Here is a 111,211-nt window from a genome sequence, read left to right as displayed (position 1 = left end):
CCAACCCGCGGGGAGTCCGGGGTCGTCGGGCAGCGCGTCGGTGGGGTCGCTCTCGAACCGGTTGTCCTCAGGGATCACGAGCGGTCATTCTTCCGTACGTCCCGCTCGAGCCCCCGGCGCGGTGCGTGACGCAGGCTCAGGCGCTCTTGTGGTTGCGGCGCGCGGCGGCGGCGCGGAGGGAGTCGAGCTCGGCGCGGAGCACGTCGAGCTCGGCCTCGAGCTCGGCGACGATCACGATCGCCTCGGCGGCCCGGCCCTCGGCGTCGTCACGACCGCGCTCGGCCTCGTCGCGACCGCGCTCGGCGGCGTCGGCGCGGCGGGCCTCCTGGCCGCGCTTGAGGGTCTGCTCGGCGGCGTTCTTCTGGGCGTTGGAGAGTGCGCGCTCGAGGACGTCGATGGCCTCCTCGCGCTCGTTGATCTTGCGCCGCATGTCGGCAGCGAAGGCAGCGGACTCGGCCGTACGACGCTCGGTGAGCGCGCGGTACTCCTGCGCCTGCACCGCCCGGTCGCGGGCGGCGTCGCGGCGGGCCTGCATGAGCTCGGAGTGGGTGATGCGGGTGGCAGCGGCACCGGCCAGCACGGCCACGACGGCAGCGACAGCGGTCAGTCCGGCCGACGAGGACGCCAGGGCGCCGATCACGAGCACCGCTCCGAGGGCGAGGAGTGCGACGGCCACGGCCAGGCGCGTGCTGCGCTGGCGGCGACGAGCAGGCGTGCGGGACACCTGTGACTGCTGTGACTGCTGGGAAGGCATGTCGCCCAGACTAGGGGCGCGGTCGTCCCCCGTCGGCGCGACACGCACGCTCCAGGGCCAGCGAGGCGAGGGTCACCCCGGCCGCCCCGACCGCCGCGACGAGCGCGCGGGCGATCCACCGGTCGGCGTACTGCGACTCGTCGCCCAGCCAGCTGACGGCGTAGCCGACGTAGCCGGCCGTCACCAGCGCGCCGGCGAGGGCGCACGCCCGGGCCAGGACGAGGCGGTTGACGGCCTGGTGCGGCTCGAGCCGCTGGCCCCGCACGTGCACCGTCTGCCACGTGTGCCAGGCGAGGAAGCCCATGATCGCGGCGACCAGGACGAGCACCAGTGCCTGCGCCCAGGACACCAGGGGCGGACGGCCGGCGACCGCGCTCATCACCGGGTGGAGCGCCCACCCGAGGGCCAGGCCGGCGACGATGCACGCCGTCAGGGCGCGTGCGGACGTCGGGCGGAGCGTGCCGCGTGGCTCCTCGGGGTCCGTGTCCGGCTCGGGCCCGGGATGGCTCACTCGACCTCGAGGGTGAGGTCCTCGCGCCTCTTCACGCCCGAGGAGTCGGAGGCGTCGAGCAGCTCGGCGATCGGGCCGCGGTCGGGGAACACCGCGTCGGGCTCGAGGTCGTACCAGGGCTGCAGGACGAAGGCGCGCTCGTGGGCGCGCGGGTGGGGCAGGCGGAGGAAGTCCTCGTTGGCGCGGCGGTCGCCGACGACGATGAGGTCGACGTCGAGGGTGCGCGGCGCGTTGCGGACGTCGCTGCGCTCGCGGTCGAAGGCGTCCTCGATCGCCAGCGCGCGCTCCATCAGCCGGTGGGCCGGGAGCGTGGTGTCGGCGAGCAGGACGGCGTTGAGGTAGGGGCGCGAGCCCTCGGGCGCGTCCACCGGCTCGGTCTCGTAGACGGGCGAGACGCCGGTCACGAAGAAGTCGGGGGTGTCCGCGAGGGCGTTGACCGCCCCCTGCAGGGAGGCCAGTCGCTCGCCGAGGTTGGAGCCGAGGCCGACCACCACCCGACGGATCGGGTGCATCTCGCCGGTGAGGGAGTCGGCGTCCACGATGTGGGGGTTGGGGGTCTCAGTCATGAGCGTTGCCTCGCGTTCTGGTGATCGTCAGCGCGACGTCCGAGTACGTCGCGTCGATGGGTGCATCAGGTTTGTGGAGCGTGACTCGCGCCCATTCAACACGAGTGTCCAACAGGCACACGTCCGTGATGCGTTGAGCGACGGTTTCTATCAGGTCGACGGGGTCGCGCTCGACGGCAGCCTTCACGTCCGCCACCAGAGTGCCGTAGTTCACGGTGTCCGTCAGGTCGTCCGAGGCGGCCGCGGGCCGGGTGTCGATGCCGAGCACGAGGTCGACGACGAAGACCTGCCCCTCCCGCCGCTCGAAGTCGAAGACGCCGTGGTGCGCGAAGCACTCGATGCCCGTCACGGCCAGCTCGTCGGTCATGCGGGGTCTCCTGCGCTCGGGTGCTGCATGGCGGCCACCACCGCGAGCGCGTCGCGCGTGGCTCGTACGTCGTGCACGCGCAGGTGGTCGACCCCGCGGACGGCCAGCAGCGTGACCAGGGCGACGTGGGCGTGCTCGCGCTCGTCCACCGGCCGCGGCGCGCCGTCGACGGCCAGCAGCGAGCCGAGGAACGACTTGCGGCTGGCCCCCACCAGCAGCGGGCAGCCCAGCTCGCGCAGGACGTCGATCGCGGTCAGCAGCTCCCAGTTGTGGCGCGGCTGCTTGGCGAAGCCCAGCCCGGGGTCGAGGACCACCCGCTCGCGCGGGACGCCGGCGGCGAGGACGGCGTCGAGCCGCTCGCCCAGCTCGCGGCGTACGGACGCCACGACACCGTCGGGCGAGTAGTCGGTGAAGTCGCGCATCCGGTCGGCGTGGGCGCGCCAGTGCATGGCGACGTAGGACGCGTCGCTGTCGGCGACGACGTCGAGGATCCGTGGGTCGGCGAGGCCGCCCGAGACGTCGTTGACGATCTGCGCACCCGCCGCGAGGGCTGCCGCGGCGACCTCGGCGCGCATCGTGTCGACCGACACCACGGCCCCGCCCGCGGAGAGCTCGCGGATCACCGGGACGACGCGGTCGAGCTCCTCGGCGACCACCGGACGGGTGGCTCCCGGCCGCGTCGACTCGCCGCCGATGTCGAGCACGTCGGCGCCCTGCGCCAGCAGCTCACGGCCGTGGGCGACCGCGGCCTCGGTGGTGTCCCAGCGGCCGCCGTCGGAGAAGGAGTCGGGGGTGACGTTGACGATCCCCATCACCCGGGTGTTCCGGACGACGGAGGGCGCGCCCTCGCTCACCTGGTGCCTGAGTGGATCAGCGCCATCGCCTCGGCGCGGGTGGCCTGGTGGGTGAGGAAGGCGCCGCGCACCGCCGAGGTGATCGTGCGGGCGCCGGCCTTCTTGACCCCGCGCATCGTCATGCAGAGGTGCTCGGCCTCGATCACCACGATGACGCCTCGAGCCTCGAGGATCTCCATGAGCGAGTCGGCCACCTGCGTGGTGAGCCGCTCCTGCACCTGCGGGCGCTTGGCGTAGACGTCGACGAGGCGGGCGAGCTTGGAGAGGCCGGTGATCTTGCCGGTCTCGGCCGGGATGTAGCCGACGTGCGCCACGCCGGTGAACGGCACGAGGTGGTGCTCGCACATCGACCACAGCTCGATGTCACGCACCAGCACCATCTCCTCGTGGCCGAGGTCGAAGGTCGTGGTGAGGACGTCGTCGGCGCTCTGCCGCAGGCCGTGGGTGAGCTCGGCGTAGGCCCGGGCGACCCGCGCCGGTGTCTCGAGCAGCCCCTCGCGGTCGGGGTCCTCCCCGATCGCGTACAGCAGCTCGCGCACGGCCGCCTCGGCCCGGGCGTGGTCGAAGGCGGGAACGTCCTCCGACGCGCGCTGCGGCACGGTGACGGGGTCGGTCACGGCGCGTCCGGGCTCGGCGGGGTCGGGGTGTCCGGGTGGACGTCCGGGCCGCCGTGCACGTCGCCGCCGGCACCGGGCGGCGTCAGGATGGCGCCGCCGGCCTCCGGCTCCTGCGTGGTCCCGTTGGCGTGCGCCCGGTCGCGGATCTCCTGCGGGATGTCGACCGGCGGGATCGTCGACGGCACCCGCATCGGCGACCCGGTCCAGGCCGGCCGAGCGGGATTCATCCTGAGCGCCTCGAAGATCGAGGCGATCTCCGCCTTGTCGAGCGTCTCCTTGTCGAGGAGCGCCAGCACGAGCGCGTCGAGGACGTCACGGTTGGTCTCGAGGATCTCGAAGGCCTCCTGGTGCGCCTGGCCGAGCAGCGCCTTGATCTCCTCGTCGACCGCCGCGGCCGTCTCCTCGGAGTAGTTGCGGGTGTGGCCCATGTCGCGGCCGAGGAACGGCTCGGAGTTGCTGTCGCCGAGCTTGACCGCACCGAGGCGCTCGGTCATGCCGTACTGGGTCACCATCGCGCGGGCCAGCCCGGTGGCCTTCTCGATGTCGTTGCCGGCACCGGAGGTCACGTCGTGGAAGATCAGCGCCTCGGCGGCCATGCCCCCGAGCATGTAGGCGAGGTTGTCGAGCATCTCGCTACGCGTCTGGGAGTACTTGTCGCGGTCGGGCAGCACCATCGTGTAGCCCAGCGCGCGACCGCGCGGCAGGATCGTCACCTTGTGCACCGGGTCAGTGCCGGGCAGGGCCGCTGCGACCAGGGCGTGGCCGCCCTCGTGGTAGGCGGTGATCAGCTTCTCGCGCTCGCTCATCAGGCGCGTACGACGCTGCGGACCGGCGATGACGCGGTCGATCGCCTCGTCGAGGGAGGCGTCGGTGATCAGCTTGGCGTTGCTGCGCGCGGTGAGCAGCGCGGCCTCGTTGAGCACGTTGGCCAGGTCGGCACCGGTGAAGCCGGGGGTGCGGCGAGCGATGCTCAGCAGGTCGATGTCCTGCGCGATCGGCTTGCCGCGCGAGTGGACCTTGAGGATCTGGTGGCGGCCGTTGAGGTCCGGGGCGTCGACCTGGATCTGGCGGTCGAAGCGTCCCGGGCGCAGCAGCGCCGGGTCGAGCACGTCGGGACGGTTGGTGGCCGCGATGAGGATGACCCCGCCGCGCACGTCGAAGCCGTCCATCTCGACGAGCAGCTGGTTGAGCGTCTGCTCGCGCTCGTCGTGGCCACCGCCCATGCCGGCGCCACGGTGGCGGCCGACGGCGTCGATCTCGTCGATGAAGACGATGGCGGGGGCGTTCTCCTTGGCCTGCTCGAACAGGTCACGCACACGCGAGGCGCCGACACCGACGAACATCTCGACGAAGTCCGAGCCGGAGATGGAGTAGAAGGGGGTGCCCGCCTCGCCGGCGACGGCGCGCGCGAGCAGGGTCTTGCCGGTGCCGGGCGGGCCGTAGAGCAGGACGCCCTTGGGGATCTTGGCGCCGACCGCCTGGAACTTGGCCGGGTCGGTGAGGAACTCCTTGATCTCGCCGAGCTCCTCGATCGCCTCCTCGCAGCCGGCGACGTCGCTGAACGTCGTCTTCGGCATGTCCTTGGTGATCAGCTTGGCCTTGGACTTGGCGAACTGCATGACGCCGCGGCCGCCACCGCCCTGGGCCTGGTTCATCAGGAAGATGAACAGCAGGATGATCAGCGCGAAGGGCAGCAGGGTCGCCAGCAGCGAGCCGAGGAAGCTGGGCTGCGGGACCGTCGAGTTGTAGGACTCGATGGTGCCCTCGGCCCGCTGCTCCTGGACCGCCGCGAGGAGCGCCTCCTGCTGGCCGTCGATGTACTGGGCGACGACCTTGTCACCGTCGTCGCGGGTGCCCTCGTCGAGTGTCGCCTGGATCTCGAAGTCGGCTCCGTTGAACTCGATCTCCTTGACCTTGCCGTCGTCGATGTAGGAGGCGAGGGTCGAGGTGTTGACCTCGTCGTAGCCGTCGCTGGGCGCGAGGAACTGGATCGCCAGCAGCACCGCGAAGGCGGACAGGACGATCCACAGCCAGGGACCCTTGAATATGCGCTTCACAGGCAACTTTCAGCGGTTCGGAGGTGAGGAGGCGACGCTACACGCCGCCCGGGCCCACATTGTTTCAGGCGGGGTGAAGCGGGGCGACCTCGATCAGGAGTAGACGTGTGGTGCGAGGGTGCCGATGTCGCGCAGGTTGCGGTAGCGCTCGCGGTAGTCGAGGCCGTAGCCGACGACGAACTCGTTGGGGATGTCCCAGCCGACGTACTTCGGCTCCACGGGCATCGAGAGGGCCTCGGGCTTGCGCAGCAGCGTGGCGATCTCGACGCTGGCGGGGCTGCGGCTGGAGAGGTTGTTGACCAGCCAGCTGAGGGTGAGCCCGGTGTCGATGATCTCGTCGACGATGAGCACGTCACGACCGCTGATGTCGGTGTCGAGGTCCTTGAGGATGCGGACGACGCCGCTGGACTTGGTGCCCGACCCGTAGGAGCTGACCGCCATCCAGTCCATCTCGAGGTGTCGCGGCATCGACCGGGCGAGGTCGGCCATCACCATCACCGCGCCGCGCAGGACGCCGACCACGAGCAGGTCCCGTCCCTCGTAGTCCTCGGTGATCTGGAGGGCCATCTCGGCCAGCCGCTGCTGGATCTGCTCCTCGGTGAAGAGGATGTTGACCAGGTCGTGCTCCACGTGGGACGAGTCCATGGGCGTCAGCCTAGGGGCACGCAGACGATCTCCAGCACCCCGTCGCGCCGGAGGGCGCGGAGCGGCCCGGGCAGGTCGATCCACTTCTGGCCACGCCAGCCCACGATCAGCTCGTCGACGGCGAGGACGTGCTCGCGGGTCAGCTCCGACGGCGGCGCCCCGGCGTCGAGCGCGGCGCGCCGCAGGACGCGGTGGCGGATCGACGGCGGCTCGTCCCGCAGCGTCTCGAGGTGGAGGCCACCGTCGCGCCGTACGTGGGCGAGCGCCCGGTCGGTCAGCACGTCGAGCAGGGCCGTGTCGTCGCGCAGCTGGTCCGCCGTGCGGGCGAGCGCCTCGGCGATGCCGGGACCGAGCTCGTCCTCGAGCACCGGCAGCACCCGCTCGCGCACGCGGACCCGGGTGTAGCCGGGGTCAGAGTTGTGCGGGTCGTCCCACGCCTCGAGGCCCTCGACCAGGCAGGCGGTGACGGTGTCGGCACGACGTACGCCGAGCAGCGGGCGCGCGAACACCCCGAAGGCCGGGCGCATCCCCTGCAGCGACCGGCCGCCCGAGCCGCGGGTGAGGCCGAGCAGCACGGTCTCGGCCTGGTCGTCGAGGGTGTGGCCGAGCAGCACGTGGCGCGCCCCGAGGTGTTCGGCGACCTGCTCGAGGACGGCGTACCGCGCCTCCCGGGCGGCGGCCTCGGGGCCGAGCCCCGACGCGGCGTCGACCTCGACGCGGGCGGTGAGCGTCTCGTCGACGCCCATCGCCGCGAGCTGCGCGACGACGCGGTCGGCCTGGTCCGCCGAGCCGGGCTGCAGGCCGTGGTCGACGGTCACCCCGACGACGCGCAGGCCGAGCTTGTGCCCCTCGAACACGGTCGCCGAGGCGAGCGCCAGGGAGTCGGCGCCCCCGCTGCACGCCACCGCGACGCTGTCCCGGTCACCGCCGCTCGCCTCGGGCCGGACCAGCGTCCTGCGGACGGGCAACCGGACCGCCGCAACCGACGGGTGGAGCGTCACAGCACTCGGGCGACCCAGGCGTCGGGGTCGGCGATCTCGGCCTTCGACGGCAGCGTCTCGGGGCCGGTCCACACGGTGTTGAACTCCTCCATGCCGACCTTGTCGACGACGTGGCGCACGAACACCGCCCCGTCGCGGTACTGCGCCATCTTGGCGTCGAGGCCGAGCAGGCGGCGCAGCAGCTTGTCGAGGGAGCCCGAGCCCTTGCGGCGCTGGTTGAACTTGCGGCGGATCTCGGCCACCGACGGGATGACGGTGGGGCCGACGCCGTCCATGACCACGTCGGCGTGACCCTCGAGCAGCGACATCACGCCCGTGACGCGGTCGAGGATCTCCTTCTGCTCGGGCGAGGAGACGAGGTCGATGATGCTGCCGTCGCCGCCGCGGAGTGCGTCGGCGCCGCGACGGAGCCCGTCGAGCAGCGCGCTCGGCTCGAGGGTGTCGGCGACGGCGTGCATCTCGGTCATCAAGTGCTGGCCGAGCCACGGGTTGGCGGTGAACTGCACCCGGTGGGTCTCCTCGTGCAGACACACCCACAGCCGGAAGTCGGTGGGGTCGGCGCCGATCTCGCGCTCGACGTGCACGATGTTGGGCGCGACCAGGAGCAGCCGGCCGTGCGGGTCGTGGAACGGGTCGAACTGCCCCAGCACCTTGCTGCTGAGGAAGCCGAGCATCAGCCCGACCTCGGCGCCGGTGACCCGGGTGCCGACGGCCTCGGCGAATGCCGACGGCGGGCCCTTCTTCTCGATGAGCTTGTCCACGACGGGGCTGAGCAGCTTGGAGAAGCTGTCGGCGTTGGCGCGCAGCCACCCCGTGCGGTCCACCACCAGCACGGGCGCGGTGCCGTCCGCGGCGTGCAGGCCGGTGAACTCGCGGACCAGCGGGGTCGAGCGGTCCGCTCCCTCGCGGAGCTCGACGACGGCGGCCGTGGCCTCCTCGGGCGACACGTCCGGCCCCGGCCCGGCGATCCGGGATCCCACGGTGACGGCGAAGTCCCAGTCGACGAGATTCATGACTCGACCCTAGCCGGGGGTGGTGCAGCGGCAGGCCGCGAGCGAGGCGGCGGCGCGGTCGAGGGCCTCCTGCGCGTCGTAGCGCTCCTCCGGCGGCGACCGGTCCGCCCCGAAGACGAAGGCGAGCGGCTCTCCGTCGCGGTCGACGGCGATGCCGGCGAGGGCGTGGACCCCCGTGAGCGTCCCGGTCTTGGCGCGGACGAGCCCCCGCGCGACGGCCGGCCCCTCGGCGAAGCGGTAGGTGAGCGACCCGGTGAACCCGGCGACCGGCATCCCGGTGACCAGGCTGCGCATCGCCTCGCCGTCCGGGCCGGCCGCGTGCTGGATCAGGTCGATGAGCGTGGCGGTCGAGACCCGGTTGCGGCGCGACAGCCCGGAGCCGTCGTACACCTCGGCGCCGGTGACGTCGATCCCGAGCCCCCCGAGGGTGGCGAGCACCCCGGCCGCACCCGCCTCGAACGACCCGGTGCCGGAGGTGGCGAGCCCGACGTGGTGGGCGACCACCTCCGAGCCCTCGTTGTCGCTGACGTCGAGGATCCGCTCGGCGACCTGCGACAGCGGTGCGCTCTCGACGGCGGCGAGCTCCTCGGCGCCGGCTGGTACGACGACCCGCTTCGGCTGGCCGGTCACCCGCAGCCCCGCGGCCCGGAGGCCGTCGGCGAAGACCCGGGCGGCCGCCAGCGACGGCTCGTCGGACTTGAGGTCGCTGTCCGGCTCGTCGCCCCCGTCGACCATGAGCGCGGTGATCGGGCTGACGATGTCGTCGGGGACGTAGTCACGACGCCAGGCCGGGTTGTCGGTCGGACCGGTGAAGAGGCTGTCGTCGAAGCGGACCCGGACGCGCCCCTGGCCGCCCAGCGCCTCGGCGACCTCCAGGGCGAGCGTGGTCACGTCGGCGCGGGCGGGGTACGTCGACTCGGCCTCGGCGAGCGTGAGGGACCTGCTGGCCAGCAGCGGATCTCCCCCGCCGACCAGGACGACGTCGCGCGGGCCAGAGCCGCGCACCACCCGCGTGGTGAAGGTGTGGTCGGGCCCGAGCGCCTCGAGGGCGGCACCGAGGGTGAGCAGCTTGGTCGTCGAGGCCGGGAGGTAGCGCCCGTCCCCGGTCGTCCACTCGGGCGAGCCCGGCGCGAGGGCGGCGACCGCCCCGACGACGTGGCGGCCCAGGTCGGGGTCGGCGAGGTCGGCGGTGACGGCCGCGGCGACCCGCTCCGTCGCCAGCCCGGACGCGGTGTCGAGGGCGACGGCGTCGTCGCCCGGGGGCGTCCAGTCGGGCAGGTCGAGCCCGGCGGGCGCGAGGACCTGCTCGGGCTCGGTCACCGGGTCGGCGGCCAGCCCGGGCAGGTAGCGCTGGCCCCACTCGAAGCGGTAGGCACCCAGGCCTGCCGCGAGGAGCGCGAGGACCAGGACCGTCGGCAGCCAGTGACGGGCCGACCACCGGCGTGACGACCGCTCGGCGTGACCGGCGGAGTGGCGTAGGTCACGTCCCACCCTTTTCGACCCTCTCGCTTCGCGCATCGGGCCCATTGTGCGCGACACTGCCCCCAGACCAACGCGTCGGGCTCGCGGCCGGACGCAGCTGAGCGGCCCGAAGGCGTGCCGGAGATGTGGAGGAAGACGTGCTGACGTTCGACGTGCTGGTGGAGATCCCCAAGGGTGAGCGCAACAAGTACGAGGTCGACCACGAGACCGGGCGCATCCGCCTGGACCGCATGCTCTTCACCTCGACGGCCTACCCGGCCGACTACGGCTTCATCGAGGACACCCTCGGCCAGGACGGCGACCCGCTGGACGCGCTGGTGATCCTGCAGTCGCCCACGTTCCCCGGCTGCCTCATCGAGTGCCGCGCCATCGGGATGTTCCGGATGACCGACGAGGCCGGCGGCGACGACAAGGTCCTCTGCGTCCCGGCGCACGACCCGCGCCTGGAGCACCTGCGCGACATCAACCACGTCTCGAAGTACGACCGCCTCGAGATCCAGCACTTCTTCGAGGTCTACAAGGACCTCGAGCCCGGCAAGTCCGTCGAGGGGGCCGACTGGGTCGGCCGCACCGAGGCCGAGGCCGAGGTCCGGGCGTCGTTCGAGCGCTTCAAGACCGAGGGCCACGGCAACGACCTCGACAACATCGCCGACGACAGCCTCGGCGAGGACGCCTGAGGCTGCCGCCAGCCACGGCTGGGGTCAGGCAGCGGCCGCCCCGGTGACCGCTCCGGCGGGCTCGAGGGCCTCGGCCAGGATCTCGGTCACCCGCCCGACCGGCCGCACGTCGAGCTCGGCGAGCAGCTCGGCCGGTACGTCGTCGAGGTCGGCGCGGTTGCGCTCCGGGACGTAGACCGTCGCCAACCCGGCGCGCTGGGCCGCGAGCAGCTTCTGCTTCACCCCACCGATCGGCAGGACGCGTCCCGACAGCGTGACCTCCCCGGTCATGCCCACGTCGGAGCGCACCGGCCGGCCGGTGAGCAGCGAGACCAGCGCGGTCACCATCGTCACGCCTGCCGACGGGCCGTCCTTCGGGATCGCGCCCGCCGGGAAGTGCACGTGGATGGACCGATCGAGCACGGCCCGGTCGATGCCGAGCTCGTCGGCGTGCGCCCGCACCCACGACAGCGCGATCGACGCCGACTCCTTCATGACGTCGCCGAGCTGGCCGGTGACGGTGAGGCCGGGCTCGCCCTCGGCCACGGACGTCTCGACGTAGAGCACGTCCCCGCCGAGCCCCGTGACGGCCAGACCCGTGGCGACGCCCGGTACGTCGGTCCGCTCGTGGCTGTCGGGCGTGAAGCGCGGCCGGCCGACGAGGTCGGTCAGGACGTCGGTGTCGATGTCGAGGCGGTCGACCTCGCCGGTCGCGAGCCGGGTGGCCGCCTTGCGGAACGCCTTGGCCAGCAGCCGCTCGAGCTGGCGTACGCCGGCCTCGCGGGTGTGGTTGGCCGCGAGCTCGCCGAGCGCGTCATCGGAGACGGTGACCTCGTCAGGGGTCAGCGCGGCCCGCTCCAGCTGGCGGGGGACGAGGAAGTCGCGCGCGATGGCGACCTTGTCGTCCTCGGTGTAGCCGTCGATGGTGACCAGCTCCATGCGGTCCAGCAGGGCCGACGGGATCTGCTCGACCACGTTGGCGGTGGCGATGAAGAGGACGTCGGACAGGTCGAGGTCGAGCTCGAGGTAGTGGTCGCGGAACGTGTGGTTCTGCGCCGGGTCGAGCACCTCGAGCAGCGCCGCGGCCGGGTCGCCGCGGTAGTCGGCCCCCACCTTGTCGACCTCGTCGAGCAGGACGACCGGGTTCATCGAGCCGGCCTCCTTGATCGCCCGCACGATGCGACCGGGGAGCGCACCGACGTACGTGCGCCGGTGACCGCGGATCTCGGCCTCGTCGCGCACGCCGCCGAGGGCGACGCGCACGAAGCTGCGGCCCAGGGACCGGGCGACGGACTCGCCGAGCGAGGTCTTGCCGACCCCGGGAGGACCGGCCAGCAGGACGACCGCGCCGGAGCCACGACCGCCGATGACCTCCAGGCCGCGCTCGGCCCGGCGGGCGCGGACGGCGAGGTGCTCGGTGATGCGGTCCTTGACCTCGTCGAGGCCGTGGTGGTCGGCGTCGAGGACCGCGCGGGCGGCGGCGACGTCGTGGGAGTCCTCGGTGCGGTGGTTCCAGGGCAGCTCGAGGACGGTGTCGAGCCACGTACGGATGTACCCGGCGTCGGGGGCCTGCTCGCTGGAGCGCTCGAGCTTGTCGACCTCGCGCAGCGCTGCCTCGCGGACCGCGTCGGGCAGGTCGGCCGCCTCGACGCGCGCGCGGTAGTCGTCGGAGCCGTCGGGCTCGCCCTCGCCGAGCTCCTTGCGGATGGCGGCGAGCTGCTGGCGCAGGAGGAACTCGCGCTGGTTCTTCTCCAGGCTCTCGCGGACGTCGGTGCTGATCTTGTCGTTGACCTCGTCCTCGGCGTCGTAGGCGCGGGTCCACTCCACGAGCAGCCGGAGCCGGTCGTCGACGTCGGCGGTCTCGAGCACCTGGCGCTTCTGCTCGTTGTCGAGGTAGGGCGCGTAGCCGGACATGTCGGCGAGGGTGCCGGGGTCGGTGATCGTGCGGACGGTCTCGATGACCTGCCATGCCTCGCGGCGCTCCAGGACCGAGACGACGAGGGCGCGGTACTCCTCGGCGAGCTCGCGGGTGGTCTCGGTCGGCGCGACGTCGGAGACGTCCTCGGCCTCCACCCAGAGGGCGGCGCCGGGACCGGTGACCCCGGCACCGATGGCAGCGCGGCGCTCGGCGCGCAGCACTGCGGCGGGCCGGCCGCCGGCGAACCGGCCGACCTTGTCGACGACCGCGACGACGCCGTGGGTGGCGTAGCGGTCCTCGAGGCGGGGCGCGACCAGCACGCGCGCGGGCTGGTCGTCGGAGCTGGCGTCAGGCTTGGAGTCTGTGGCCAGCCGCGCGGCGTCGATGGCCGCGCGCGAGGAGTCGTCGAGCTCGATCGGGACGACCATGCCCGGCAGCACGACGACGTCGTGGAGGAACACCACCGGCAACGCGGTGGGGAGGGACTGGTTCTGGGTCATGACACGCCCAACCTCCGGCACCGCGGTGGTCATACCGGATCGGGTTTCGCCCACCGCGAACGCCGCCTCAGCGCTCCAGCGGCACCTCGTCGACGACCCGGTCGAGCTTGTCGGGGTTGCGCACCAGGAACAGCCGCGTCACGACGCCGTCCTCGACGAGCATCGTCCCGACGCCGTCGCGGTGACCGGCGACGACGAACTGGATCGCCGGCGACCCGTTGAGCCAGACCGGCTCCAGCTCCAGCGCCTTCGGGGTGACGGCGGTCAGGAAGCGGAGGACCTTGTCGCGGCCGTAGATCGGGTTGAGTGCGGCCTGCACCTTCCCGCCCCCGTCGGTCATCAGCACCACGTCGGGGGCCAGCACGTCCATCAACGACTGCAGGTCACCCGTCTCGGTCGCCGCTCGGAACCGCTCGATCACGGCGTCGCGCTCGGCCGCGCTGACGGACGCGCGCGGACGGCGCTCGGCCACGTGGGACCGGGCGCGGCTGGCGATCTGCCGCACCGCCGGCTCGGACTTCTCGACCGCCTCGGCGATCTCGGCGTACGGCACGTCGAAGACCTCGCGCAGCACGAAGACTGCCCGCTCGGTGGGCGGCAGGGTCTCCAGCACGAGGAGCATCGCGGTCGAGACGCTGTCGGCGAGCTCCACGTCCTGCGCGACGTCCGGCGCGGTCAGCACCGGCTCGGGCAGCCACGTGCCGACGTAGTCCTCGCGGCGCCGGGCGAGGGTGCGCAGCCGGTTGAGCGAGAGCCGGGTGGTCATCCGCACCAGGTACGCCCGCGGGTCGCGCACGTCGTCGACCGGGACCTCCGCCCACCGCAGCCAGACCTCCTGCAGCACGTCCTCGGCGTCGGCGGCCGAGCCGAGCATCTCGTAGGCGACGGTGAAGAGCAGGTTGCGGTGGGCAGTGAAGTGATCGGTCGTGCTCACCTGCTGATCGTCCCAGCCTCCGCCAGCGGCAGCTCGCAGACGTCGCTGAAGCCCTGGGAGGCCAGGCCCATCGCGGAGTTGAAGCGCGAGCGCTCGTTCTCGACGGCGACCATCATGGTCAGCTCGACGAGGGCTGCGTGGCCGAGCCGGCGGTCGAGGTCGGCCACCATCTCGTCGGTGACCTGGGGCGGCGTGACGGTCATCGCCTCGGCGTACGCCATCACGTCACGCTCGAGGTCGGTGAAGACGTCGGACTCGCGCCACTGTGGCACCTCGCGCACCTTGGCCTCGTCGAGGCCCTTGGTGTGGGCGAGGAAGTAGCCGAAGTCCAGGCACCACGAGCAACCGATGACGCCGGCGCTGGCCATCTCGGCGTACGTCCTGAGGTGGGGGTCGAGCGCGGACCACCTGCCGACCTTCTGCTCGAAGCCGAAGACCGCCTTGAGGACCGGCTTGTTGTGCCAGAGGACGTAGGCGTTGTCGGGGACCTGGCCCCACATGCGCTTCGCGACGCGGGTCATGACGGCGCCGTAGGCACCGTCGATGCGAGCCTTCGGCAGTCTCATCTTCTGGGGCGGGAACTGGCTGGGCATGTCATCTCCTCGTTCGGGGTGGATGACATGGAGACACCGGCCGGGTCAGGGCTGTGACAACCACTCCTCGACGGCTCGCGCGACCTCGAGGTGGATCTCGGCGGTGCGGACCGCGTCGGGGGTGCCCATGGAGTGGTCGGCGTCGGGCACCTCGAGGACGTCGCAGCCGGCGTCGGCGAGCTCACGCGCCACGGCCGGGTCCCACAGCTCGTCGGCGAGGCCGCCGACGAGGAGCTGCCGGCCGGGGTTGGCGGCGATCCCCTCGGCGACGACCGGGTCGACGAGGAGCGGGGTGAACCAGATCGCGTCGAGCCCGCGCTCGGCGGCGTACGACGCTGCGCGGGTGCCGAGCGACTTGCCGACCACCAGCACGTGGTCTGCGTCCTCCCGGGCGTGCGCCGCGGCCACGTGGCGGCGTACCCACGCCTCCGCGTCCTCGTCGCCGCGGGTGGTCGAGTCCCACCAGAGCTGCTGGACCGTGAGGTCGTGCTGGAGCAGGGCCAGCCTCGCGAGCTCGAGCAGGGGCGCGGCCGGTGAGTAGGCGCGGCCGGGGGCGACGATGGCGAGGCCGCGGCTCGCGCCGGTCGGCTCGAAGCGGGTGGGCAGTCCTCCGAAGGTCATGACTCATCCTGGGTGGCGGCCTTGGTGGCGTGGAAGTAGCCGACCCCGCCGTGCAGCGTGAGGTCGACGTCGCGACAGCCGGACTCCCGCAGCCAGGTGACCGCCTCGGCCGTGCTGCACATCGGGCCGAGGATCCCGGCCCGGGTGCCGACCCACCGCAGCGGCTCGTAGCGCGGACCGGTGTCGGTGAACAGGGAGCTTCCGGTGAGCGCGGCGCCGGGGGCGAGCACCCGCACCATCTCGCCGATCGCCCGGCGCGGGTCAGGGAAGCAGTGCAGGCCGGTCAGCGAGACGACGAGGTCGAACGACGCGTCGCCGAACGGCAGCGCGCCGACGTCGGCGAGCGCGGTGGTGACCTGGTCGGCGACCCCGAGCCGGGTCGCGGCGGCGCGGGTCCGGGCGAGCATCGTCGCCGAGATGTCGGCGGCGACGTAGTCGATCCCCTGCCCGGGCCGCAGCCCGCGCAGGGCGACCCCCGACCCGGTCGGCACGTCCAGCACCCGGGCACCACGGGGCAGCGTGCCGATCTCGGCGGCCGCCTCCCGCATCAGCGACAGGTCGCTGCCGGTGCCGGCGCGCCAGGCCGGCCCGCCGATCCGTTCGTGCTCCACGAGCCAGGGGTAGACGTAGGACCACACCGGGTCCTCGTGCCAGCCGCCCAGGAGGTGCCTCTCACCTCTCGGCCGTCGCGAGCGGCGTCCGGGGTGTGCGATGGCAAGGCCGAGGAGGGAGACATGGCGGAGCCATGGCGACTGACGAGAACGAAGCCAGCGTGCACCCCGGGCGTCGCGCAGCAGGCCATGGAGGTGAGAGGCACCTCCTTGAGGCGCGCGGAGCCGCACGTCAGTCGTCCGAGCCGATGGGCCAGCCGAGCAGCTCGGGGCTGCGCAGCATCTCCTCCGGCACCCCGAAGGCGTCGACGAGGTCGACCGCGATCGGGCGGACCTTGCGGCACAGCGCGTTGATCTCGCGGCTGATGGCCTTGGACCGGGCACTGGAGAGGCGGCCGTGCTCCATGAACCACGCCCGGTCGGCCTCGATCGCGGACAGGGCGTGGAGGTCGCACAGCAGGTTGAGCGCGACCTTGAGGTCGCCGTCGGGGAGGCCGGCCGTCTTCTGCACGAACGCCTCCAGCACGAGCCGCTCGGTGTGCGCGCGGGCGGCGGCGATGACGTGGTCCTGCACCCGGGAGAAGACGGCGCCGGCGTTCATCCCCTGGTCGATGCCGCGCTTGAGGCGGCGCGCGACGCCGCCGATCATGTGCTCCTCGCGGAAGCGCAGCATGGCGAGCTGGTAGTTGGGGTCGAGCAGCCCGGCCTCCTGGTCCCAGGTGTCGCCGCCGGGCAGCAGGTCGCGCACCGACTGCACGAGCTTGTGCACCGCCGTGCGCTCGACGACGGTCTCGACCGCGAGGCCGGCGACGAAACGGGCCATGCCGAGCTGGTCCATGTCCTCGAACTCGCCGGCGTAGTCGGTGAGCAGGCCCTTGGCCACCAGCTGCAGGAGGACGTGGTTGTCGCCCTCGAAGGTGGTGAAGACGTCGGTGTCGGCCTTGAGCGCGGCGAACCGGTTCTCGCTGAGGTAGCCCGCACCGCCGCACGCCTCGCGGCACTCCTGGATGGTGCGGGTGGCGTGCCAGGTGCCGAGGGCCTTCGTGCCCGCGGCACGCGACTCCAGCATCCGCCGGGCGTGCTCGTCGCTGCCCTCCTCGATCGGCCCGGGGCCGGAGAAGACGTCGTGCAGCTGCCCGGCGACGACCTCCTGCGCGAAGTGGAGGGCGTACGTCCGCGCGATCAGCGGCAGCAGGCGGCGCTGGTGCATGCCATAGTCGAGGAGCACCTGCTCCTCGTCGGGCGACGTCGCCTCGAACTGGCGGCGGCGCACGGCGTAGCGGGTGGCGATGGTGAGCGCGACCTTCGAGGCGTTGATGCCGGCGCCACCGACGCAGACGCGACCCTGGACGAGGGTGCCGAGCATCGTGAAGAACCGCTTGTTGGGGTTGTCGATGGGCGAGAGGTAGCGCCCCTCGGGCGTCACCTCGGCGAACTGGTTGAGCAGCGCCGTGCGCGGCACCCGGACCCCGTCGAACCAGAGGCGACCGTTGTCCACGCCGTTGAGGCCCATCTTGGGGCCGCAGTCCTCGATGCGGACACCGTCGAGGACCCGACCGCCCTCGCGGACCGGGACGACGAAGGCGTGCACGCCGTGCCGCTCCCCGTCGACCTCGAGCTGGGCGAACACCACGGCGAGCTCCGCATGGGCCGCGGCGTTGCCGATGTAGTCCTTGCGGCTCGTGTCGTCGGGCGTGGTGATCACGAACTCCTGCGCCGCGGCGTCGTACGTCGCCACGGTCCCGAGCGCCTGCACGTTGGAGCCGTGCCCGCTCTCGGTCATCGCGAAGCACCCCATCGTGCGGCCGCTCACCAGGTCGGCGAGGTGGGCGTCGTGGTGGTGCTTCGTGCCGAGCTGCAGGATCGCGCCACCGAAGAGCCCGAACTGCACGCCCACCTTCACCAGCACCGACAGGTCGCCGTAGGCCAGGGTCTCGAAGGCCGCGACCGAGGCGCCGATGTCGCCGCCACCGCCGTACTCCTCCGGGAAGCCCATGCCGGTCTGGCCGGTCTCCGCCATCATCACCACGACGTCGCGGACGCGCTCGCGGAAGTCGGCGGTGCTCATCTGCTCCTCGTCGAGCAGGATCTGCGCGTGCTCGGCGAGGTTGTCGCGGACGAGGTCGCGGACCTCGCGGTAGCGGCCGTCGAGCAGGGTGCGCAGCGCGTCGACGTCGACCTCGGGCTGCCGGTAGCCCGAGTCGTCGGCATGGACCGCGTCGTCCTCGACGCGCGCCGGTGCGGTCTCCGGCAGAGGCGTCGGCAGCTCGTCGGCGATGGGCGGAACCTGGTCGGTGGCCATGTCGCCAAAGGTAGCCATCCCTGTAGGTTCACCGCGATGAACGTGTCGGAAGCCACCCCGTCGGGTGCCCAGGGCGAGCCGCTGGGGACGATGGCCTACAACTTCGCCGTCGTGGGCGTGCAGAAGGGCGGTACGTCGACGCTCGCGGTGACGCTCAACCAGCACCGCCTCGTGTGCCAGGCGCCCGACAAGGAGCGCCACTACTTCGACGACGAGGACGTCGACTGGTCGGCACCCGACTACGACCGCGACTACTCCGCGCCGCGCCGCGCCCGCGTGCACCGGCTGCTCGGCGACGCGTCGCCGACGTACCTCTACTGGCCGCACGCCCTGGAGCGGATGCGTGCCTACAAGCCGGACATGCCGCTCGTCGCGGTGTTCCGCGACCCGCTGGAGCGGCTCTTCTCCCACTGGGTGATGCTGCGCTCGCGCAACCTCGCCTGGCCCGACTGGCCGGACTTCCTGACCGAGTGGCCCCACACGTCGCTGCCCGACGAGGTGCCCGACGACGTACGCACGATGCGGTGGCGGCACATGACGGGCCTGGCGCGCGGGTTCTACGGCGAGCAGCTGCAGCGCGGCTTCGAGCTGTTCGACCGGCGTCAGTGGCTCCTCCTCGAGCTGCGCACAATGCTGGCGGACTTCCCCGCGACCGTCGACCGCACGACCGACTTCCTCGACCTGCCGCGCTTCGAGCACGTGCCGCCGCTGCAGAACTGGCACGCCGGTGCCGAGCAGGTGCCGGGCACCGCGCCCACCGCGGACGACCTCGCGCGCGTCGCGGAGGTCTACGCCAAGGACCTCGCGCTCTTCGAGGAGCTCTCCGACATCGACACCTCGGCCTGGCCCACCCGCCTCGTCCTCGACGGGCGGCTGGACCCCGGCGAGCTCGCGGCCCGGTTCGCGCGGAAGGTGCGCTGAGGGGTCAGGGACGGGCGAAGAAGTTCGGCGCCCGCCAGGAGTACATCGACTCCTGGCTGACCGGGCGGCCGGTGCGCGGGGCGTGGATGACCTGGCCGTCGCCGAGGTAGATCGCGACGTGGTAGATCGAGCTCGGGCTGCTCGAGGATCCCCAGAAGACGAGGTCGCCCGGCGCGAGCTGGCCGGCCGTGATCTTCGTGGACTGGGTGTACTGCGCGACCGAGTAGTGGGGCAGCGACTTCCCGCCCGCGGCCCAGGCGCCCGACGTGAGTCCCGAGCAGTCCCAGGCGTCCGGACCGGACGCGCCCCACTTGTAGGGGTCGCCGAGCTGTGCCGTGGCGAACGCGATCGCGGCCGCGGCACCCGTCGACGCCGGCGGCGCGGGAGGTACGGGCGGGGGCGGGGCGGGCGTCGGGGTCGGCACCTCGGTCGGGGCGGGGGTCTCGGTGGGTGTTGGGGCTTCGGTGGGGGTCGGGGCTTCGGTGGGCGTCGGGGTGGGCGTCGGGGCCTCGGTGGGCGTCGGAGCCTCGGTCGGCGTCGGGGTGGGGGTCGCGCTCGGCGTCGGGGTCGGCGTCGGCGTGGGGGTCGGCTGCTGCTCCTGCGCCTGGGCCTGCGCGTCCGCCTCGGCCTGCGCCTGAGCCACCGCTGCGGCCTGCGCCTCCGCCTCGGCCTGGGCTTCCGCCTCCGCCTCCGCCTGCGCCGCGGCAGCGGCGGCCTCGGCGGCGGCCCGCTCGAGCGCGGACTGGCGCTTCTCGGCCAGTCGCACGCTGATCCCCTCGAGCTCGGCGAGCTCGGCGAGGAGGTCGGACTTGATGGCGGACACTGACTGCGCCTCGGCGCCCGCGGCTGCCTCGGCGGCTGCCGCCGCGTCGCGGGCCTCCTCCGCCTCGGCCTCGGCCGTCGCTGCGCGCTCGGATGCCTGGGTGGCGGTCGACGCGGTGACGTCGGCGACGGCCGACGAGGCGAGGAACGCGTCGTACTGGTGGTCAAGGGCGTCCGAGGTGTTGCCCATGGTCACGGTGCGGTCGATGAGCGACTCGACGCCGTCGGCCTCGACGACCGCCGCGAGCCCCTGCACCTGGCTGCCGTCCTCGTAGGACTGCACCACCGTGGCGGCGTAGAGCTCGCGCTGCGTCGCGACGTCCTCCCGGGCAGCCTCCGCGGCCTCCTCCGCCTCGACGGCGTCGGCGCGGGCCTGCTCGGCGCGCCAACGCGCACCGTTCCACGCCTCGGCAGCCTGGGCCGCGCGGTCGCCGGCGGACTCGAGGGAGAGGTTCGCGCGGATGAGGTCGGCCTGCACGGCCGCGACGTCGCGCCCCTTCGCCTCGGCACGGCCCTGGGCGGCCGCGACGTCCGCCTCGCTCGGGACCGGGTCGCCGTCGGCGTACGCCGCGTGCCCACCGCCCAGCGCCAGGCCGGCGACGAGGACGACCGCGCTGGCCCAGCGCGACGTCGTACGACGCGGCGGCTCGTGGTCGTGCGGCGGTGCGACGGGCACGGGGGCTCCCAGAGGGTCTCGGGCCCGCGCGACTTCCCCTTCGCACGGGCAACTCGAGGCACGTTAGTGAACTTTCGTCACACTGGGAACACTTTCCCCAACTTTTTCACCACCGCCCGGCGTGTCGGCTTGCGAACTACATCCATGTAGTTCTCGGCTCGACCGATAACTGAGGACGCCGCGGACGGATCCGAGGCGCATCCACGACCGCCGTGTCCTCAGATATCGATGGAGGGGGCGGTCACTCGGCGTCGACGGGGACCTGGCTGGTCGTGGAGGTGGGGTGGCTCGACAACCCCCGTCTGTCGAACTTCTGCCCGCTGGCCAAACCGCCGAGCCAGAAGGCGAAGAGGGCGATGACGACGCCGGCGAGGTCGTCGGCGATGTAGTGCCAGCCGAAGTAGAGGGTCGCCACGACGGTGATGGCGAAGTTGGTCCAGAACACGATGTGCAGGATCCGGTTGCGCAGCGTGTACTGCACCATCAGCGCGACGAGCAGGGTGATCGCGACGTGGAGCGAGGCGAAGCCGGCCACGGACTGCACGGCTCCCTCCGCTCCGTCGCGGATGACCCCCTTGCGCCCGTAGAACAGCGACTCCATCAACGCGCTCGAGCCGGTGTCGGGAAGGTCGGCGTAGAGGTAGCTGTACTGGAAGCCGGGGCCGAGGGTGGGCAGCGCGTAGTAGGACGCGGTGCCGAGCGACCAGGCCAGGCACTGCGAGGTGGCGAACCAGTAGCCGAAGGTGATGTTGCGCGACCACACCAGCCAGGCGGCGAGTGCCAGCGGCACGAGCGGCAGGAACCACAGGTAGATCGTGGAGAGGATGTGGGCCGAGAAACCGGTGCCGAAGATCGTGTGCAGGATCGTCGCCGGCTCGTGGCCGAACATCAGGGCTCGGTCGACCAGGTGCAGCTCTCGGTCGTACTTGTCCTCGCCCATGATGAAGGGGAGGAACGACTTGAGGTTCCGGTAGGAGACGTAGGTGATGTAGAAGGCCACGAGCCCGAGCACCACGAGGGTGATGCGTTCGCGGTCCCAGTGGGTGCGGATGCGCTCGCGAACGATGTCGGGCATGAGGGCCGGCTTCATCCGCGAGTACCACAGCGCCCGCGGCAGCAGGTCGAGCAGGAAGGCGCCCAGGATCAGCAGGGGCAGGCGCAGCCAGGCCGGGCCGAGGAAGCCCTCGGGGTCCACCAGTCGCCGGTCGAGCACGAGCGCGGCCGTGACCGCCAGCGCACCCATGGTGGCGGCGACTCCCACGAGCAGGGCATAGGCCGGTCTGTACACGGACGTCAGTCTAGGGACGGGTCACGACCGGGCCGTGATCGGCGGCACAGCGAGCCGGGTCACGTCGACGCGCAGCGACACCTCGTCGCCGGGGGCGATCCGGCCACCGAGCGGTCCGACGGCGTCCACGGTGCCGACGCCCTCGACCCCGACGACGAGCCGCACGAGCTCGGGCGTCACGCGGGCGGACTCGACGACAGCGCGCAGGGGGCCGTCGTCGTCGACGACGAGGGCCGAGCGGCGGAGCGCGACGGCGTACGCCGGCGGGAGCCCGGCGGCGTCCAGCACCCGCCGCGCCGCCTGGTCGCGCAGCACGCGGGCGTAGCCGAGGAACAGGGCGGTCTCCTCGTCGACCGGCTCGCGCCACACCTCGTCGATCGCACCCTGCTGCACGACGTGGCCCGCGCGCATCACCGCGAGCCGGTCGGCGAGCGCGAAGGCCTCCTCGTGGTCGTGCGTGACCAACAGGGCCGTGGTGCCGGCGGCGTGGAGGATCTCGCGCAGGTCGCCGGCGAGCCGCTCGCGCAGGGACGCGTCGAGCGCCGACAGCGGCTCGTCGAGCAGGATCAACCGCGGCTCGACGGCCAGGGCGCGCGCGAGGGCGACCCGCTGCCGCTCGCCCCCGGAGAGCGTGCCGGGCAGCCGGTCGTCGTACCCGGCGAGGCCGACGAGCTCGAGCAGCTCGCGCACCCGCTCGGCGAGGCGGGCCGACGGCGTACGACGCAGGCGCAGGGCGTAGGCGACGTTGCGGGCGACGGTGAGGTGGGCGAAGAGCTGCCCGTCCTGGAACATCAGCGCGAAGCCGCGCTTGTGGGTGGGCACGCCGGCGAGGTCGTCGCCGGCCCACGAGATCGAGCCGGCGTCGAGCGGCTCGAGGCCGGCGACGGCGCGCAGCAGCGTGGACTTGCCGCAGCCCGACGGACCGAGCACGGCGAGCACCTGCCCTGGCGCGAGGTCGAGGGACACGTGGTCGACGGCCGCGGTGTCGCCGTAGCGCACGGTGACGTCGGTGAGCTGGAGCATGGCCCTAGAACGCTCCCACACCCGGCACGCGCAAGCGCTCGACGGCCAGCATCACCGCAGCGGTCGCGACCGCGAGGACGACCGAGGCGGCGAGCGCCATGCCGTAGTTCATCGCTCCGGGATGGCCGATCAGCCGGAAGATGACGACCGGAAGGGTCGGGTCGGTGTCGCGGGCGAGGAACGAGGTCGCCCCGAACTCCCCCAGCGACGCGGCGAACGCGAACCCGCTGGCGGCGAGCATCGGCTTCCACGCCACCGGCAGGTCGACGGTGAGCAGGGTCCGCCACGGCGAGGCGCCCAGGGAGGCGGCCGCCTGCCGCTGCTGGTCGTCGATGCCGCCGAGCACCGGCGTGAGGGTCCGCACGACGAGCGGCAGGGCGACGAGCGCCTGCGCCATCGGGACCAGCAGCGGGGAGTCGCGCAGGTCGAGCGGCGGCTCGTCGAGGGTGATGAGGAAGCCGAAGCCGAGGGTCACGGCGCTCACGCCCAGGGGCAGCATGAAGAGGCCGTCGAGGGTCGAGCGCAGCCGGCGCTCGGCGACGAAGTGCGAGCGCCGCGTGACGATCAGCGCCACGGATCCCCCCACCAGCAGCGCCATCCACGTCGCGTCGACTGCCGTGCGCAGGCTGGTCGCGAGCGCGGTGGTGACCGGCACGAGCAGCGCCTGGTTGTCGCCGGTCGTGGTGAGCGCGCGGTAGTTGTCCAGGCCCCAGCCGTCGCCGACGCTCAGCGAGCCGAGCACAAGGGTGAGGATGGGCAGCAGCATCGCGACCAGCACCAGCACGGTCGCGACGACGACCGGCGCGTCGGAGCGGCGTACGGCCCGCACGGGCGCCACGGCACGCAGGGTCGTCGGGTCGGGGGTCGCGCGCAGCCGTGCGGCGAGCGCGAGCAGGCCGACGACGGCCACGATCTGCAGCACCGACAGCGCGGCGGCTGCCTGCAGGTCGAAGACGGTGGTGGTGAGCAGGTAGATCTCGGTCTCGATCGTCGCGTGCCGGACGCCGCCGAGGGTGAGCACGATGCCGAAGGCGGTCGCGCAGAAGAGGAAGACGATGCTCGCGGCGCCGACGATCGCGGGCCGCAGCGCCGGCAGGGTGACGGTGCGCAGCACCTGCCACGGCGTGGCGCCGAGGGCGGCCGCGGCCTGCCCGGGGCGGGGGTCGAGCGACTCCCACGCGACGCCGACGGTGCGCACCACGACGGCGACGTTGAAGAAGACCAGGCCGAGCACGATGGCGACGGGCGTGCCGTCCAGGCCGAGGAAGCCGAGGGGGCCGCCCTCCCCCAGCAGCTGGCGGAACGCCACGCCGACCACGACCGTCGGCAGCACGAACGGCACCAGCAGCGCCGCGCGCACCGCCGCGCGTCCGGGCAGCGCGAGCCGGTGCAGGGCGTACGCCGCCGGGAGGCCGAGGACGACCGCCAGCACCGTCGCGAGGCCGGAGGTCCACACGGTGAACCAGGCGACCCGGTGCACCCGGGGACGTGCGAGGACGTCGACGACCGCCCCCGGCGCGAACTGGCCGTCGACCAGGAAGCCCTCGGCGATCATCCCGGCCACCGGCAGCACGAACAGCGCGCCGAGCACCAGGACGGGGCCCGCGGCGAGGAGGACGAGGGCCAGCAGGCGGCGGGCCTGGGGTGACGTCATCGCGAGATGACGTCGGTCCACTCGGTCAGCCACTGCTCGCGGTTGGCGTCGACGTCGGCGGGGTCGACCTCGTAGGGGTCGCTGGGCTGCGGGGCGAAGGCGGCCCAGTCCTCGGGGACCGTCGCGCCCGGCATGACCGGGAAGACGTACATCGACTCCGGCAGCGCGCTCTGCACCTCGTCGCTGAGCATCCAGTCGACCAGCGCCGCGGCGCCCTCGGGGTTGTCGGCGCCCGCCAGCACTCCGGCGTACTCCACCTGGCGGAAGCAGGTGTCGAGCAGGGCCGCCGTCGTGGACTCGCCGCCGTCGACGGTGAAGGCGGGCGAGGAGTCGTAGGACACGACGATCGGCCGGGTGCCGTTGTCCGACCCGGCGGTGAAGTCGCCGTAGTAGGCGTCCTCCCAGCCGTCGACGACCTTGGCCCCGTTGTCGAGCAGGTCGGTCCAGTAGTCCGGCCAGTCGTCGCCGAAGGCAGCGACGGTGGCCAGGAAGAACGCCATGCCGGGGCTGCTGGTCGAGGCCCCCGGGGTGACGAGGAGGTCGGCGTACTGCTCGTCGGCGAGGTCCTCGAGGGTGCGCGGCGGCTCGAGGCCCTCCTGCTCGAACCAGGTGGTGTCGACGTTGACGCACACGTTGGCCGAGTCGATCGGCACCAGCCGGTCGCCGCCCTCGGGCAGGGCGTACTCCTCGGGCGGGGTCGCCGTCGTCGTGACCTCGGCGAAGGCGCCCTCGCCGAGCGGGCGGGACGCGAAGGTGTTGTCGATGCCGAACGCCGCGTCGGCGATCGGGTTGTCGGCGGTGAGGCTGAGCTTGGTGGCCAGGGTGCCGGCGTCGCCCGCGGCGCGGACCTCGAGGTCGTAGCCGGTCTCCGCCTCGAAGGCCTTCACCAGCTTCTTCGGCAGGTGGAACGACTCGTGCGTGGCGAGGACGACGGGGCCCCCGGTCTCGGCACCCTCGCCGGTCCCGTCCGATGGGGCTGGCGACTCCGTGGCCCGAGGCTCGTCGCCGCTGCCCACGAGGCTGCAGCTGCTCAGCAGCAGGGCCGAGGCGAGGGCCGGGATCGATGCCGTGAGGGCAGCGCGGACGCGTACGTGCTTCATCTTGACTCCCTTGCGCCGGTGCTAACCGGATCAGGTTCGGAGGGTCTGCGGCTGGTCCGCACTCTCAGCACGCCTGCGCGTGCTCCCCTGTCTTCGTGGTCCCACCCTAGCCTCCCCCTACGCTGCCTCCATGCCGAGCCGTCGCCACGACCTCCTCGCCCGCCTCGTGCCCGTCCTGCGCCGCTCCCGTGAGCTCGACGACGAGCCGACCGAGCGGGCGCGCGTCGAGGCGTGGCACGCCACCCTCGACCAGGGACCCGACCGGGCCCTGCCGACCCGCGTGGTGCCGCGCTTCGCGCAGCGCTGGGACGCCACCGTCACCGACCTCGGCTTCCCCTGCCACGTCCTGACGCCGCGCGGCCGTCCGGTCGACCGGACGCTCTACTACGTCCACGGCGGTGGCTACATGGCGCCGATCGACCCCTTCCACGTCCGCTACGCCACCCGCCTGGCCGACGCGATCGGCGCGCGGGTCGTGATGCCGGACTACCCGCTCGCCCCCGAGCACACGTGGAAGGACTCCCACGACGCGCTGGTCGAGGACGCCGCGCGCTGGGCGGGCTCCGACGGCGGTGCGGTGCTGGCGGGCGACTCCGCCGGCGGCGGGCTGGCGCTCGCGATGGCGCTCTCGATGCGTGACCGCGGCCTGCCGCAGGCGTCGTCGTTGGTGCTGCATGCTCCCTGGGTCGACCTCACCACCTCGACGCCCGAGACCTTCGCCGCCGATGCGATCGACCCGTGGCTGTTCATCGGGAAGACCCAGGCGTACGCCGCGTGGTGGGCCGGGTCGGCCGACGACCTCGGCCGCCCGGAGGTGTCCCCGGCGCTCGGCGACCTCGCCGGGCTGCCGCGGGCGATCATGCTCTACGGCACCCGTGACCTGCTCGCCCCCGGCTGCCGCCTGCTGGCCCGCCGGGCCGCGGAGGCCGGGTGGGACCTCACCGCGATCGAGGAGCCCGACCTGATCCACGTCTACGGCCTGCTCCCCTTCGTGCCCGAGAGCGCGCGGGCCTTCCGCCAGGTCCGGGCGTTCCTGCGATGAGGGTGCTGGTGGCCCGCGTCGACGACCTGCCGGTGCGCACGGCGTACGACGTGTGGCGGCTGCGCCAGGACGTGTTCGTCGTCGAGCAGGACTGCCCCTACCCCGACCTCGACGGCCGCGACCTCGAGGAGTCCACCCGTCACGTCGTGCTGCTCGACGACGAGGACGGCCGGGACCGCGTCGTCGGCACCCTGCGCGTGCTCGACGACGGCGGGTGGGCCCGCATCGGTCGGGTCGTGGTCGCACCGACCGTGCGCGGGCGCGGCCTGGCCGCCGTGATGATGGACGAGGCGATGACCCTGTGCGGCGACCGCGAGGTGCGGCTCGACGCCCAGACCGGGCTGACGTCCTTCTACGAGGGTTACGGCTTTGCGGCGACGGGGCCGGAGTTCGACGAGGACGGGATCATGCACGTGCCGATGACCCGACGGGAGAGGACCGGCCAGTAGGCCTTGCGCCCGCTGCCGGGCGAGCGAGACTGGAAGGACACGGCTCGCCCAAGGAGATGATCGCCGTGATCACGCTCGCCCACGACCTCGACACGACCCACCACGACCTCCGGCACCGCCTCGCCCTGGCCAGCAGCGCGCGGGGCGACCGTCGCCACCCCCGCGACCACTACACCGCGATCGACACCTTCCTCGCCATGGCCAGCCGCCACAACGCGGCGATGGTCGACGCGATCGCGCCGCTCGTGCGCGACCTCCCCGGTGGCCACGACCTCGCCCACGACTACATCATCGCCAGCCGCACCTACGAGGAGGCCCTCGCCCAGGTGAAGGCCAGGCTCTACGGCTCCACCTACGCCCTGACCCGACCCTGGCCCGAGATCTGGGCCGAGGTGCACCGCGAGATGGACGCGGTGTTCGGCCTCGAACGCCGTCTCGCCGAGGCGCTGCTCGACGAGGACGACGGCACCGAGGACCTCGGCGCGCGTCTCCACCACGCCGAGCTCGCCTCGCCCACCCGCCCGCACCCGTGGATCCCGCACCAGGGAGTGGCGGGTCACCTCGCCCGGGCCGTGGCCCGGCGGGTCGACCGCTTCTGGGACGCCGCGGAGGGGCGCATGGTCCCGGAGCCGGTGCGCCACCACGACCGCACCCACCAGGGGAAGCTCACGCAGTACCTGCTGGCCGACCCGCACCTCGGGGAGGAGTGACTGAGCCGTCGGCCGCGACCATGAGCACCGGCCCGAGCACCTCCTCGCGCCATGATGGGGAGGTGCCCAACGTCGAGCTCGCGGAGATCCGGGACTTCCTCTCCGCCCACGCACCGTTCGACTCCCTCCCTGCTGCCGTCCTCGAGTCGATCCCGCCCCGACTGGGTGTGGGCCACCACCGCCGCGGCACCGTGGTGCTGGCCGAGGGCAGCACCCCGGTCGAGCTGCTGGTGGTGAGGTCGGGCGCCGTCGAGCTCCGCAACCGCGACGACGAGCTGGTCGAGCGGGGCGCGGCCGGGACCTGCATCGGCGGCGCCGCGCTGGCGACCGGAGCACCACAGCCGGTCACCGTCCGCGCAATCGAGGACACCCTGGTCCTGGCCTTCCCCGCCGACCTGTTCCACCAGCTCCGCGCGGGGCACGCCGACTTCGCGGCCTTCTTCGAGGATCGCGCCGGACGGCTGCGCGAGGCCGTCGCCCGACAACGGCGGGACGTGACCGGCGCGGAGCGGTCGGTGCTGTCCAGCACCGTGGGCGACCTCGTGGGCCGCGCACCCGTCAGCATCCGCGCCGACGGCTCCGTCCTGGAGGCTGCACGGTTGATGTCGGCGGAGCGGATCTCCTCGGTGCTGGTGACCGACGACCAGGGCCTCGTCGGCATCCTGACGGACCGCGACCTGCGCACCCGGGTGCTGGCCGCCGCCGTGGACCCGGCGAGCCCCGTGTCGGCGGTCATGACGCCGGACCCGGCGACCACCCGCCCCGACGCCCCGGCCCTGGAGGCCCTGCTCGAGATGGTGCGTCGCAACATCCACCACCTGCCCGTGGTCGAGGACGGTCGACCCGCCGGCATGGTCACGGCCACCGACCTGCTCCGGCTCCAGCAGGCCAACCCCGTGTTCCTCGTCGGCGACCTCACCAAGGCGCCGGACGTCGCCGCGGTCGCGGAGCTGGCGAACCGGCTGCCCTGGGTCGTCGTCGGGCTCGTCAGACAGGGCACGTCCGCCCACGACGCCGGCCGGGTCGTCACCGCCGTCGGGGACGCGATCGAGCAGCGACTCATCGCGCTCGCCGAGGCCGAGCTCGGCCCGCCACCGGTGCCGTACGCCTGGCTGACCCTGGGCTCGCGCGCGCGCTTCGAGCAGGCCCTCGCCCCCGACCAGGACCATGCGCTGCTGCTGCACGACGACTACCGCTCCGACCTGCACGCGCCGTGGTTCCGCGAGCTCGCCGAGCTGGTCGCGAGCGGGCTGGAGACCGTCGGCTACCGGCGGTGCCCGGGCGACAAGATGGCCACGAACCCCCGGTGGCGCCAGCCCCTCGACTCCTGGCGCGGCGACGTGGCGCGCTGGGTCGGCACGCCGAGCCCGAAGGCGATCCTGGAGGCCAGCGTGTTCTTCGACCTGCGGCACCAGTACGGCGACCCGAGCCTGACCGCCGAGCTGGTCGCCGTCCAGCGCCGGGCAGCACAGGGCGCGCCGATCTTCCTGGCCCACCTGGCCGCCGCCGCGGCGTCGCACCACACGCCGCTCGGGTTCTTCCGCGGCCTGGTCGTGGACCGGTCCGGCGAGCACCGCGACACGCTCGACGTGAAGCGGGGCGGGATCAACACCATCGTCGAGATCGGGCGGCTGCACGGGCTGGCGTGCGGGTCGGAGGCGACGTCGACCCTCGCCCGGCTCGAGGACGCCGTGGCCGCCGGTCGCCTCAGCCCCACACTGGGAGCCGACCTGCGCGACGCGTGGGAGCTCCTCGCGCACCTGCGGCTACGCCACCAGGTCGAGCAGGTCCGCGCGGGGAGACCGGCCGACAACTGGGTCGACCCGTCGGTGCTCAGCCACTTCGAGCAGCGGCACCTCAGGGACGCGTTCGGCGTGATCCGGTCCGCCCAGGGTGCCATCGCGCAGCGCTATCCCGTCCGCGAGCTGACATGACGCCCGGCCCGCTGACCCTGAGCGTCAGGACCTGGCTGCGCCGACGCCGCTGAACGACGTCGGCGCCGGGGTGGTGACCACCCCGGCACCGACGGTGCTGCCGCGCTCCGTCAGACCTTGCCCTGCGCGTGCTTGGCGACGAGCTCGGTCTTGCCGGGGAAGCGGATCTCCTCGACCAGCTCCTGCATGAGCGGGCTGGGCTTCGGGGTGAACTGCGAGACGATGATCGTCACCGCGAAGTTGATCAGCATCCCGATCGTGCCGAAGCCGGTCTCCAGGATCCCGAAGATGCCCTCGCCGTTGCCGTAGATGTCGATCGTCCACAGCATGTAGGCCATCGTCGTGAGGAGTCCGGCGAGCATGCCCGCCGTCGCTCCCATGGCCGTGCAGTTCTTCCAGAAGATCCCGAGCACCAGGATCGGGAAGAAGCTCGCTGCGGCCAGCCCGAAGGCCAGCGCCACGACCTGGGCCACGAATCCGGGCGGGTTGATGCCGAGGTATCCGGCGATCACGATCGCGCCGGCCATGGCGATGCGGCCGACCAGGAGCTGCCGGGCCTCGGTGGCCTGCGGGTTGATCTTCTTGTAGTAGACGTCGTTGGCGACCGAGCTGGAGATGACCAGCAGGAGGCCAGACGCCGTGGACAGCGCTGCCGCCAGCGCGCCGGCCGCGACGAGGCCGACGATCGGGGCGGGGAGGCCGCCGATCTCGGGTGAGGCGAGCACGATGATGTCGTTGTTGACGAAGACGTCGGAGTAGCTCAGCACGGTGTCACCGGGCAGCTCCGAGATCGGGGCACCGACCGCGCCCGGCGCCTCGGGCGCCTGGGTGATCAGGCCGACGTCCGCCCAGGTGTTGAACCAGCTGGGGACCTGCGAGAGCTGGGTGCCCTCGATGTCCTGGATGATCTGCAGCTTGCTGAAGGCCGCCACCGACGGGGCGGTCGTGTAGAGCAGGGCGATGAAGAACAGCGCCCACAGCGCCGAGTACCTCGCGGCGCGCACGCTCTTGGCGGTGTAGAAGCGGACGATCACGTGGGGCAGGCCCGCGGTGCCGAACATCAGCGCCGCGGTGATCAGCAGCATGTTGAGCATGTTGGTGCTGCCGAACGCGGCCGTGTACTCCGGGACGCCGAGGTCGGTCTGCAGCGCATCCAGCTCCGCGAGGATCGTGCCGAACCCGATCTGCGGGATCGGCACGTCGGTCACCTTGGCCGAGACGGCGACGGCGGGGATCAGGTAGGCGATGATCAGCACGGAGTACTGCGTCACCTGGGTCCAGGTGATGCCCTTCATGCCGCCGAGGACGGCGTAGAAGAACACGATGGCCATGCCGATGACGACGCCGGTGGTCGTGTCCACCTTGAGGAAGCGGGTGAAGACGAGACCGACGCCGGCCATCTGACCGGCGACGTAGACGAAGGAGACGACGATGGCCGCGACCACCGCCACCATCCGTGCGGTCTCGTTGTAGCGGTCACCGACGAAGTCCGGGATCGTGTACTTGCCGAACTTGCGCAGGTACGGCGCCAGCAGCAGCGCGAGGAGCACGTAGCCGCCCGTCCAGCCCATGAGGTAGACCGAGCCGCCGTAGCCGTTGCCGGCGAAGGCGATGATGCCGGCCATGGAGATGAAGGAGGCGGCGCTCATCCAGTCAGCCGCGATGGCCGCGCCGTTGGCGGGCGCCGGGATGCCGCCTCCGGCGACGTAGAAGCCGGACGTCGTGCTGACCCGGCTCCGGTAGGCGACGAAGATGTAGATGCTGAACGTGAGGACCACGAAGACGAGGGTCCAGGTCTGGATGTCGCTCACGAGTGGTGCACCTCCTCCTCGTACTCGTCGATCCCGAACTCGGCGTCGAGCTTGTCCATCCGGGTGACGTAGACCGCGATCAGGATCACGAACGTGATGATCGAGCCCTGCTGGGCGAACCAGAAGCCCAGCGGGAAGCCGGCGATCACGATCTCGTTGAGGGGCTCCACGAACAAGATGCCCGCACCGAACGACACGAGCGCCCAGATCGTGAGCAGCACGGCCATCAATCTCAGGTTTCGGCGCCAGTAGTCCCGGCGCTGGTGTTCATCCACGGTGTCCTCCACTGGCTGACGACTCGGAACTGGCTGCCCGGCAGCACAACAGCGGCTCGACACGCGGGTCAAGGCACTCATGTGACGGGGGTCACAGTTTTCGGCGAGCGGTCGGAAATGGTCGACCGGTGGCGCGACGGGGCCGCCTGGCACGGCCCAGTCGGGGCTTCGGTGCCGTTCGTCGCGCAGGACCGACCGTTCGTCGCGTCACGGACCACCGTTCGTCGCGTGTGACGGCACTCGATCGTCCGTCGGTGCCGCCCACTCGGCCACGCCGTTCCGTACAGTCCCCCCATGAGCGGTGCAACGGCGACGAGCGCGACCCGGGTGCGGCGCGGGCCCGACCCGGCCAAGCGTCGGCTGGCCGGCGCGGTCGCGATGGTCCTCCTCGGCTCCTTCCTCCCGTGGATCGACACTGCGGTCGGCTCGGTCTCAGGCGCCCGCGGCGCCGGACTGTGGACGTTCTACGCGGCGATGCTCGGGCTCGCGGGGGCGTTGATCCCCCTGCGACGGGTGGCGGCGGTGCAGGCGACGATCTTCGCCGTCGTGGCGGTGGTCCTCCCCGTCTGGCAGGTGGTGCACCTGCTCACGCTGGTCGGCATGAGCGGTTGGGTCCCCGGCCCCGGCCTGGTGCTGGTGCTCGGCGGGGGCGTGCTCGGCGCCACCGCGGCTGCTCAGCTGTTCCGCCCGTCGGAGACGACCACGAGCACCGGCCCGAGCACCTCCTCGCGCACCAGGCGGGACTGACGCGACAGCCCGCCGATCACGGTCGGGGCGAACCACCACCCGTCGCGGTCGAGCGACTGACCGCCGAGGGCGACGTCGCCGCGCTCGGAGCGAGCGAGGTCGACGTAGCGGCGCACCCGGTCGCGCGCGACCGCCGAGCGCAGCGGACCGCAGCGCGTGGCAGGGTCGGCCGGGTCGCCGACGACGACGTCCTGCATCGCCGCGACCGCGGTCTGCAGCGCCTCGGCGTGCCGGTGCACGGGTACGACGACGCTCGACGGCAGGCGGCAGCCCTGACCGGCGTTGGCCGCGACGGCACGGGCGGCCGCGGCGACGACGGCCCCGAGGTCCCCGTCGTCGCCCGCCCGGACCGGGCGCGGACCGCCGACGTCGAGGCGCACGCGCGTTCCCGCCCCCTCCCCCGCGACCCGGACGCGCTCGGCCACGACGGGTGACCCGGTGACGGAGACCTCGTCGACGCGCTCGTCGAGGGTGAGCGCGATGGCGACGTCGACGTCGCGGGTGGTCACGACGTTGAGCACCCCGCGCGGCAGCACGTCGAGGGCGATCCGGCCGAGCTCGATCGCGGCGGTCGCGGCCTCGGCAGCGGGCTTCAGCACGACCGTCCCACCGGCGCCGAGCACCCGGCCGACCTCCGCGAGCGCCACGGCCAGGGGCGAGGTGGCGGGCGTGACCACGGCGGTCACCCCGGCCGGCTCGCGCTGCTGGGCCACCGACCCCGTCAGCGCGGCGATCGCGTCGTCGAGGTGGGTGGACCGCAGGGCGACCGGCACGCCGGTCTCGGCCGCCATCAGGGCCACGAGCTCGTCGGCCCGGTCGGCGACGGCGGCGGCGAGGCGTCGTACGGTGTCGGCGCGCAGGTCGGCGTCGGTGCTCCACTGCGTCGCGTCGAGGGCGCGGCGGGCGGCCGTGACCGCGTCGCGCGCGTCGGCGACCCCGGCGTCCGGGACGTCCCACAGCGGCTCCGCGGTCGCCGGGTCGCGGACCGGGAACGTCCAGCCGTCGGCGGTGGGTCGCTCCACGCCGTCGACCGGCAGCCCCCGAGGGCGGGCGTGCTTGCTCATGAGGACAACCTCACCACGTCCACCGCGTGCACCTCGGCAGTGGCTAGCCTCGGGTCCATGCACGACGACCTCGGGGCCGACGTCCCCCTGTCCGGCCCGGCCCGTCGCGTCGTCTCGCTCGTGCCGTCGCTCACCGAGGCGATCGCAGCAAGCGCACCCGACCGGCTGGTCGGCGCGACCGACTGGTGCACCCACCCCGCCGACCTCGACGTCACGCGCGTGCGCGGCACCAAGAACCCCGACCTGGCGGCGGTCCGCGCCCTCTCCCCCGACCTCGTCGTGGCCAACATGGAGGAGAACCGCGAGCTCGACGTCCGCCGCCTGCGCGACGCCGGCGTCGCGGTGTGGGTCACCCGGATCGAGACCGTCGAGGAGGCGCTGGCCTCGATGTCGCGCCTCCTCCACGAGGCCCTCGGGCTCGACGACCCCGCCTGGCTGGTCGAGGCGCGTGCGCTGTGGTCGACGCCGGCGCCGCGGCGGCTCGCCGTCGCGGTCCCGATCTGGCGCGACCCGTGGATGGTCGTCGGGTCGTCGACCTACACCGACGACCTCCTCACCCGGGCCGGGCTGACCAACGTGCTGGCCCACGGTCCGGCCGGGCGCGACGGGCGCTACCCGACCGTCACCCCGGACGACATCGACGCCGCCGGCGCGGACGTCGTGCTGCTCCCGGACGAGCCCTACGTCTTCACCGCCGACGACGGCCCGGAGGCGTTGCGCACGCCGACGCGACTGGTGTCGGGCCGGCTGCTCACCTGGTACGGGCCCGCGATGGTCGAGGCGCACGCCGTGCTGACCGGCCTGCCTGAGTAGCCTCCCCTCCCATGACCCGCGACCCGATCAGCGAGGCCCACCGGCAGTGGGTGGCCCACGGCTGGGGCGACGCCGCCGACGGGATGGCGATGGTGACCTCGCTCGTGCGCGCGCAGCAGCTGCTGATGGAGCGCATCGACGGGGTGCTCCGCCCGCGCGGGCTGACGTTCGCCCGCTACGAGGTGCTGCGGCTGCTCTCCTTCAGCCGCGGCGCCGCGATGCCGATGTCGCGGCTCGGGTCGCTGCTGCAGGTGCACCCGACGAGCGTCACCAACGCCGTCGACCGGCTCGTGGCGCAGGGCTACGTGGAGCGGGTGCGCAGCGACGAGGACAAGCGCGTCGTACGCGCCGTGCTGACGGACGCCGGCCGCAAGGCGGTCGAGGAGGCGACGGACGCCCTCAACGGCCAGGTGTTCGAGGCGCCCGGGCTGCCTGGGGGCGAGGTGCGCGAGCTGACCGACCGGCTGACGACGCTGCGCACCGGGCTCGGCGACGGCTCCTGACCTTTCCAGGTGGACGTCCTTCGTGACTCGCGAGTAATTAGTTGGATGTCCTAGTATCTGTCCATGGCCGACCTGCACACGCCCACCCACCCGATCCGTCTCGTGACCGCGTCCGCACTGTTCGACGGGCACGACGCGTCGATCAACATCATGCGGCGGATCTTCATGAGCCAGGGCTGCGAGGTCATCCACCTCGGGCACAACCGCTCGGTGCAGGAGGTCGTCGACGCGGCGCTCGAGGAGGACGCGCAGGGCGTCGCGGTGTCGTCCTACCAGGGCGGTCACGTGGAGTACTTCGAGTATCTCGTCGAGTCGTTGCGCGCCGCGGGCGCCGGCCACGTGCGCGTCGTCGGCGGCGGTGGCGGCGTCATCGTGCCGAAGGAGATCCAGCGGCTCCGCGACTCGGGCGTCACCATCTTCTCCCCCGAGGACGGCCAGAAGATGGGCCTCGTCGGGATGATCAACTCCGTGGTCGCCGACTGCGACATCGACCTCTGGGCCGACCGGCAGGTCACCGCCGAGCAGGTGCTCTCGGGTGACCGGTTCGCCGTGGCCCGCGCGATCACCGGCGCGGAGGGCGGCCGCCTCGACGAGTCGCTGCTCGAGGACGTACGCCGCGCCGCCGCGCGCCGCGTCGTACCCGTCCTCGGCATCACCGGCACCGGCGGCTCGGGCAAGTCGAGCCTCACCGACGAGATCGTGCGCCGCTTCCGCACCGACCAGCAGGACAAGCTGCGGATCGCGGTCATCGCGGTCGACCCGACCCGCCGCAAGGGCGGCGGCGCGCTGCTCGGCGACCGGATCCGGGCCAACTCCCTCGACGGCGACCGCGTGTTCTTCCGCTCGCTGGCCACCCGCGGCGCGCACGAGGTGCCCGAGCACCTCGCCGACGTGATCGACGTGGTCAAGGCCGCCGGCCACGACCTGGTGATCGTCGAGACGCCCGGTATCGGCCAGGGCGACGCCGGCATCGTGCCGCTCGTCGACCACTCGCTCTACGTGATGACGCCGGAGTTCGGCGCCGCCTCGCAGCTGGAGAAGATCGACATGCTCGACTTCGCCGACAGCGTCGCGATCAACAAGTTCGAGCGCCGGGGCGCGAAGGACGCGCTCCGCGACGTCGGGCGCCAGCTCGTCCGCAACCGCGGGGCCTTCGGCAAGCAGCCGCACGACATGCCGGTCTTTGGTACCAGCGCCGCGACCTTCAACGACGACGGCGTCACCGCGCTCTACCAGCACCTGCGCTCCGAGCTCACCGACGCCGGCCTCGAGGTCAGCGAGGGCACGCTCCCCCACGTCGACGTACGCCACTCCTCCGGCATCCGCCAGGTCGTGCCCTCCGACCGCGTCCGCTACCTCTCGGAGATCACCGAGACGGTCCGCGGCTACCACGCACGTACGTCCGAGCTCGCCGAGGCGGCGCGCCACCTGCAGCGCGTGCAGCACGTCGCCGACCAGCTGGCCGACGGCGACCTGGGCCGGGTCGCCGCGCTCCTCGAGTCGGCCCGCAAGGCCGTCCCGCACGAGGTGACCGACCAGGTCGAGCGCTGGCCGGCGGTGGTCGAGTCCTACTCCGGCGACGAGCAGGTCGTCGTGGTGCGCGACCGCGAGATCCACACCAAGCTCACCAAGGAGTCGCTGAGCGGCAACAAGATCCCGCGCGTCTCGCTCCCCCGGTTCACCGACCACGGCGAGCTGGTGCGGTTCTGGCGCAACGAGAACCTGCCCGGCTACTTCCCCTTCACCGCCGGCGTCTTCCCGTTCAAGCGCGACAACGAGGACCCCGCCCGCATGTTCGCCGGCGAGGGCGACCCGGCGCGCACCAACTGCCGCTTCAAGATCCTGTCCGAGGGCAACGATGCGACGCGCCTGTCGACGGCGTTCGACTCGGTCACGCTCTACGGCCGCGACCCGGACCCGCGCCCCGACGTCTACGGCAAGGTCGGCACCTCGGGTGTCTCGGTCGCGACGCTCGACGACATGAAGGCGCTCTACGACGGCTTCGACCTCGTCTCGCCGACGACCAGCGTCTCGATGACGATCAACGGCCCGGCCCCGACGGTGCTGGCGTTCTTCCTCAACACCGCGATCGACCAGCAGGTCGACGCGTTCACCGACCGGGAGGGCCGCGAGCCGAGCGAGGAGGAGCGCGCCCAGCTCGAGGCGTACGCCCTCGCCAACGTGCGCGGCACCGTGCAGGCCGACATCCTGAAGGAGGACCAGGGGCAGAACACCTGCCTGTTCTCCACCGAGTTCTCGCTGCGGATGATGGCCGACATCCAGGAGTGGTTCATCGAGCGGCAGGTCCGCAACTTCTACTCCGTCTCGATCTCCGGCTACCACATCGCCGAGGCCGGGGCGAACCCCATCAGCCAGCTCGCCTTCACCCTCGCCAACGGCTTCACCTACGTCGAGGCCTACCTCGCGCGCGGCATGGACATCGACGACTTCGCGCCCAACCTGTCGTTCTTCTTCTCCAACGGCATGGACCCCGAGTACAGCGTGCTCGGCCGCGTCGCCCGGCGCATCTGGGCGGTGACGATGAAGGAGAAGTACGGCGCCTCGGAGCGCTCGCAGAAGCTGAAGTACCACGTCCAGACGAGCGGCCGGTCGCTGCACGCGCAGGAGATGGACTTCAACGACATCCGCACCACGCTGCAGGCCCTCATCGCGATCTACGACAACGCCAACAGCCTCCACACCAACGCGTACGACGAGGCGGTGACGACCCCGACCGAGGACTCCGTGCGACGCGCGCTGGCGATCCAGCTCATCATCAACCGCGAGTGGGGGCTGGCGATGAACGAGAACCCGCTCCAGGGCTCCTACGTCATCGACGACCTCACCGACCTCGTCGAGGCAGCGGTCCTCCAGGAGTTCGACTCGATCAACGAGCGCGGCGGCGTGCTCGGCGCGATGGAGACCGGCTACCAGCGCGGCCGGATCCAGGACGAGTCGATGCTCTACGAGCACCGCAAGCACGACGGGTCGCTGCCGATCATCGGCGTCAACACCTTCGTCAAGGAGTCGGCGGCCGACGCGCAGCCCAAGGAGGTCGAGCTGGCGCGGGCGACCGAGTCCGAGAAGGAGTCGCAGCTCGCCCGGGTGCGCTCCTTCCAGGCCGCGCACGGCGCCGAGGCGCAGGAGGCGCTCGCCCGGCTCAAGGACGCCGCGATCTCCGGCGACAACGTCTTCGCCGTGCTGATGGACGCCGCCCGCGTCTGCTCGCTCCAGCAGGTGACCGAGGCGTTCTTCGAGGTCGGGGGCCAGTACCGCCGCAACGTCTGAGCCTCGCGGATGAGCGCAGCGAGGACGCGAACGCGAAGAGGTTGAGGGAGCCCCGCGAGCGAGGAACGAGGTCGCGACGGGCGGCTCAAAACCTCACCGGGGCCCCGGGCTCAGCCGGGCGTGACGCCCCGGAATCCGCCGGCCACGTGGTCGTCGGTGCGCGCGTAGTCGTGCGAGGTCGTCGTGAGCAGCTCCGCCGCCGCCGAGATCGCGCTGGCGCCCGTGCCCAGGCTGCTCGCGGCAGCACCCAGCAGGCCCTCGACCGTCGCGGCGAGCGTGGCGGCGCGTGGCACCTCGCCGAGCGCCCCGGCCGGGACCCGCAGGCCCCGGACCTCGTCGGCCGCGGCCTTCACGGGCCCGACGAGCGCAGAGAGCTCGGCGGCCGCACCCAGCAGGGTGCCGGGCTCCACGTCGACGTCCTCCGAAAGACCCAGCTCGGACAGCGGGGTGCGGGTCATGTGGGGGTTGGCCCAGAGGTCGCCGTAGTCGTCGCGCAGCCACCACCAGCCAGAGGTCCCGGTGATCGCGTGGTCGAACTCCTCGGCTCCTGACTCGTAGGTCACGACGAGCTGGCCGTCGACCTCGACCACGCCCTGCGACATGCTCGGCAGGTCGTAGGGCTCGCTGCGGTTGCCGTCGAGGTCCTGCACGTAGAGCTGGCTGTGGTCCTCGTGGCGGCCCGAGGAGGCACTGAAGACGTACTCCCCGTCGCGGACCAGGACTCCCTGGCAGTGGGGCGGCGTGTCAACGGTGTCGACCTTCACCCACTGCCCGGAGGAGTCCTGCTCGTAGACGTAGAGCTCGTCGTTCTCGTGGTCACCGAGGTAGAGCCTCCCGTCCTTGACCGCGGAGTACGACCCGCCGTCGAGGCCGGTCTGCGGGGGCGCCTTCTGCGGCACGGTCTCGCCGCGCGCTGCAGACTGCAGGGCTGCCAGGGAGTAGGTGTAGACCTCGCCGTTGTCGACGACGTAGACGTCGTCTCCCCGGACGCTGACACCGCCGGCGTGCGTGGGCTTGCCGCCACTGACGGGGTTGCCGTCCGCATCGAGATGGGTGTCGCCGAGGGTCACCTCGCCGACCTCGGCGCCGGTCACCTCGTCGATGAGCGCGAGGTAGGACGCGTCGCCGTGCCCCTCGTCGTCCTTGGTGTAGTACGACTGGAGCAGCGTCCCGGTCCTCGGGTCGTAGCCCAGGCCCTGCGGGATCCAGCCCCGGCCGTCGCCGGTGGCGGCGGTGTTGGGGATGATCGGTCCGAGGTCGCTGTTGTTGCCGTCGAGCCACTCCTCGTTCTTCGCCATCCCCTCCTCGACCCACTTCCGGGTCTCGTCGTCGAGGTCGTCGAGGTCGACGTCCTCGCCGCGCAGCACCGCCTCCACGGCAGCGAGCTGCTGGTTGTAGGAGGAGCCGACCGAGAGCAAGCGGGCGTTGACGACGCGGGCGAAGATCTCCTCGACCGCCGGCGGAAGGCCCGCGGGCCGGTTGCGCCAGAAGGCGATGTAGTGCTCGGCCTGGTCCTCGGCGGACTCGTAGGCCGAGGCAGCCGTCTCGAGGGCGCCGCGCGCACGCACCAGCACCGCCCGGGTCACCCCGAGCCCCTGCCGCAGGCCCGAGGCCCGCGCGGTGAACGCCATCGCGGCCAGCCCCGACCAGACCGGGACCTCTGCGGCGGCGGTCAGGTCCTCCCGGACCCCGACCAGGGTGTGCAGCACGCCGTCGAGGGCATCGACCACGGCGCGCACGGCGGGAGCGTCGCCCGACACCAACCGCCGGTACTCGATCTCCGGGTCCGTCACCGTCTCGTCACTCCCCGTCCTGCAGCATGATCGCGGCCACCGACGAGCGGAGCGGGAACAGCACCGTCTCGCCCGCGGAGTCCTCGAGGACGGTGCAGGCACCGGTCGGCACCCTGCACGACAGGAGAGCGACCGTGTCGCCCTCGGTGGTCCGCTTGCCGGTGCCCGGGCCGGTGATCACGGTGCCGACCGCTGTCTCCTGGTCGGCCCACCAGGACAGGTTCCACCGCTCCTGCGGGACCCGGAGGTCGACGGCCCGGCCGTCGGCGTCGACGACGCGGTCGGGACCCGAGTCGGGCTTCTCGATTCGCCACGTCCCGTCGGGGCTGGTCAGCGCGTCACGCACGACGGGAGGCTCGTCGTCGCTCGCAGACGCCCCCTCCCCGGTGCTGAGGTCGTAGACCTCCTCGCCCTCGATGACGCGGGCGCGCACGCGCTCGTCGTCGACGGCGAGGATCTCCACCTCCGCCTCCAGCAGGTGGTCGACCGGGTCGTCGATGCCGGAGGTGTCCATCCCGTCCTCGGACGTCGTCTCCTCGCCGGAGGACAGGTCGAGGAACCGCATCACCGCGGTGCCCTCGTCGTAGTCCGCGTCGAGCACCACGAGGCGGGACCCGTCGGGCGTGCGGGCCAGGCCGGTCCCGGCGACCTCGAGCCCGGTCGGCCCGGGTTCCGCTCCCGGGCGCACGAACCACAGGTCCGCGCCGGTGAACGCCGGGTCGCCGGCGGATGCGTCGTCGTCGGCCGGCACGAAGAACACCCCGTCGCCTGCGACGACGTAGGCCCGCAGCGGGCGGCCCGTGTCCACGGTGGTGCCGTCCGCGAGGTGGACCGTCGAGCCGACGGCCCAGGACAGGCCGGACGCGTCGACCGGTGCCGTGCTGGTGCGCCATCGCCCGTCGTCCGCCGGGCCCGCGGGCCCGGCGGAGCCGTCCGCGTCGTCGGTGCACCCGGTCACCAGCGCGCCGAGCAGCAGCATGCCGCAGACGGCGACCCCCGAAGACCTCACGGTGGGATGGTGCCACGGGAGAGACCGGTCGAAACCTCCCGCCCGGGCTCGGCTGCCGGCAGGTCGAACCGGAAGACCGTCCCGCTGCCGGGCGGGGTCGCGAGGCACTCGATGGTGCCGCCGTGGCGCTGCACGATGGTCTGGCAGATCGACAGCCCCATCCCGGTCCCGCGGAAGTGGGCGCGGACCGCTCCGCTGCGGTGGAAGCGCTGGAAGATCAGGGCGCGCTCGGAGTCGTCGACGCCGACCCCGTGGTCCTCGACCTCGACCACGACGCGCGATCCCTGGCGCCTGGCGCGCACGGTGATCGTCGCGGGCTCGCCGGGCCGGGCGTACTTGACGGCGTTGCCGATGAGGTTGCCGAACAGCTGCCTCACCGCGACCGGGTCGGCGCGCACCGACGGCAGGTCGGGGTCCGCCTCCAGCACGTCCTCGGGCCCGAGCAGCCCCGACACCTGGCCCAGCACGCCACCACTGCCGGTGATGGACACCTCGCGCGCGGCGATCTCGCCCGACTCGGCCAGCGCGTGCTCGAGGAGGTCACCGATGAGCTCCCCCATCTGCTCGGAGGCGCGTTCGGCACGGCGCAGCGGCTCTGCGGCCTCCGACCCGGGCTCGAGGTCGTCGACGGCGAGCGAGAGCCAGGACCGGATCGCCGAGAGCGGGCCGCGCAGGTCGTGGGCGGCGGTCGAGGCGAAGCCGGCCAGCGGCCGCAGGCCCGAGCGGTGCTCGGTCACCTCCCGCAGCACCAGCAGCACGCCGGGGTGCCCGCTGCTGCGCGACAGCGTGGCGCGTGACACCGCGAGCACGACCTCCTCACCGCTGGGCAGCGCGATCACCACGTCGCCGACGCCCAGCTCGGCACGTACGGCGCCGGTGCGGGACGGTGCGGGGTCGCTCAGCAGCCCGACCAGCTCGGCCAGCGCGTCGGCATCCGTGGTCGCGGTGCTGACGCGGTGGGCCAGCCGGCGGCTGGCGCCGTTGCTGCGCTCGACGCGTCCTTCGGGGTCGAGCACGACGAGCCCCTCGTCCATGCTCTCGGTCATCTCGGCGAGGAGCTCGGCCTGCTCGGCCGCGTCGGCGCGGGCCGCGGTCGCGGCGGCGTACAGCTCGTCGACCCGGTCGCCCAGGGCACCCACAGCCAGGCCGGTGAGGAGCACGGCGACCATGAAGAGCTGCGAGACCAGCACCTCGGCCACCGGGTCCTCGATGGCGGCGAACGGGCCCTGGCCGGTGAGGCTGAGCGCCAGCGCGGTCCCGCCCAGCACCAGGCAGTGCAGCGCGGCGGGGAACGTCCGGAAGCGGGCGGCCGACCACACGGCGAAGCCGATCACGAGGAAGACGACCGGGTAGGGCTGCACGAAGAGCAGCACGGTCGCGACGACCGAGAGCACCCACAGCAGAACCAGCTCGGTGCGCGAGCCGCCGTGGGTGCGGGCCGGGATCGTCTGCGTGTGCCACTCCCACGCGAGGTGCCCGACCGCGCCGACGGTGAGGACACCGACGACGTGCCGCGCGAACCACGCCACCGGGGTGAGGGCCTCCACCGTGACACCGTCGAGCCAGAGGCCGAGCGTCCCGACCACGGCACCGAGCGCGCAGCCGACGGCCGCCGCCCCGGCGGTCGCGGCCAGGTTGCGGGGTGACCGGATGCTCTGGGTGCCGCCGGCGCCGAGCATGGTGGGGCACCACCGACGCAGCAGCAGCCCGGCAACGGCGGTCTGCAGCGTCACCGACACCGCGCCGAAGAGGCCCAGCAGCGGCGACACCCCGGTCGCGACGACGAGGCCGAAGTGGAGGACCAGCAGCGGCGCGAGCACGCGCAGCACGTGGCGGGGCGACTCGGCGAGCAGCCACAGGAACGCGACACCGGAGGCCGGCCAGACGAGGCTGACGACCTGGCCCTCGATCGCGGTCGCCCGTCCGACGAGGGTGAGCACGACGTAGGCCGCGGCGAAGGCGACGGCCCGCGCCGGCGACAGGGCCCTCGTCATGGCGACACACTACGACCGGTGTCGGGCGCCCGTCGGGGGTTCGCCGGGCGCGCACCTCACGATCTGCTCACATCTGCCGCAGAAACCGCGACACGGCGCGACACCGACCCGGGAAGGGGGCCAGACTCGGACGCATGTCCCCGCGCAGCCTCGTCGCCGACGACGAGCCCGACATCCGCGACTTCATCGGGCACGTCCTCGAGCGCGCCGGTCACGTGGTCACCGTCGCCGGGGACGGCGCCGAGGTCCTCGAGCACACGTCGGTGCAGACCTTCGACCTGGTCGTGGTCGACCACCACATGCCGCGGATGACGGGCCTCGCGGTGGCCGACGAGCTGCGCCGCTCCAGCCCGACGACCAAGGTGCTGATCATGTCCGGGGACCTCGACGTGGGCGACACGCACCAGCACTTCCTGCCCAAGCCGTTCAACCGGCGCGAGTTCGTGGCCGCCGTCGAGACCCTGCTCGCGCTGCCCTGACAGGGTGCAGGCCGTTACCGCCCCGAGGTGGACAGGGCCAGCCCGGTGCCGGCGTCGAAGATGTGAGCACGGTCGAGGTCGACCGTGACCGACACCCGCTGCCCCGGCGCGCCCGCGACGGTCGGCCGGGCCTTCACCTTCACCATCTCCGAGCCCACCTTCACGTCGACCACGGTGCGGTCACCGAGCGGCTCGAGCCCGTAGAGCTCACCGGGCAGCGCGACGTCGCCGCGCTTCTCGACCGACACGTCCTCGGCCCGCAGGCCGAGGAGCAGCGGTCGCCCGTCCTCGGCGGTGGTCCACCGGGGGCGCGGCAGGGACCAGCCCTGCTCGCCGACGAGCCGGTCGCCCTCCGCCCGGCACGCCAGCAGGCTGATGCGGGGGCTGCCGACGAATCCGGCGACCCATTGGTTGGCGGGCCGCTCGTAGATCTCGGCCGGGGTGCCGACCTGCTGCACCCGTCCCTCCCGCAGCACCGCGACGCGGTCGGCCATGGAGAGCGCCTCGACCTGGTCGTTGGTGACGTAGACGAAGGTGCCGCCGAGCGTGCGGTGGATGCGGGTGAGCTCGGTGCGCATCTCCACGCGCAGCTTGAGGTCGAGGTTGGTGAGCGGCTCGTCCATCAGGAAGGCGCGCGGGCGACGCACGAGCGCCCGGGCCAGCGCGACGCGCTGCATCTCGCCACCCGACATCTGGGCGGGCCGGCGTTCCAGCAACCGCTCGATGTGCAGCAGCGCCGCGACCTGCTCGACCGCTGCGGCGATGTCGCTCGAGGACGCCTTGCGGGCCCGCAGCGGCGAGGCGATGTTGTCGTACGCCGTCCGCCGCGGGTAGAGGGCATAGCTCTGGAAGACCATGGCGAGGTCCCGGGCGGCAGGGGTGTCTGCCGTCGCGTCCCTGCCGTCGAGGTGCACCGAGCCCTCGTCGAGCTTCTCCAGGCCGGCGATCGCCCGCAGGGTCGTGGTCTTGCCCGCCCCGGACGGGCCGAGCACCACGAAGAACGAACCGTCCGGCACGTCGAGGGTGACCCCGTCGAGGGCCTGCACCTCGCCGAAGGACTTGCGCATCCCGTGCGCTGACACGGTTCCCATCAGGCCACCAGCTCTTCCGTGCTCGTGTCGTAGACCGGCGGGGTCCCGCCGGCATGGCGCAGCCCGACCTGCTCGTCGGCGGCGAAGCGCACGGTCGGTGGCATCCGGACCCGTACGTCGCGCGCGCCGCCGTGGTCGACCACGTAGATGATCTCGTCGCCCAACGCCTCGGCGGAGACGACCCGGGCGGGGACGGTCCGATCGGCACCGGGCGCGGTCACCTCGAGCGCCTCCGGTCGTACGCCGGCGACGAGCGAGCGGTCGCGCGGCAGGCCCTCGGGCGGGGTGAGGACGAGGCCGCCGGGGCCGCGGAGGGCACCTTCGGCCACCTGCACCTCGATCAGGTTCATCGGCGGCGAGCCGATGAACGCGGCGCAGAACAGGCTGGCGGGCCGGTCGTAGACCTCGAGCGGGGTGCCGATCTGCTCCACCCGTCCCTTGTTGAGGATCGCGATCCGGTGCCCGAGCGACATCGCCTCGACCTGGTCGTGGGTGACGTAGACCATCGTCGTCCCGAGCTCGGCCTGCAGGTGCTTGATCTCCGTGCGCACGTCCGCCCGCAGCTCCGCGTCGAGGTTCGTCAGCGGTTCGTCCATCAAGAAGGCCTGCGGTCGGCGGACGAGTGCGCGGGCCAGGGCGACGCGCTGCTGCTCGCCGCCCGAGAGGTGCTGCGGCTTGCGGTCGAGCAGTCGCTCGAGCTGCATCATCCGCGCGACCTCGGCGACCCGCTCCCTGACCTCCTTCTCGGGCTGGCCCTCGGCCCGGAGCGGGAAGGCGAGGTTGTCGCGGGTCTTGAGGTGCGGGTAGAGCGCGTAGAACTGGAAGACCATGGCGATGTCGCGCTCCGCCGGCGGCAGGTCGTTGACGAGCGTCCGACCGATGCGGATGTCGCCGGAGGTCTGCCGCTCCAGCCCGGCCATCGCGCGCAGGGTCGTCGTCTTGCCGCATCCGGACGGGCCGAGCATCACGAACAGCTCGCCGTCCCCGATCGACAGGTCCACGTGCTCCACCGCGACGGTGCCGTCGGGGTAGCGCTTGTGCAGGGAGGTCACCTCGATGCCGGCCATCAGCGTCGCACCGCCCCGAGGGTCACGCCGGCCACGAGGTGCTTGCGCACGAGGTAGGCGAACACCAGCACCGGCAGCGCGAAGACCACCGCCGACGCCGCGACCAGGCCCCAGTCCACGGTGGTGCCGCCGATCAGTCCGGCGATGGCGGGTGGCGCCGTACGCACCTCCTGGCTGGAGGTGAGGAAGATGGCGAAGACGAACTCGTTCCACGAGAAGATCAGCGCGAAGACCGCCGTCGCGGCGATGCCCGGCACGAGCAGCGGCAACGTCACGCGCCAGAACGCTTGCAGCCGGGTGTAGCCGTCGAGCATCGCCGCGTCCTCGTACTCCGCCGGCACCTCGTCGACGAAGCCCTTCATCATCCAGATCGTGAACGGCACGTTGAACGCGGCGTAGATGAGGACCAGCCCGAGCTTGCTGTCGATGAGCCCGAGCTCGCGATACATGAGGAAGATCGGGATCACCACGACCACGGGCGGCATGAAGCGGGTCGACAGGATGAAGAAGAGCTGGTCCTTCTCGGCCTTCAGGGTGAAGCGCGAGTAGGCCCACGCCGCCGGCACGCCCAGCGCGGTGGCCAGCACGGTCGACGCGCCGGCCACGATGACCGAGTTGAGGAACGACCCGGACAGGTCCGACCGGCCGCCGCCCTGCGCGACGAACACGTCCTTGTAGTGGTCCAGCGTGATGTCGAAGCCGAAGAACTTCGCGGGCACGGCGTAGACGTCGCGGTTCTCCTTGATGGACGTCTCGAGCATCCAGAGCACCGGGAAGAGCATGGCCACCGCCAGCGCGGTCAGGAGCAGGACCTCGACCACCATCCGGCCCCGGCCACCGCGGCGACGCTGCGGCGGCGCGTCGTCCGTGGCGGGGCCGGGCACGGCCTCGTCGATGGAGATGGCCATCACCCCTCCTTGAGCTTGTTCAGGTAGCGCAGGTAGAGCTGCGCCAGGACGATGACGACGAGGACCATGAGGATCCCGTACGCCGACGCGAGCCCGGTGTTGAAGCCGAGGAACGCGACCTTGTAGACGTGGAACGACAACGTCTCGGTGGAGACCCCGGGGCCTCCGCTGGTGAGGATGTAGACGAGGTCGAACAGCCGGAAGGCCTCGATGGCGCGGAACATGACCGCGATGAGCAGCAGGGGCCAGACCATGGGCAGCGTGATGTGGCGGAAGCGGAACCACTCCGACGCGCGGTCGATGGACGCGGCCTCGTAGAGGTACTTCGGGACCGCGGTGAGGCCGGCGAGTGCGATGAGCATGATGAACGGCGTCCACTGCCACGTGTCGACCACGATCAGCGAGAACAAGGCCGTCCGCTGCCGGGTGAGCCACTCCACCTGCCCGAAGCCGAGCGAGCCGAGCATGGAGTTGATCACCCCGAACTGGGCGTCGAGCATGAACTTCCAGAACAGGCCGACCACGACCGGCGACAGCATCATCGGCACCAGGAACAGGGTGGTCAGCACCCCTCGTCCGCGGGCCCGCCGCGAGATCAGGTACGCGATGCCGAAGCCCAGCACGGTCTGCAGCGCCACGGCCCCGGTGACGTAGACCAGTGTCGTGAGGGCCCGTTGCCAGACCTCCGGGGACGTGAGGATGGTGGTGTAGTTCTCGAACCCGACGAAGTCGGCCGGCGCGTCTCGCGTGGCGGAGTAGTCGGTGAAGGACAGGTAGAGCGCCCACAGCAGCGGGAACACCGACATCGTCAGCAGCAGCAGCATCGCCGGCGAGATGAACACCAGCGCCAGCCGGCCGTCGGTGAGGCGGGGGGACCGCCCCGGTGCAGGGGGCGACGTCGAGGACGCCTCCTGCACCGGGTGGTCGGTCGTGGTGGTCATGGTCGTCGACTCACAGCCCGCCGCCGCTGGAGTCGAGCACCTGCTGCTGCTGCTCGGCGATGTCGTCGAGCGCCTCCTCGGGGTCCTTGGCCCCGTTGAGCGCCGCGTTGACGTTGGTGTTCTCGATGTCGATCAGGCGGGCGTACTCCGGCACGTTCCACATGTCGCGCATGCGGGACACCGAGTCGGCGTACACCTGGTTGAAAGGTCCGGCCTCGAGGAACTCCGGCGACTCGAGCGCGTCGGTGCGCGCCGGCACGCCGCCCGCCGCGGCCCACTTCTTCTGCACGTCCTCCTGCTCGAACCACTTCATGAAGTTGAGCGCCTCGGCCTGCCGGTCGGCAGGCGCGTAGGCGGAGATGTGCATGCCCATCCCGCCGAGGGGCACGACGTCGGCGTCCTGGGTCGGCAGGGTGGCGAAGCCGAGCTTGTCGAGGATCTCGTCCTCGGTCTTGCCGAGCGTCGACTGTGCAGGGTCGACCAGGCCCCCGGCGGCGGCGATCCACTGGAACGCGATGCAGGCCTTGCCCTGCGCCACCGCGGCGTTGACCTCGTCGATGAACCAGTTGCCCGAGCCCTTCGCGGTCAGCGGCTTCATCTCGTTGACCAGGACGTCCATGGCCTTCTGGCCGGCCTCGTCGTTGATGACGCCCTCGATCGTCTTGTCCTCGGCGTTCCAGAGGTTGCCGCCGTAGACACCGTTGACCGTGTTGTAGGTGACGGCTGCGGCGTCGGAGCCGTTGGCCTGGTGGAAGGCGAGCCCGCTGACGCCGGGGTTGTCCTCCTGGCACTGCCGGGCGACGTCGATCATCTCGTCCCAGGTCTCCGGCGGCTCGTCACCGATGAGGTCCTTGCGGTAGATCATCGTCCAGGTGTCACCCAGGAGCGGCAGGCCGTAGAGGCTGGCGTCCTCGTCGCGCTGACCGGTCTCGGCCTGCGGGTACTGACCGTAGGCGGCGAGCAGGTAGGGGTCGTAGGCGTCGACGTCGATGTTCTCGTCGACGAAGTCGGTGAGGTCGAGGATGTTGCCGTTGGTGACGGCCTCACCGATGTGCTGGGAGTCCAGGATCGGGATGTCGAAGTCGGTCTGCCGCGCGGCGAACTGGGTGAACATCGCGTCGTGCCAGTTGGCGTTGGGCACCGTGTTGACCTCGATGGTCACGTTGGGCCGCTCCTTGGTGTACTCCGCGTTGGCGAAGTCCTCCAGCGCCTGGGCCGGCGGCCACTCGAACCAGATGAAGCTGAGCGTCAGCGGGTCGTCGGTGAGCTCGGGGATCGTCGCCGGCGCCTTGGTGCTGCTCGCCTCGGCGTCGCCACCGTCGCCGTCGTCACCGCCGCCGCAGGCCGCGAGGGCCGACGCCACGAGGATGGCGGCCGTGGCCAGGCGGACGTGCCGGCCGGGGAGGGACCTGCGTCCCGCTCGCTGTAGGTACCGCATCTGCTTCCTGCTTCCTGCTCGGGGGATGTGACCGGGTGGTGCTGACGGGTGTGGTGCTGGTGACGGTGCTGGGGGTCGCTCACCAGGAGGTGGCGACGTACTGGGCCTCCAGGAACTCCAGGAGTCCCTCGGTGCTGCCCTCGCGGCCGAGCCCGCTCTGCTTGGTGCCACCGAAGGGGGCGGCGGGGTCCGAGACGAGCCCGCGGTTGAGCCCGACCATCCCGCTCTCGAGGCGCTCCGCGAGCCGGAGGCCACGGGCGAGGTCGCGGGTGTAGAGGTAGCTGACCAGGCCGAGGTCGGTGTCGTTGACGACCGGCAGCAGCTCCTCCTCGCTCTCGAAGCGGACGACCGGGGCGACGGGTCCGAAGACCTCCTCGTGCAGGACGCGGGCGTCGTGGGGTACGTCGACCAGCACGGTGGGCGGGTAGAAGGAGCCCGGGCCGTCGGGGGCGCGTCCGCCGATCATGGCCCGCGCGCCGCGGTGGACGGCGTCGCGGACCAGCAGGTCGACCTTGCGGACGGCGTGGTCGTTGATGAGCGGCCCGCACTGGGTGGCCTCCTCGGCGCCGGGCCCGACCCGGACGGCGGCCATCCGGGCGATGAGCCCCTCGACGAAGGCGTCGTGGACCGAGGCATGGACGAAGAACCGGTTGGCCGCGGTGCAGGCCTGCCCGCCGTTGCGCATCTTCGCGACCATCGCGCCCTCGAGCGCCGCCTCGACGTCGGCGTCCTCGAGGACCACGAAGGGGGCGTTGCCGCCGAGCTCCATGGCGCACTTGAGGACGTTGTCGGCGGCGGTGCGCAGCAGCACGCGACCGATCTCGGTGGAGCCGGTGAAGGACAGCATCCGGGTCCGCCGGTCGGTGAGCATCGCCTCCACGACCGGTCCCGGGTGGGAGGTCGTGACGACGTTCAGCACGCCGGCGGGCAGCCCGACCTCCTCCAGGAGTGCGGCCACCGCCAGGGCGGTCAGCGGCGTCTCGGCGGCGGGCTTGAGGACCGTGGTGCACCCGGCCGCGAGCGCCGGGGCGATCTTGCGGGTGGCCATCGCCGCGGGGAAGTTCCAGGGCGTGACGAGCACGCTCACGCCGACCGGCTGGTAGGTCACCAGCAGCCGGTTGGCGCCGCTGGGGGCGTGTCCCACCTGGCCGCGCAGCCGGACGCCCTCCTCGGCGTACCAGCGGAAGAACTCCGCCGCGTAGGCCACCTCGCCACGGGCATCGGCGAGCGACTTGCCGTTCTCGAGGGAGATGAGGAGCGCGAGCTCCTCGCTGCGCTCGTGCATGAGATGGAACGCCCGCATCAGCAGGTCGGCGCGCGAGCGGGGCGAGGTCGCCGCCCAGTCGGCCGCAGCGGTGGCCGCGGCATCGATGGCCGCGGTCGCGTCGTCGGTGTCGGCGTCGGCCACGGAGGCCAGCACCGAGCCCGTGGCCGGGTCGCGCACCTCCAGCCGTCGTCCGGCGCCGGCGGGGCGCCACGCGCCTGCGACGAACAGGTCGGTCGGTACGTCGATCACGTCGGCGACCGGGCGCAGCACCTCGTCCACGACGGTCATCACGCACCACCCATCGCGCCGAGACCGGCGGGCGTCGGCACGGGCGGTGCGGTCACGGCCTCGCGCAGCGCCGACCGGTCGCCCGCGTGGGCGGCGCGCACGATGTGCTCGAGCGCGTCGACGTCGAGGGGCCGCGGGTTGTTGGCCACCAGCCGTTCGGCACCGGCGGCCTGCTCGGCGGTCCAGCGCAGCTGGTCGGCCGGCAGGCCGAGCTCGGCCAGGGTGGTGGGGATCCCCACCGAGGCCAGCAGCGCCGCGACGCGGTCGATCGCCTCGTCCGCGAGGTCCTCGGCCGACCAGTCGGGCGAGGCGCCCATCGCCACGGCGACGGCGGCCAGCTCGGGCACGCGGGTGGGCCGGTTGAACTCCATCACGTAGGGCAGGAGTGCGCCGACCCCGACGCCGTGCGGCGTGTGGGTGAGGGCCCCGACCGGGTACTGGATGGCGTGCGCCGCCGCCGTACCTGCGGTGCCGAGGGCGAAGCCGCCGGCGGTCGCGCCGAGCATCATCGCCTCCCGCGCCTCGACGTCGCCGGGGCTGGACCAGGCACGGTGCAGGCTGCCCGCGATCAGCCGGACGCCGAGCAGGGCGTAGGTGTCGGTCAGCTCGTTCTTGCCGACGAAGACGCGCTCGGTCGCCAGCTCGGTGGTACCCGGGCGACGGATCGCGGTGAAGGCCTCGACCACGTGGGAGAGGGCGTCAGCACCCGCGCTCGCGGTGAGCGGCGGTGGGCAGCCGACGGTGAGCTCGGGGTCGCACAGTGCGGCGTGCGGGATGAGGTGCGGGCTGGAGATGCCCACCTTGCTGATCCGGTCGGGGTCGGTGAGCACCGCCACCGGTGTCACCTCCGACCCGGTGCCCGCCGTGGTGGGCAGGGCGACGACCGGCATGACGGGCCCGGGCACGCGCAGCTCGCCGTAGTAGTCCGCGGGGGTCCCGCCGTGGGTGAGCAGCACCGCGACCGCCTTGGCCAGGTCGAGGCAGCTGCCCCCACCCATCCCCACCACGACGTCGGGCTCCGCAGCGGCGGCGAGCTCGGCGCACCGGACCACCTGGTGGACGGGGACGTCGGGCTCGACCTCGGTGTACGACGTGACGTGCACGCCCGAGTCCTCGAGGAGGCGGACGAGGTGGGCGAACTCCGGGGTGGCGCCGAAGCGGGCGTCGGTGCAGACCAGGGCGCGTGAGCCCAGGGCCGCGACGACCGTCCCGAGCGCATGGCGCTGCCCGGCTCCGAACAGGACCTGGCGCGGACCGCGCAGGACGCCGAGCAAGCTCATGGGGGCTCCGTCGGGGAGGAGGGATGGGGAACCGGTCCGGCGGGAGGGGCTGGACCGCTCCCCGGAGGGACTTGTCGGTCGACCCATTTCCTATACGATCCGATTGGTGCGAGAGCATGAGCCACGCAACCGGCCCCTGTCAACAGGTCCGGGCACGACACGCTGAGAAGGGACCGACGACATGGACGAGGCGACGACGGGGGACGGGCTCCGGGTGGACCGCACGCGGGGCCGCCTGGCCGACGAGGTCTACGACACCCTCCTGGGCCAGCTGATGTCGCTGCGCATCGAGCCCGGCTCCCGGGTGACGATCGACGCGCTGGCGCGCGAGCTGCGCGTCTCCCAGACCCCGATCCGCGACGCGCTCAACCGCATGGAGGCCGACGGGCTCGTCGTACGGGTCCCCCACGCCGGCTACCGGATCCCGCCGCAGATCACGCGTGAGCGGTTCGAGGACATGGTGGAGATCCGCCTCCTCCTCGAGCCCGCAGCCGCGCGCCACGCGGCCGAGCGCGCCTCGTCCGAGCAGGTCAGCGGCCTGCGGCGGATGCTCGACGACATGGCCGAGCTGGTCGAGGGCGACCGCACCGTGGCCTACGGCGCCTTCGGCCTGCGCGACGCCGCCTTCCACGACCTCGTCGCCGACAGCGCCGGCAACCAGGTCGTCCGCGAGGCCCTCGCCCGGCTGCACACCCACGTGCACCTGTTCCGCCTGCTCTACGACGCCGAGGTCACCTTCCTGGCGATGGGCGAGCACGAGGAGGTTCTGGGTGCGATCGCGGCGCGGGACCCCGACGCGGCCGCGTACGCCATGCGGCGGCACATCCTGCTCTCGCGCGACCGCTTCCGGAGGCTCTTCGACGAGTCCCAGGAGGCGGACCGGTCCGGACAGGGCCTTGACGGCAGCGCCCGGCCGACGGAATCCTAGGCCGACCGATCCAATCCGATCCAATCTGATCTGGTCGGGATCGACGCCAGCCCACCCGATCCAGAGTGCGAGGAGATCCAGGTGCCCAGAGCACTGCTCATGACCGGCGACGCCGCCGAAGAGCTCGACACGATGTACCCCTACTACCGCGTGCAGGAGGGCGGGTGGGACGTCGACGTCGCCTCCCTGACGACACGCGACATCCAGCTCGTGATCCACGAGTTCGACCCCAACTCCGACGCCTACGTCGAGAAGAACGGCCGCAAGCTGCCGGTCGACGTGACCTGGTCCGAGGTGGACCTGGAGCGCTACGACGCGCTGATCATCCCCGGCGGTCGGGCTCCGGAGTGGATCCGCGTCGACGCCGACGTACGCCGCATCACCGAGCACTTCTTCGCCCGCGACCTGCCCATCGCGCTGGTCTGCCACGGCGCGCAGGTCCCCGCGGTCTACGGGCTGCTCAAGGGGCGGAAGACCGCGTGCTTCCCGCCCATCACCGGCGACATGGAGAACGCCGGCGCGACGGTCATCGACGCCCCGGACTGCGTCGACGGCAACCTGGTCTCCTGCCGCGGCTGGCCCGACATGCCGCAGTTCGGCCGGGCCATGATGGAGGTCTTCGACAAGTCCATCGGCGGCGCGTCGGCATGACCGGCTCCTCCACGTCGCGATGAGCGTGCTCGTCACCGGGGGGCGGACCGTCAAGGTCGCCGGCTCCCCGGTGCACGTGCTCGACACCGGGTCCGGGCCCGCCGTGCTGATGCTGCACGGCTCGGGGCCCGGCACCACGGGTGACGGCGCCTGGGCGGCGACCGCCACGTCGCTCGCCGCGTCGCACCGGGTGGTGGCTCCCGACCAGGCGGGCTTCGGCCGCACCCCGCTCCCCGCCGGGACGTCGGGCGGGCTGCGGGTGTGGACCGAGCAGGCGGCCGCACTCATGGACGCCCTCGGCGAGACGTCGTACGCCGTCGTGGGTCACTCGATGGGAGGCGCGGTCGCCCTCGCACTGGCCGCCGCGCGCCCCCGCCAGGTCAGCCGGGTCGTCGCGGTCGGGACGATGGGCGCCCCCGAGGCACCGCTGTCCACCGACCTCAACGCCGTCTGGGCCGCGCCACCCGGCCCCGAGGGGGCCCGCGACATGCTGGGTCGCCTCGTCGCGGACCAGTCGCTCGTCACCGACGAGGCAGTGGCGGCGCGCGCCGACGCGATGCGGGCCGGTGCCGAGGCGTTCGCCGCGATGTTCCCGGCGCCCCGTACTCGCTGGGTCGACGACCTGACGCTGTCGGCCGCCACCCTGGCCGCCGTGCGCGCGCCCGTGCTGCTGGTCCACGGGGCGCAGGACCGGCTCACCCCCCTGCGGACCGCCGCCCTGCCCCTCCTCGACCACCTGGGCGACGTACGCCTCCACGTGCTCGGCCGCTGCGGTCACGCGCCGCAGCTGGAGCAGCCGACGGCCTTCCGGGAGCTGTTGGCGGCCTTCCTCGTCAGGGGTTGACCGTCAGAGGTTGACGGTGATGTCCGCGTCCTTGCGGAGGTCGTCCACCAGGGCCGTGGCGACCTTGCCGGTCTCCTGGTTCATCGCCTGCTCCTCGAGCTGCGAGCGCACCTGGGCGAAGGGCGGGAACTCCTGCCCGCCGCCACCCGAGGCGGCCTGCTGCTTCTTGGCCTGGTCGTAGATCGCGCGCAGCTCCTTGTCGGTCGGCTCGAACGGGCCGTTCTCGTCGGCGACGAGCTGCTCGACCATTGCCTGCGTCTCGACCTGCTCGCGCGCCTGGTCGGCGGTGACGCCCTGGGCCTCGACCGCCTTCAGCAGCTCCTCGGTCGACGTCATGCCGTTCTGCTCGGCGAGGGCGGCCAGCTCGGCCTCGACGGCGTCGTCGCTGACCTCGAGGCCGCGCGACTCGGCCTCCTGGAGGAGCAGCTCGGTGTCGACGAGGTTGTCGGCGGTCTCCTTGCGGAGCGCCTCCTCGTCGGGCTCCTCGCCACCCATCTGCGCCTGGGCGGCCGCCTGCTGGAAGGCCGCCTCGTAGATCGGGACGAACTCCTCCTTGGTCACCTCCTCGCCGTTGACCTCGGCCACGACGTCGGGGATGGCGTCGAGGTCCGGCTGCGGGCCCTCGGCCGCGTCCGCCGAGTCATCGGCCGACTCATCGGCCGACGGGGACGCGCTGGACGAGGCGTCCTTGCCTGCGTCGGCGTCGGAGGAGTCCGAGCCGCCGCAGGCGGAGAGGGTGAGGACCGCGGCGACCGAGAGGGCGCCGAGGGCGGTGCGGGTGCGCGACCGGAGCAGGGAAGTCATCGTGGAAGTCATCACCACCGACGGTACGCACCCAACCTGAGCGCGGTCCTCAGGGTTCTCAGGTCGTGGGGCGGCGCATGGCGCCGGTCACAGGTCCTCGAGGGAGTCGGGCACGACGAGCGCGTCCGGGTCCTGGCGCACCGGGAGCTGCGCGAGCGCCGTACGCACGAGCGTGAGGCGGGCCGCGACCGCGACCTTCTGCCGCAGCCGGCCCACGCCGCTGTCGCCGAGCGTCTGCTCCACGGCCTCGGAGATCTGGGCGTCGGTGAAGGTCGGCCGGGTGCCGGCGGGCACCTCGACGTCGGGGAGGGCCAGGAGCACGGGCAGCACCTGGCTGCCGACCGCGTCCAGCAGGTGGTAGCGGTCGAGCTTGCTCATCGACTCCCAGGCCGCCTCACCCTTGGCGCGGCGGCCGACCTTGCCGGCGGCGACGATCTTGGCGGCTGCGGTGACGGCGACGGTCAGCTCGTGCTCGGTGAAGCGCATGGGTCAAGTGTGCCCCTGCTGGGGAGTCCGCGCCCAGCTGAGCTGAAGGCCGGTGAGCCCGGTCGGGGAACGAGATGCATGCCGATCGGGCCAATGCGCCTGCACCTGGTTCCCCACGTGTGACATCGACCCCGCGTGGCCTGGAGGCGCGGCGCGAGAAATTCGGCACACCCGCGTGACGATCTGCCACCTCGGCACGACCAACCAGGGAAACCACCGATCGAAGGAGGCCCTCATGGGTATCGCCGACAAGGCCAAGAACGCTGCTCAGGACATCGCCGGGAAGGTCAAGGAGACCACCGGCGAGGCCACGAACGACGACAAGCTCAAGGCCGAGGGCAAGAAGGACCAGTCCGCCGCCGACCTCAAGCAGGCCGGCGAGAACGTCAAGGACGCCTTCAAGAAGTAGAGCAGCACCCTGAACCCCGACCGGGGGCCGGCGACCCCGGCCCCCGGTCGGTCATCCTGATCCCCACCACCCACCTGAACCTGGAGGAACCCCGTTGCGGCTGCCCGACCTGACCCCGACCGAGCTGAGCGAGGCCCAGCGCGCGTTGCGCGAGCGGATCGTCGGCGGACCGCGCGGGAGCGGACGGCAGCACTTCCCGCTCGTGCACGAGGACGGGTCGCTGACCGGCCCGTTCGGGGTCATGCTCCACGAGCCGGCGCTGGGCGCGCCGCTGCAGGAGCTCGGCTCCGCGATCCGCTACGCGACCCGGCTCAGCGCCCGCACCCGTGAGATCGCGATCCTGGCCGTCGCCGCCGCGACCGGCAGCACGTTCGAGGCCTACGCCCACGAGCGGGTCGGCCGCGCGGTCGGCCTCACCGAGGACGAGCTCGCCGCGCTCGCGGACGGTTCGTTCACCTCGACGGACCCCCACGAGCGTGCTGCGCACGCGTTCTGCCAACGCCTGCTGGCCGACACCGGACCGGAGGCCCGGTGGGACGACGAGACCTACGCCTCGTACGCCGCCACGCTGGGCGCGACGACCATGACCGAGCTGGTCGTGCTCGTCGGCTACTACCGCACGCTCGCCCAGCTGCTCGACGTGTTCGACGTGGGCGTGCCGGAGGAGTAGCCCCGCGGGTCGTCAGCAGTGGGCGGTCATGACGTGCTTGATGCGCGTGTAGTCGTCGAACCCGTAGCCCGACAGGTCCTTGCCGTAGCCCGACGCACCGAACCCGCCGTGCGGCATCTCGGAGACGAACGGGATGTGGGTGTTGACCCACACGCAGCCGAAGTCGAGCTCGCGGGTGAGCCGGTCGGCGACCCCGACGTCGCGCGTCCACACGCTCGCCGCCAGGCCGTAGGGCACGCCGTTGGCCATCGCGACCGCGTCGGACTCGTCGTCGTAGGACTGCACGGTCAGCACCGGGCCGAAGACCTCCTCCTGCACGACGCGGTCGTCCTGGCGTACGCCGGTGACGACGGTCGGGGCGAAGAAGAAGCCCGCCTCGCCGTGGCGGGCGCCGCCCGTGCGGACCGTGGCGTGGTCGGGGAGCTCGGCGAGGAACGCCTCGACCTTGGCGAGGTGGGTGGCGTTGTTGAGCGGGCCGTAGTCGGCGTCGGGGTCCGACGGCGGGCCCGGGCGCGTGCCCTCGGCCGCCTTGACGAGGAGCTCGACCAGCTCGTCGTGGACGCTGCTGTGGGCGATCACCCGGGTGGCGGCCGTGCAGTCCTGGCCGGCGTTGAAGTAGGCCGCCGCGGCGATCATCTCCGCGGCCCGCGGCAGGTCGGCGTCGGGCATCACGACCGCGGGCGCCTTGCCGCCGAGCTCGAGGTGGACCCGCTTGAGGTTCCTCGCCGCGGACAGGGCGACCTCGGTGCCCGCCCGGACCGAGCCGGTGATCGCGACCAGCCCGGGTGTCGGGTGCTCGACGAGGTGGCGACCGGTCGTCGCGTCGCCGTTGACGACGTTGAGCACCCCCGGCGGCAGGATCGCGCCGGCGATCTCGGCGAGCAGCACGGTCGAGCGGGGCGTGGTGTCGCTGGGCTTCAGCACGACCGTGTTGCCTGCGGCCAGCGCGGGCGCGATCTTCCAGATCGCCATCGCGAAGGGGTAGTTCCACGGCGTCACCTGCCCGACCACGCCGATCGGCTCGCGACGGATCGCCGAGGTGTGGCCCTCGAGGTACTCCCCCGACGACTTCCCCTCCAGCAGCCGCGCGGCACCGGCGAAGAACCGCAGCTGGTCGACGCCCTGGTCGACCTCCTCGCTGGCGATGTAGCGCACCGGCTGGCCGGTGTCGCGCGCCTGCACCTCGCTGATCTCGTCGCGTCGCTCGGCGATCGCGGTGGCGAGGTCGAGCAGGTGGGCCTGGCGCGCCCCGGGGGTGAGCCGCTTCCACGACGCCGACGCGCGCTCCGCGGCGGCGTACGCCCGGTCGACCTCCTCGGGGGTCGAGACCGGTGAGCGTCCGTCGGGCTCGCCGGTGACCGGGTCGACGAGGTCGATGAAGTCGGTGGCCGCCGACTCCACGAGCTCGCCGTCGATGAAGTTGCGGATCGTGTCGGTCATCAGGGCTCCCGGTCAGGCGACGTAGATCTTGCGGATGGTCTCGTGGACGACCCAGGTGGTGCGCTCCCCGGCCCGCAGGCGTACGACGCTGCCCGGGCGGAGCGCGACCTCCTCGCCGTCGTCGTCGAAGGACACCGTCCCCGATCCGGACAGCACGACGAACACCTCGTCGACCTCGACGTCGGTCGCGGTGCCCGGGGTCATCTCCCAGACGCCGACCTCGACGCCCGAGACCGCGGCCAGCGCGCGCGACCCGGCCTCCGGGGCACCGTCGACGACGGTGCCGGGGTCGAGCGGGGTGGTCGGCACGGTGGTGGCGACGTCCAGCACACGGGTGGTCACGCGGGTCATGTCGGACATCGTCCCCAGCGGCGCGGCACAGTCGGGCCGACGATCTGTCGTCACTTGGCCCGCGCACCCAACAGTTCGTCTGCCACGAGCGCCACGTGCAGCGAGACGCGGACGTCGGGGTCGTCGAGGTCGGCGTCGAGGATCGCCTCGATCCGGGCGAGGCGGTCGTAGAACGCGGCCCGGGACAGGTGGAGGCTCGCTGCGGCCTCGGTCTTGCTGGCCGGGTGCAGGACGAGGGCGCGCAGGGCGGCGACGAGCTCGGTGCGCGAGCCGTCGGCCCGGTCATGCTCCTGCAGCGGCCCGAGCTCACGCTCGACGAAGAGCCGCACCCGGTCGTCCTCGCCGAGCAGCGCCAGCAGCCCGCGCAGGTGGAGGTCGGCGAGCCGGTGGACGTCGGGGTCCTGCCCGCACCGGGACTGCGGAACGGCGTCGGCGACCTGCCCGGCCTCGGCGACCGTGCGCGCGACGCCGGCGCGTTCCGGCACGGTGCGGCCGGCGGCGACCACCACGTCGTGGTGCGCCAGCACGCGGGCGGCCAGCCGGTCGACCAGGTCGTCGGCGTCCGCCCCGGGCGCGGTCGAGACCAGGACCCGCAGGTCACGCTCGACCTCGCACACCAGCGCCGGCACCCGGAGCGCGTGCGCGGAGCGCACCACCGTGGCGGCGACCTCGTCGAGGTCCACGAGCGGCACGGAGCCGACCCGCCCGCGCAGGACGACACCGGTGAGGCTGCGGCGGTGCACCGGGAATCCGGCCAGCTCGCAGCGACGCCGCACGTCGTCGGAGCCGGGGTCCTCGGCCAGGCCGGTGAGCAGCTCAAGGTGCGTACGGCGCATGAGGGTGCCGCGGTCGCGATCGTGCAGCCGGTGCAGCGCGAGCGCCGACGCGGCCCGCTCGGCCACGGCGACCAGCCGCTGCGACGGAGCCTCCGGCGACCCGATGACCAGCCGGCCCCAGGCCCGGTCGGTCGTGCCCAGTCGCGTGACGAGCCAGCCGTTGGCGGCGTCCCAGCCGGTGCGCCCGGCCACCTCCACCCGCCGCGACCGCGCGGGCCAGCCGTCGAGGAAGCCGTCGTCCTCGTCGGGCCCGGCGAAGTAGTCGAGCGGGCGGTGCTGGGCGTTCTCGACGACGACGGGCGCGTCGGCCAGGCGCTGCACGGCCCGGAGGATGTCCACGGGGCTCGCCAGGTCGTTGCTCAGCTCGGTGAAGGTCTCGTGCACGCGCTGCGCCTCGCGCAGCTCGGCCAGCTGCTGGTCGACCACGCGCTCGCCGATCTCCTGGGCCAGCGCCGCGAAGCGGGTCTCCCGCCCCAGCACGACCAGCGGCAGCCCGTGGCGCTCGCACGCGTCGACCAGGGCCTCCGGGAGCGCGCGCGACCACCGTCGGCCGAGCTCGACGACGACACCGGCGCTGCCGACGTCGGCGAGCTCGTCGACGAACGCCGTCAGTCCGGCCGCGTCGTCGTCGGCCGGCAGGCCGGTGCCCATGGTGAGCAGCAGGTCTCCGGGGCGCAGCAGCTGGCGCACGTCGAGGCGCTCGGTGGCGTGCACCCAGCGGATCGCCCGGTCGGTCCCGGCGCCGCCGGCGACGACCTCGGGGGCGGCGCGGTGGAAGGTCGGCAGCTCCAGCGCCTCGCGGAGCGTCACCCCCGGCGTCATGTCCACGGGCGCAGCCTACGCGTGCAGGGGGTGACGATGTGTCCGGCCAGCGCGACCGATGCCGACGATCCGACACCCGCCCCGACGGCGTACGACGCGCAGGATGGGCGGCATGACAGAGCAGATCGTGCACTGGGCCGACGGTTCGCCCCTGACCGGCTCCCCCACCGGCTGGGCCGACGTCACCAACCCCGCCACCGGGCAGGTCACCGGTCGCGTCGCGCTGGCGAGCGCGGCCGACGCCACCCACGTCATCGCGGCCGCGTCGCGCGCCGCCAAGGGGTGGGGCACGACCTCGCTGGCGCGGCGTACGCAGGTCATGTTCGCGTTCCGCGAGCTGCTCAACGCGCGCAAGGAGGAGCTTGCCGCGATCATCACCGCCGAGCACGGCAAGGTGCACTCGGACGCGATGGGCGAGATCGCCCGCGGCCTGGAGGTCGTGGAGTTCGCGTGCGGGATCTCCCACCTGCTCAAGGGCGGGCACAGCGAGGAGGCCTCGACCGGCGTCGACGTGCACTCCAAGCGCGTGCCGCTCGGCGTGGTGGGCATCATCAGCCCGTTCAACTTCCCGGCGATGGTGCCGATGTGGTTCTTCCCCGTCGCCATCGCCGCCGGCAACGCGGTGGTGCTCAAGCCCAGCGAGAAGGACCCGAGTGCCGCGAACTGGCTCGCCGCGCTCTGGCATGAGGCCGGCCTCCCCGACGGCGTCTTCAACGTCCTGCACGGCGACAAGACGGCCGTCGACGCGCTGCTCACCAGCCCCGAGGTGCAGGCCATCAGCTTCGTCGGGTCGACCCCGATCGCCGAGTACGTCTACGAGACCGCGAGCCGGCACGGCAAGCGCGTCCAGGCCCTCGGCGGCGCCAAGAACCACATGGTCGTCCTCCCCGACGCCGACCTCGACCTGGCCGCCGACTCGGCCGTCAACGCCGGGTACGGCAGCGCGGGCGAGCGCTGCATGGCGATCAGCGTGCTGGTCGCGGTCGACCCGATCGGCGACGAGCTCGTCGCCCGGATCGCCGACCGCACCCGCACCCTGCTGATCGGCGACGGCGGCCGCTCGGCGACGGGCGAGGGCAAGGAGGCCGACATGGGTCCGCTCGTGACCAGGGCGCACCGCGACCGGGTCAGCTCCTTCATCGACTCCGGCGAGGCTGCCGGGGCGAAGGTCGTCGTGGACGGGCGCGACGTGGCGGCCCGCGGGGCCGAGCAGGGCTTCTGGCTCGGCCCGACGCTCTTCGACGACGTCACGCCCGAGATGGACATCTACCGCGAGGAGATCTTCGGGCCGGTCCTCTCGGTGGTCCGCGTCGGCTCCTACGACGAGGCGGTCGCGCTGGTCAACGCCAACCAGTACGGCAACGGCACCGCAGTGTTCACCAACGACGGCGGCGCGGCCCGGCGCTTCGAGGCCGACGTCGAGGTCGGGATGATCGGCGTCAACGTTCCCGTCCCGGTGCCGGTCGCCTACTACTCCTTCGGCGGCTGGAAGCGCTCGCTCTTCGGCGACACCCACGCCCACGGCACCGAGGGCGTCCACTTCTTCACCCGCGGCAAGGTCGTCACCACCCGGTGGATCGACCCGGCCAACCGCCCCGAGGGCGGCCTCGAGCTGGGGTTCCCGCGCAATGACTGAGACCACGATCGCCAGCGACCTGAGCACGACGTACGACGCCGGGCGGGCCTACGAGCTCGACCGCGCGCACGTCTTCCACTCCTGGTCGGCCCAGGCCGAGATCTCCCCGATGGTCGTCACCCGCGCCGAGGGCAGCCACGTCTGGGACGGCGACGGCAACCGCTACCTCGACTTCTCCTCCCAGCTGGTCTTCACCAACCTCGGCCACCAGCACCCGCGCATCGTCGCCGCGATCAGGGAGCAGGCCGAGCACCTCTGCACGATCGCGCCGGCGATGGCCAACGGCACCCGCTCCGAGGCCGCCCGGCTCATCGCGAGCCACACCCCCGGCGACCTCGACCACGTCTTCTTCACCAACGGTGGGGCCGACGCCAACGAGCACGCCGTACGCATGGCGCGGCTGCACACGGGCCGCCACAAGGTGCTGAGCACCTACCGCAGCTACCACGGCGGCACCCACCTCGCGGTGAACATGACCGGTGACCCGCGGCGCTGGGCCAGCGACCACGGGTCGGCCGGCACCGTGCACTTCTTCGGGCCATTCCTCTACCGCAGCCCGTTCCACGCGACGACCGAGGAGGAGGAGTGCCAGCGGGCGCTCGAGCACCTCGAGCAGGTGGTCGCGCTGGAGGGACCCGGGACGATCGCGGCGATCGTGCTCGAGGCGATCCCCGGTACCGCAGGGATCATGGTCCCGCCGCCCGGCTACCTCACCGGCGTGCGGGAGATCTGCGACCGCCACGGCATCGTGCTGGTCGCCGACGAGGTGATGTCGGGCTTCGGCCGCGCCGGTCGCTGGTTCGCCGTCGAGCACGGCGGCGTCACCCCCGACCTCCTCACCTTCGCCAAGGGCGTGAACTCCGGCTACGTCCCCCTCGGCGGCGTCGCGATCAGCGACGAGATCTACTCGACCTTCGCCCACCGCGCCTACCCCGGCGGGCTCACCTACTCCGGCCACCCCCTCGCGTGCGCCGCAGCGGTGGCCACGATCCGCGCGATGGAGGACGACGACGTCGTCGGTCGTGCGGCGCGACTCGGTGACGAGGTGCTCGGGCCCGGCCTGCAGGCGCTCGCCGACAAGCACGAGTGGATCGGCGAGGTGCGCGGCACCGGCGCGTTCTGGGCCGTCGAGCTGGTCAGCGACCGGTCCACCCGCGAGCCGCTCGCGCCCTACGGCGGCTCCAGCCCCGCGATGGGCGCGATCGTGAAGGGCTGCCAGGAGCGCGGGATGCTGCCGTTCAGCAACTACAACCGCATCCACGTCGTCCCGCCGCTGACCACCACCGACGACGAGGCGCGCGAGGGCCTGGCGATCCTGGACGCGGCGCTGACGGCTGCGGCGGGGTGAGCGGCCACCCCACGGCGTACGAGCGGCACGCCCCGGACCCGCGGCTCGTGGCGGAGTCGCTGGCCGGCAGCGAGCAGGCGGTCTTCTGGCTCGATGACGTCGGTGCGGCGCCGGCGTACGACCCCCTCACCGCCGCGACCCGCGCCGACCTCACCGTCGTCGGCGGCGGCTACCTCGGGCTCTGGGCGGCCGTGCACGCCAAGCGACGCGACCCCGGTCGACGGGTCGTGCTGCTGGAGGCGCAGACCGTCGGGTGGGCGGCGTCGGGGCGCAACGGCGGCTTCTGCGAGGCGTCGCTGACCCACGGCGAGGAGAACGGCCGGTCGCGCTGGCCCGAGGAGTACGACGTCCTCGAGCGGCTGGGGGCCGACAACCTCGACGCCTTCGAGGCCGACGTGCGCGACCTCGGCCTGGCGTGCGAGTGGGAGCGCACGGGCACGCTGTCGGTGGCCGTCGAGGACCACCAGCTCGCGTGGCTGGCGGGCTCGCCGCACGTCCTCGACGCGGCCGGCGTACGGGGCGAGATCGACAGCCCGCTGTTCCTCGGTGGTGCGCTCGAGCCCGACACCACGGCCCTGGTCCACCCCGCTCGGCTGGCGCTCGGCCTGGCCCGGGCGGCGGCCGACCTCGGCGTCGAGGTCCACGAGCACTCCGCGGTGACCGGCCTGCGGCGCGAGGACGGCGTCGTCGAGGTCGCCACGGACCGGGCGGTCGTGACGTCGGACCACGTCGTGCTCGCCACCGGCGTCTTCCCGGCCCTGCTGCGCCGCAACCGGTTGATGACCGTGCCCGTCTACGACTACGTGCTCGTGACCGAGCCGCTCAGCGCCGAGCAGCGCGCCTCGATCGGCTGGGCCGGCCGGCAGGGCCTCGGCGACCTCGCGAACCAGTTCCACTACGCACGCCTGACCGCCGACGACCGCGTGCTCTGGGGCGGGTACGACGCCGTCTACCCCGCCGGCGGCGGGCTGCACGTGCGCCACGAGGACCGCCCGGAGAGCCACGCGCGGCTCGCGTCCCACTTCCTCGCGACCTTCCCGCAGCTCGAGGGGGTCCGGTTCACCCACCGCTGGGCCGGCGCCATCGACACGTCGACCCGGTTCGCGGCGTTCTACGGCACCACCCACGGCGGCCGCGTCGCCCACGCCGCTGGCTTCACCGGCCTCGGGGTGGGCGCCACCCGCTGGGCGGCCGAGGTGCTGCTCGACCTGCTCTCCGGTCAGCCGACGGAGCGCACCGAGCTGCGGATGGTGCGCGAGCGGCCCCTCCCCTTCCCACCCGAACCCCTCGCCTCGGCCGGCATCAACCTCACCCGCTGGTCGCTCGACCGCGCCGACCACCGCGAGGGCCGGCGCAACGGGTTCCTGCGCGCCCTCGACCGCGCGGGGCTGGGCTTCGACTCCTGAGCTCGGCGGGCCCGGGTCTCACCTGGGGAACCAGATGCAGGCCGATCGGCCCGTTCAGCATGCATCTCGTTCCCCATGCGCGCGCTCAGCGCGCGAGCTCGCGGAGGGCGGGTACGACGTCGGAGCCGAGGGCGGCGAGGAAGGACTCCTGGTCGTGCCCGGGGCCGTGGAGGACGAGGTGGTCGAAGCCCGCGTCGACATAGGGCCGGACCGCGTCCACGACCTCGGACGGCGTCGTGGCGACGATCCAGCGCGAGGCGACCTGCTCGATCGGCAGCCGGTCGGCGGCGGCGGCCATCTCGACGGGGTCGTGGAGCCGGTGCTTCTCCTCCGCGCTGAGCGACAGCGGCGCCCAGAAGCGGGTGTTCTCGAGGGCCTCGTCGCGGGTGGCGGCGTAGGACAGCTTGATCTCGATCATCCGGGAGAAGTCGCGCGGCGACCGGTCGGAGGCGGCGCGACCCTCCTCGACCGCGGGCAGCAGCTTGTCGGTGTAGAGGTCCATGCCCTTGCCGCTGGTGCAGATGAAGCCGTCGCCCACGCGACCGGCGTACTTCGCCATCTGCGGCCCGCCGGCGGCGACCCAGATCGGGACACCACCGTCGGGACGGTCGTAGATCGTGGCGTCGACGGTGCGGTAGTAGTCGCCCTCGAAGCTCACCCGCTCGTCGGCCCACAGCTCGCGCATCAGGCGTACGGCCTCGCGCAGCCGCGCCCAGCGCTCCTTGAAGTCGGGCCACTCCGGCAGGCCGACCGAGATCTCGTTGAGCGCCTCGCCCGTGCCGACGCCGAGCACCAGGCGGCCGGGGTTGAGCAGGGCGAGCGTGGCGAGCTGCTGGGCCAGCACGGCCGGGTTGTAGCGGAAGGTCGGCGTCAGCACGCTGGTGCCGAGCACGACGCGCTCGGTGCGCTCGCCGAGGGCCGCCAGCGCGGTGAGGGCGTGCGGCGCGTGGCCGCCCTCGTGGCGCCAGGGCTGGAGGTGGTCGCTGACCCAGACGCTGTCGAGGCCGACCCCCTCGGCACGGACGCCGAGCTCGACGAGCTCACGCGGCCCGAACTGCTCGGCGGAGGCCTTGTAACCGACGGCGAGAGAGGGGGTCACCGCGCCATGGTGGCACGGCGACCCCCAGAGCCCTCGGGACTCAGGCGGCCACGTGCCGCTCGACCAGACCGACCCGCATGTCGGCGAGGATCCGCGTCAGGACCCGCGACACCTGGGCCTGCGTCAGCCCGACGGACTCCGCGATCTCCTGCTGCGTCTGCTCCTGGAAGAAGCGCAGCTGCAGGATCCGACGGTCGCGCGCCGTGAGGCCGCGCATCAGCGGGTCGAGCATGACCTTGGCCTCGGTCTGTGCCAGGGCCCGGTCCTCCCCGCCCAGCAGGTCGCCGATCGACGACGAGCCGTCGGCCACCGGTGCGTCCAGCGAGGTGGGCGTGAAGCACCCGTCGGCGGCGAGCGCCTCCACCACGTCGGAGGTGTCCTCGCCGAGGTGGGCGGCGAGCTCGCTGGGGCGGGGTGAGCGGCCGAGCCGCGGCTCGAGCTCCTCCTGCGCGCCGGCGATGCGGGTCTGCAGGTCCTGCACCCGACGAGGCGGGCGGACCATCCAGCCCGAGTCACGGAAGTGCCGGCGCAGCTCACCGCGGATGGTGGGCACGGCGAACGACAGGAAGTCGTGGCCCGCGGCAGGGTCGAAGCGCTGTGCGGCCTTGGTGAGGCCGAGCAGCGCGACCTGCTCGAGGTCGTCGAGGTCGATGCCGCGGTTGCGGTAGCGGGAGGCCATGCTGCGGGCCACGGCCGCATTGGTCTCGATGAGCTGACGGGTCAGCTCGTGGGCGTCGGCCTGGCGGCGGACGTCGCGGAGGTCGCTGACGATGGCGTCGGTGCGACGGGCACGTGCCCGACCCTCGAGGGGCTGGGCGGGACGGAGCCGGACGGGGTTGAGTCCAGCAGGCAGTGCAGGGGCGATCGACATGGAATCCACGGCTCGCTTCCTGGGTGTTGATGGCGCCTGCCGTGGTCTCCAGCAAGACGATCAACCACCACAGTCGCATGGTCTGGACCAGTACGACAGCCGCAATGCGAACGCACCCGTCAGGGCGAGCCGTGCGACAAGGTCTGTCCAGGGTTCTCGCCGAAGACCTGGCGGTACTCGGTCGCGAAGCGACCGGGGTTGAAGAAGCCGAAGCGGGCGGCCGCGTCGCCCACGGTGGGCACTGAGCCGTCGCGCAGGACCTGGTGCACGAGGTCGAGGCGGACCTGGCGGAGGTAGGCGTGCGGGGTGCAGTCGAGGTGGCGCCGGAAGGCGTACTGCAGGGCACGAGGCGTGACGTGGCACTCCCGGGCGATGTCGGACATCGTCAGGTCGTCACCGGCCCGCTCGGCGATGATGCGCTGCGCGAGGCGTACGACGGCCTGGGTGGCGTCGCGGGCGTCGCGGACGGCCCCGCGGTCGTCCCCCACCACGTTGTTGGCGAAGGTCTGCAGGAGGCTGTGCGCCAGGAGGCGGGACGCGTCGCCCTGCCCGACCGGGCGGTCGCTGCCCTCCGGCGAGACGCCGAGCCGGTCGACCACCGCGCGCCACTGCGCGGCCGCGGCCGGCGAACGGGGCGTGAAGCTGCTGAACCGGAGGTCGTCGCTCGTCTTGTCGGGGTCGATGTCGGCGATCGCGGCGCTCAGCACCTCGAGCGAGACGCTGGTGTTGCGGACGTCGTAGCCGTTGCCACCCCCGGAGAACGCCATCCCCCACCCGGCCGCGAGGAGCGTGTCGCCTGCGCGACCGCGGTCGGTGACGGAGCCGCGGGAGTACTCGATCTCGCCGCTCAGCACGTCGACGACCACGAGCAGCGGCATCGGCTCGGCGTCGAAGCTGACGGACTCGTCGATGCGCAGCCGGTCGAACGACACGCCCCCGCGCTCGCGCCGCCGGTGGTGCACCGCGCCCATCCGACCGTCCAGCCCCAGCGCGGTCCCGTACGCCGTCTCCAGCCAGTCGCGGGCCGCGTCGCCGTCGCCGTCGAAGTCGAAGGCGTCAGGGGACTCGCGTCGGGCAACCCGGTCGGGCATCTGAGCACCTCCTGAGGAGCGTGCGGACGACCCGACGGCTTGAGTCGCATCGACTCTAACCCAGATGCGGACGTTCCGCCCGTTCGGAGGTGACGGGTCCAGCCTGTAGGGTGGGACTCGCTCCAGTTCAACTCCGCCCTGTGTCCGCGGACCTACGTCATGCAAGAGGTGACGATGTCTGCCACACCCCTTTCCCCGGGCGATCCCGCCCCTCAGGGCGATGCGCTGCGCGACGAGGTCGCCCAGCTGCACGAGGCCGTGCGGTCGCAACGCGACATCGGCATGGCCATCGGTCTGCTGTCGGCCCGTTTCGACTGCAGCACCGACCAGGCCTGGCGCACGATGCTGCGCGTCTCGCAGGACAGCAACACCAAGGTCCGCATCGTCGCGCGCGTCCTCGTGGCGACCCACGACGGCACTGCGGACGCGGACGACCACGAGGCGCTGGCGAGGTTCGTCGGACACCTCCCTGCGTCCGGCTGGCCGGGAGGACCGACGGCTCAGGGATAATCCGGCGCATGAACATCGATGACGCCGCCCTCGCCGAGAGCCTGCGCCGGCTGTCCCAGCCGCGGGACGACGACGGCAGCATCACCTCGGCCCTCCACGTCGTGGTCACCGCCTGCGTCGACCTGTTCGGCGTGGACGGCGCGGGCGTGCTGATCGCCGACGAGCAGGACATCCTGGTCTACGCCGCCGCCAGCGACGGCCCGGGCCGGCTGCTCGAGCAGACCGAGGCGGAGGCCGGCGAGGGCCCGTGCACCGAGGCGTTCGTCCAGGCGCGCGTGGTGACGAGCCGCGACGTGACCGCCGAGGCCGACCGCTGGCCGACCCTGGCCCGGGCGATGGCCGAGCAACCCGTGCGCGCCGTGCTGGGCACCCCGGTGCTCCTCGGGGGCGTGCCCGTCGGCACCCTCGACGTCTACAAGAGCGAACCCCACGACTGGGACGAGAGCGAGCAGGCCGCGATCGGGCGCTACGCCGAGATCATCTCCACCACCCTCGGCGCCGCCCTCCAGGCGCACACGGCCGGCGAGCTCGCCCGACAGCTGCAGTACGCCCTCGACTACCGCGTGCTCATCGAGCGGGCCGTCGGCTTCCTGATGGCCAGGCACGGGCTGGACGCCGTCGGCGCCTTCAACGCGCTGCGCACGGCCGCACGCAGTCGACGCACCAAGATCGGGGTCATCTCCGAGCACGTCCTCGACACCGGCTCCCTGCCGGCCTGACGCGCTGTCAGTCGTCCACCCGCTCGTGCGGGATGGTCCGCGTCTCCACGATCTGCGTCGCCACGTCGCGCAGCTTGACGTTGGTGGTGGAGGAGAGCCGGCGTAGCAGTTCAAAGCTCTGGTGCTGGTCGATGCCGTAGCGCTCCATCGCGATGCCCTGCGCCATGCCGATGACGTGCCGGGAGCTGATCGCGGTCTGCAGCGTGCTGACGTGGCGGGCCGACGACAGCGCCGTCGTGGCGTGGACGGCGTACACGAGGGCGAGGTCGACGACGTCGCGGTCGTCGAACGCGCCCGTGCGGGTGCTGTAGAGGTTGAGGGCCCCGAGGGGCTCGTCGCGGTCGGTCACCGCGACGGCGAGGAGCGACCCCACGCCCAGCTCGGAGGCGCGCGGTCCCCAGGCGGGGTAGCGCGTGTCGGCGCCGACGTCGCCGCTGCGCAGCCAGCCGCCGGTGTCGGCGATCTCGAGGCAGGGCCCCTCGCCCAGGGCGTACTGCAGTGCGTCGGCCTCCCGGGCGAGCGGGTCGCTGCTGGCCAGCGTGCGATGGCCGCGGGACGTGCGGATCGTGAGGCTGACCTGGTCGGCCTCGGGGACCAGGTCGCGCATCCGGGTGACGATCGCGCGCGAGGTGACGGCCTCGTCAGGCTCCTGCTGCAGCTCCGCTGCGAGTGCCGCGAACACGGCCAAGGAGTCATGGGATGACAATGAGGATCCTTGAAGGACGTACGCCTGAGACCCGTCTTCTGGAGCCTGGACGGAATTTATCGTCCCCGCTGGCCGTGACTCAACGCGACACCTCCCAGAGGAGGTAGTTCGTCGCCTCCTGGCGGCGCACGTGCATGACCCCCGGTCGCACGGGTACCGCTGCGCGTGACCACTTCCGACCTGACGACGGACGCGCACACCGCGCTGCCGGTGCCGCGTCCCCGCACCGGGCGCCTCGTCATCGCCTCGGTTCCCGCCAACCACGTGTACGTCCGTCACCTCGCGCCCGAGGACGGCTCGGGGCCGGTGCGCCTGCCCGACCCGACGCCGCCGGGTGCGGCGACGACGCAGCAGTGGTGGCCGCCGGTCATGCTCGACGCCACCTGGGTCGAGACCCACGACTTCGACGTCTTCCACCTGCACTTCGGCTTCGACGCCCGCAGCCCCGCCGACCTCGAGGAGCTCGTCGCGGCGCTGCGCCGACGCGGCAAGCCGCTCGTCTTCACCGTCCACGACCTGCGCAACCCGCACCACCTCGACCGCGAGGCCCACGACCGGCACCTCGACGTGCTGGTCCCGGCCGCCGACGCCATCATCACGCTGACGCCGGGCGCCGAAGCCGAGATCCGCGAGCGCTGGGGACGCGAGGCCGTGGTCGTGCCGCACCCCCACGTCGTACCCCTCGACGTGATGCGCCGCGTCGCCGCAATGCGCGACGTCCGCAGGCGGGGACCGCGCGAGCGCGAGTTCCGCATCGGCATGCACGTCAAGAGCCTGCGTGCCGGCATGAACCCGCACGCGCTCCTCCCCGTGCTCGTCGACGCGGTCCGCGACCTGCCGGGCGCCGTGCTGCAGGTCAACGGGCACCGCGACGTGCTGCTCCCCGAGGGGGCGAGGTACGACGCCGCGCTCGCCGAGGCCCTGCAGGCGCACGCCGCCGAGGGCGAGCTCGACCTGCACGTCCACGACTTCCTCGACGACGACGGCCTGTGGGCCTACCTGGCCTCCCTCGACGTGTCGGTGCTTCCCTACCGCTTCGGCACCCACAGCGGCTGGCTGGAGGCCTGTCGCGACCTCGGCACCGCCGTCGTCGCTCCCTCGTGCGGCTACTTCGCCGACCAGGCGCCCGTGCTGACCTACGAGCACGACGAGGACCACCTCGACGCCGACAGCCTGGTGGCCGCACTGCGCGAGGCGCACGCCGGCCACGTCGCTGCGCCGCCGAGCGTGGACGACCGGCGCCGCCAGCGCGCGCAGGTCGCCGACGCACACGCGGCGGTCTACGAGTCGGTGGTCCGACGGTGAGGATCTGCCTCATCGCCTCGAGCCGCTTCCCGATCCGAGAGCCCTTCGCCGGCGGCCTGGAGTCGATGACCTGGACGACCGCCCGCGGCCTCGCCGAGCGCGGCCACGACGTCACGCTCTTCGCCGGACCGGGGTCGGACACCTCGCTGCCGGTGCGGCTGCTCCCGCTGTCGACCGTCGAGGTCAGCTCCGCCGCGATGGCCGACAAGTTCGCCCCCGGGCCCGGCTGGCTGGCCGAGCACCACGCCTACCTCTCCCTGATGCTCTCCCTCGCCCGCACCGGCGCCGAGGAGTACGACGTCGTGCACAACAACAGCCTCCACCACCTGCCCATCGCCATGGCGCCTGCCGTCGACGTACCGATGATCACGACGCTCCACACCCCGCCGCTGCCGATGATCGAGTCGGCGGTCGCGCTGTGCTCGCGCCGGCCGCGCTTCGTCGCGGTGAGCGAGTGGACGTCGACCTCGTGGCGCCACGCGGTGGACAGCGACGTCGTGCTCAACGGGCTCGACCTGCGCGACTGGCCCGCCGGCCCGGGCGGCGGACCGGCCGTGTGGTCGGGCCGCATCGTGCCGGAGAAGGCACCCCACCTCGCCGTCGAGGCCTGCCGGCTCGCCGGGGTGCCGCTGGTGCTGGCCGGTCCCGTGCAGGACCAGGCCTACTTCGACCGGGCAGTCGCCCCGCTGCTCGGCGTCGACGCCATGTACGCCGGTCACCTCGCGCAACGCGAGCTGTCCCAGCTGCTGCGCCAGGCGTCGGTGGCGGTGGTGACGCCCATGTGGGACGAGCCCTACGGACTCGTCGCCGCCGAGGCGATGGCCAGCGGCACCCCCGTCGCGACCTTCGCCCGCGGTGGTCTCAGCCAGGTCGTCTCGCCGCAGGGCGGCGTGCTCGCCGCACCCGGCGACGCGGCAGCCCTGGCCGAGGCCGTCGTGGCCGCGGCCCGGCTCGAGCGGCGCGGCGTCCGTGCCTATGCGGAGTCCACGTGCAGCGCGGACGCGATGGTCGAGGGCTACCTCGACCTCTACGCCGAGATGACCCGCCAGGACAACGCGGCGTGACCCGCGACGAGACGGCGACCATCGGCTACTACGTCCACCACGTCGGCAGCGGCCACCGCCACCGCGCCGGGGTGCTCGCCGCCCGGCTGCGGCGCGAGGGCATCGCGGTCACCGGCCTGTCGTCGCTGCCGCGACCCGACGGGTGGGTCGGCGACTGGGTCCGGCTGCCCCCCGACGACGACGGCGATCCCCGGGACGTCACCGCCGACGGACACCTCCACTGGGCCCCCCTGCTCCACGACGGCACCCGGTCCCGCGCCGCGACGCTCAGCGCCTGGCTGGAGTCCGCGCGACCGGACCTGGTCGTCGTCGACGTCTCGGTCGAGGTGCTCCTGCTCACCCGCCTCCACGGCGTGCCCGCGATCGGCGTGGTCCTGCCCGGGCGCCGCGACGACCGCGCCCACCTCCTCGGGTTCGGGGTCGCCGAGGCGCTCGTCGGGTTCTGGCCGCGCACCGCGGGCGACATGACGCCCGGGCTGCCGGACGACCTCCGTGACCGGCTGGTGCCGGTCGGCGCCCTGTCGCGTCACCCGGTGCGGCCCGCGCTGCGCACCCGCTCGCACGGTCGCGAGCGCACCGTCGCCCTCATGCTCGGCTCGGGCGGCCACGACGTCAGCGCAGACGACGTACGCCTCGCGCGGGGGGCCACCCCCGAGTGGCGGTGGCACGTCCTGGGCGCCGACCGCGGCACGTGGGTCGACGACCCGTCCGCCGTGCTGGCCGGGGCCGACGTCGTCGTCACCCACGCCGGGCAGAACGCGCTCGCCGAGACCGCAGCCGCGCGGCGCCCCGCCGTCGAGCTGCCGCAGGCCAGGCCCCACGACGAGCAGCGCGCGACCGGCGAGGTGCTGGCCCACGGCTGGCCGGCCGTGGTGCGCACCGCCTGGCCCGAGGCCGGCGAGTGGAGCGACGTGCTCGACCGGGCCGCTGCCCTCGACCCGCGCCCCTGGACCCAGTGGTGCGACGGCTGGGCGGCCGACCGCTTCGCCGACGTCGTGCTCGCCACCCGCGACCGCGTGAGCGCGAGGCCCGCGCCGTGACCCGGGTCGCCGTCGTCACGATCGCGCACGGCCGTCACGAGCACCTGGCCGCCCAGCACCGCTCGCTCGCCCGCGCCGCGATCCGCCCCGAGACCTACCTCGCGGTCGCCATGGACGACCCGGACATCGTCGCGGAGGAGGTGGACGGGCTCGCGCGCGACGTCGTCGCCGTCGGCCGCGGCCCCCGGGGCGGCCTGCCGCTCGCCGCCGCGCGCAACCTCGGCGTCGAGACGGCGCTCGACACGGGTGCCGACGTGGTCGTGCTCCTCGACGTCGACTGCCTGGCCGGGGCCGGGCTCGTGGCGTCGTACGCCAACGTCGTCACCACGCGACCGCACCGCATCTGGTCGGGCCCGGTGACCTACCTCCCGCCCCGCCCGCCCGACGGCTACCCCGCCGACCCCGCCGCCCTCGCCGGCTGGGACGACCCGCACCCCGCGCGACCGGCCCCGGCGCCCGGCGAGCTGCTGGAGTCCGACGACCCCGACCTCTTCTGGTCGCTCTCCTTCGCCGTGGGCTCGCGCACGTGGGACCGGCTCGGCGGCTTCTGCGAGGACTACGTCGGCTACGGCGGCGAGGACACCGACCTGGGTCGTACGGCGATCGCCCGCGGCATCGGCCTCGGCTGGGTCGGCGGCGCCCGCGCCTACCACCAGCACCACCCGGTGAGCAGCCCCCCGGTCGAGCACCTCGACGACATCCTCCGCAACGGCCGGACCTTCCACGAGCGCTGGGGCGAGTGGCCGATGACCGGGTGGCTGGAGGAGTTCGAGCGCCGGGGACTGGTGCGGCGAGAGGATGGGCACTGGATCCGCGAGACACCCCCGATCAGCGTGAAGGAGACGACACCATGAGCACGACGACCCGCACCGTGTCCGCCACCCCCGAACAGGTCTGGGAGGTCCTGTCCGACGGGTGGCTCTACCCCCTCTTCGTCGTCGGCGCCTCGCGGATGCGCGAGGTCGACGACTCCTGGCCCGCCGTCGGGAGCAGGCTGCACCACAGCGTCGGCAGCTGGCCGGTGCTGATCGACGACACCACCGAGGTGCTCGAGGTCGACGAGGGACGGCGGCTGCTCCTCAAGGCCCGCGGCTGGCCGGCCGGAGAGGCGCACGTCGAGATCTCGCTGCGCCCCGACGGCGACGCGACCCTGGTCACCATGGTCGAGGACGCCACCGCCGGCCCCGGCGTGCTGGTGCCCAAGCCCCTGCGCGACGCCCAGCTGCACTGGCGCAACGTCGAGGCCCTGCAGCGACTGGCCTTCGTGGTGGAGGGCCGGACGCGGTGAGCGCCGCGTCCACGGGCGCGTACGACGCCGTCGTGGTGGGGGCCGGACCCAACGGGCTGGTCGCCGCCAACGTGCTCGCCGACGCCGGCTGGCGGGTGCTGGTGCTCGAGGCACAGGCCACGCCGGGCGGCGCGGTCCGCAGCGACCGCGAGGTGCACCCCGACTTCGTGCACGACACCTTCAGCGCGTTCTACCCGCTGGCCGTGGCCTCGCGCGCGATGACCGACCTCCGGCTGGAGGACCACGGACTCACCTGGGAGCACGCACCGGCGGTGCTCGGCCACCCCTTCGGCGACGGCCAGTGGGCCGTCCTGCACCGCGACCGCCACGACACCGCGGCCGGCCTCGACGCGCTCCGGGCCGGCGACGGGGACGCCTGGCTGGAGCTGTGCCGCGCCTGGGACCGCATCGGCCCGGCACTGGTCGACGGGCTCACCTCGCCGTTCCCGCCCGTGCGCGCGGGAGCCCGGCTGGTGCCCGCGATGGCCCGCGCCGGCGGCCTCGACACCGTGCGACGGCTGGCGACACCGGTCGCCTCCCTGGGCCGCGAGCTCTTCGCCGGGCCCGCCGCGCAGCTGCTGCTCAGCGGCAACGCCGGCCACGCCGACTTCCCGCTCTCCTCCCCCGGCTCCGGCGTCTTCGGCGTCCTGATGACGATGCTCGGCCAGACCGTCGGGTTCCCCGTCCCCCGCGGTGGCGCCCAGCAGCTCACCCAGGCGCTCGTCACCCGCGCCACGAGCCTCGGCGTGGAGCTGGTGACCGACGCCGAGGTGACCGCCGTCGACGTCCGCGACGGCCGCGTGGTCGGCGTACGCACCCGTGACGGGCGGTCGTACGCCACCCGCGCCGTACTCGCCGACGTGTCGGCCACCCACCTCTTCGGCCGCCTGGTCGCCGAGGAGCACCTGCCCGAGCGACTGGTGCGCGGCATGCGCGACTTCGAGCTGGACCCCGGCACCGTCAAGGTCGACTGGGCGCTCTCCGGGCCCGTGCCGTGGACCAACCGGCCCGAGCAGGCACCCGGCACCGTCCACGTCGCCGACTCCGTGGAGGAGATGACCCAGACGCTGGCCCAGGTCTCGTCGGGGGTCGTGCCGGACCGACCGTTCCTGCTGACCGGCCAGATGACGACCAGCGACCCGACCCGGTCGCCCGCCGGCACCGAGTCGTTCTGGGCCTACACGCACGTGCCCCAGCCGGGGAAGACCCGCCGCGACGCCGCGGACGAGGTCACGGGCGCGTGGGGCCACGACGACACGCAGCGCTTCGCCGACCGGATGCAGGCGCGCATCGAGGCTCGCGCGCCGGGCTTCGGCGAGCTCGTCCTCGAGCGCCGGGTGCTCGGCCCGCACGAGCTCGAGGCGCGCAACGCCAACCTCGTCGGCGGCGCCGTCAACGGCGGCACCTCCCAGCTGCACCAGGAGCTGGTCTTCCGCCCCGTCCCGGCGATGCGCGGCCGGGCCACGACCGGGCTTCCCGGTCTCTACCTCGCCTCTGCCTCCGCCCACCCCGGCGGCGGCGTCCACGGCGCGGCCGGCGCCAACGCCGCCCGCGCCGCCCTCTGGAACCGAAGGATCCGCCGATGACCGACCAGCTGACCTTCGGGTCCCTCACGATCGCCTTCGACGACCGCGTGCTGCGCCCGCGCGAGTGGACGGCCGCGCAGTCCGACTGGGCGGCCGACCTGCTCGCCACCGCGCCGGACGGCACGGTGCTCGAGCTCTGCGCGGGCGCCGGCCACATCGGCCTCCTCGCCGTCGCGTCGTCGGAGCGCCACCTGCTCTGCGTCGACGCCAACCCCGTCGCCTGCGACTACGCCCGCGCCAACGCGCTGGCCGCCGGGATGGCCGACCGGGTCGAGGTGCGCGAGGGCCGGCTGCAGGACGCGCTCGAGCCCGGCGAGCTGTTCCCGGTGATCATCGCCGACCCGCCGTGGGTGCCGCGCGAGGAGACCGGTCGCTTCCCCGAGGACCCGCTCACCGCGATCGACGGCGGCGACGACGGCCTCGACGTCGCCCGCGCCTGCCTCGCCGTCGTCGACGAGCACCTCGCCCCCGGCGGCTCGGCCGTGCTGCAGGTCGGCACCCGCGCCCAGACCGACGCCCTGCGCGGCGAGCCCTGCTTCACCGAGGGCCGGCTCGCGATGGTCGAGGTGCGCCAGCAGGTGCGCGGGGTGCTCGCCCGGATCGACCGCGCCTGACGCTGCCGTCGAGCGGTGCGTGACGCAGGTTCTGGAGCTGGGAAAGCTGCCTCACTCACCGCCGCACCAGCGGTCCGTTGGCGAGCGGTGCGTGACGCAGGTTCTCGAGGTGCGAAACCTGCCTCACCCACCGCCGATGGGGCGGGTCGGCGTCCGACGGCCGGGACACGCGCGGCGGGAGGCGACTCAGCGCGGGATGACCTTGTGGGTCCCGTCGCACCAAGGGAGGCGGCTGGACTTCTCGCAGCGGCAGAGGGCGACGACGGGGCGGTCGACGGCGTGGACCGTGCCCTCGAGGTCCTGGACCGACTCCGCGCCGCGCAACAACATCGGGCCGTGCGGGACGAGAACGACGTCGGGGTGGTCGAAGTCGGCGTGGTCGCGGTCGCTCACGACTGCTCCTCCCACACCCCGAGCATCGCGGTCGCGAAGCGGGCCTCGACGTCGAGGCAGGTCCAGGCGCCGAAGAGGATCTCGACCGCCTGGTCGGGCTCGTCCTCGGCGAGGGTCCCGCAGATGTCGCGGGCGGCGAGGTGCTCGTGGATCGCGTCGGCCTCGACGTGCTCGTCGTAGTAGGCCGACATCGGACCGTCGAGACCGAGCCGCTCGAGCCCCTGCACCATCTTGCGCGAGGGCAGCGAGCTGGTCATCTCGAAGGCCGCCAGGTGCCCCATCGCCGCACCGCGGAGCCGACGGTGCAGGCCGAGGAGGGAGCCGGCGTTGTTCATCTCGAGGTTCTCGGGGATCGCGTCGTCGACGTAGGCGCCGTACTCCGCCCGCAGGCCGACGGCCTCGAGGCCGCGCGCGAAGAGGTGGGAGTGGAGCCGGTTGGGGTCGCCGTCGCCGTACTCGTCGAACTGCAGCGCCATCAGCGCCGCCTTGGCCCGCACCGGCAGGCGCGGGACGACGAAGGCGGACGGGTCGGACTCCTTGAGGTGGTAGACCGAGCGCTGGCGCAGCAGCTCCAGCACCTGGTCGCGGTCGGCGTGCCGGCGCACGCGGTCGGCGAGCGACGGGCCGTCGTCCGCGGCGACGATCGCCTCGAGCGCCGAGGGCACCTCGGCCGGCGACGGTGCGGCCGCGGCCGAGGCGTGCGACGCCGACCACCGCGCGCGCAGCCGCTCCTCGAGGGCCGTCTCGAGGTCGCGGCGCACGCCGAGGAGGTCGGGGTCCCACTCGGCGCGGTCGTCGGCGTCCTCGAAGCCGCGGAACGACAGCTCGTGCAGCGTCCAGAGCGAGATCGACTCGTCGTCCCACGAGTCCGCGCCGGGCGCCGAGCCGGTCAGCCCCGGGTCGGCCAGCCGGGCGACGAGCCACTCGCTCAGCCCGCCGCGCGGCTTGGGCAGTCTCACGGCTGGAACACCACCTTCACCATGCCGTCCTCCTTGTCGCGGAACTTGCGGTAGGCCTCGGGGGCGTCGTCGAGGGGCAGGTGGTGCGTGGCGAACGACTCGACGCCCAGCACGTCCTCCTCCTGCTGGAGGAGCGCGAGGATGTCGTCGCTCCAGCGCCGGACGTTGGCCTGGCCCATCCGCACCTGCACCTGCTTGTCGAACAGCTGGAACATCGGCAGCGGGTCGGTGGGGGCGCCGTAGACGCCCGAGATGCTGATGGTGCCGCCGCGGCGGACGCTGTCGATGCAGCTCATCAGGGCGGCGAGCCGGTCCACGCCGAAGTTGAGCATCACCTTCTCCTGCACCTTCTTGGGGAGCAGGCCGAGCGCCTTCTGCGCGGTCTCGGCGACGGGCGAGCCGTGCGCCTCCATGCCGACGGCGTCGATCACGGCGTCGGCGCCGCGGCCGTCGGTCAGCTGGCGTACGGCGTCGCCGACACCGTCGACCTCGGTGAAGTCGATCGTCTCGGCACCGCGGCCGTGGACGCGGGCGAGCCGCTCGCGCACGGAGTCGACGACGATGACCCGCAGGCCGCGGTGGAGCGCGATCCGGGCCGCCATGTCGCCGATCGGGCCGGAGCCGACGACCGCGAGCGTGCCGCCCTCCTCGACGTCGGCGTACTCCACGGCCTGCCACGCGGTGGGCAGCACGTCGGAGAGGAAGAGGAACCGGTCGTCGGTCGGACCGTGCGGCACCTTGATCGGGAGGGTGTCGCCGAACGGCACCCGCAGCAGCTCGGCCTGCCCGCCGGGCACCTGGCCGTAGAGCTTGCTGTAGCCGAAGAGGCTGGCGCCCGTGCCGGTGTCGGTGTTCTGGGTGGTCTCGCACTGGCTCTGGAGGCCGCGCGTGCACATCCAGCAGGTGCCGCAGCTGATGTTGAAGGGCACCACGACGCGGTCGCCGGGCGCCAGGGTGGTCACGGCCGAGCCGACCTCGCGCACGACGCCCATCGGCTCGTGGCCGACGATGTCGCCCGCGGCCATGAAGGGCGTCAGCGGGTCGTAGAGGTGCAGGTCGGACCCGCACAGCCCGGTCGAGGTCACCTCGATGACGACGTCCGTGCGCTCCTCGATGACCGCGTCCGGGACCTCCTTGACCTGCATGTCCTGCTTGCCCTGCCACGTGACTGCCTTCATGAAACCGGTGACCTCCTCGGTCGGTCGTGCTGAGTACTGATTTGCGTGCTCAGCCAGTGCCCCGCTGGGCTTCTTCCATGCGTGTTCCATGCGTGCGCATGGGGGTCGGGTGCACGGGGAACGCAGGAGGTACCGACCGCGCCCGCGTGTCCCGACCATGGAGGTGCCAGGTGCCCCGTGAAGACGAGTCGACCGATGAGGAGCGGGCCGACCGCGTCGCCGAGCTGGCGACGTCGTACGGCCTGCGCGTGGCGGTCGCGGAGTCATTGACGGCAGGACGGATCTCCTCGTTCCTCGGCCGCGGCGCGGCCGCGAGCGAGTGGTACCGCGGCGCCGTAGTCGCCTACGACGCAGAGGTGAAGTTCGAGGTGCTGGGTGTCACCCGGGGCCCCGTGGTGACCGCCCTGTGCGCTCGGCAGATGGCGGACGGCGTACGCACGCTGCTGGGCGCCGACGTCGCCCTCGGCATCACCGGTGTGGGTGGACCCGACCCCCAGGAGGGTTGCCCGCCGGGCACCGTCCACCTCGCCCTGTCCACGGAGGCGGGCACGCGACCGCTCCACGCCCGGCTGCCGGGCGACCCCGGCGAGGTCGTGGCTGCGGCGACGAGCCTCGCCCTCGACGAGCTGGTGCGCGAGCTCGCGAACCCAGCCTGACGGCGTCTGTTGCGCCGCAGGTCCCGCGGTGGGACGGTGGACGTCCCCCCACCCCGAAGTAGGTGTCCCATCAACGACGTCTTCGAACGTCAGCTGGCCGACGCCGTGCGCGACCTCGACGCCCAGGTCGATCCGCCGCACACCCTGCAGCGGGTCGCCGAGATGACCCCGGAGTTCTTCTCCGCCTGCGACCACGTCGGCATCTCGCTCGTCGAGCGGGACCGGATCCGCACGCCCATCGCCACCGACGAGAGGCTGCGGCAGCTCGACGAGGCGCAGTACGAGCTGGGCGAGGGTCCGTGCCGCGAGGCGATCCTCGAGCACGAGACCGTCGTGGTCGACGACCTGGCCACCGATCCGCGGTGGCCCTCGTGGGGGCGCGCGATGGTCACCGAGCTCGGCATCCGGTCGAGCGCCAGCTTCCGTCTCTTCACCCGTCCCGACCGCACCTGGGGCGCCCTCAACGTCTACTCCACGACGCCCGGCGCGTTCACCGACGAGGACGTCGAGCAGGGCCGCATCATCGCTGCACTGGCGGCGGTCACGCTGGCGCGGTCGATCCACGACGAGCAGCTCGCGCAGGCCCTGGAGTCCCGCACGCTGATCGGCCAGGCCACCGGGATGCTGATGGAACGCTTCGGCCTCGACGACCACCGCGCTTTCGACGTGCTGCGTCGGTTGTCGTCGCAGCAGAACGTCAAGCTCCGCGACCTCGCAGCCCAGGTCGTCCAGACGCGCGACCTCCCGGTCGGGGCCGACCCCGCTGCGAACTGACCCGCCCGTTGGCAGGTGGCGTCGGGCGAGCGAGCTCTGCCAGCCTTGGACGATGGACGACCAGCCCGCTCCCGAGCACCGCCGGCCCGACGGGGTCACCGACGAGACCGTCGAGGCGGTCGGCAAGGTCTCGGCCGCGCTCGACCACGTCGAGGACGCGCGCGGGCACCTCTACGCGTTCCACCGCCTCATGGGCAGCGCCGAGTCCACCTTCGAGGAGGCGGAGGCGCTGGTGCGCGAGGCCGGCCACGGCGAGCTGGCCGACGCCCTGGACCGCGAGGTGCTCGGACAGAACCCGCTCCCGGGCATGTGGTCGTTCCAGATGGTCGAGGCCTTCGACGACGGCTTCTACGCCCGCACCAAGCGGCTGCACCAGCGCATCCTCGACGAGCTCGTCGACGGACAGCGCCACGTCTTCGAGGCGGAGATGAAGGAGCTGCGTCGCACCCGCGGCCGCGAGGGCCACGAGGCACGGCCCGCGGACGTCGAGGGCCACCCCGAGTACGACGCCTGAGGCGACGCCGACCAGCGCTAGGAGCGCAGCTGCGGGAGCACGTCGGACCCGTAGGCCGCGATCATCTCGGCGTAGTGCGGGCCCATGTTGGCGACGTACACCTCGTCGAAGCCGGCGTCGACGAACGGCGCGTAGGCCTCGACGTGCTCGGCGACGTCGGGCCCGAAGGCGCCCTTTTCGGCGAACGCGTCGCGGGTGACGAGCTCGCTGGCCTGCTCGAAGTGCTGCGGGCTGGTGAGCACCTGGCTGAGCTCGCCGGGCACGCCGGAGTTGGGCCACAGCTCGTACGCCGCATCGATCGCGTCGTCGCGCGTGGGACCCCAGGCGACCTTGAAGCCCGCCTGCGTGGGCGCATCGGCACCCTTGGCGGCGCGGAACGTCTGCACCGACTCCGCGTCGGGCTGGGTGGTGATGAAGCCGTCGGCGATCCGGCACGCCACGTCGAGCGCCTTCGGCCCGAACGCGCTCATGTAGATCGGCGGCGGCTGGTCGGGCAGCGTGTAGATCCGGGCCGTGTCGACGGTGTAGTGCCTGCCCTCACGGGAGACCACCTCGCCCGTCCACAGCTCGCGGATCACCTCGACCGCCTCCTCGAGCATCTCCAGCCGACGCGCGGCGTGGGGCCAGACGTCACCGAGCACGTGCTCGTTGAGCGCCTCGCCGGTGCCCACACCGAGCGTGAAGCGTCCCTCGCCGAGCAGGACGGCGGACGTCGCCGCCGCCTGGGCGATGATCGCGGGGTGCGTGCGCACGGTCGGGCAGGTGACCGCCGTGGTGACCGGCAGGTCGCACACCTGCGCGACCGCACCGATCATCGACCAGACGAAGGGCGACTGCCCCTGCGCGTTGGTCCACGGGTGGAAGTGGTCGCTGATCCAGAGGCTGTCGAAGCCGGCGCGCTCGGCCAGCCGCGCCTGCTCGAGCAGCTCCTCGGGGGCGTACTCCTCGCAGGACAGGAAGTAGCCGAAGCGGGTCATCAGCGCGCGAGCGAGTGGGCAGCCGCGCGGGGGCGGACGACCTGCTTCTCCGGCTTCTCCGGCGCCATGAGCAGACCGTGCTGGATCGCCCAGAGCACTGCCTGCGAGCGCGAGGTGACCTCGATCTTGGAGTAGGCGCCGCGGATGTAGGACTTCACCGAGTTGATGCTGAGGTTGGTCTCCTCGGCGATGTCGCGGTTGGCCTTGCCGGAGGCGATCATCGAGAGGACCTCGGTCTCGCGCTGGGTGAGCGGCCACTTCTCGGCTGCTGCCTTCTCCGCCTCGGCCTGGCCGGTCCACGCGTCGACGACGACGCGGCCGTCGGCGATCTGGAGCAGGTTCCACACCAGGCGACGGGCCGGGAGCCACTTGCTGACGAAGCCGGCGGCGCCGCGCGACATCTCGGTGGAGACCGCCTCGGGGCTGCAGTCCCAGCCGAAGGCGACCATCCGGGTCGGGAACCGCTGCGGGGCGGGACGTACGCCGGCGGAGCGGCGGTGGGGTTCGTAGAGGGTGAGGTCACAGAGAGGGGCCGGGCCGTCGGCGCGGTGCGCCACGACGGTGACGAGTGCGGAGTGGGGCTCGAGCATGGTGCGCAGGCCGTGGACGACCAGCTCGCTCTCCTCCATGATCGCCACCTTGACGTGACGGGTGACGGGGGCTGTAGGTCGCTGCATGGCCGTGCAGTACCCCCATGGGCGGGCCGCATACGCCCCGATGGCGGTGGACGTCTACGCCAGCAGCACCCGGGCCACGCACGCCGCCTCCGACTCCGAGACGCCCGCGCGCTCGGCGGACTCGCGCAGCATCAGCGCCGCCATGTCGGTGGTCACCGCCATGCGCGCCGCGACCAGGCCCACGGCCACGTCGACGAGACGCTGCTCGCGCAACCGCTCGGGTGCCTGCTGGGCGCGGCGGAGGGTCTCGAAGCCGAGGTCCGCGTTGGTGACGGCGCCGGCCTGCCAGGCGCCGAGGGCCTCGACCAGGCCGTCGATGCGGTCGCGGAAGGCGTAGGCGGTCGAGGCGTAGAGGTCGATGTTGAGCACCGCGCGACCGTGCTCCACCACCGGCAGGCTCACGGTGCTGGCGATCGCACCGAACGCGCGCTCCCGGGCCGTGTCGGCCCAGTCCAGCTCGTCGAGCGGGTGGACCTCTCCCGGTGGCGGCGCGGGCCCGGCGTCGCGGGGCTCGTCGTGCCGGGGCTCCCCCGTCGCCGCCCGGTCGACCAGGGTGAAGGTCAGGTCCTCGTCGAGGAGGGTCACGCTCAGGGCGACGCAGTCCGGCACCGAGCGCACGGCCCAGCCCTCGATCACCCGCAGCAAGCCCTCCATGTCATCGATGGACGCCGTCCCGTACTCGTCCAACGCCTCCCGACTCTGCGGCAGCAGCTCCATATCGATCCCCTCGACACATCGGTGTTGCCTGAGCCCTCGATGGTCCTCCGCCGCCCGGTGCCACACCACACCCGCCCGGGCGGCCACCTGCGCGCGCATGTGGCTCCGGGCGACTGGGTACGACGCTGCCGTGAACGCCGAGACCTCGCAACCCCCTGTCGTCGTGCTCGACCTGGACGGAACCCTCGTCGACTCGGTCTACCAGCACGTCAGCGCCTGGAACGCCGCCTTCCACGACGTCGGCCTGCACGTCAGTGCCGTACGCATCCACGAGGCGATCGGGATGGGCGGCGACCGGCTGGTCGCCCACGTCGCCGGCGACCCGGCCGAGTCGGCCGTGGGCGAGGACGTGCGCAAGCTGCACGACGACTACTTCCGCTCCCACCTCCGCACGGTCTGCGCCCTCGACGGCGCCGCCGAGCTGGTGGAGGCGCTGGCCACCCAGGGGCACCGGCTGGTGCTGGCCAGCTCCTCGGAGAGCGACCTCGTCGACGACCTGCTCGAGCTCGTCGACGTACGCCGTCACCTCGCGGCGATCGTCACCGGCTCCGACGACGCCGCCACCAAGCCTGCGCCCGACATGGTCCGGCTGGCCGTCGAGCGCGCGGGCGGCGGTCAGGCCGTCGTCGTGGGCGACGCCGTGTGGGACGTCCTGTCGGCCGAGGCCGCCGGCGCGTCGTGCATCGGCCTGCGCAGCGGCGGTGTCCCGGCCGAGCGCCTCACCTCCGCCGGTGCGTCAGCGGTCTACGACGGCCCGCGCGACCTGCTGGAGCGCCTCGACGACAGCCCGTTGCGCTCGCACTGAGCACACGCCCTGCGACACCCGCGACGTACGAGACCCGCCGGAGTCACCTCGCACGGCGTACGGGAGGTCAAGACCGGCGGGTCTCGCGCTGGCCGCCGAGACCGTGCGGGACATTCCCGGCGCGTGTGGAGATGTACCCCTCAGGGGTGGAGTCCATACACCCCCGATTGATCGGATCGAGACGGGGTACGGAGACCGCGTCACCAGACATCCCCCGCACCCGCCCCCAGGAGGAGAGATGAGCCCGTCCGACGACCGGTCGCAGGAGCCCTGGACCGATCCGCAGACCCACCTCGACACCGACCCCGTCAACGCTGAGCCCGCACCCGACGACGAGACGAGCGACGACGAGGACGAATCGTGACCTCGCTCTGGCTCGACCGCGCCGCCCCCGTCGCCGACGACCCGTTGCCCGGCTCCGGGGAGGCGCTCGACGCGCTCGTCGTCGGCGCCGGCCTCACCGGCCTGACGACCGCCCTCCTGCTCGCGCGCGCGGGCCTGCGCGTCGCGTGCGTCGAGGCCCGCCAGGTCGGCGCGGTCACCACGGGCCGGACCACCGGCAAGGTCTCCCTGCTCCAGGGCACCCACCTCTCGCGGATCCGCCGCCACCAGTCCGAGGACGTCGCGGCGGCCTACGTCGACGCCAACCGCGAGGGGATGGAGTGGTTGCTGCGGTTCTGCGACGACCACGGCGTCCCCGTCCAGCGCCGCACCGCGGTGACGTACGCCGCCGACGAGCAGGAGCGCTCGTCGGTCGAGCAGGAGCACCAGGCCGCCGCCGAGCTCGGCCTGGACGTCGCGTGGCGCGACACCCTCGACGTGCCGTTCCCGCACGTGGCGGCGACGACGCTCGCCGACCAGGCCCAGCTCGACGCCATGGACGTCCTCGGCGCGCTCGCCGAGCAGCTGCGCGCCCACGGCGGGACCCTGCACCAGGGCCACCGCGTGCGCTCGGTCTCGAAGGGCGGCCGACCGACCGTCCGCCTCGAGGGCGGCGAGACCCTGGCCGCCGAGCACCTCGTGCTCGCCACCGGAACCCCGATCCTCGACCGCGGCCTGCACTTCGCCCGGCTCGAGCCGCAGCGCTCCTACGTGCTCGCCCTCGACGGCGCCGGACCGATGGAGGGGATGTACCTCTCCGCCGGCTCCGACGCCCGGTCGGTGCGCGACGCCCCCGGCGGGACGCTCGTCGTGGGCGGCGCGGGCCACGTCGTCGGTCGTACGGACTCCCACCTCGCCCACCTCGAGGCGCTGCGGGCCTGGGCGGCGAAGTGGTACCCCGCCACCACCGAGACCCACCACTGGTCGGCCCAGGACTACAGCAGCCCCGACGGGGTGCCGTACGTCGGGCCGCTCCGGCGGGGCGGCGACCGGATCCACGTCGCCACCGGTTACGAGAAGTGGGGCATGACCAACGCGGTCGTGGCCGCCCGCGCCATCTCCTCCGACATCCTCGGCGAGATGCCGTCGTGGGCGCAGACCCTCAGCGGGCGGTCCCCGTCGCCGTCGAACGCCGCCGAGATCGCCCGGATCAACCTCGGGGTGGGCGCCGCCGTCGTCACCGGCGCAGTCCGCACCGCCCGCGAGCGGCTGCCGGGCACCACCGGCCCGGCCCAGGCCGGCGCGTGCGGCGTGGTCGGTGTCTGCACCCACCTCGGCGGGCTGCTGAAGTGGAACGACGCCGAGGACACGTGGGACTGCCCCCTGCACGGGTCGCGCTTCTCCCGCGACGGTGACGTCCTCGAGGGGCCGGCGACCCGGCCGCTGCTGAAGCGCCCGGGCGCCGCTGCGGGAGCCGAGGACCGGGTGGAGTGATGCCGCAGGTCCGCCGCGTGCTGATGCTCGCAGCCGCCCTCCTGCTCCTGGCGGGATGCGCAGCCGTGGTCCCCGACGACTTCCCGGCCGACCCCGACGGCACCCTCGATCGGGTGCGCAGCGAGGGCGTCCTCCGGGCCGGGGCCTCACCGCGGCCGGGCTGGGTCGACGTGGCCGACGACCCGCCGACGGGCCGCGAGCCGCGTCTGGTCTCCGGCTTCGCCGACCACCTCGGCGCCGAGGTCGAGTGGACCGTCGCCGGCGAGGAGGAGCTCGTGCGGCTCTTCGAGGCCGGCGAGATCGACCTGGCGGTCGGCGGCTTCACCGACACCAACGCGTGGGTCGACAAGGTCGGCCTGACCCGGCCCTACACCGAGGCGCACGTGATGATGGTGCCGATGGGCGAGAACGCCCTGCAGTCCGAGCTCGAGCGCTGGCTCGACACCCAAGCCACCGCCGGCGGTCGATCGTGAGCCGCGCCGGTTCCGGCCACTGGTTCGGGCACGCCGAGCTGCCACCGCCGCAGGCCGACGCGCTGCGCCGGGCCAAGCGGCTCGAGGTGATCACGCTGCTCTACATGCTGAGCGCCGTCGCCGTGGTCTTCGCGACGGCCGGCAGCTCGCAGGCGATGAAGACGGCCTGGGTGGAGGACTCGCTGGCGCTCGTGCCACCGCTGGCCTTCCTGATCGCCGTACGCCTCGGTCGACGTCGTCCCACGGCCGACCACCCCTACGGCTTCCACCGCGCCACCGGCGTCGGACACCTCACCGCGGCCATCGCGCTGCTGACGGTCGGCCTGCTGCTGGCCGTGGAGTCCGCGATGGGACTGCTGCGCGCCGAGCACCCGCCGATCGGCACCGTCCGGCTGCTCGGCCACACCTTCTGGGCCGGCTGGCTGATGGTGGCGGCCATGGTCTACACGGGCATCGGCCCGTTCATCCTGGGCAGGATGAAGCTGCCGCTCGCCGAGCAGCTCCACGACAAGGTCCTCTACGCCGACGCGGACATGCAGAAGGCCGACTGGATGACGGCCGCCGGCACCATCGCAGGCGTGCTCGGCATCGGCCTCGGGCTGTGGTGGGCGGACTCCGGCGCGGCGTTGCTCATCTCTCTCTCGATCGTGCGCGACGGCTGGACCAACCTGCACTACTCGACCACCGCGCTGATGGACGAGCGCGCGCGGACGTACGACGACGCGCACCCGCACCCGCTCACCGACCGGGTCGACGAGGTGCTGTCCCGCCTCTCCTGGGTCGACGACAGCCGCAGCCGCGTGCGCGACCAGGGCCACGTCTTCCACGTCGAGTCGTTCGTGCGGCCCGTCTCCGGCCGGACCCCGACCCTCGACCAGCTCGAGGCGGCGGCCGACGTGCTGCGGGAGCTGGACTGGAAGGTCCACGACGTCGTCGTGGTGCCGGTGCGCGACCTGCCCGAGACGATCCCGGACCCACGTTGACGGCCGGCGTCGATCAGTAGGCGATGCTCGACTCGCTGCGCTGCCGGTTGGTCAGCAGGCGCGCGGCCAGGAAGCCGCCGATGGCACCGAAGAGGTGCCCCTGCCACGAGACCCCCGGCTGCCCGGGCAGCACGCCGAGCAGCGCGCCGCTGTAGAGCAGGAAGACCGCGACCCCGATCAGGATCTCGGTGGTGCGGCGGTTGAGGAAGCCGCGCACGATCAGGTAGACGATCCAGCCGAAGATCAGCACGGACGCACCCGCGTGGGTGCTGCCCGGCTGGGCGAAGAGCCACACGCCGAGGCCGCCGACGACCCAGATGATCGCGGTGGCGGCGAGGCCGCGGGTGATGCCGGTGGCGAGGGTGAGGAAGCCCAGCACGAGCACGGGCACGGTGTTGCTGACCAGGTGGTCGAAGCCGAAGTGCAGGGTCGGGGCGAAGGCGACGCCGGCCAGCCCGTCCTCGCTGCGGGGCTGGACGCCGTACGCGTCGAGCGGGTTGCCCGTCGCGGCGTCGAAGATCTCGAGCACCCACAGCAGCGCGACGAACCCGCCGGTGACCAGCGCAGCGCCCTTCCAGGCGGGCTCGCGCGCGGTGGTCTGCATGCCCTTCATCGTGACATCCCGCGTGAAACCCCGATATCTGAGGACGCTGTGAACGGAATCGGGCCGCTGATCCGTACGCGACGTCCTCAGACATCTAGCGTGGAGCGACCTCGGCCGGGAAGCCGCCGGTCGAGACGGTGCCCCAGCGGGTGGGCGTGATGCGGAGCAGCGACTTGCCCTGGTCGACCATTGCCTGCCGGTACTCCGCCCAGTCGGAGTGCTCACCGGCGATGGAGCGGAAGTACTCCACGAACGCGTCGAGCGCCTCCTCCTCCGCGCTGGCGTCGAGCACCTCGCACGTCCCGTCGACCTGCACCCACGCGTCGTCCCACTCGTCGGAGAGCACGACCACCGAGACGCTCGGCCGCTGCCGGGCGTTGCTCGTCTTGGCGCGCTGCGGGTAGGTCGCGATGACGATGCGACCGCTGTCGTCGACGCCGCCGCTCACCGGCGATGCCTGCGGGGTGCCGTCCGCGCGCTCGGTGATCAGCAGCATGCGGTGGCGCGGGCGTACGAACTCCAGCAGCTCGTCGAGACCGACCTCGGTGTTCGTCGCGATGTTCGGAGCCATGGCTCCGAGGTTAACGACCGGTGCCGCGCACGCGCTCCAGACCGGCGTGCGGTCGGGTGGACATCGGTCACCGGCAGGACGACTCTGAGCGGATGGGGGCGCTGCCGCGACCGCACCTGGCTCCCGGTCCCCACCGGGAGCTGGTCGACGCGCTCCACACCCTGCACCACCGTGCCGGGTGGCCGAGCCTTCGTCACCTCGCGGCCGACACAGGGGTCTCGCACACGACGGTCTCGAAGGCCCTCTCGTCGCCGACGCTCCCGAGCTGGGGAACCGTCGAGCTGCTGGTCGAGCCATGGGAGGCGACGTCACCCGGTTCCACGAGCTCTGGCTCGCCGCGTCCGCCCCTGAAGATCCGACCCGTCGCCCCGGCGTGGCGATCGCCGGCCGGGCCGCGGAGCTCGACGTCGTACGACGACACCTGGCCGACGGCGCCGGACTGCTCCTGGTCACGGGCGAGGCGGGCATGGGCAGGACGGCGCTGGTCGGCGCCGCTGCCGCGTCGTCCGAGACCACCGTGGTCACCGGCCCCTGCCTGCACCTGTCCCGGGAGGTGCCGCTCCTTCCGATCATCGAGGCCCTGCGAACGCTCCACGACACCGACGACGGTCGATGGGTGGGCAACGCGCTCCGGGCGTGCCCCGCGTACGTCGGCTCGAGCCTGGCCCGACTGCTGCCCGAGCTCGGCGCCCCGTCGAGCTCCCCGTCAGAGGATCCCTGGGGCGGCGAACGGCTCCTGTCCGCTGTCGGCAGGCTGTTGCAGGCGATGGCCGCCATCCGTCCCGTGGCGCTGCACGTCGAGGACTGCCAGTGGGCGGACCGCAGCACCCTCGACCTCCTCGCACACCTGACGAGCGCCTCGTCCCCGGTGCCTCTCGTCGCCACCTGGCGCACCGGCGACCCGGACGTGCCGCAGGACCACATCGACTGGTTGACCCGGGTCCGGTGGACGACCGGGGTGACGACCGTGGACCTGGAGACGCTGACCCTCGAGGAGAGCGTCGAGCAGCTCCGGCTGCTCACCGGTTCAGCCCCGGATCCCGCCGACGCCGAGCGCATCCACGCTCGATCCCAGGGCCTCCCCCTCTACACCGCCCAGCTCGCGGGGAGCCCCAGCGATGTCGAGCTTCCACCACACCTGGCCGACCTGCTCGACCGGCGTCTCGGCGACCTGGACGAGGACTCGTGGCGGGTGGCGCGACTGCTCGGCGTCGCCCAACGGCGTCTTCGGTCGAAGGTGCTGAGCACGGCCGGCGGCATGGAGACCGAGGCCCTCGAGGAGGCGCTCCGGACGCTGGTCGGGCGCGGGCTCGTCGAGACCGGCCCCGGGGACGACGCTGCGCTGTCCCACCCGCTGTTCGTGGACGCGATCCACCGGCGGCTGGTCCCCGGCGAGGGCGCGCGGGTGCACTCCCGGCTCGCAGAGGTGCTGGTCGACGAGCCGGACGTCGAACCGGCAGAGGTTGCGGGCCACTGGCGCGCGGCGAACCGTCCCGGCCGGGAGCTCGTGCACCGGGTTGCCGCAGCCCGCCGGGCAGACGAGCGGTTCGCTCCGCGCCAAGCGCTCGACGAGTGGCTGCGGGTGCTCGAGCTCGTGGACGCCGGGGAGCGCGTCGAGGAGGTGGACACGTGGGACGCGGTGGTTCGAGCCCTGGAGGCAGCCAGCCAGCTGGGCGACCTGGACGCAGCTCGAGGCCTGGTGCCGAGACTCGACGCGCGGGGGCTGACCGGCCAGCGGCGGGCGGTCGCGCTGCAGTGGACCGCGTCTCTCGAGATGGCCGACGGGCGGCCGCAGCAAGGCCTGGCGCTGCTCGACGAGGCGCTCGCACTGTTCGACGGACAACCGCCGTCACATCAGCTGGACGAGCTCCTGGCCGAACGGGTGGCGACGCTCATGCAGCTCGGGCGGTTCGACGACGCCCGCATCGAGCTCCGCCGTGGACTGGAGGTCGGTCGGGTGCTCGACGACGAGCGGTCCCGTCGTCGCTGGACCGCCATCTCGATGTGGGTCAGGATGCGGTCCGGCGACCTGGAGGGAGCCGTCGCCATCGGCAGGGAGGCTCTCCTGTCCGCATCTGCTCGACCGGACCCCATGGCCGACATCGAGCTCGCGGTGACGACGACTGACGTCATGCTCCACACCACCGCCGCGGCCAGCGAGGTCGAGGCGATGGCCAGCGCGACCCTCGAAGAGATCGAGGCGTACGACCTCACGCTCTCGAACTGCGCCGTGCTGTTGCGCGGCAACCTCGCCTGGGCCTACCTCGTCCAGGGCGACGTGCGCACGGCGCGCGAGTGGTTGCGTCCCGTGACGGGCTCGGCGCCGGACCCGAACACCGCCCTCGTCCACTACCTGCTCGCCTCGATCGAGCTCAGGGAGGGCGACGCGCAGCGCGCCGTCGACCGGTGCCGGGACGCGTCCGCGCAGATCTCGGCGCACGGCCAGAGCTGGATCGACGGTGTCCCGTGGCTCGCTGAGGTGGAGCTGTGGGCGGGGAGGGTCGATGCCGCGCTGCGGGTCCTCGACGAGGCCCTGGAGGTGACGCTGCCGACGCAGGCACTGATGACTGCTGCCCTCGTCAGCTGGCACGCTCGAGCACACGCGGAACGGCTCGACCGGGCGCACGCCTCCGCATCCGACCGGCGCCGGCTCGTGCAGCAGCTCCGCGCCGCGGTGGCAACGGCCCGGACGGACCCGTTCGGGGTGGCCGACTGCGACGTCTCGGTGCCCGCGTCCCGGCAGTCGTGGCTCGCGGAGCTCTCGCGGATCGACGGGACCGAGTCGGTCGCCGACTGGGCGTCGGCGGCCGCCGAGTGGGATCGCATCAGGCGCCCGCACGACGCGGCGTACTGCCGTTGGCGGGCCGCAGAGGTCGCCCTCCGCCACGGGCAGGGCACCATTGCCGACCGGCTGCTCAAGCGGGCAGCGACCGGCGCCCGTCTGCACGTCCCGCTCGCGCAGGCGATCGCGGCAACTGCCCGACGCGCCACATGATCCGGGTCGGGGATGTCGACACGGGGTCCCGGGGCGCCGTTCAGCCGCCGACGACCGGCTCTCCACCGACCCACACCCGCTCGACCCGGGCGGCACCGACCTCGTCGGGGGCGTCGAACGGGTCGCGGTCGAGCAGGACGAGGTCTGCGACCGCGCCCGGCTTGACCATCCCGGCGTCGTCGCGGTGGCAGACCCACGCCGACCCGGAGGTGTAGGCCGCCAACGCGACCTCGAGCGACAGGGCCTGATCGGGGAGGAACGGCTCGCTCCCAGCAGGCCCGGACTCCCCGTAGGCCATGCGGTGGACGGCGACGTGCATCGCCTCGAGCGGGTCGGGGGTGCTGACCGGCCAGTCGCTGCCGGCGACGAGGCGCGCGCCGGCGCGGTGCAGGTCGCCGAAGGGGTACTGCCGTGCTGCCCGCTCCGCGCCGAGGAACGGGATGGTGAGGTCGACCATCTGGTCGTCGTAGCAGGCCCACAGCGCCTGGATGTTGGCCGCCACCTGCAGCTCGGCGAACCGCGGCACGTCGGACGGGTGCACCAGCTGCAGGTGCGCGACGTGGTGGCGGCGCAGCGGCTCGGTGCCCTCCAGCGCGTCGAGCGCCTCGCGCACGCCGCGGTCGCCGAGCCCGTGGACGTGGACCTGGAAGCCGGCCTCGTCGAGAGCGCCGACGATGCCGCGCAACGCGGCGGGGTCGACGAAGGAGAGGCCCGAGTTGGTGGTCGCGTGGCCGCACCGGTCCAGGTAGGGCTCGACGAGCGCGGCCGTCCCGTTCTCGGCCACCCCGTCCTGCATGATCTTGACCGAGGTCGCGGCGAAGCGCCCGTGGGAGTACGCCGCCCGCTTCCCGACCAGCTCGGCCACCTGATCCAGGCCGCGCTCGCGCTCCCACCACAGCGCCCCGACCACGGTGGCCACCAGGTCGCCCGACGTGGCGGCGCGCAGGTAGGTCGGGCCGGTGTCCTGCATGCCGGCGTACGCGCCGACGATCGCGTCCTGCCAACCGGTGATGCCGAAGGAGAGCAGGTGGCGCTGCCCCTCCATCAGTCCGGCGTGGAGCTCCTCGGCCGTCGCCGCCGGGAGCACCGCGAGAACGAGGTCCATCGCCCCCTCGTGCAGCACGCCGGTCGGCTCGCCCGAGGCGTCGCGCTCGACGCGGCCGTCGGCCGGGTCCGGGGTGTCGCGGGTGATGCCGGCGACCTCGAGGGCACGGCCGTTGACCCACATGCCGTGGTGGTCGCGGTTCACCAGCGCCGCCGGGCGGTCGGCGACGACGGTGTCGAGCTCGGCCGCGGTCGGGAGCCCGCCGGGGAACGCGGCCATCGCCCAGCCGCCGCCCTGCACCCAGTCGAGGTCGGGACGCGAGGCGGCGTACGACGCCACGTGCGCGAGGTAGGCGGCGCGGTCGACCGGCAGGTCGCTGAGGTCGCAGGTCAGGCGCTCGAGCCCGCCCTGCACCGGGTGGACGTGCGCGTCGGTGAAGCCGGGCAGGAGCAGGGCCTCGCCGCAGTCGACGACCTCGGCCCCCGGCGTGCGCAGCGAGCCACCGACCGCCGCCACCCGTCCGTCGCGCACCAGCACGTCGCCGACGTCGCCGAGGTGGCGGAAGCCGTTGAAGACGCGGGCGCCGGTGAGGACGAGGTCGGTCATCGACCGAGGCTGCGCTCGTGGAGCGCGCGGATGCGGTCGTCGTACGGCGGCACCGGGCCGTGCACCCGCACGCCGGGTGCGACCTCGGTGATCGGCAGTGGGGCCACGGGCGCGGCGGGCAGCCCCCACTCCGCGCGCCACCGGGAGAGCTGCGCGGAGGAGGCGGCGTACACCACGGGCCCGAGCCCGACCCACGCGTGGGCGGCGGCGCACATCGGGCAGTGCTCGCCGGAGGTGTAGACGACGTGGTCCGCGCGCTCCTCCGGAGCCACGTGGGCAGCTGCCCACTGCGCCAGATCGAGCTCGGGGTGCGCCGTCGGGTCGGCGCGCGACACCTCCTCGTTGTGCCCGGTCCGCAGGACGGTCCCGCCCGGGTCGACCAGCACCGAGCCGAAGGCGGAGTTGCCCGCCTCCCACCCCTGCTCGGCCAGGCGCAGGCACAGGTCGAGGTGGTCGGTCGCGCCGGGGAGGTCGGGCAGGCCGGGGAGGTGGGGCTGGTTGGTCTGGTCGCGTGGCATGGGCCCAATGTGGTCGATCCGGTGACGGGCCGACAAGGACCGTCCGTACCCCTTGGGGCGGTCTCCCGCGTGTCAGCGCCTGCCTACTGTCGAGGCATGACCACCGTCAGCCGCACCTTCGACGTCCGCCCCCAGCCCTCCGTCGTCATCGACTACCTCAAGGACTTCAGCCACGCCGAGGAGTGGGACCCCGGCACCGAGTCGTGCACCCGCCAGGACTCCGGCCCGGTCCAGGTGGGCTCGACGTGGCACAACGTCTCGAAGATCGCCGGCGTGAGCACCGAGCTGACCTACACGCTGCAGCAGCTGACCGACGACACGATCGTGCTGGTGGGGCACAACGACACGGCGCGGTCGATCGACACCATCACGGTCGTGCCGAGCCCCGACGGTCCGGGCAGCCGCATCACCTACGAGGCCGTCATCGAGCTCAAGGGTGCGGCGAAGATCGCCGACCCGGTCATGAAGATCGTCTTCGAGAAGATCGGCAGCGACACCGAGGACGACATGACGACTGTCCTCAACCGCCTCCCCGCCTGACCCGCGGCGGCGTAGTCTCGTCGCACACGAGCGGAGGCGCCCATGGCCAAGAGCGACGGCACGCACGGCGAGCCGGGTGCCCGTCCGCCCCGCGACGACCGTTACAACGCTGCAGGACGCCTGCGCGGGTCGGTCTACGACGTCGAGATGGAGCGGCTGCAGGAGCAGCTGGTGCTGCTGCAGTACTGGATCCAGTCGCAGGGCCTCAAGGTCCTGGTGATCTTCGAGGGGCGCGGCTCGGCGGGCAAGGGCGGGGTGATCAAGCGGATCACCGAGCGCACCAGCCCGCGCACCGTGCGGATCGCCGCGCTCCCCAAGCCGACCGAGCGCGAGCGCAGCCAGTGGTACTTCCAGCGCTACGCCGAGCACCTGCCCGCCGCCGGCGAGATGGTCCTGTTCGACCGCAGCTGGTACAACCGCTCGAACGTCGAGTGGGTGATGGGCTTCTGCACCGAGGAGCAGCACCAGGAGTTCCTGCGCAGCTGCCCGGAGTTCGAGCGGATGCTGGTCCGCTCGGGGACCGTGGTCCTGAAGTACTGGTTCTCCGTGAGCGCCGAGGAGCAGGAGCGCCGCTTCGAGGCCCGCAACGCCGAGCCCCTCAAGCGGTGGAAGCTCTCGGACATGGACCTGGCAGAGCGCGAGCTCTACATCCGCTACTCGATGGCGAAGGACACCACCTTCCAGTACACCGACATCAAGCAGGCGCCCTGGTACGTCGTCCCGTCGGACGACAAGCGCGCTGCACGCCTCAACTGCATCAGCCACCTGCTCTCGCAGTTCGACTACGAGGACGTCGCGCCCGACCCGGTCGTGCTCCCGGAGGTGAAGGACATCCCCTACGTCCGCACGCCGATGCACGAGCAGACCTTCGTGCCGCAGCTGTTCTGAGCCACTCGGACGCCATGGAGGTCGAGCTCGCCGAGGTCCGCGACTTCCTGGCCGACCACGCGCCGTTCGAGCTCCTGCCCGCCGCCGAGCTCTCGGCGCTGCCCCGGCGGTGCACGATCCGCTACGCCAGGCGCGGCAGCGTCGTGCTCGAGGTGGGCGACCGCGGCGACGGGCTGTACGTCGTCCGCTCGGGCGCCGTGGAGGTGCGCGACGAGACCGGCGAGCTGGTGGACCGGGTCGGCACCGGCGAGGCCTTCGGGATGAGCTCGCTCCTGGAGCACCGGCCCACGCGCTACCGCTGCACCGCGGTCGAGGACACCCTGCTGCTGGTCCTCGAGCCGTCGGCGTTCGAGGAGCTGACGCACGCCCATCCCGACGTCGCGACCTTCTACGCCACCACCCACCACGCGCGGCTCTCCCGCGCCATCGGCAACCTGCAGCGCGCGACGTCCGGCAGCACCGCGCTCGGCACCCGCGTCGGTGACCTCGTCACGCGCGAGCCGGTGACGACCACGCCGACCGCGTCGGTGCGCGACGCCGCAGCGGCCATGGCCGACGCCGGCGTCTCCTGCATCCTCGTCGTCGAGCACCTCGCTCTCGTCGGCATCGTGACCGACCGCGACCTGCGCAACCGCGTGCTCGCCGCGGACCTCCCGCCCGACCGCCCGGTGCGGTCGGTGATGACTCCCGACCCGGTGATCCTCCCTGCCGACGCCCTCGCCTTCGAGGCGCTGCTGGAGATGGTGAGCCGCGACATCCACCACCTCCCCGTCGTCGACGACGCCGGGCGCCCGGTCGGGCTGGTCACCACCACCGACCTCGTGCGCCTGGAGAACGCCAACCCCGTCTACCTCGCGGCAGCCATCGGGGGCCAGACGTCGCTGGCCGGCGTCGTGGCGGAGGCCCCGGGCATCCACGCCGTGCTCGGACAGCTCGTCGAGCGCGACGTCAGCGCCGCCGACATCTCGCGCGTGGCGACCGCGCTCGGCGACGCCGTACGACGGCGCGTGGTGGCGCTGGTCGAGGAGGAGCTGGTCGCGGAAGGCCTGGGGCCGGCGCCGGTGCCGTACAGCTGGGTCGTGCTCGGGTCGGCCGCGCGGGACGAGGAGGGGTTCACCGCCGATCAGGACCACGCGATCGTGCTGGGCGCGGAGCCCGACGCAGCCGGCACCGCCTGGTTCGCCGCGCTGGCTGACCGGGTCACGGTCGTGCTCGAGCAGTGCGGCTGGCCGCGCTGCCCCGGGGACGTGATGGCCACGAACCCCCAGTGGCGACTGACCGTCCCGCAGTGGCGCGCGCTCCTCGCCGACTGGTCACGCGAACCCCGGCCGGACGCCGTCCTGCACACGGCGGTCTTCCACGACATGCGCCACCTCGCCGGCGACCGGGAGCTCACCGAGCAGGTGCACCTGGCCTCCGTCAGCACGGCGTCCCCGCGCCTGCTCGGCCACCTGTCGCGCCAGGCCCTCTCGATGCGACCCCCGCTCGGCTTCTTCCGCGGCTTCGTGCTCGAGCGGCACGGCGAGCACCGCGACACCCTCGACATCAAGCGCCCGATCTCCGCGGTCGTCCAGCTCGCGCGCATCCACGCGCTGAGGTCCGGGTCGCCGGCGCTGTCGACGCGCCGACGACTCGCCGCCGCGGCGACGGCGGGCACGATGGACCGCGACACGGCGACCGAGCTGACCGACGCCCTCGAGCTGATGTCGTACCTGCGGCTGCACCACCAGGCGGCGCAGGCGCGGTCGGGCCTCACGCCCGACAACTTCCTCCGGCCCGCCGACCTCACCCAGCGGCAGCGGCGCCACCTGCGCGACGCCTTCGAGATCGTGCGGTCCGCGCAGCAGAGCCTGTCGAGCCACCTGCCGCCGGGGTTCGAGTGAGGGCGCGCCTCTCCCTCCTCCGTCGCCCCCGGCGTCCCGACCACTACCCGCCGGGTCCGCTGCGGGACCTCGCCGCGGCGCCACCACCACCCCCGACGACCCCGGTGTCGCAGCTCGAGCTCCTCGCGCTCGACCTCGAGACGACCGGCCTCGACCCGCGCACGGACCACGTCCTGTCGCTCGGGTGGGTGCCCGTCGTGCGTGGGCAGGTGCTGCTCGCCGAGGCGCACGAGCACCGGGTCCGCCCGCCCGAGGGCGTGGAGGTCGGTTCCTCGGCGACCCTCCACCGGTTGACCGACGACGCGCTCGCCGACGCCGCGTCGCTGACCGAGGTGCTCCCGCTGCTGCTGGACGCCCTGCGGGGGCGGGTGCTGCTCGCGCACCACGCCGCGCTCGAGCTGGACTTCGTCGGTGCCGCGACGACGGCGGCGTACGACGCCCGTCCGCCGCTGACCGTGGTCGACACCCTGGCCGTCGAGCACCGCCTCCGCGCCGACGTCAACGGCGAGGTCCACGGCTCGCTGCGGCTCGACGCGGCGCGCCGCGCCCACGGCCTGTCCGGCTATGCCGCCCACCACGCCCTCACCGACGCCCTCGCGGCCGCCGAGCTGCTGCTCGCGCAGGTCGCGGAGCTGGAGCGGCGGCTCGGTCGCGAGGTGCTGCTGAGGGACCTGCGGCCGCGGCGATCGGGATAGCGCACGACCGACCTGCCGACCGTTCACCCGCGGGGGTGGAGGACCGCACCTGCCTACCCCGTCGGCCCCGGATCATTCGGATCGCAAGGGTGTTTTGTCGTGGTCCGGCGCCCGGCAACGTGGAGGACTCACACCGAACGAAAGGACACCCCCCGTGGACATCGGTGACAGCTTCCAGCGGACGACCGACGGCATCTTCGACTTCCTGCCGAACCTCGTCGGCTTCCTCCTCATCCTCCTTGTCGGCTACCTCATCTCCAAGGTGGTCGCCGGCATCGTGCGCAAGGTCCTCGACAAGGTCCACCTCGACCGGCGCCTCCACGAGAGCTCCGCCAACCGGTACGTCGACGCGGTGCTCCCCGGAGCGTCACCGGCCGCGGGCATCGCCCGGGTCGTGTTCTGGCTGATCTTCATCTTCTTCATCACCGCGGCGATCGGCGCGCTCGGCATCCCGGCCGCGACCAACTTCATGAACCAGGTCCTGGCCTACCTGCCCAACGTGATCGTGGCGATCCTCATCTTCATCGTCGCCGCGCTCCTGTCCGGCGCCGTGGCCGGCGCGGTGGTGCGCTTCATGGGCGACACCCCGACCGGCAAGGTCGTCGGCACGGTGGCCCCGGCCATCATCATGACGATCGCGCTCTTCATGATCCTCGAGCAGCTCCAGATCGCTCCCGAGATCGTGCGGATCGCCTTCACCGCCATCATGTTCGCCCTCGCCCTCGGTCTCGCCCTGGCCTTCGGCCTGGGTGGTCGCGACCTCGCCGCCGACCTGCTCCGTCAGGCGAAGGACAAGGGTGGCCAGGCCGCCGACCGGGCCAAGCACGACGCCCACGTCGGTGCCGACCGGGCCCGCGACGAGATGGGTGGCCGTCGCGACGACGCGCTCGGCAGCTATGACACGCCCTCCAACTACCCGACCAGCGTGGACCCGGAGGCGACCCAGCACATGCCGCCTCCCGCCCGCTGACGCACGCTCCCGGAGACGGCCCCCACCCTCGGGTGGGGGCCGTCTCGTCGTGGGATGCCTGCGGTCAGACCGCAGGCAGGAGCACGTCGGCGATCGCGCGCGCCTCCCCCAGCGGGTCGGCGGGTTCGCCGCGCAGCAGGCTGGCGAGCGCCCCGCTGTAGACCACGAGGAGCCGGGCGACCATCACGTCCGGGTCGGGCACGCCCGCCTCCTCGACGAGCACGCGCAGCCGCGACACCAGGGCGGCGGTGTCCGCGTCGACCAGCCGGAGGACGGGGTCCGCACCGGCACCGCCCGGACGCTCCGAGGCAGTCGCGAGGAAGCAGCACCACTGGGTCGTGCCCGACACGCGCCGGAACTCCACCAGCGCGTCGAAGAGGGCCAGCACCCGTTCCCGCGGCGTCGGGGCGGCCTCGATCGCCGCCTCCCACTGCGCCGTCCACGCCGCGAGCCGGCGCTCGAGGACCGCTTCGAGCAACCCGTCCTTGCTGCCGACGTGCTGGTAGAGCGTGGCGATCGCGACCCCCGCGTCGGCGGCGACCCGGTCGACGCCGGTCACCCCGATGCCGTCGCCGAAGAAGAGCCGCTCGGCGCTGTCGAGGATGCGTTCGCGGGTCTCGTTCCTGGCCACGTGGGAAGCATAACGTCCGTTATGGTAGAACGATCGTTATGGTCTCGACGGCAGCCCCCGACGTCCGCGCGCCCGCCCGGAGCGTCGCGGTGGCGCTGGCCGGCACCCTGCTCATCGCCTCGACCTACGGCATGGCGCGCTTCGGCGTCGGCCTCTTCGCCCCGCGTCTGGTCGCCGAACGCCCAGGCCTGGAGCCGGTCGTCGGGTGGGCGGCCGCGGCCCAGTTCGTCTCGTACGCGGTGGCAGCGACCATCGCGGCACGGGTCTCGGACCGCCGGCCTCGCGCTCTCGTGCTGGCCGCAGGGACCACGGCCGCGCTCGGCTGCCTCGGGGTCGCCACGACCGCGTCCCCGACCTGGTTCGTCGCGCTCGTGCTCGTGGGTGGCGCAGGCGCCGGGCTGGCCTCGCCCGCGTTGGTACGCGTCGTCGACGCGGTCACCCCGCCCCGCTCGGCCGCGACCGCCCAGGCCCTGGTCAACACCGGGACGGCGGTCGGCGTCGTCGTCGCCGGCGTGCTCGCACTGGCGGTGCCGTCCACCACCGTCGCCTGGTGGACCATGGCGGCGATCAACGCCCTTGCCGCTGCTGCCGTGCTCCTCCTCGCGGGGGGCCGCAGCGGGCGCGACGGTACGGCGACCGCGACGGCCAGCGGGTCGTCGTACGACTGGAGACCACTGGCGACACCGGCCGTGGCAGCGGTGGTCGCCGGCGCGGGCTCGGCGCTCGTGTGGTCCTACGGTCCGCTCATCGCCACCGGGTCGGGGCAGGTCGCCGACAGCAGGGTCGGGCTGCTGTGGATCGTGCTCGGGATCGGCGGGCTCGCAGGCCCGCTGACCGGCCGGCTGGTCGCGGGTCGCGGCCTGGCCGGGGCGTGGAGCTGGTCCGTCGGTGCGGTCGCCCTCGCCTCCGTCGCGCTCGCCGCGGCCGTGGGCCTGGGCCTCGCGTGGCCGGCGTACGTCGCGATGGCGTGCTTCGGCGCCGGCTACATGTGCCTGTCGGGTGTGCTGATCCTGTGGGCCCGGGACGTGTGGCCCGAGGCGGCCGGTCGCGGGACGTCGGTGCTCTTCGTCGCGCTCGCCGTGGGCCAGGCGCTCGGCGCGGTCGGCTTCGACGCCTGGCGCGACGTCGCCGGCGGAGCAGGAGCGGCGGCCACCGCCGCCCTGCTCTGCCTCGCCGGCGCGGTGGTGGTCAGGCGTCGCTGACGTCGATCAGCACCTTGCCGACCGCCCCGTCCTCGACGGCCGCATGGGCCTCGGCCGTCCGCTCGAGCGGGTAGCGGTGCACGGGGAGGCCGCGCTCCTCGCCGACGCCGAACGCGCTGTCGGCGACCGCGGCCGCGACGTCGTCGGCCGCCGCGCGCAGCGCAGCCTCCCCGACCGTGTAGAGCAGCACCCACTGGAAGCGGGCGTTGGTCGAGAACGTCTCGCGGACGCTCAGGGTCACCTCGTCGCCACCGTTGTTGGCGTAGATCGCGATCGTGCCGCGCGGCTTGATCACGCGCAGGTCGAGCCGGAGGTTCTGCGCGGGCGCCACCTCGACGACGATGTCGACGCCGTCGGGGGCCAGGCCGCGGACGGCGTCGGCGGTGTCACCGTCGCGGTAGTTCACGGTGTGGTCGGCGCCGGCAGCCGTCGCGAGCCGCGCCTTGTCGTCGCTGCTCACCGTGGCGATGACGGTCGCGCCCGCCCACCGCGCGAGCCTGGATCGCGGCGTTGCCGACCGCGCCGGCGCCGCCGGCGACGAGGACCGTCCGACCGGACAGGGCGCCCGGGGCGAGCCGCTCGGGGCCGTCCTCGGAGGTGGTCAGGGCCCGGTGGGCGGTGATCGCCGGGACGCCGAGCGAGGCGCCGGCGTCGTACGACGCCCCGTCGGGCAGCGTGGTCAGGCGGGCCACCGGCAGCACGACCAGGCTCCTGGGCAGTGCCGCCGGGGCGCTGGTGCTGCGCCAGCATCGTCCAGACCCGGTCACCCACCGCGAGGCCCTCGACGTCGGGGCCGACAGCGTCGACGACGCCGGCGCCGTCCTGGCCGGGCACGACCTCGGGGAACGCGAGCCACCCATGCCGCCGGCGCGGAACTTCCAGTCGGTCGGGTTGACGCCGGCCCGGACGATCCGCACCCGGACCTCACCCGGACCCGGGTCGACCGCCTCGCGCTCGACCACCTCGAGGACCGAGCCTGTCGCCTGTCTCGGTGTAGACCACGGCACGCATCGCGCTTCTCCTTCGTCGGGGGACGTCTCGTCGGGCCCAACGTACGAGGGTCGCGGACTATGCCGCCGCCGCTCAGGTCGTCCCGAAGCGCCACTCGAGGGTGGCGGCGTACGTCTCCCCGGGCGCAGGACCGCCGACGGCCACTCGGGGTGGTGGGGCGAGTCGGGGAACAGGCGCGGCTCGAGCGCGACGCCGTCGCTCTGGCGGTAGCGGGCGCCGCTGGTCGAGCGGCGGGTGCCGTCGAGGAAGTTGCCGGTGTAGACCTGCAGGCCGGGTCGGTCGCTCCACAGGCTCGACAGCCGTGCGCGTCCTCGGCGAGGCGAGCACTGCGGCCCGGCGCAGGCCGTCGCCCCGTACGACGTAGTTGTGGTCGATGCCGCGCGCGTCGACGACCTGCGGGTGCTCGGCGCGGATCGCCGGGCCGATGGGGGTCGAGGTGCGGAAGTCGAAGGGCGTCCCGTCGACCGGGGCATGGCCGCCGGCCGGGATGCCGGTGGCGTCGACCGGCGTGAACCCGTCGGCCTCCACGAGCAGGCTCGTGGTCGTCGACGGTGCCGGACCCCTCGCCGTCGAGGTTGAAGTAGGCGTGGTTGGTCAGGTTGACCACCGTCGGGGCGTCGGTCGTCGCCTGCATGGTGACCCGCACGACGTCGCCGTCGACGTCGTACGTGACGCGGGCAGTGACCTCACCGGGGAAGCCCTGGTCGCCGTCGGGGCTCACCAGCGACAGCACCACCTGGTCGGGGCCGTGCGACTCGACGTCCCACAGGCGTACGTCGAACCCGTCGGGGCCGCCGTGCAGGCTGTTGCCCCGGTCGTGCGTGCGCACCTCGACCTCCGCGCCATCGAGGGGGAACCGGCCCCCGGCGATGCGGTTGGCGTACCGGCCGATGGTGGTGCCCCCGATGTAGGTGTCGGCCGCCAGCCGCTCCTCCACGTCGGGATGACCGAGGACGACGTTGCGCCGCTCGCCGTCCCCACAGGTGACGACCAGGCGGTGCACCGTCGCGCCCAGCGTGAGCACCTCCACGACGGGGCCCGGCTCGGCGCCGATCGTCAGCAGCCGGACCTCACGTCCGTCGGGCATCCGGCCGAAGGTGGTCTCGCGCGTCGCGTCGTGGGTCACGGGCTCATCCTCCGGCATCACGCCCGCGAGGGAGACAGCCCCGCGGGCTCCGTGGACGCTGAGAGACTGGGGCGGTGTCGGAGGACAGAGCCACAGAGATCGCCGCGAACCGGAGGCTCTGGGCGATCGTGAACGAGCGCTACACCGACGCCGCGGCCGAGAGCATGTGGCGCCGGGCGGAGATGATGTGGGGCCTGTTCGCCGTGCCCGAGGCGCAGGCGGGCGTCCTGGGCGACGTCCGCGGCCTGGACGTCCTGGACCTGGCTTGCGGGACCGGTTACGTCGCCGCCTGGCTCGCACGCGCAGGTGCCCGCCCGGTCGCGCTGGACTTCTCCGGTGAGCAGGCTCGCCACGGCACGGCACCTCCAGGCCCGGCTCGGCCCCGACTTCCCGCTGATCCAGGGGGACGCGGAGCGGTGCCGCTGGCAGACGGACGGTTCGACCTCATCGTGAGCGAGCACGGCGCGGCAGCCTGGTGCGATCCGGAGCGCTGGTTGCCCGAGGCCGCCCGGCTGCTGCGACCCGGCGGCCGGTTGGCCTTCCTCACCAACAGCAACCTGTCGACGCTGTGCGTTCCGGCCGAGGGCGGCGTGGCCCAGGACCAGGCCTGCTGCGCGGCCAGCGCGAGGTCCATCGGGTTCAGTGGCCGGGCGGCGGGTTCGAGTTCCATCCGTCGCACGGCGAGTGGGTCAGACAGGCGCGCCGTTCCGGCTTCGTGATCGAGGCTCTGCACGAGCCTGTACGCGCCGGCCGACGGCCTCGACCACCCCTTCTACGAGATCGTGTCCCCGGCGTGGGCGACGGCGTGGCCGGCGGAGGAGGAGCCTGTGGGTGGCGGTCCTCGACCAACCCCACAGGTAGAAGCCTCCCTTGCGGACGTCGAGGACGGCGAGGTCCCGCCCCGGGCTGACGGCTCGATCGAGGTCGACTGGGGTGGACCCATGCCGATCGCCGCGAAGCGGGCGCCCGCACCCGTTCGCCCACGTAGCCCCCACCTCTTCAAGCACTCCACACTGGTGCCCGCCACGCCCGAGCAGATCGAGGAGAACGGCCTCTGCACTCACTGCGAGAAGGAGGTCCGCGGCGAGGGTCGGACGTACGTCGACGACCTCGACGAGGCCATCCGTCGTTTCGGGCACCGGACCGACGTGGCGCGACGACTGATCCTCGAGGCCCTCGGCGACGTGCCGCACGATGCCGTCTGGATCCCCGCCAGCGAGTCCTACATCGCGCTCGGTCACGATGGACAGGCAGTGGCGTGGGTCGGGAAGGGGTACGTGGAGGTCAAGGGCCGACCGGTGGTGGAGGCTCCCGTGGTTCCAGGATCAGGGAGCCGGCGGGCGCACCTCCCGCGACGAGGCTCGCGGTCAGGCCAGTGCGAGGTCCACTTCGTCGAGAAGTCCATGGTGGGCGACTGCGAGATGTGTGACTGACCGCCGAAGACCGCCACCGCAGTCCTCGTCCCGAGCCCCCCTCGGCCTCTTGTTGATCGAACACCTGTTCGATACAATGAATCATGTCGTCAGCCGCCCTCCAGTCGCAGTCGCCCCCGGCGGCCGATGAGGTGTCGGTGAGGGAGCGCTGGGCTGCGCCACGCGCGCCCTTCGCGCCCGCCGTCTGGCGGAGGTGGAGGAGATCCGGCTCGCCGTCCAGTGGGCCGTGACCCAGGGACATCCGCGCGACGATCGCGATCCCATGGTGACGCCAGGCGGTGACGGCACTCCCCGGTCCGCGACCACGCCATCCCCGAGCCTGGCCATGGCGCGCGAGACGCACCCGGCAACGACGCGGGCGCTGATCGCCGACGGCCTCGACCTCGTGCACCGGCTGCCTCGGACGTGGGCGGTGGTCGAGGCGGGTGACTGCGAGCCGTGGGTGGCGCGCAAGGTGGCCGTCATCTCTCGCGCACTGCTGGATGACCAGGTGACTAAGGTCGACCGCGCCGTCGCGAAGGCGATCGGCGGCCACGCCCCTCGACGGTCCTCGAGATCGCCCGGGCCAAGGTCATCGAGGCCGACCCCGAGACCCACCGCGCCGAACGCGAGCGGTCCCGCCACGAGCGCTACGTCCGCCTCTCCCGCACCGACGAGTTCGGCTACCGCCACATCATCGCCCGCGTCACCGCCGGCGACGCCGCCTGGATCGATGCCATGGTCGACCGCGTGGCCGACATCCTCGCCGAGACGATGGGCCACGACCACAACCACGACGAGCTCCTCCCCTCGCCATGGGCTGGCTCGCCCGGCCGGTCGACCTCCTCAAGGCTCCTCCTCGAGCACACCAACGGCGGCGCGGGCACGGACTCCGGTGCGCCCGGGGAGCCCGGTGAGTCCGGTGAGCCCGAGCAGCCCGCGTGGGCACCCGACCACATGGCCGACACCGTGGACCGGCTCTGTTCACTCCCCGCCCGCAAGGCGGCCAGGCTCCGCGGCCGCGGACGCCTCTTCGTCCACCTCACCGACGACGCCCTCCGCACCGGGCGGGGAGTCGCCCGGGTCGAAGGCGTCGGCCCCATCGACGTACGACAGGCTCCACGAGGTCCTCGGCGACGCCGACGTCACCCTCACCCCGGTCCTGGACCTCGCGCAGCGTCGTCGCGTCGACGCCTACGAGCACCCCGAGGTGGTCAAGGACCACGTCTGGGTCCAGACGGGCGGCGACCACTTCCCCTTCACCCCACGCACCGCCACCCGCGACGGCGTCGACTTCGACCACGCCGTCCCCTACGACGACACCGGCCCACCCGGCCAGACTGGCCCCCACAACTCCGGCCCCCTACGCCGACGCCACCACCGCACCAAGACCTACGGCGGGTTCACCACCCGCGTCGTCGGTCCCGGCCGCCACCTCTGGCGCACACCCCACGGTCAGGCGTTCCTCGTCGACCACACCGGCACAAGACGGGTGCCAGACCACCAAGCATCGGCGATGGCCGAGGCGATCGAGGACGGCGTCGAGCTCCACTTCACCCCGACACTGCTGGAGTACGTGCCGGTCTGACCGGCGCTCATCGCGGCGCGAGGTCACGGCCTGGGCCGGCCGATGGTTGTGGCTCCGCGTTCGAGGGCGCTTCCGCGGCGCCCGCACCTCGCCGAGGATGCTGCATTCCGCCGCCTGTCAGCGCCGAGGCGCCGTTGCCGGACCGCCGCCATCCAGAACCCGGTCGTTTCGCATTCGGAACTGCTTGGACGCTCGCTCGCCCATACTCTCTCCCATGACGTTCAGGTCGTCCCTCGTTGCGTTCTTGGTCGCCGCAGGGATCGCAGTTGTACCTCCTGGCCATTCCGCCAACGCCGCCCCCGCCGGCTCGAGCGTCACCGCACTTCCTTCTGTGAGTCTGGCCGAGTACCGACAGCTCCGCCCAGGCATGACGCTCCAGCATGCTCAGAGGATCATGGGCACGTCCGGCACCCTTTTCAGCCAGGGACACGGCTATATGAACCGCGACTATCGCGGCTGGCAGGCGCCCCGTGGCCGAGTCTGGGTGCACGTCACGTACCGAATCCGTTCCGGCGTATGGCGACTGGAGTTCAAGTCCGCTCAGGTGCCCACCGCGGGCGACGGCTGGTGACCGGCCGTCGAACGGGTTGTGGCCGCGGGGCGGTCCGGCGCCAACTGGCAACGACCCTCAATGGAGCCGGTGTCTCGATGAGACAACCTGCGACCTTCGCCGCGATCCGGCGTGGTCCGACTCTTCGTCAGGGAGTCAGCGCGGGGCAATACTGAAGACTGTTGACTGAGATGGCGCGTAGTTCTTGGTGCCGGCGAACTTCAACCGGAAATTGATGCCTCCCCGGGCGCCGTTCGGGTTCGACACCCAGTGGGCGACCCCGTATCGGTTGGTCCTCTTCGAGACTTCGTAGTCATCCCACCCGAGGAAGTCCCACCACAGGTCGACTCGCTGGCCAACCACGGGCCTTCCTCGACTCGTCAGGCGGCCGGTCCACTGCCAGCCAGCCAAGCCGTACGGCGACTTCTTCACCACCAACTTGGTGGGTACTGGCCGTGTCACGGCCAAGCGGACCTGGGTCGTAGCGAAGCGGGTCTCGACCGGAGACAGGTAGTAGTCGTTGACGACGACCTTGACGCTGACGGTGTAGACGCCGGAGGTGAACTCCTTTCCGCAGCGGGGGTAGATGCTCCCGCGGTGGGAGGTGCCTTCTTCCATCCAAGCGCGGTCAGACCCGAAGCCTTTGTCACCCTTGTTGCGGAGCGTCGCTGTGACGTCGTACGAGCCACCCTCGGGCAGCGCGCCTGGTGCCACTGAGTATCGGATCGGGGTGCCGCACGATCCCGCGTTGATCCTGACCACGCTGGTAGACGCAGTCACCGAGGCCGTGCCATCGCTGGACCGGAGATGCTGCTCCGAGGCTTGGGCAGGCGGCGCAAGAAGCAGGCCTGCAATCAGCAGTGATACAGCGAGCTTGATGGTGGACAACAAGATCTCCTTCAGCGGCTCGGACAGTTCCCGCGGAGTCGGTCAGGGCCCGAGTCAGGCTAGTCAGCCGTTGTGCTCCTGTCTTTGAGATCTGAGCGCCCGTCTCGTGCTCACGGACACACCACCGGTCCGGAGTTGCTGCCCCTCGATGACGGCGATCTACGCGACTCTTCGCCGCCCCGCTGTCCGCGCGGTCGCAGAGGTGACCCAATTCGCCGCGAAGGGCGCGCACTCACCCCCGACTGATTCGCCGCCACCCGCCTCGGCGGTTGCGGTCGACAATCTCGGAGGATGCCGACGATCGCGTTGTGGCAGCGATCCGCCGCTCACCAGCGCGCGTGGACCTGCTCCCGGATCCGCCGGTCGTAGAGGTCGGCCACGCCCTCGAGGAACGAGGCGGGCAGCTCGCCGACCAGACCGGCGGCCGCGTTGGCCTGCGCCTGACCGACGTTGCGAGCACCCGGGATGACCGTCGAGACGCCCGGCTGCTGCCAGATCCACGCGATCGCGGCCTGCGCGGGGGTGACGTCGAGCCCGGAGGACCGGACGAGCGCGGAGAACTCCTGCGCCGCCTCGACGCCGGTGGCGTAGTCGACGCCGGAGAAGGTCTCGCCGACGTCGAAGGCGCTGCCGTCGCGGTTGTAGGTGCGGTGGTCGTCGGCGGCGAACGTCGTGTCGAGGTCGTACTTCCCGGACAGCAGGCCGGAGGCCAGCGGCACCCGGGCGATGATCCCGACGCCGGCAGCCCGAGCAGCCGGGAGCACCTCGTCGAGCGGCTTCGTCCGGAAGGCGTTGAGGATGATCTGCACGCTGGCGACGCCGGGCCGGGCGATCGCGCTGAGCGCCTGGGCTGCGGTCTCGACGCTGACGCCGTACGCCGCGATGACGCCCTCCTCGACGAGGCGGTCGAGAACGTCGTACGTCGCGTCGTCGTCGATGACCTCGCTCGGCGGGCAGTGCAGCTGCACGAGGTCGATCGTGTCGACCCCGAGGTTCTTCCGCGACCGGTCGAGCCAGGAGCGGAAGTGGGGCTCGACGTAGTTCGCCGGCACCTGGTCCATCCGCCGGCCCATCTTGGTCGCCACGGTGAACCCGGCGTCCGGGTGGGAGGCGACGAAGCGGCCCACGAGCTGCTCGCTGCGTCCGTCGCCGTAGACGTCGGCGGTGTCGAAGAAGGTGACGCCCGACTCGGCCGACGCCTCCAGCACAGCCGTCGCGTCGGCCTCGCTGACGTCGCCCCAGTCAGCGCCGAGCTGCCAGGTGCCGAGGCCGACGACCGAGACCTCGCGGCCGGTCCTTCCAAGCGTGCGGTGTTCGATGCGGATCAGTCTGTCAGCACGTCACCGGTGGGCGGAGCGCCACTCACGCCACCGCCGGTCGAGGCCACGGGAGTCCTCCTGGACGAACCGGAGGTAGTCCCGGGTCTCCTCGACCCGCTCGCGGCCCGCGGAGCCCTCGGGCAGCAGGTCGACCGCCTCCTGGACGGACGCGATGATCACGTCGAGCACCGGCAGCCGGGCGGCCTGGATGGTGCCCCAGATGTCGCCGTCCCGGACGCGGAACAGGTCGCCGCGGCCGGCCGGATTGCGCTCGCGCACGACGAGGTGGGTGTCGGAGAGGTAGCGGACCGCTCCCGAGATGGCGGCTGGCGACACGTCGAGGCCGCGGGCCAGGTCGGCGGCGGTGTAGACGGACTGGTCGTCAGCGAGGATGAACGCGAAGACGCGGGCCGGCATGCGGGGCAGACCCATCGTCTCCAGGGTCTGTCCCAGCCGTTCGACGGCACGCGAGAGGTCGTTCACGGTCTCACTATTACAAACTTCACAACGTTGTGAAAGTTGTGCCACACTCGCAAGCATGGCTGTCATCGAGCTCCACGACGTCGTCAAGACCTTCGGCGCCACCCGCGCGCTCGACCACCTCGACCTCACGGTCGAGCAGGGCGAGGTGCACGGCTTCCTCGGACCCAACGGCGCCGGGAAGTCCACCGCCATCCGCGTCCTCCTCGGGCTGCTGCGGACCGACTCCGGTGTCGCCTCGATGCTGGGCGGCGACCCGTGGCGCGACGCCGCCACCCTGCACCGACGGCTCGCCTACGTGCCGGGCGACGTCTCGCTGTGGCCCAACCTGAGCGGCGGCGAGGTGATCGACGTACTGGCCCGGATGCGCGGCGGGCTCGACGAGGCACGACGCCAGCAGACGCTCGAGCGCTTCGACCTGGACCCGACGAAGAAGGCCCGCACCTACTCCAAGGGCAACCGACAGAAGGTGGCGCTGGTCGCGGCGCTCGCCAGCCGGGCCGACCTCTACCTGCTCGACGAGCCGACGTCGGGGCTCGACCCGCTGATGGAGGCCGAGTTCCAGGAGGCCGTCCTCGAGCTCAAGGACGAGGGCGCCACCATCCTGCTCAGCTCCCACATCCTCGCCGAGGCCGAGGCGCTCTCCGACCGGATCAGCATCATCCGCGCCGGGCGCGTGGTGCAGTCCGGGACGCTCGCCCAGCTGCGCCACCTGACCCGCACCACCGTCATCGCCGAGACCGACCGACCCGCCACACAGCTGGCGAGCGTGCCGGGCGTCCACGAGCCCGAGCTGCATGGCAACCGGGTCACCTTCGACGTCGACTCCGACCACCTCGACGAGGCGGTCCGCGCACTCTCCGGCCTCGGCGTACGCTCCCTCGCCGCGCACCCGCCCACGCTGGAGGAGCTGTTCCTGCGCCAGTACGGCGACGAGGTGACCGCATGAGGACCACCCCAGCCACCAGCTCGGTGACCGGCGTCGGCCACCTGCTGCGCCTGATCCTGCGCCGCGACCGGGTGCGGCTGCCGCTGTGGCTGGTCGGGCTCGGCGGGTCGATCGTCGCGAGCGCACTCGCCGTCCCCCCGCTGTACGACACCCCCGAGAAGGTCGCGGGCTACGCCCGGACCGTCGGCGCCAGCCCGGTGAGCTACCTGATGTCGGGCCGCCAGGTCGGCCTCGACACCCTCGGCGGCATCGTGGCCAACGAGATCTCGCAGGTCGCCCAGCTCGGTGTCTGCCTGATGGTCGTGTTCCTCGTGGTGCGCCACACCCGCGCCGAGGAGGAGTCCGGGCGGGCCGAGCTGCTCCGTTCGACCGTCCTGGGCCGCCACGCCGCCACCCTCGCCGGACTCGTGTACGGCGTCACGGCCGCGCTGCTCCTCGGCGCCATCACGTCGATCTCGATGCTGGCAGCGGGCCTGCCTGCGGGCGGCAGCCTCACGTACGGCGTCGGACTGGCGCTGCTCGGGGTGACGTACACCGCGATCACCCTGGTCGCGGTCCAGATCTCCACCTCGGCCCGCGGGGCGCTCGGCCTGGCCGGGGCCGCCGTCGCCGTCGGCTACCTGGTGCGAGGCATCGGCGCGATGCAGGACAACGCCCTCGTCTGGCTGTCCCCGTTCGGGTGGGCGCAGGGCATGAACGCGTTCGGGGACGAGCGCTGGTGGCCCGCTCTGATCCTCCTCGTGTTCACCGCGCTCCTGCTGTGGCTGGCCGCGCGGCTGATGGCGCACCGCGACTTCGGCGGCGGGCTCATCGCGACCCGTCCCGGCCCCGCGCGGGCGGGCCGGCTGCTCGACACCCCGTTCGGCCTCGCGACCCGGCTCCAGCGCGGCCTGCTGGTCGGGTGGGCCGTCGGGCTGTTCCTGCTGGGCGTGCTCTACGGCGCCGTGATCCCCACCGTCCCCGACCTCATCGAGTCCAACCCCGAGATGGCCGACGTCGTCGGCGCCTCGGGCCAGGCCGCCGAGGACGCGCTCGTCGACGCCTTCCTCGGCTACATCTACCTCTTCATGGCCGTCATCGCGTGCGGCTTCGTCGTCGCGTCGGTGCTGCGCCTGCGGGCCGAGGAGGAGGCCGGCCGCGCGGAGGTCGTCCTCGCGACACCGGTCAGCAGGACGTCCTGGATGGCCGCGACCACCACCCTCGCGCTCGTCGCCGCCGTCGCGCTGACCGTGCTCATGGGGCTCGGGCTCGCTGTCGGCTACGGCATCGGCAGCGGCGAGTGGGACCAGGTCCTCACCCAGGTCGCGGGCCAGCTGGCCTACCTCCCCGGCACGCTCGTCGTGGGCGCCCTCGCCGCGGCGCTGTACGGCCTGCTGCCGCGCGGGACCGGGATCGCCTGGGCCGCCGTCGCGCTCATCGCCCTGCAGGTCGTGCTCGGTCAGCTCCTCGGCCTCCCCGACGCCGTCCAGGCCATCTCGCCGTTCTGGCACCTGGCCGCAGTGCCCGTCGACGACTTCGAGGTCGTGCCCTACGCCACGCTGGTCCTGATCGCCGCCGTGCTCGTCGCGGCCGGGCTCTGGGGCTACCGGCGACGGGACGCCGTCGCCGGCTGAGCCCT

Annotated in this window: 109 protein-coding genes, 3 pseudogenes and 1 riboswitch (1 of these 113 running past the window's edge); of the genes and pseudogenes, 48 read left to right on the top strand and 64 right to left on the bottom strand. The window is 72.8% G+C overall.

Annotated elements, in window-relative coordinates:
- From ACNKF0_RS02415 to dacB, 12 genes are all read right to left on the bottom strand, one after another.
- A protein-coding gene (locus tag ACNKF0_RS02415) for a GNAT family N-acetyltransferase (RefSeq protein ID WP_416955457.1) crosses the window boundary here: on the bottom strand, positions 1–78 show its beginning. Its footprint begins 1,029 nt before the window's first position; 78 of the gene's 1,107 nt are visible here — the first part of the coding sequence; its start codon is at positions 76–78; its stop codon lies beyond the left edge, outside the window.
- 58 nt (positions 79–136) lie between these two features.
- Complete coding sequence (locus ACNKF0_RS02410) at positions 137–754, bottom strand: hypothetical protein (RefSeq protein ID WP_299929351.1); 618 nt, start codon at positions 752–754, stop codon at positions 137–139.
- A 10-nt stretch (positions 755–764) separates the two neighbouring features.
- Positions 765–1,265 (bottom strand): DUF3180 domain-containing protein, encoded by a 501-nt coding sequence (locus ACNKF0_RS02405; protein WP_416955455.1) that lies wholly within the window; start codon positions 1,263–1,265, stop codon positions 765–767.
- Entirely contained in the window at positions 1,262–1,831 is a 570-nt protein-coding gene (folK, locus tag ACNKF0_RS02400) for a 2-amino-4-hydroxy-6-hydroxymethyldihydropteridine diphosphokinase (RefSeq protein ID WP_299929345.1), read from the bottom strand. Before folK ends, ACNKF0_RS02405 begins: the two co-directional genes overlap by 4 nt.
- Positions 1,824–2,198 (bottom strand): dihydroneopterin aldolase, encoded by a 375-nt coding sequence (gene folB, locus ACNKF0_RS02395; protein WP_416955453.1) that lies wholly within the window; start codon positions 2,196–2,198, stop codon positions 1,824–1,826. The genes folK and folB overlap by 8 nt, the downstream gene beginning before the upstream one ends.
- Positions 2,195–3,010, bottom strand: coding sequence for a dihydropteroate synthase (gene folP / locus ACNKF0_RS02390; RefSeq protein ID WP_416958398.1), 816 nt, complete (start codon positions 3,008–3,010; stop codon positions 2,195–2,197). Before folP ends, folB begins: the two co-directional genes overlap by 4 nt.
- Before the next feature lie 38 nt (positions 3,011–3,048).
- Entirely contained in the window at positions 3,049–3,651 is a 603-nt protein-coding gene (folE, locus tag ACNKF0_RS02385; protein WP_416958395.1) for a GTP cyclohydrolase I FolE, read from the bottom strand.
- Positions 3,652–3,665: 14 nt separating this feature from the next.
- Positions 3,666–5,726, bottom strand: coding sequence for an ATP-dependent zinc metalloprotease FtsH (gene ftsH / locus ACNKF0_RS02380; protein WP_416955451.1), 2,061 nt, complete (start codon positions 5,724–5,726; stop codon positions 3,666–3,668).
- A 93-nt stretch (positions 5,727–5,819) separates the two neighbouring features.
- Entirely contained in the window at positions 5,820–6,371 is a 552-nt protein-coding gene (gene hpt, locus ACNKF0_RS02375; protein ID WP_299929333.1) for a hypoxanthine phosphoribosyltransferase, read from the bottom strand.
- A 5-nt stretch (positions 6,372–6,376) separates the two neighbouring features.
- The gene (tilS, locus tag ACNKF0_RS02370; protein WP_416955449.1) at positions 6,377–7,339 is read right to left on the bottom strand and encodes a tRNA lysidine(34) synthetase TilS; all 963 of its coding nucleotides are present in this window, start codon (positions 7,337–7,339) and stop codon (positions 6,377–6,379) included.
- A 29-nt stretch (positions 7,340–7,368) separates the two neighbouring features.
- The gene (locus tag ACNKF0_RS02365; protein WP_299929319.1) at positions 7,369–8,385 is read right to left on the bottom strand and encodes a zinc-dependent metalloprotease; all 1,017 of its coding nucleotides are present in this window, start codon (positions 8,383–8,385) and stop codon (positions 7,369–7,371) included.
- A 9-nt stretch (positions 8,386–8,394) separates the two neighbouring features.
- Positions 8,395–9,876: a D-alanyl-D-alanine carboxypeptidase/D-alanyl-D-alanine-endopeptidase gene (gene dacB, locus ACNKF0_RS02360; protein ID WP_416955446.1), complete on the bottom strand. Its 1,482-nt coding sequence runs from the start codon at positions 9,874–9,876 to the stop codon at positions 8,395–8,397.
- A gap of 131 nt (positions 9,877–10,007) precedes the next feature.
- Between dacB and ACNKF0_RS02355 the strand changes: the two genes are divergently transcribed.
- Positions 10,008–10,544, top strand: a complete 537-nt coding sequence (locus tag ACNKF0_RS02355; protein WP_299929542.1) for an inorganic diphosphatase — start codon at positions 10,008–10,010, stop codon at positions 10,542–10,544.
- 24 nt (positions 10,545–10,568) lie between these two features.
- Here ACNKF0_RS02355 and lon read toward each other — a convergent pair whose 3' ends face one another.
- The 6 genes from lon to ACNKF0_RS02325 form a co-directional block, all read right to left on the bottom strand.
- Positions 10,569–12,941 carry an endopeptidase La gene (gene lon / locus ACNKF0_RS02350; RefSeq protein ID WP_416955444.1) on the bottom strand — a complete coding sequence of 791 codons (2,373 nt, stop codon included), beginning with the start codon at positions 12,939–12,941 and terminating at the stop codon, positions 10,569–10,571.
- A 67-nt stretch (positions 12,942–13,008) separates the two neighbouring features.
- Positions 13,009–13,875 carry an RNA polymerase sigma-70 factor gene (locus tag ACNKF0_RS02345; protein WP_416955442.1) on the bottom strand — a complete coding sequence of 289 codons (867 nt, stop codon included), beginning with the start codon at positions 13,873–13,875 and terminating at the stop codon, positions 13,009–13,011.
- Positions 13,872–14,468 (bottom strand): carboxymuconolactone decarboxylase family protein, encoded by a 597-nt coding sequence (locus tag ACNKF0_RS02340; RefSeq protein ID WP_416955440.1) that lies wholly within the window; start codon positions 14,466–14,468, stop codon positions 13,872–13,874. The genes ACNKF0_RS02345 and ACNKF0_RS02340 overlap by 4 nt, the downstream gene beginning before the upstream one ends.
- Before the next feature lie 45 nt (positions 14,469–14,513).
- The gene (locus ACNKF0_RS02335; RefSeq protein ID WP_416955438.1) at positions 14,514–15,089 is read right to left on the bottom strand and encodes a hypothetical protein; all 576 of its coding nucleotides are present in this window, start codon (positions 15,087–15,089) and stop codon (positions 14,514–14,516) included.
- The gene (locus ACNKF0_RS02330; protein WP_416955436.1) at positions 15,086–15,727 is read right to left on the bottom strand and encodes a class I SAM-dependent methyltransferase; all 642 of its coding nucleotides are present in this window, start codon (positions 15,725–15,727) and stop codon (positions 15,086–15,088) included. The genes ACNKF0_RS02335 and ACNKF0_RS02330 overlap by 4 nt, the downstream gene beginning before the upstream one ends.
- Positions 15,728–15,932: 205 nt before the next feature.
- Positions 15,933–18,002 carry an acyl-CoA dehydrogenase gene (locus tag ACNKF0_RS02325; RefSeq protein ID WP_416955434.1) on the bottom strand — a complete coding sequence of 690 codons (2,070 nt, stop codon included), beginning with the start codon at positions 18,000–18,002 and terminating at the stop codon, positions 15,933–15,935.
- A 36-nt stretch (positions 18,003–18,038) separates the two neighbouring features.
- On the opposite strand from ACNKF0_RS02325, the gene ACNKF0_RS02320 reads away from it, so the two are divergent.
- Positions 18,039–18,923, top strand: coding sequence for a sulfotransferase domain-containing protein (locus ACNKF0_RS02320; RefSeq protein WP_416955432.1), 885 nt, complete (start codon positions 18,039–18,041; stop codon positions 18,921–18,923).
- 4 nt (positions 18,924–18,927) lie between these two features.
- On the opposite strand, the gene ACNKF0_RS02315 is transcribed toward ACNKF0_RS02320, so the two are convergent.
- From ACNKF0_RS02315 to ACNKF0_RS02295, 5 genes are all read right to left on the bottom strand, one after another.
- Positions 18,928–20,421, bottom strand: coding sequence for a C40 family peptidase (locus ACNKF0_RS02315; protein WP_416955430.1), 1,494 nt, complete (start codon positions 20,419–20,421; stop codon positions 18,928–18,930).
- A gap of 241 nt (positions 20,422–20,662) precedes the next feature.
- Positions 20,663–21,709 (bottom strand): phosphatase PAP2 family protein, encoded by a 1,047-nt coding sequence (locus ACNKF0_RS02310; protein WP_416955428.1) that lies wholly within the window; start codon positions 21,707–21,709, stop codon positions 20,663–20,665.
- Between the two features lie 21 nt (positions 21,710–21,730).
- Positions 21,731–22,732, bottom strand: coding sequence for an ABC transporter ATP-binding protein (locus tag ACNKF0_RS02305; RefSeq protein WP_416955426.1), 1,002 nt, complete (start codon positions 22,730–22,732; stop codon positions 21,731–21,733).
- A gap of 4 nt (positions 22,733–22,736) precedes the next feature.
- On the bottom strand, positions 22,737–24,386 hold the full coding sequence (locus tag ACNKF0_RS02300; protein WP_416955424.1) for an ABC transporter permease: 1,650 nt from the start codon (positions 24,384–24,386) through the stop codon (positions 22,737–22,739).
- Positions 24,383–25,486, bottom strand: coding sequence for a thiamine ABC transporter substrate-binding protein (locus ACNKF0_RS02295; RefSeq protein WP_416955422.1), 1,104 nt, complete (start codon positions 25,484–25,486; stop codon positions 24,383–24,385). Before ACNKF0_RS02295 ends, ACNKF0_RS02300 begins: the two co-directional genes overlap by 4 nt.
- Positions 25,476–25,585, bottom strand: a riboswitch (TPP riboswitch). It overlaps the preceding gene by 11 nt.
- 31 nt (positions 25,586–25,616) lie before the next feature.
- Here ACNKF0_RS02295 and ACNKF0_RS02290 point away from each other — a divergent pair.
- From ACNKF0_RS02290 to ACNKF0_RS02275, 4 genes are all read left to right on the top strand, one after another.
- Positions 25,617–26,528 carry an alpha/beta hydrolase gene (locus ACNKF0_RS02290; RefSeq protein ID WP_416955420.1) on the top strand — a complete coding sequence of 304 codons (912 nt, stop codon included), beginning with the start codon at positions 25,617–25,619 and terminating at the stop codon, positions 26,526–26,528.
- Between the two features lie 8 nt (positions 26,529–26,536).
- Positions 26,537–26,977 carry a GNAT family N-acetyltransferase gene (locus ACNKF0_RS02285; RefSeq protein WP_416955418.1) on the top strand — a complete coding sequence of 147 codons (441 nt, stop codon included), beginning with the start codon at positions 26,537–26,539 and terminating at the stop codon, positions 26,975–26,977.
- A gap of 56 nt (positions 26,978–27,033) precedes the next feature.
- Positions 27,034–27,687 (top strand): hypothetical protein, encoded by a 654-nt coding sequence (locus tag ACNKF0_RS02280; RefSeq protein WP_416955416.1) that lies wholly within the window; start codon positions 27,034–27,036, stop codon positions 27,685–27,687.
- Between the two features lie 62 nt (positions 27,688–27,749).
- Positions 27,750–29,621 carry a putative nucleotidyltransferase substrate binding domain-containing protein gene (locus ACNKF0_RS02275; RefSeq protein ID WP_416955414.1) on the top strand — a complete coding sequence of 624 codons (1,872 nt, stop codon included), beginning with the start codon at positions 27,750–27,752 and terminating at the stop codon, positions 29,619–29,621.
- 110 nt (positions 29,622–29,731) lie between these two features.
- Here the strand turns inward: ACNKF0_RS02275 and ACNKF0_RS02270 are convergent, their stop codons facing one another.
- Both ACNKF0_RS02270 and ACNKF0_RS02265 read right to left on the bottom strand, forming a co-directional pair.
- Positions 29,732–31,432, bottom strand: a complete 1,701-nt coding sequence (locus ACNKF0_RS02270) for a sodium:solute symporter family protein (RefSeq protein WP_416955413.1) — start codon at positions 31,430–31,432, stop codon at positions 29,732–29,734.
- Positions 31,429–31,659, bottom strand: coding sequence for a DUF4212 domain-containing protein (locus ACNKF0_RS02265; protein ID WP_416955411.1), 231 nt, complete (start codon positions 31,657–31,659; stop codon positions 31,429–31,431). The genes ACNKF0_RS02270 and ACNKF0_RS02265 overlap by 4 nt, the downstream gene beginning before the upstream one ends.
- A 342-nt stretch (positions 31,660–32,001) precedes the next feature.
- Here ACNKF0_RS02265 and ACNKF0_RS02260 point away from each other — a divergent pair, with 342 nt between their 5' ends.
- Positions 32,002–32,454: a hypothetical protein gene (locus tag ACNKF0_RS02260; protein ID WP_416955409.1), complete on the top strand. Its 453-nt coding sequence runs from the start codon at positions 32,002–32,004 to the stop codon at positions 32,452–32,454.
- On the opposite strand, the gene ACNKF0_RS02255 is transcribed toward ACNKF0_RS02260, so the two are convergent.
- Positions 32,382–33,518, bottom strand: a complete 1,137-nt coding sequence (locus ACNKF0_RS02255) for an aldehyde dehydrogenase family protein (protein ID WP_416955407.1) — start codon at positions 33,516–33,518, stop codon at positions 32,382–32,384. The two genes, ACNKF0_RS02260 and ACNKF0_RS02255, sit on opposite strands and share 73 nt — an antisense overlap.
- 57 nt (positions 33,519–33,575) lie before the next feature.
- Between ACNKF0_RS02255 and ACNKF0_RS02250 the strand changes: the two genes are divergently transcribed.
- The 3 genes from ACNKF0_RS02250 (at position 33,576) to icmF (ending at position 38,122) form a co-directional block, all read left to right on the top strand.
- Positions 33,576–34,331: a helical backbone metal receptor gene (locus ACNKF0_RS02250; RefSeq protein ID WP_416955405.1), complete on the top strand. Its 756-nt coding sequence runs from the start codon at positions 33,576–33,578 to the stop codon at positions 34,329–34,331.
- An 11-nt stretch (positions 34,332–34,342) separates the two neighbouring features.
- A complete protein-coding gene (locus ACNKF0_RS02245) occupies positions 34,343–34,834 on the top strand; it encodes a MarR family winged helix-turn-helix transcriptional regulator (RefSeq protein WP_416955403.1) in 492 nt (163 codons plus the stop codon).
- Between the two features lie 63 nt (positions 34,835–34,897).
- Positions 34,898–38,122 carry a fused isobutyryl-CoA mutase/GTPase IcmF gene (icmF, locus tag ACNKF0_RS02240; protein ID WP_416955401.1) on the top strand — a complete coding sequence of 1,075 codons (3,225 nt, stop codon included), beginning with the start codon at positions 34,898–34,900 and terminating at the stop codon, positions 38,120–38,122.
- A 110-nt stretch (positions 38,123–38,232) separates the two neighbouring features.
- Here the strand turns inward: icmF and ACNKF0_RS02235 are convergent, their stop codons facing one another.
- Genes ACNKF0_RS02235 through ACNKF0_RS02225 form a run of 3 tightly spaced genes read right to left on the bottom strand, consistent with a single transcriptional unit; the run spans position 38,233 to position 42,918 of the window.
- Positions 38,233–39,915: a WXG100 family type VII secretion target gene (locus ACNKF0_RS02235; RefSeq protein WP_416955399.1), complete on the bottom strand. Its 1,683-nt coding sequence runs from the start codon at positions 39,913–39,915 to the stop codon at positions 38,233–38,235.
- 7 nt (positions 39,916–39,922) lie between these two features.
- Entirely contained in the window at positions 39,923–40,924 is a 1,002-nt protein-coding gene (locus ACNKF0_RS02230) for a hypothetical protein (RefSeq protein ID WP_416955397.1), read from the bottom strand.
- Entirely contained in the window at positions 40,921–42,918 is a 1,998-nt protein-coding gene (locus ACNKF0_RS02225; RefSeq protein ID WP_416955395.1) for an ATP-binding protein, read from the bottom strand. Before ACNKF0_RS02225 ends, ACNKF0_RS02230 begins: the two co-directional genes overlap by 4 nt.
- A 134-nt stretch (positions 42,919–43,052) precedes the next feature.
- Between ACNKF0_RS02225 and ACNKF0_RS02220 the strand changes: the two genes are divergently transcribed.
- A complete protein-coding gene (locus tag ACNKF0_RS02220; protein WP_416955393.1) occupies positions 43,053–43,397 on the top strand; it encodes a response regulator transcription factor in 345 nt (114 codons plus the stop codon).
- A 14-nt stretch (positions 43,398–43,411) separates the two neighbouring features.
- On the opposite strand, the gene ACNKF0_RS02215 is transcribed toward ACNKF0_RS02220, so the two are convergent.
- The 7 genes from ACNKF0_RS02215 to ACNKF0_RS02185 form a co-directional block, all read right to left on the bottom strand.
- Positions 43,412–44,488, bottom strand: coding sequence for an ABC transporter ATP-binding protein (locus ACNKF0_RS02215; RefSeq protein WP_416955391.1), 1,077 nt, complete (start codon positions 44,486–44,488; stop codon positions 43,412–43,414).
- Positions 44,488–45,555, bottom strand: a complete 1,068-nt coding sequence (locus tag ACNKF0_RS02210; protein WP_416955389.1) for an ABC transporter ATP-binding protein — start codon at positions 45,553–45,555, stop codon at positions 44,488–44,490. Before ACNKF0_RS02210 ends, ACNKF0_RS02215 begins: the two co-directional genes overlap by 1 nt.
- Entirely contained in the window at positions 45,555–46,463 is a 909-nt protein-coding gene (locus tag ACNKF0_RS02205) for a carbohydrate ABC transporter permease (protein WP_416955387.1), read from the bottom strand. The genes ACNKF0_RS02210 and ACNKF0_RS02205 overlap by 1 nt, the downstream gene beginning before the upstream one ends.
- Entirely contained in the window at positions 46,463–47,404 is a 942-nt protein-coding gene (locus tag ACNKF0_RS02200; RefSeq protein WP_416955385.1) for a carbohydrate ABC transporter permease, read from the bottom strand. The genes ACNKF0_RS02205 and ACNKF0_RS02200 overlap by 1 nt, the downstream gene beginning before the upstream one ends.
- A gap of 10 nt (positions 47,405–47,414) precedes the next feature.
- Complete coding sequence (locus ACNKF0_RS02195) at positions 47,415–48,842, bottom strand: extracellular solute-binding protein (RefSeq protein ID WP_416955383.1); 1,428 nt, start codon at positions 48,840–48,842, stop codon at positions 47,415–47,417.
- Positions 48,843–48,921: 79 nt separating this feature from the next.
- Positions 48,922–50,397 carry an NAD-dependent succinate-semialdehyde dehydrogenase gene (locus ACNKF0_RS02190; RefSeq protein WP_416955381.1) on the bottom strand — a complete coding sequence of 492 codons (1,476 nt, stop codon included), beginning with the start codon at positions 50,395–50,397 and terminating at the stop codon, positions 48,922–48,924.
- Positions 50,397–51,677 carry an iron-containing alcohol dehydrogenase gene (locus ACNKF0_RS02185; protein ID WP_416955379.1) on the bottom strand — a complete coding sequence of 427 codons (1,281 nt, stop codon included), beginning with the start codon at positions 51,675–51,677 and terminating at the stop codon, positions 50,397–50,399. The genes ACNKF0_RS02190 and ACNKF0_RS02185 overlap by 1 nt, the downstream gene beginning before the upstream one ends.
- Before the next feature lie 181 nt (positions 51,678–51,858).
- On the opposite strand from ACNKF0_RS02185, the gene ACNKF0_RS02180 reads away from it, so the two are divergent.
- The 3 genes from ACNKF0_RS02180 to ACNKF0_RS02170 all read left to right on the top strand — a co-directional run bounded on the left by ACNKF0_RS02180 (position 51,859) and on the right by ACNKF0_RS02170 (position 54,100).
- Positions 51,859–52,605 carry a GntR family transcriptional regulator gene (locus tag ACNKF0_RS02180; RefSeq protein WP_416955377.1) on the top strand — a complete coding sequence of 249 codons (747 nt, stop codon included), beginning with the start codon at positions 51,859–51,861 and terminating at the stop codon, positions 52,603–52,605.
- Positions 52,606–52,686: 81 nt separating this feature from the next.
- Positions 52,687–53,256 (top strand): DJ-1/PfpI family protein, encoded by a 570-nt coding sequence (locus ACNKF0_RS02175; protein ID WP_416955375.1) that lies wholly within the window; start codon positions 52,687–52,689, stop codon positions 53,254–53,256.
- Between the two features lie 19 nt (positions 53,257–53,275).
- Positions 53,276–54,100 carry an alpha/beta fold hydrolase gene (locus ACNKF0_RS02170; protein WP_416955373.1) on the top strand — a complete coding sequence of 275 codons (825 nt, stop codon included), beginning with the start codon at positions 53,276–53,278 and terminating at the stop codon, positions 54,098–54,100.
- Between the two features lie 3 nt (positions 54,101–54,103).
- Here ACNKF0_RS02170 and ACNKF0_RS02165 read toward each other — a convergent pair whose 3' ends face one another.
- Both ACNKF0_RS02165 and ACNKF0_RS02160 read right to left on the bottom strand, forming a co-directional pair.
- Entirely contained in the window at positions 54,104–54,904 is an 801-nt protein-coding gene (locus ACNKF0_RS02165; RefSeq protein ID WP_416955371.1) for a SurA N-terminal domain-containing protein, read from the bottom strand.
- A gap of 87 nt (positions 54,905–54,991) precedes the next feature.
- Positions 54,992–55,390 (bottom strand): hypothetical protein, encoded by a 399-nt coding sequence (locus tag ACNKF0_RS02160; RefSeq protein ID WP_299929227.1) that lies wholly within the window; start codon positions 55,388–55,390, stop codon positions 54,992–54,994.
- A 235-nt stretch (positions 55,391–55,625) separates the two neighbouring features.
- Between ACNKF0_RS02160 and ACNKF0_RS02155 the strand changes: the two genes are divergently transcribed.
- Positions 55,626–55,799 (top strand): CsbD family protein, encoded by a 174-nt coding sequence (locus ACNKF0_RS02155; protein WP_299929224.1) that lies wholly within the window; start codon positions 55,626–55,628, stop codon positions 55,797–55,799.
- A 94-nt stretch (positions 55,800–55,893) separates the two neighbouring features.
- Positions 55,894–56,469, top strand: coding sequence for a carboxymuconolactone decarboxylase family protein (locus ACNKF0_RS02150; RefSeq protein WP_416955368.1), 576 nt, complete (start codon positions 55,894–55,896; stop codon positions 56,467–56,469).
- A gap of 12 nt (positions 56,470–56,481) precedes the next feature.
- Here ACNKF0_RS02150 and ACNKF0_RS02145 read toward each other — a convergent pair whose 3' ends face one another.
- The 3 genes from ACNKF0_RS02145 to ACNKF0_RS02135 are packed head-to-tail and all read right to left on the bottom strand — an operon-like array spanning position 56,482 to position 59,918.
- Positions 56,482–57,909, bottom strand: a complete 1,428-nt coding sequence (locus ACNKF0_RS02145; RefSeq protein ID WP_416955366.1) for a gamma-aminobutyraldehyde dehydrogenase — start codon at positions 57,907–57,909, stop codon at positions 56,482–56,484.
- A gap of 12 nt (positions 57,910–57,921) precedes the next feature.
- Positions 57,922–58,260 carry a cupin domain-containing protein gene (locus ACNKF0_RS02140; protein WP_416955364.1) on the bottom strand — a complete coding sequence of 113 codons (339 nt, stop codon included), beginning with the start codon at positions 58,258–58,260 and terminating at the stop codon, positions 57,922–57,924.
- A 50-nt stretch (positions 58,261–58,310) separates the two neighbouring features.
- Positions 58,311–59,918 (bottom strand): PucR family transcriptional regulator, encoded by a 1,608-nt coding sequence (locus ACNKF0_RS02135; RefSeq protein ID WP_416958393.1) that lies wholly within the window; start codon positions 59,916–59,918, stop codon positions 58,311–58,313.
- Between the two features lie 112 nt (positions 59,919–60,030).
- Here ACNKF0_RS02135 and ACNKF0_RS02130 point away from each other — a divergent pair, with 112 nt between their 5' ends.
- Genes ACNKF0_RS02130 through ACNKF0_RS02120 form a run of 3 tightly spaced genes read left to right on the top strand, consistent with a single transcriptional unit; the run spans position 60,031 to position 64,308 of the window.
- Positions 60,031–61,554: a CoA-acylating methylmalonate-semialdehyde dehydrogenase gene (locus ACNKF0_RS02130; RefSeq protein WP_416955362.1), complete on the top strand. Its 1,524-nt coding sequence runs from the start codon at positions 60,031–60,033 to the stop codon at positions 61,552–61,554.
- Positions 61,547–62,902: an aspartate aminotransferase family protein gene (locus ACNKF0_RS02125; protein ID WP_416955360.1), complete on the top strand. Its 1,356-nt coding sequence runs from the start codon at positions 61,547–61,549 to the stop codon at positions 62,900–62,902. Before ACNKF0_RS02130 ends, ACNKF0_RS02125 begins: the two co-directional genes overlap by 8 nt.
- Complete coding sequence (locus ACNKF0_RS02120) at positions 62,899–64,308, top strand: NAD(P)/FAD-dependent oxidoreductase (RefSeq protein WP_416955358.1); 1,410 nt, start codon at positions 62,899–62,901, stop codon at positions 64,306–64,308. The genes ACNKF0_RS02125 and ACNKF0_RS02120 overlap by 4 nt, the downstream gene beginning before the upstream one ends.
- 85 nt (positions 64,309–64,393) lie before the next feature.
- Here ACNKF0_RS02120 and fgd read toward each other — a convergent pair whose 3' ends face one another.
- The 3 genes from fgd to ACNKF0_RS02105 all read right to left on the bottom strand — a co-directional run bounded on the left by fgd (position 64,394) and on the right by ACNKF0_RS02105 (position 67,369).
- Positions 64,394–65,407 (bottom strand): glucose-6-phosphate dehydrogenase (coenzyme-F420), encoded by a 1,014-nt coding sequence (gene fgd, locus ACNKF0_RS02115; protein ID WP_299929202.1) that lies wholly within the window; start codon positions 65,405–65,407, stop codon positions 64,394–64,396.
- Positions 65,408–65,447: 40 nt separating this feature from the next.
- Positions 65,448–66,278 (bottom strand): sigma-70 family RNA polymerase sigma factor, encoded by an 831-nt coding sequence (locus tag ACNKF0_RS02110; protein WP_416958391.1) that lies wholly within the window; start codon positions 66,276–66,278, stop codon positions 65,448–65,450.
- A gap of 119 nt (positions 66,279–66,397) precedes the next feature.
- Complete coding sequence (locus tag ACNKF0_RS02105) at positions 66,398–67,369, bottom strand: helix-turn-helix transcriptional regulator (RefSeq protein ID WP_416955355.1); 972 nt, start codon at positions 67,367–67,369, stop codon at positions 66,398–66,400.
- A 174-nt stretch (positions 67,370–67,543) separates the two neighbouring features.
- On the opposite strand from ACNKF0_RS02105, the gene ACNKF0_RS02100 reads away from it, so the two are divergent.
- Entirely contained in the window at positions 67,544–67,879 is a 336-nt protein-coding gene (locus ACNKF0_RS02100) for an ANTAR domain-containing protein (RefSeq protein WP_416955353.1), read from the top strand.
- A gap of 8 nt (positions 67,880–67,887) precedes the next feature.
- Positions 67,888–68,598, top strand: coding sequence for a GAF and ANTAR domain-containing protein (locus ACNKF0_RS02095; RefSeq protein WP_416955351.1), 711 nt, complete (start codon positions 67,888–67,890; stop codon positions 68,596–68,598).
- A gap of 7 nt (positions 68,599–68,605) precedes the next feature.
- Here the strand turns inward: ACNKF0_RS02095 and ACNKF0_RS02090 are convergent, their stop codons facing one another.
- Positions 68,606–69,280, bottom strand: coding sequence for a GAF and ANTAR domain-containing protein (locus ACNKF0_RS02090; RefSeq protein ID WP_299929533.1), 675 nt, complete (start codon positions 69,278–69,280; stop codon positions 68,606–68,608).
- A gap of 189 nt (positions 69,281–69,469) precedes the next feature.
- On the opposite strand from ACNKF0_RS02090, the gene ACNKF0_RS02085 reads away from it, so the two are divergent.
- The 7 genes from ACNKF0_RS02085 to ACNKF0_RS02055 are packed head-to-tail and all read left to right on the top strand — an operon-like array spanning position 69,470 to position 76,201.
- Positions 69,470–70,609 (top strand): glycosyltransferase, encoded by a 1,140-nt coding sequence (locus ACNKF0_RS02085; protein ID WP_416955349.1) that lies wholly within the window; start codon positions 69,470–69,472, stop codon positions 70,607–70,609.
- Positions 70,606–71,673 (top strand): glycosyltransferase, encoded by a 1,068-nt coding sequence (locus ACNKF0_RS02080; protein WP_416955347.1) that lies wholly within the window; start codon positions 70,606–70,608, stop codon positions 71,671–71,673. Before ACNKF0_RS02085 ends, ACNKF0_RS02080 begins: the two co-directional genes overlap by 4 nt.
- Entirely contained in the window at positions 71,670–72,713 is a 1,044-nt protein-coding gene (locus tag ACNKF0_RS02075; protein WP_416955345.1) for a hypothetical protein, read from the top strand. The genes ACNKF0_RS02080 and ACNKF0_RS02075 overlap by 4 nt, the downstream gene beginning before the upstream one ends.
- Entirely contained in the window at positions 72,710–73,567 is an 858-nt protein-coding gene (locus ACNKF0_RS02070; protein WP_416955343.1) for a glycosyltransferase family 2 protein, read from the top strand. Before ACNKF0_RS02075 ends, ACNKF0_RS02070 begins: the two co-directional genes overlap by 4 nt.
- Positions 73,564–74,001, top strand: coding sequence for an SRPBCC family protein (locus ACNKF0_RS02065; RefSeq protein WP_299929179.1), 438 nt, complete (start codon positions 73,564–73,566; stop codon positions 73,999–74,001). The genes ACNKF0_RS02070 and ACNKF0_RS02065 overlap by 4 nt, the downstream gene beginning before the upstream one ends.
- Complete coding sequence (locus ACNKF0_RS02060; protein ID WP_416955341.1) at positions 73,998–75,587, top strand: phytoene desaturase family protein; 1,590 nt, start codon at positions 73,998–74,000, stop codon at positions 75,585–75,587. Before ACNKF0_RS02065 ends, ACNKF0_RS02060 begins: the two co-directional genes overlap by 4 nt.
- A complete protein-coding gene (locus ACNKF0_RS02055) occupies positions 75,584–76,201 on the top strand; it encodes a methyltransferase (protein WP_299929173.1) in 618 nt (205 codons plus the stop codon). The genes ACNKF0_RS02060 and ACNKF0_RS02055 overlap by 4 nt, the downstream gene beginning before the upstream one ends.
- A gap of 186 nt (positions 76,202–76,387) precedes the next feature.
- On the opposite strand, the gene ACNKF0_RS02050 is transcribed toward ACNKF0_RS02055, so the two are convergent.
- The 3 genes from ACNKF0_RS02050 to ACNKF0_RS02040 are packed head-to-tail and all read right to left on the bottom strand — an operon-like array spanning position 76,388 to position 78,731.
- Positions 76,388–76,594: a CDGSH iron-sulfur domain-containing protein gene (locus ACNKF0_RS02050; RefSeq protein WP_416955339.1), complete on the bottom strand. Its 207-nt coding sequence runs from the start codon at positions 76,592–76,594 to the stop codon at positions 76,388–76,390.
- Positions 76,591–77,553, bottom strand: a complete 963-nt coding sequence (locus ACNKF0_RS02045) for an iron-containing redox enzyme family protein (protein WP_416955337.1) — start codon at positions 77,551–77,553, stop codon at positions 76,591–76,593. The genes ACNKF0_RS02050 and ACNKF0_RS02045 overlap by 4 nt, the downstream gene beginning before the upstream one ends.
- Positions 77,550–78,731 (bottom strand): zinc-dependent alcohol dehydrogenase, encoded by a 1,182-nt coding sequence (locus ACNKF0_RS02040; protein WP_416955335.1) that lies wholly within the window; start codon positions 78,729–78,731, stop codon positions 77,550–77,552. Before ACNKF0_RS02040 ends, ACNKF0_RS02045 begins: the two co-directional genes overlap by 4 nt.
- 170 nt (positions 78,732–78,901) lie before the next feature.
- Between ACNKF0_RS02040 and ACNKF0_RS02035 the strand changes: the two genes are divergently transcribed.
- Genes ACNKF0_RS02035 through ACNKF0_RS02025 form a run of 3 tightly spaced genes read left to right on the top strand, consistent with a single transcriptional unit; the run spans position 78,902 to position 80,675 of the window.
- Positions 78,902–79,387, top strand: coding sequence for a CinA family protein (locus ACNKF0_RS02035; RefSeq protein ID WP_416955333.1), 486 nt, complete (start codon positions 78,902–78,904; stop codon positions 79,385–79,387).
- 36 nt (positions 79,388–79,423) lie between these two features.
- Entirely contained in the window at positions 79,424–80,161 is a 738-nt protein-coding gene (locus ACNKF0_RS02030; RefSeq protein ID WP_416955331.1) for a GAF and ANTAR domain-containing protein, read from the top strand.
- 52 nt (positions 80,162–80,213) lie between these two features.
- Positions 80,214–80,675 (top strand): hypothetical protein, encoded by a 462-nt coding sequence (locus ACNKF0_RS02025; protein WP_299929158.1) that lies wholly within the window; start codon positions 80,214–80,216, stop codon positions 80,673–80,675.
- 17 nt (positions 80,676–80,692) lie between these two features.
- On the opposite strand, the gene ACNKF0_RS02020 is transcribed toward ACNKF0_RS02025, so the two are convergent.
- Genes ACNKF0_RS02020 through ACNKF0_RS02010 form a run of 3 tightly spaced genes read right to left on the bottom strand, consistent with a single transcriptional unit; the run spans position 80,693 to position 83,046 of the window.
- Positions 80,693–81,652, bottom strand: coding sequence for a TIGR03557 family F420-dependent LLM class oxidoreductase (locus ACNKF0_RS02020; protein WP_416955328.1), 960 nt, complete (start codon positions 81,650–81,652; stop codon positions 80,693–80,695).
- Complete coding sequence (locus ACNKF0_RS02015) at positions 81,652–82,329, bottom strand: helix-turn-helix transcriptional regulator (protein WP_299929152.1); 678 nt, start codon at positions 82,327–82,329, stop codon at positions 81,652–81,654. Before ACNKF0_RS02015 ends, ACNKF0_RS02020 begins: the two co-directional genes overlap by 1 nt.
- A 54-nt stretch (positions 82,330–82,383) precedes the next feature.
- Positions 82,384–83,046: a hypothetical protein gene (locus ACNKF0_RS02010; protein ID WP_416955326.1), complete on the bottom strand. Its 663-nt coding sequence runs from the start codon at positions 83,044–83,046 to the stop codon at positions 82,384–82,386.
- A gap of 130 nt (positions 83,047–83,176) precedes the next feature.
- Between ACNKF0_RS02010 and ACNKF0_RS02005 the strand changes: the two genes are divergently transcribed.
- The 5 genes from ACNKF0_RS02005 (at position 83,177) to ACNKF0_RS01985 (ending at position 87,122) form a co-directional block, all read left to right on the top strand.
- Positions 83,177–83,851, top strand: coding sequence for an HAD family hydrolase (locus ACNKF0_RS02005; RefSeq protein WP_416955324.1), 675 nt, complete (start codon positions 83,177–83,179; stop codon positions 83,849–83,851).
- 238 nt (positions 83,852–84,089) lie between these two features.
- Entirely contained in the window at positions 84,090–84,215 is a 126-nt protein-coding gene (locus ACNKF0_RS02000; protein ID WP_416955322.1) for a hypothetical protein, read from the top strand.
- Positions 84,212–85,666, top strand: coding sequence for an FAD-dependent oxidoreductase (locus ACNKF0_RS01995; protein ID WP_416955320.1), 1,455 nt, complete (start codon positions 84,212–84,214; stop codon positions 85,664–85,666). Before ACNKF0_RS02000 ends, ACNKF0_RS01995 begins: the two co-directional genes overlap by 4 nt.
- Entirely contained in the window at positions 85,666–86,139 is a 474-nt protein-coding gene (locus ACNKF0_RS01990) for a transporter substrate-binding domain-containing protein (protein WP_416955318.1), read from the top strand. Before ACNKF0_RS01995 ends, ACNKF0_RS01990 begins: the two co-directional genes overlap by 1 nt.
- On the top strand, positions 86,136–87,122 hold the full coding sequence (locus tag ACNKF0_RS01985) for a cation transporter (RefSeq protein WP_416955316.1): 987 nt from the start codon (positions 86,136–86,138) through the stop codon (positions 87,120–87,122). Before ACNKF0_RS01990 ends, ACNKF0_RS01985 begins: the two co-directional genes overlap by 4 nt.
- A 13-nt stretch (positions 87,123–87,135) precedes the next feature.
- Here ACNKF0_RS01985 and ACNKF0_RS01980 read toward each other — a convergent pair whose 3' ends face one another.
- Together ACNKF0_RS01980 and ACNKF0_RS01975 are read right to left on the bottom strand one after the other, a co-directional pair.
- On the bottom strand, positions 87,136–87,726 hold the full coding sequence (locus ACNKF0_RS01980; protein WP_416955314.1) for a rhomboid family intramembrane serine protease: 591 nt from the start codon (positions 87,724–87,726) through the stop codon (positions 87,136–87,138).
- A 94-nt stretch (positions 87,727–87,820) separates the two neighbouring features.
- Positions 87,821–88,297 carry a PPOX class F420-dependent oxidoreductase gene (locus tag ACNKF0_RS01975; RefSeq protein WP_416955312.1) on the bottom strand — a complete coding sequence of 159 codons (477 nt, stop codon included), beginning with the start codon at positions 88,295–88,297 and terminating at the stop codon, positions 87,821–87,823.
- 295 nt (positions 88,298–88,592) lie between these two features.
- Here ACNKF0_RS01975 and ACNKF0_RS01970 point away from each other — a divergent pair, with 295 nt between their 5' ends.
- Positions 88,593–91,292 carry an ATP-binding protein gene (locus ACNKF0_RS01970; protein WP_416955310.1) on the top strand — a complete coding sequence of 900 codons (2,700 nt, stop codon included), beginning with the start codon at positions 88,593–88,595 and terminating at the stop codon, positions 91,290–91,292.
- A gap of 40 nt (positions 91,293–91,332) precedes the next feature.
- On the opposite strand, the gene ACNKF0_RS01965 is transcribed toward ACNKF0_RS01970, so the two are convergent.
- Together ACNKF0_RS01965 and ACNKF0_RS01960 are read right to left on the bottom strand one after the other, a co-directional pair.
- Positions 91,333–92,943: an amidohydrolase gene (locus ACNKF0_RS01965; protein WP_416955308.1), complete on the bottom strand. Its 1,611-nt coding sequence runs from the start codon at positions 92,941–92,943 to the stop codon at positions 91,333–91,335.
- Positions 92,940–93,461: a nucleoside deaminase gene (locus tag ACNKF0_RS01960; RefSeq protein WP_416955306.1), complete on the bottom strand. Its 522-nt coding sequence runs from the start codon at positions 93,459–93,461 to the stop codon at positions 92,940–92,942. Before ACNKF0_RS01960 ends, ACNKF0_RS01965 begins: the two co-directional genes overlap by 4 nt.
- A gap of 96 nt (positions 93,462–93,557) precedes the next feature.
- Here ACNKF0_RS01960 and ACNKF0_RS01955 point away from each other — a divergent pair, with 96 nt between their 5' ends.
- The 5 genes from ACNKF0_RS01955 (at position 93,558) to ACNKF0_RS01935 (ending at position 98,437) form a co-directional block, all read left to right on the top strand.
- Positions 93,558–94,001: an SRPBCC family protein gene (locus ACNKF0_RS01955; RefSeq protein ID WP_416955304.1), complete on the top strand. Its 444-nt coding sequence runs from the start codon at positions 93,558–93,560 to the stop codon at positions 93,999–94,001.
- Positions 94,002–94,043: 42 nt separating this feature from the next.
- Positions 94,044–94,889, top strand: a complete 846-nt coding sequence (gene ppk2 / locus ACNKF0_RS01950; RefSeq protein WP_299929117.1) for a polyphosphate kinase 2 — start codon at positions 94,044–94,046, stop codon at positions 94,887–94,889.
- Between the two features lie 14 nt (positions 94,890–94,903).
- Complete coding sequence (locus tag ACNKF0_RS01945) at positions 94,904–96,772, top strand: putative nucleotidyltransferase substrate binding domain-containing protein (protein WP_416955302.1); 1,869 nt, start codon at positions 94,904–94,906, stop codon at positions 96,770–96,772.
- A gap of 104 nt (positions 96,773–96,876) precedes the next feature.
- Positions 96,877–97,467, top strand: a complete 591-nt coding sequence (locus ACNKF0_RS01940) for an exonuclease domain-containing protein (protein WP_416955300.1) — start codon at positions 96,877–96,879, stop codon at positions 97,465–97,467.
- 154 nt (positions 97,468–97,621) lie between these two features.
- Positions 97,622–98,437: a mechanosensitive ion channel family protein gene (locus ACNKF0_RS01935; protein ID WP_299929108.1), complete on the top strand. Its 816-nt coding sequence runs from the start codon at positions 97,622–97,624 to the stop codon at positions 98,435–98,437.
- A gap of 64 nt (positions 98,438–98,501) precedes the next feature.
- Here the strand turns inward: ACNKF0_RS01935 and ACNKF0_RS01930 are convergent, their stop codons facing one another.
- The gene (locus ACNKF0_RS01930) at positions 98,502–99,068 is read right to left on the bottom strand and encodes a TetR/AcrR family transcriptional regulator (protein ID WP_416955298.1); all 567 of its coding nucleotides are present in this window, start codon (positions 99,066–99,068) and stop codon (positions 98,502–98,504) included.
- 38 nt (positions 99,069–99,106) lie between these two features.
- On the opposite strand from ACNKF0_RS01930, the gene ACNKF0_RS01925 reads away from it, so the two are divergent.
- Positions 99,107–100,270, top strand: a complete 1,164-nt coding sequence (locus tag ACNKF0_RS01925) for an MFS transporter (RefSeq protein ID WP_416955296.1) — start codon at positions 99,107–99,109, stop codon at positions 100,268–100,270.
- On the opposite strand, the gene ACNKF0_RS01920 is transcribed toward ACNKF0_RS01925, so the two are convergent.
- The 5 genes and pseudogenes from ACNKF0_RS01920 to ACNKF0_RS01900 all read right to left on the bottom strand — a co-directional run.
- Positions 100,257–100,730, bottom strand: a complete 474-nt coding sequence (locus ACNKF0_RS01920; protein ID WP_416955294.1) for a zinc-binding dehydrogenase — start codon at positions 100,728–100,730, stop codon at positions 100,257–100,259. The two genes, ACNKF0_RS01925 and ACNKF0_RS01920, sit on opposite strands and share 14 nt — an antisense overlap.
- Complete coding sequence (locus ACNKF0_RS01915) at positions 100,727–101,104, bottom strand: alcohol dehydrogenase catalytic domain-containing protein (protein WP_416955292.1); 378 nt, start codon at positions 101,102–101,104, stop codon at positions 100,727–100,729. Before ACNKF0_RS01915 ends, ACNKF0_RS01920 begins: the two co-directional genes overlap by 4 nt.
- Positions 101,105–101,451: 347 nt before the next feature.
- Positions 101,452–101,550: pseudogene (locus ACNKF0_RS01910) on the bottom strand (hypothetical protein); the annotation flags it as partial.
- Between the two features lie 106 nt (positions 101,551–101,656).
- Positions 101,657–101,809, bottom strand: a pseudogene (locus tag ACNKF0_RS01905) (galactose-1-epimerase); the annotation flags it as partial.
- A 67-nt stretch (positions 101,810–101,876) separates the two neighbouring features.
- Positions 101,877–102,368 (bottom strand): annotated as a pseudogene (locus tag ACNKF0_RS01900) (galactose-1-epimerase); the annotation flags it as partial.
- 167 nt (positions 102,369–102,535) lie between these two features.
- Between ACNKF0_RS01900 and ACNKF0_RS01895 the strand changes: the two are divergent.
- The 3 genes from ACNKF0_RS01895 (at position 102,536) to ACNKF0_RS01885 (ending at position 105,407) form a co-directional block, all read left to right on the top strand.
- Entirely contained in the window at positions 102,536–103,126 is a 591-nt protein-coding gene (locus ACNKF0_RS01895; protein ID WP_416955290.1) for a class I SAM-dependent methyltransferase, read from the top strand.
- Between the two features lie 222 nt (positions 103,127–103,348).
- Positions 103,349–103,840, top strand: coding sequence for a hypothetical protein (locus ACNKF0_RS01890; RefSeq protein WP_416955288.1), 492 nt, complete (start codon positions 103,349–103,351; stop codon positions 103,838–103,840).
- A gap of 901 nt (positions 103,841–104,741) precedes the next feature.
- Complete coding sequence (locus ACNKF0_RS01885) at positions 104,742–105,407, top strand: hypothetical protein (RefSeq protein ID WP_416955286.1); 666 nt, start codon at positions 104,742–104,744, stop codon at positions 105,405–105,407.
- A 706-nt stretch (positions 105,408–106,113) separates the two neighbouring features.
- Here the strand turns inward: ACNKF0_RS01885 and ACNKF0_RS01880 are convergent.
- The 3 genes from ACNKF0_RS01880 to ACNKF0_RS01870 form a co-directional block, all read right to left on the bottom strand.
- A complete protein-coding gene (locus tag ACNKF0_RS01880) occupies positions 106,114–106,845 on the bottom strand; it encodes a hypothetical protein (RefSeq protein ID WP_416955284.1) in 732 nt (243 codons plus the stop codon).
- Between the two features lie 326 nt (positions 106,846–107,171).
- Entirely contained in the window at positions 107,172–108,164 is a 993-nt protein-coding gene (locus ACNKF0_RS01875) for an aldo/keto reductase (protein ID WP_416958388.1), read from the bottom strand.
- A 21-nt stretch (positions 108,165–108,185) separates the two neighbouring features.
- Complete coding sequence (locus ACNKF0_RS01870; protein ID WP_416955282.1) at positions 108,186–108,647, bottom strand: GbsR/MarR family transcriptional regulator; 462 nt, start codon at positions 108,645–108,647, stop codon at positions 108,186–108,188.
- Positions 108,648–108,702: 55 nt separating this feature from the next.
- On the opposite strand from ACNKF0_RS01870, the gene ACNKF0_RS01865 reads away from it, so the two are divergent.
- Together ACNKF0_RS01865 and ACNKF0_RS01860 are read left to right on the top strand one after the other, a co-directional pair.
- Positions 108,703–109,593 carry an ATP-binding cassette domain-containing protein gene (locus ACNKF0_RS01865; protein WP_416955280.1) on the top strand — a complete coding sequence of 297 codons (891 nt, stop codon included), beginning with the start codon at positions 108,703–108,705 and terminating at the stop codon, positions 109,591–109,593.
- On the top strand, positions 109,590–111,206 hold the full coding sequence (locus tag ACNKF0_RS01860; RefSeq protein WP_416955278.1) for an ABC transporter permease: 1,617 nt from the start codon (positions 109,590–109,592) through the stop codon (positions 111,204–111,206). Before ACNKF0_RS01865 ends, ACNKF0_RS01860 begins: the two co-directional genes overlap by 4 nt.
- The last annotated feature ends 5 nt before the right edge of the window (positions 111,207–111,211 follow it).

This window comes from Nocardioides sp. T5 (assembly GCF_048161455.1).
GTDB lineage: Bacteria > Actinomycetota > Actinomycetes > Propionibacteriales > Nocardioidaceae > Nocardioides.
Note: the sequence above shows the minus strand (reverse complement) of the source record. Positions and strands in the feature narration are given on the sequence as shown.

Bases quoted from the DNA above. Each gene is read 5' to 3' on its own strand.
- ACNKF0_RS02410 (WP_299929351.1), bottom strand. From the start codon at position 754: ATGCCTTCCCAGCAGTCACAGCAGTCACAGGTGTCCCGCACGCCTGCT.
- folK (WP_299929345.1), bottom strand. From the start codon at position 1,831: ATGACTGAGACCCCCAACCCCCACATCGTGGACGCCGACTCCCTCACC.
- folB (WP_416955453.1), bottom strand. From the start codon at position 2,198: ATGACCGACGAGCTGGCCGTGACGGGCATCGAGTGCTTCGCGCACCAC.
- folP (WP_416958398.1), bottom strand. From the start codon at position 3,010: ATGGGGATCGTCAACGTCACCCCCGACTCCTTCTCCGACGGCGGCCGC.
- hpt (WP_299929333.1), bottom strand. From the start codon at position 6,371: ATGGACTCGTCCCACGTGGAGCACGACCTGGTCAACATCCTCTTCACC.
- ACNKF0_RS02365 (WP_299929319.1), bottom strand. From the start codon at position 8,385: ATGAATCTCGTCGACTGGGACTTCGCCGTCACCGTGGGATCCCGGATC.
- lon (WP_416955444.1), bottom strand. From the start codon at position 12,941: ATGACCCAGAACCAGTCCCTCCCCACCGCGTTGCCGGTGGTGTTCCTC.
- ACNKF0_RS02340 (WP_416955440.1), bottom strand. From the start codon at position 14,468: ATGCCCAGCCAGTTCCCGCCCCAGAAGATGAGACTGCCGAAGGCTCGC.
- ACNKF0_RS02335 (WP_416955438.1), bottom strand. From the start codon at position 15,089: ATGACCTTCGGAGGACTGCCCACCCGCTTCGAGCCGACCGGCGCGAGC.
- ACNKF0_RS02325 (WP_416955434.1), bottom strand. From the start codon at position 18,002: ATGGCCACCGACCAGGTTCCGCCCATCGCCGACGAGCTGCCGACGCCT.
- ACNKF0_RS02320 (WP_416955432.1), top strand. From the start codon at position 18,039: ATGAACGTGTCGGAAGCCACCCCGTCGGGTGCCCAGGGCGAGCCGCTG.
- ACNKF0_RS02305 (WP_416955426.1), bottom strand. From the start codon at position 22,732: ATGCTCCAGCTCACCGACGTCACCGTGCGCTACGGCGACACCGCGGCC.
- ACNKF0_RS02300 (WP_416955424.1), bottom strand. From the start codon at position 24,386: ATGACGTCACCCCAGGCCCGCCGCCTGCTGGCCCTCGTCCTCCTCGCC.
- ACNKF0_RS02295 (WP_416955422.1), bottom strand. From the start codon at position 25,486: ATGAAGCACGTACGCGTCCGCGCTGCCCTCACGGCATCGATCCCGGCC.
- ACNKF0_RS02290 (WP_416955420.1), top strand. From the start codon at position 25,617: ATGCCGAGCCGTCGCCACGACCTCCTCGCCCGCCTCGTGCCCGTCCTG.
- ACNKF0_RS02280 (WP_416955416.1), top strand. From the start codon at position 27,034: ATGATCGCCGTGATCACGCTCGCCCACGACCTCGACACGACCCACCAC.
- ACNKF0_RS02265 (WP_416955411.1), bottom strand. From the start codon at position 31,659: ATGGCCGTGCTGCTCACGATCTGGGCGCTCGTGTCGTTCGGTGCGGGC.
- ACNKF0_RS02260 (WP_416955409.1), top strand. From the start codon at position 32,002: ATGAGCGGTGCAACGGCGACGAGCGCGACCCGGGTGCGGCGCGGGCCC.
- ACNKF0_RS02255 (WP_416955407.1), bottom strand. From the start codon at position 33,518: ATGAGCAAGCACGCCCGCCCTCGGGGGCTGCCGGTCGACGGCGTGGAG.
- ACNKF0_RS02250 (WP_416955405.1), top strand. From the start codon at position 33,576: ATGCACGACGACCTCGGGGCCGACGTCCCCCTGTCCGGCCCGGCCCGT.
- ACNKF0_RS02245 (WP_416955403.1), top strand. From the start codon at position 34,343: ATGACCCGCGACCCGATCAGCGAGGCCCACCGGCAGTGGGTGGCCCAC.
- icmF (WP_416955401.1), top strand. From the start codon at position 34,898: ATGGCCGACCTGCACACGCCCACCCACCCGATCCGTCTCGTGACCGCG.
- ACNKF0_RS02225 (WP_416955395.1), bottom strand. From the start codon at position 42,918: ATGACGAGGGCCCTGTCGCCGGCGCGGGCCGTCGCCTTCGCCGCGGCC.
- ACNKF0_RS02220 (WP_416955393.1), top strand. From the start codon at position 43,053: ATGTCCCCGCGCAGCCTCGTCGCCGACGACGAGCCCGACATCCGCGAC.
- ACNKF0_RS02215 (WP_416955391.1), bottom strand. From the start codon at position 44,488: ATGGGAACCGTGTCAGCGCACGGGATGCGCAAGTCCTTCGGCGAGGTG.
- ACNKF0_RS02210 (WP_416955389.1), bottom strand. From the start codon at position 45,555: ATGGCCGGCATCGAGGTGACCTCCCTGCACAAGCGCTACCCCGACGGC.
- ACNKF0_RS02205 (WP_416955387.1), bottom strand. From the start codon at position 46,463: ATGGCCATCTCCATCGACGAGGCCGTGCCCGGCCCCGCCACGGACGAC.
- ACNKF0_RS02200 (WP_416955385.1), bottom strand. From the start codon at position 47,404: ATGACCACCACGACCGACCACCCGGTGCAGGAGGCGTCCTCGACGTCG.
- ACNKF0_RS02195 (WP_416955383.1), bottom strand. From the start codon at position 48,842: ATGCGGTACCTACAGCGAGCGGGACGCAGGTCCCTCCCCGGCCGGCAC.
- ACNKF0_RS02190 (WP_416955381.1), bottom strand. From the start codon at position 50,397: ATGACCGTCGTGGACGAGGTGCTGCGCCCGGTCGCCGACGTGATCGAC.
- ACNKF0_RS02185 (WP_416955379.1), bottom strand. From the start codon at position 51,677: ATGAGCTTGCTCGGCGTCCTGCGCGGTCCGCGCCAGGTCCTGTTCGGA.
- ACNKF0_RS02180 (WP_416955377.1), top strand. From the start codon at position 51,859: ATGGACGAGGCGACGACGGGGGACGGGCTCCGGGTGGACCGCACGCGG.
- ACNKF0_RS02170 (WP_416955373.1), top strand. From the start codon at position 53,276: ATGAGCGTGCTCGTCACCGGGGGGCGGACCGTCAAGGTCGCCGGCTCC.
- ACNKF0_RS02165 (WP_416955371.1), bottom strand. From the start codon at position 54,904: ATGACTTCCCTGCTCCGGTCGCGCACCCGCACCGCCCTCGGCGCCCTC.
- ACNKF0_RS02160 (WP_299929227.1), bottom strand. From the start codon at position 55,390: ATGCGCTTCACCGAGCACGAGCTGACCGTCGCCGTCACCGCAGCCGCC.
- ACNKF0_RS02155 (WP_299929224.1), top strand. From the start codon at position 55,626: ATGGGTATCGCCGACAAGGCCAAGAACGCTGCTCAGGACATCGCCGGG.
- ACNKF0_RS02145 (WP_416955366.1), bottom strand. From the start codon at position 57,909: ATGACCGACACGATCCGCAACTTCATCGACGGCGAGCTCGTGGAGTCG.
- ACNKF0_RS02140 (WP_416955364.1), bottom strand. From the start codon at position 58,260: ATGACCCGCGTGACCACCCGTGTGCTGGACGTCGCCACCACCGTGCCG.
- ACNKF0_RS02135 (WP_416958393.1), bottom strand. From the start codon at position 59,918: ATGACGCCGGGGGTGACGCTCCGCGAGGCGCTGGAGCTGCCGACCTTC.
- ACNKF0_RS02130 (WP_416955362.1), top strand. From the start codon at position 60,031: ATGACAGAGCAGATCGTGCACTGGGCCGACGGTTCGCCCCTGACCGGC.
- ACNKF0_RS02125 (WP_416955360.1), top strand. From the start codon at position 61,547: ATGACTGAGACCACGATCGCCAGCGACCTGAGCACGACGTACGACGCC.
- ACNKF0_RS02110 (WP_416958391.1), bottom strand. From the start codon at position 66,278: ATGTCGATCGCCCCTGCACTGCCTGCTGGACTCAACCCCGTCCGGCTC.
- ACNKF0_RS02105 (WP_416955355.1), bottom strand. From the start codon at position 67,369: ATGCCCGACCGGGTTGCCCGACGCGAGTCCCCTGACGCCTTCGACTTC.
- ACNKF0_RS02100 (WP_416955353.1), top strand. From the start codon at position 67,544: ATGTCTGCCACACCCCTTTCCCCGGGCGATCCCGCCCCTCAGGGCGAT.
- ACNKF0_RS02095 (WP_416955351.1), top strand. From the start codon at position 67,888: ATGAACATCGATGACGCCGCCCTCGCCGAGAGCCTGCGCCGGCTGTCC.
- ACNKF0_RS02065 (WP_299929179.1), top strand. From the start codon at position 73,564: ATGAGCACGACGACCCGCACCGTGTCCGCCACCCCCGAACAGGTCTGG.
- ACNKF0_RS02055 (WP_299929173.1), top strand. From the start codon at position 75,584: ATGACCGACCAGCTGACCTTCGGGTCCCTCACGATCGCCTTCGACGAC.
- ACNKF0_RS02040 (WP_416955335.1), bottom strand. From the start codon at position 78,731: ATGAAGGCAGTCACGTGGCAGGGCAAGCAGGACATGCAGGTCAAGGAG.
- ACNKF0_RS02025 (WP_299929158.1), top strand. From the start codon at position 80,214: ATGGACGACCAGCCCGCTCCCGAGCACCGCCGGCCCGACGGGGTCACC.
- ACNKF0_RS02020 (WP_416955328.1), bottom strand. From the start codon at position 81,652: ATGACCCGCTTCGGCTACTTCCTGTCCTGCGAGGAGTACGCCCCCGAG.
- ACNKF0_RS02015 (WP_299929152.1), bottom strand. From the start codon at position 82,329: ATGCAGCGACCTACAGCCCCCGTCACCCGTCACGTCAAGGTGGCGATC.
- ACNKF0_RS02010 (WP_416955326.1), bottom strand. From the start codon at position 83,046: ATGGAGCTGCTGCCGCAGAGTCGGGAGGCGTTGGACGAGTACGGGACG.
- ACNKF0_RS02000 (WP_416955322.1), top strand. From the start codon at position 84,090: ATGAGCCCGTCCGACGACCGGTCGCAGGAGCCCTGGACCGATCCGCAG.
- ACNKF0_RS01990 (WP_416955318.1), top strand. From the start codon at position 85,666: ATGCCGCAGGTCCGCCGCGTGCTGATGCTCGCAGCCGCCCTCCTGCTC.
- ACNKF0_RS01980 (WP_416955314.1), bottom strand. From the start codon at position 87,726: ATGCAGACCACCGCGCGCGAGCCCGCCTGGAAGGGCGCTGCGCTGGTC.
- ACNKF0_RS01975 (WP_416955312.1), bottom strand. From the start codon at position 88,297: ATGGCTCCGAACATCGCGACGAACACCGAGGTCGGTCTCGACGAGCTG.
- ACNKF0_RS01970 (WP_416955310.1), top strand. From the start codon at position 88,593: ATGGGAGGCGACGTCACCCGGTTCCACGAGCTCTGGCTCGCCGCGTCC.
- ACNKF0_RS01965 (WP_416955308.1), bottom strand. From the start codon at position 92,943: ATGACCGACCTCGTCCTCACCGGCGCCCGCGTCTTCAACGGCTTCCGC.
- ACNKF0_RS01960 (WP_416955306.1), bottom strand. From the start codon at position 93,461: ATGCCACGCGACCAGACCAACCAGCCCCACCTCCCCGGCCTGCCCGAC.
- ACNKF0_RS01955 (WP_416955304.1), top strand. From the start codon at position 93,558: ATGACCACCGTCAGCCGCACCTTCGACGTCCGCCCCCAGCCCTCCGTC.
- ppk2 (WP_299929117.1), top strand. From the start codon at position 94,044: ATGGCCAAGAGCGACGGCACGCACGGCGAGCCGGGTGCCCGTCCGCCC.
- ACNKF0_RS01945 (WP_416955302.1), top strand. From the start codon at position 94,904: ATGGAGGTCGAGCTCGCCGAGGTCCGCGACTTCCTGGCCGACCACGCG.
- ACNKF0_RS01925 (WP_416955296.1), top strand. From the start codon at position 99,107: ATGGTCTCGACGGCAGCCCCCGACGTCCGCGCGCCCGCCCGGAGCGTC.
- ACNKF0_RS01890 (WP_416955288.1), top strand. From the start codon at position 103,349: ATGCCGATCGCCGCGAAGCGGGCGCCCGCACCCGTTCGCCCACGTAGC.
- ACNKF0_RS01865 (WP_416955280.1), top strand. From the start codon at position 108,703: ATGGCTGTCATCGAGCTCCACGACGTCGTCAAGACCTTCGGCGCCACC.
- ACNKF0_RS01860 (WP_416955278.1), top strand. From the start codon at position 109,590: ATGAGGACCACCCCAGCCACCAGCTCGGTGACCGGCGTCGGCCACCTG.